At 68.2% G+C, this 111,120-nt stretch carries 119 protein-coding genes and 1 riboswitch (2 of these 120 running past the window's edge); of the genes, 89 read left to right on the top strand and 30 right to left on the bottom strand.

The window, feature by feature from the left end:
• Window positions 1–573, bottom strand: partial view of a glycoside hydrolase family 3 N-terminal domain-containing protein gene (locus FHS98_RS11595; protein WP_167104747.1) — the beginning only. 1,842 nt of this gene lie to the left of the window's left edge; 573 of the gene's 2,415 nt are visible here — the first part of the coding sequence; its start codon is at window positions 571–573; its stop codon lies beyond the left edge, outside the window.
• Between the two features lie 160 nt (window positions 574–733).
• On the opposite strand from FHS98_RS11595, the gene FHS98_RS11590 reads away from it, so the two are divergent.
• The 3 genes from FHS98_RS11590 (at window position 734) to FHS98_RS11580 (ending at window position 8,189) form a co-directional block, all read left to right on the top strand.
• On the top strand, window positions 734–2,908 hold the full coding sequence (locus FHS98_RS11590; protein WP_425057342.1) for an alpha-glucuronidase family glycosyl hydrolase: 2,175 nt from the start codon (window positions 734–736) through the stop codon (window positions 2,906–2,908).
• A 179-nt stretch (window positions 2,909–3,087) separates the two neighbouring features.
• A complete protein-coding gene (locus tag FHS98_RS11585; protein ID WP_167104744.1) occupies window positions 3,088–6,228 on the top strand; it encodes a TonB-dependent receptor in 3,141 nt (1,046 codons plus the stop codon).
• A gap of 182 nt (window positions 6,229–6,410) precedes the next feature.
• On the top strand, window positions 6,411–8,189 hold the full coding sequence (locus FHS98_RS11580; protein ID WP_167104741.1) for an IlvD/Edd family dehydratase: 1,779 nt from the start codon (window positions 6,411–6,413) through the stop codon (window positions 8,187–8,189).
• Between the two features lie 62 nt (window positions 8,190–8,251).
• Here FHS98_RS11580 and FHS98_RS11575 read toward each other — a convergent pair whose 3' ends face one another.
• From FHS98_RS11575 to FHS98_RS11560, 4 genes are all read right to left on the bottom strand, one after another.
• The gene (locus tag FHS98_RS11575; RefSeq protein ID WP_167104738.1) at window positions 8,252–8,686 is read right to left on the bottom strand and encodes a hypothetical protein; all 435 of its coding nucleotides are present in this window, start codon (window positions 8,684–8,686) and stop codon (window positions 8,252–8,254) included.
• Between the two features lie 78 nt (window positions 8,687–8,764).
• On the bottom strand, window positions 8,765–9,034 hold the full coding sequence (locus FHS98_RS11570) for a hypothetical protein (protein WP_167104735.1): 270 nt from the start codon (window positions 9,032–9,034) through the stop codon (window positions 8,765–8,767).
• Window positions 9,035–9,305: 271 nt separating this feature from the next.
• Window positions 9,306–10,091 carry a D-xylose 1-dehydrogenase gene (xylB, locus tag FHS98_RS11565; RefSeq protein ID WP_167105407.1) on the bottom strand — a complete coding sequence of 262 codons (786 nt, stop codon included), beginning with the start codon at window positions 10,089–10,091 and terminating at the stop codon, window positions 9,306–9,308.
• 32 nt (window positions 10,092–10,123) lie between these two features.
• Window positions 10,124–11,278, bottom strand: a complete 1,155-nt coding sequence (locus tag FHS98_RS11560; RefSeq protein ID WP_167104732.1) for a fumarylacetoacetate hydrolase family protein — start codon at window positions 11,276–11,278, stop codon at window positions 10,124–10,126.
• Window positions 11,279–11,456: 178 nt separating this feature from the next.
• On the opposite strand from FHS98_RS11560, the gene FHS98_RS11555 reads away from it, so the two are divergent.
• On the top strand, window positions 11,457–12,413 hold the full coding sequence (locus FHS98_RS11555) for an SPOR domain-containing protein (protein ID WP_208402217.1): 957 nt from the start codon (window positions 11,457–11,459) through the stop codon (window positions 12,411–12,413).
• Here the strand turns inward: FHS98_RS11555 and FHS98_RS11550 are convergent, their stop codons facing one another.
• Complete coding sequence (locus tag FHS98_RS11550) at window positions 12,414–12,863, bottom strand: MarR family winged helix-turn-helix transcriptional regulator (protein ID WP_167104729.1); 450 nt, start codon at window positions 12,861–12,863, stop codon at window positions 12,414–12,416.
• 176 nt (window positions 12,864–13,039) lie between these two features.
• Between FHS98_RS11550 and FHS98_RS11545 the strand changes: the two genes are divergently transcribed.
• Window positions 13,040–13,462 carry an Ohr family peroxiredoxin gene (locus tag FHS98_RS11545; RefSeq protein ID WP_167104726.1) on the top strand — a complete coding sequence of 141 codons (423 nt, stop codon included), beginning with the start codon at window positions 13,040–13,042 and terminating at the stop codon, window positions 13,460–13,462.
• Between the two features lie 45 nt (window positions 13,463–13,507).
• Here FHS98_RS11545 and FHS98_RS11540 read toward each other — a convergent pair whose 3' ends face one another.
• Window positions 13,508–13,912, bottom strand: a complete 405-nt coding sequence (locus tag FHS98_RS11540) for a VOC family protein (RefSeq protein ID WP_167104723.1) — start codon at window positions 13,910–13,912, stop codon at window positions 13,508–13,510.
• 86 nt (window positions 13,913–13,998) lie between these two features.
• On the opposite strand from FHS98_RS11540, the gene FHS98_RS11535 reads away from it, so the two are divergent.
• From FHS98_RS11535 to FHS98_RS11525, 3 genes are read left to right on the top strand one after another with little or no spacing between them, the layout of a single operon-like run.
• Entirely contained in the window at window positions 13,999–14,262 is a 264-nt protein-coding gene (locus FHS98_RS11535; RefSeq protein ID WP_167104720.1) for a hypothetical protein, read from the top strand.
• Window positions 14,195–15,424, top strand: a complete 1,230-nt coding sequence (locus tag FHS98_RS11530; RefSeq protein WP_243847989.1) for a winged helix-turn-helix domain-containing protein — start codon at window positions 14,195–14,197, stop codon at window positions 15,422–15,424. Before FHS98_RS11535 ends, FHS98_RS11530 begins: the two co-directional genes overlap by 68 nt.
• Before the next feature lie 43 nt (window positions 15,425–15,467).
• Complete coding sequence (locus FHS98_RS11525; protein ID WP_167104717.1) at window positions 15,468–17,480, top strand: response regulator; 2,013 nt, start codon at window positions 15,468–15,470, stop codon at window positions 17,478–17,480.
• A 191-nt stretch (window positions 17,481–17,671) separates the two neighbouring features.
• Here the strand turns inward: FHS98_RS11525 and FHS98_RS11520 are convergent, their stop codons facing one another.
• Entirely contained in the window at window positions 17,672–18,730 is a 1,059-nt protein-coding gene (locus FHS98_RS11520; protein ID WP_167104714.1) for a retropepsin-like aspartic protease family protein, read from the bottom strand.
• A gap of 146 nt (window positions 18,731–18,876) precedes the next feature.
• Between FHS98_RS11520 and FHS98_RS11515 the strand changes: the two genes are divergently transcribed.
• Window positions 18,877–20,043 (top strand): glycoside hydrolase family 130 protein, encoded by a 1,167-nt coding sequence (locus tag FHS98_RS11515; protein ID WP_167104711.1) that lies wholly within the window; start codon window positions 18,877–18,879, stop codon window positions 20,041–20,043.
• Window positions 20,044–20,118: 75 nt separating this feature from the next.
• On the opposite strand, the gene FHS98_RS11510 is transcribed toward FHS98_RS11515, so the two are convergent.
• Window positions 20,119–21,765, bottom strand: a complete 1,647-nt coding sequence (locus FHS98_RS11510) for an NAD(P)/FAD-dependent oxidoreductase (RefSeq protein ID WP_167104708.1) — start codon at window positions 21,763–21,765, stop codon at window positions 20,119–20,121.
• Window positions 21,766–21,960: 195 nt separating this feature from the next.
• Between FHS98_RS11510 and FHS98_RS11505 the strand changes: the two genes are divergently transcribed.
• From FHS98_RS11505 to FHS98_RS11475, 7 genes are read left to right on the top strand one after another with little or no spacing between them, the layout of a single operon-like run.
• A complete protein-coding gene (locus tag FHS98_RS11505) occupies window positions 21,961–23,511 on the top strand; it encodes a methyl-accepting chemotaxis protein (protein ID WP_167104705.1) in 1,551 nt (516 codons plus the stop codon).
• A gap of 6 nt (window positions 23,512–23,517) precedes the next feature.
• Window positions 23,518–23,940: a chemotaxis protein CheW gene (locus tag FHS98_RS11500; RefSeq protein ID WP_167104702.1), complete on the top strand. Its 423-nt coding sequence runs from the start codon at window positions 23,518–23,520 to the stop codon at window positions 23,938–23,940.
• The gene (locus tag FHS98_RS11495; protein WP_167104699.1) at window positions 23,937–25,145 is read left to right on the top strand and encodes a CheR family methyltransferase; all 1,209 of its coding nucleotides are present in this window, start codon (window positions 23,937–23,939) and stop codon (window positions 25,143–25,145) included. The genes FHS98_RS11500 and FHS98_RS11495 overlap by 4 nt, the downstream gene beginning before the upstream one ends.
• Window positions 25,146–25,811 (top strand): chemotaxis protein CheW, encoded by a 666-nt coding sequence (locus FHS98_RS11490; RefSeq protein WP_167104696.1) that lies wholly within the window; start codon window positions 25,146–25,148, stop codon window positions 25,809–25,811. It begins immediately after the preceding gene.
• Entirely contained in the window at window positions 25,808–28,009 is a 2,202-nt protein-coding gene (locus FHS98_RS11485; protein WP_167104693.1) for a hybrid sensor histidine kinase/response regulator, read from the top strand. The genes FHS98_RS11490 and FHS98_RS11485 overlap by 4 nt, the downstream gene beginning before the upstream one ends.
• Window positions 28,006–29,043 carry a chemotaxis response regulator protein-glutamate methylesterase gene (cheB, locus tag FHS98_RS11480; protein ID WP_167104691.1) on the top strand — a complete coding sequence of 346 codons (1,038 nt, stop codon included), beginning with the start codon at window positions 28,006–28,008 and terminating at the stop codon, window positions 29,041–29,043. The genes FHS98_RS11485 and cheB overlap by 4 nt, the downstream gene beginning before the upstream one ends.
• Window positions 29,031–30,050: a diguanylate cyclase domain-containing protein gene (locus tag FHS98_RS11475; RefSeq protein ID WP_208402216.1), complete on the top strand. Its 1,020-nt coding sequence runs from the start codon at window positions 29,031–29,033 to the stop codon at window positions 30,048–30,050. The genes cheB and FHS98_RS11475 overlap by 13 nt, the downstream gene beginning before the upstream one ends.
• A gap of 39 nt (window positions 30,051–30,089) precedes the next feature.
• Here FHS98_RS11475 and FHS98_RS11470 read toward each other — a convergent pair whose 3' ends face one another.
• The 3 genes from FHS98_RS11470 to cobU form a co-directional block, all read right to left on the bottom strand.
• On the bottom strand, window positions 30,090–30,440 hold the full coding sequence (locus tag FHS98_RS11470) for a hypothetical protein (RefSeq protein WP_167104688.1): 351 nt from the start codon (window positions 30,438–30,440) through the stop codon (window positions 30,090–30,092).
• An 11-nt stretch (window positions 30,441–30,451) separates the two neighbouring features.
• Window positions 30,452–31,972: a L,D-transpeptidase family protein gene (locus tag FHS98_RS11465; protein WP_481883003.1), complete on the bottom strand. Its 1,521-nt coding sequence runs from the start codon at window positions 31,970–31,972 to the stop codon at window positions 30,452–30,454.
• 171 nt (window positions 31,973–32,143) lie between these two features.
• A complete protein-coding gene (gene cobU / locus FHS98_RS11460) occupies window positions 32,144–32,659 on the bottom strand; it encodes a bifunctional adenosylcobinamide kinase/adenosylcobinamide-phosphate guanylyltransferase (RefSeq protein ID WP_167104685.1) in 516 nt (171 codons plus the stop codon).
• Between the two features lie 81 nt (window positions 32,660–32,740).
• Here cobU and cobD point away from each other — a divergent pair, with 81 nt between their 5' ends.
• From cobD to FHS98_RS11445, 3 genes are read left to right on the top strand one after another with little or no spacing between them, the layout of a single operon-like run.
• Entirely contained in the window at window positions 32,741–33,739 is a 999-nt protein-coding gene (gene cobD / locus FHS98_RS11455) for a threonine-phosphate decarboxylase CobD (protein WP_167104682.1), read from the top strand.
• Window positions 33,732–34,670: an adenosylcobinamide-phosphate synthase CbiB gene (cbiB, locus tag FHS98_RS11450; RefSeq protein ID WP_167104679.1), complete on the top strand. Its 939-nt coding sequence runs from the start codon at window positions 33,732–33,734 to the stop codon at window positions 34,668–34,670. The genes cobD and cbiB overlap by 8 nt, the downstream gene beginning before the upstream one ends.
• Window positions 34,658–36,160 (top strand): cobyric acid synthase, encoded by a 1,503-nt coding sequence (locus FHS98_RS11445; protein WP_167104676.1) that lies wholly within the window; start codon window positions 34,658–34,660, stop codon window positions 36,158–36,160. The genes cbiB and FHS98_RS11445 overlap by 13 nt, the downstream gene beginning before the upstream one ends.
• Here the strand turns inward: FHS98_RS11445 and cobS are convergent.
• The 7 genes from cobS to FHS98_RS11410 all read right to left on the bottom strand — a co-directional run bounded on the left by cobS (window position 36,092) and on the right by FHS98_RS11410 (window position 42,824).
• The gene (gene cobS, locus FHS98_RS11440) at window positions 36,092–36,790 is read right to left on the bottom strand and encodes an adenosylcobinamide-GDP ribazoletransferase (protein ID WP_167104672.1); all 699 of its coding nucleotides are present in this window, start codon (window positions 36,788–36,790) and stop codon (window positions 36,092–36,094) included. The genes FHS98_RS11445 and cobS overlap by 69 nt on opposite strands.
• A complete protein-coding gene (locus FHS98_RS11435; RefSeq protein WP_167104668.1) occupies window positions 36,787–37,356 on the bottom strand; it encodes a histidine phosphatase family protein in 570 nt (189 codons plus the stop codon). Before FHS98_RS11435 ends, cobS begins: the two co-directional genes overlap by 4 nt.
• Window positions 37,353–38,369, bottom strand: a complete 1,017-nt coding sequence (gene cobT / locus FHS98_RS11430; protein ID WP_341786055.1) for a nicotinate-nucleotide--dimethylbenzimidazole phosphoribosyltransferase — start codon at window positions 38,367–38,369, stop codon at window positions 37,353–37,355. Before cobT ends, FHS98_RS11435 begins: the two co-directional genes overlap by 4 nt.
• Window positions 38,366–38,773 (bottom strand): DUF1636 domain-containing protein, encoded by a 408-nt coding sequence (locus tag FHS98_RS11425; protein WP_167105392.1) that lies wholly within the window; start codon window positions 38,771–38,773, stop codon window positions 38,366–38,368. The genes cobT and FHS98_RS11425 overlap by 4 nt, the downstream gene beginning before the upstream one ends.
• Window positions 38,774–38,775: 2 nt before the next feature.
• Window positions 38,776–40,734, bottom strand: a complete 1,959-nt coding sequence (locus FHS98_RS11420) for a TonB-dependent receptor plug domain-containing protein (RefSeq protein WP_167104663.1) — start codon at window positions 40,732–40,734, stop codon at window positions 38,776–38,778.
• 106 nt (window positions 40,735–40,840) lie between these two features.
• Window positions 40,841–41,032, bottom strand: a riboswitch (cobalamin riboswitch).
• 20 nt (window positions 41,033–41,052) lie between these two features.
• On the bottom strand, window positions 41,053–41,826 hold the full coding sequence (locus FHS98_RS11415; RefSeq protein ID WP_167104660.1) for an ATP-binding cassette domain-containing protein: 774 nt from the start codon (window positions 41,824–41,826) through the stop codon (window positions 41,053–41,055).
• Window positions 41,820–42,824: a FecCD family ABC transporter permease gene (locus FHS98_RS11410; RefSeq protein ID WP_167105389.1), complete on the bottom strand. Its 1,005-nt coding sequence runs from the start codon at window positions 42,822–42,824 to the stop codon at window positions 41,820–41,822. The genes FHS98_RS11415 and FHS98_RS11410 overlap by 7 nt, the downstream gene beginning before the upstream one ends.
• Window positions 42,825–42,932: 108 nt before the next feature.
• Here FHS98_RS11410 and FHS98_RS11405 point away from each other — a divergent pair, with 108 nt between their 5' ends.
• On the top strand, window positions 42,933–43,775 hold the full coding sequence (locus FHS98_RS11405; protein ID WP_341786054.1) for an ABC transporter substrate-binding protein: 843 nt from the start codon (window positions 42,933–42,935) through the stop codon (window positions 43,773–43,775).
• Here FHS98_RS11405 and bluB read toward each other — a convergent pair.
• On the bottom strand, window positions 43,772–44,413 hold the full coding sequence (gene bluB / locus FHS98_RS11400; protein WP_167104657.1) for a 5,6-dimethylbenzimidazole synthase: 642 nt from the start codon (window positions 44,411–44,413) through the stop codon (window positions 43,772–43,774). The two genes, FHS98_RS11405 and bluB, sit on opposite strands and share 4 nt — an antisense overlap.
• 94 nt (window positions 44,414–44,507) lie before the next feature.
• The gene (ctrA, locus tag FHS98_RS11395; protein WP_167104653.1) at window positions 44,508–45,209 is read right to left on the bottom strand and encodes a response regulator transcription factor CtrA; all 702 of its coding nucleotides are present in this window, start codon (window positions 45,207–45,209) and stop codon (window positions 44,508–44,510) included.
• 157 nt (window positions 45,210–45,366) lie between these two features.
• On the opposite strand from ctrA, the gene FHS98_RS11390 reads away from it, so the two are divergent.
• Window positions 45,367–46,026, top strand: coding sequence for an RluA family pseudouridine synthase (locus FHS98_RS11390; protein ID WP_167104650.1), 660 nt, complete (start codon window positions 45,367–45,369; stop codon window positions 46,024–46,026).
• Here FHS98_RS11390 and arfB read toward each other — a convergent pair.
• A complete protein-coding gene (gene arfB / locus FHS98_RS11385) occupies window positions 46,023–46,445 on the bottom strand; it encodes an alternative ribosome rescue aminoacyl-tRNA hydrolase ArfB (protein ID WP_167104647.1) in 423 nt (140 codons plus the stop codon). The genes FHS98_RS11390 and arfB overlap by 4 nt on opposite strands.
• Window positions 46,446–46,602: 157 nt before the next feature.
• On the opposite strand from arfB, the gene FHS98_RS11380 reads away from it, so the two are divergent.
• Both FHS98_RS11380 and FHS98_RS11375 read left to right on the top strand, forming a co-directional pair.
• Window positions 46,603–47,091: a GAF domain-containing protein gene (locus FHS98_RS11380; RefSeq protein WP_167104643.1), complete on the top strand. Its 489-nt coding sequence runs from the start codon at window positions 46,603–46,605 to the stop codon at window positions 47,089–47,091.
• A gap of 128 nt (window positions 47,092–47,219) precedes the next feature.
• A complete protein-coding gene (locus FHS98_RS11375; protein WP_167104640.1) occupies window positions 47,220–47,903 on the top strand; it encodes an RcnB family protein in 684 nt (227 codons plus the stop codon).
• A 16-nt stretch (window positions 47,904–47,919) separates the two neighbouring features.
• On the opposite strand, the gene FHS98_RS11370 is transcribed toward FHS98_RS11375, so the two are convergent.
• Entirely contained in the window at window positions 47,920–48,393 is a 474-nt protein-coding gene (locus tag FHS98_RS11370) for a universal stress protein (RefSeq protein WP_167104637.1), read from the bottom strand.
• Window positions 48,394–48,508: 115 nt separating this feature from the next.
• On the opposite strand from FHS98_RS11370, the gene FHS98_RS11365 reads away from it, so the two are divergent.
• The 39 genes from FHS98_RS11365 to FHS98_RS11175 all read left to right on the top strand — a co-directional run bounded on the left by FHS98_RS11365 (window position 48,509) and on the right by FHS98_RS11175 (window position 76,679).
• Entirely contained in the window at window positions 48,509–49,801 is a 1,293-nt protein-coding gene (locus FHS98_RS11365; protein ID WP_167104634.1) for a pyruvate dehydrogenase complex dihydrolipoamide acetyltransferase, read from the top strand.
• 56 nt (window positions 49,802–49,857) lie between these two features.
• A complete protein-coding gene (locus FHS98_RS11360) occupies window positions 49,858–50,217 on the top strand; it encodes an acyl-CoA thioesterase (RefSeq protein WP_051103394.1) in 360 nt (119 codons plus the stop codon).
• Window positions 50,218–50,265: 48 nt separating this feature from the next.
• Window positions 50,266–50,439: a hypothetical protein gene (locus FHS98_RS11355; RefSeq protein ID WP_167104631.1), complete on the top strand. Its 174-nt coding sequence runs from the start codon at window positions 50,266–50,268 to the stop codon at window positions 50,437–50,439.
• A gap of 47 nt (window positions 50,440–50,486) precedes the next feature.
• Window positions 50,487–51,881, top strand: a complete 1,395-nt coding sequence (gene lpdA, locus FHS98_RS11350) for a dihydrolipoyl dehydrogenase (RefSeq protein ID WP_167104628.1) — start codon at window positions 50,487–50,489, stop codon at window positions 51,879–51,881.
• 236 nt (window positions 51,882–52,117) lie between these two features.
• Window positions 52,118–52,354, top strand: a complete 237-nt coding sequence (locus FHS98_RS11345) for a hypothetical protein (protein ID WP_167104625.1) — start codon at window positions 52,118–52,120, stop codon at window positions 52,352–52,354.
• Between the two features lie 288 nt (window positions 52,355–52,642).
• Window positions 52,643–53,650, top strand: coding sequence for an alpha/beta fold hydrolase (locus FHS98_RS11340; RefSeq protein WP_208402215.1), 1,008 nt, complete (start codon window positions 52,643–52,645; stop codon window positions 53,648–53,650).
• Window positions 53,651–53,900: 250 nt separating this feature from the next.
• A complete protein-coding gene (gene rpsL / locus FHS98_RS11335) occupies window positions 53,901–54,272 on the top strand; it encodes a 30S ribosomal protein S12 (protein ID WP_019831557.1) in 372 nt (123 codons plus the stop codon).
• A gap of 45 nt (window positions 54,273–54,317) precedes the next feature.
• Complete coding sequence (gene rpsG / locus FHS98_RS11330) at window positions 54,318–54,788, top strand: 30S ribosomal protein S7 (RefSeq protein ID WP_167104619.1); 471 nt, start codon at window positions 54,318–54,320, stop codon at window positions 54,786–54,788.
• A 116-nt stretch (window positions 54,789–54,904) separates the two neighbouring features.
• Window positions 54,905–56,977, top strand: a complete 2,073-nt coding sequence (gene fusA, locus FHS98_RS11325; protein ID WP_167104616.1) for an elongation factor G — start codon at window positions 54,905–54,907, stop codon at window positions 56,975–56,977.
• A 77-nt stretch (window positions 56,978–57,054) separates the two neighbouring features.
• Window positions 57,055–58,245: an elongation factor Tu gene (tuf, locus tag FHS98_RS11320; protein ID WP_167104613.1), complete on the top strand. Its 1,191-nt coding sequence runs from the start codon at window positions 57,055–57,057 to the stop codon at window positions 58,243–58,245.
• A gap of 109 nt (window positions 58,246–58,354) precedes the next feature.
• The gene (gene rpsJ / locus FHS98_RS11315; RefSeq protein ID WP_022691831.1) at window positions 58,355–58,666 is read left to right on the top strand and encodes a 30S ribosomal protein S10; all 312 of its coding nucleotides are present in this window, start codon (window positions 58,355–58,357) and stop codon (window positions 58,664–58,666) included.
• A gap of 307 nt (window positions 58,667–58,973) precedes the next feature.
• Window positions 58,974–59,714, top strand: a complete 741-nt coding sequence (gene rplC, locus FHS98_RS11310) for a 50S ribosomal protein L3 (protein ID WP_167104607.1) — start codon at window positions 58,974–58,976, stop codon at window positions 59,712–59,714.
• A gap of 5 nt (window positions 59,715–59,719) precedes the next feature.
• Entirely contained in the window at window positions 59,720–60,346 is a 627-nt protein-coding gene (gene rplD, locus FHS98_RS11305) for a 50S ribosomal protein L4 (protein ID WP_167104603.1), read from the top strand.
• Entirely contained in the window at window positions 60,339–60,656 is a 318-nt protein-coding gene (locus tag FHS98_RS11300) for a 50S ribosomal protein L23 (protein WP_167104598.1), read from the top strand. The genes rplD and FHS98_RS11300 overlap by 8 nt, the downstream gene beginning before the upstream one ends.
• 4 nt (window positions 60,657–60,660) lie before the next feature.
• A complete protein-coding gene (gene rplB, locus FHS98_RS11295; RefSeq protein ID WP_167104593.1) occupies window positions 60,661–61,497 on the top strand; it encodes a 50S ribosomal protein L2 in 837 nt (278 codons plus the stop codon).
• Window positions 61,498–61,502: 5 nt separating this feature from the next.
• A complete protein-coding gene (gene rpsS / locus FHS98_RS11290; RefSeq protein ID WP_019831566.1) occupies window positions 61,503–61,778 on the top strand; it encodes a 30S ribosomal protein S19 in 276 nt (91 codons plus the stop codon).
• Window positions 61,778–62,155: a 50S ribosomal protein L22 gene (gene rplV, locus FHS98_RS11285; RefSeq protein ID WP_167104575.1), complete on the top strand. Its 378-nt coding sequence runs from the start codon at window positions 61,778–61,780 to the stop codon at window positions 62,153–62,155. The genes rpsS and rplV overlap by 1 nt, the downstream gene beginning before the upstream one ends.
• Entirely contained in the window at window positions 62,155–62,850 is a 696-nt protein-coding gene (gene rpsC, locus FHS98_RS11280) for a 30S ribosomal protein S3 (protein ID WP_167104557.1), read from the top strand. Before rplV ends, rpsC begins: the two co-directional genes overlap by 1 nt.
• A gap of 63 nt (window positions 62,851–62,913) precedes the next feature.
• Window positions 62,914–63,354, top strand: coding sequence for a 50S ribosomal protein L16 (rplP, locus tag FHS98_RS11275; protein WP_167104554.1), 441 nt, complete (start codon window positions 62,914–62,916; stop codon window positions 63,352–63,354).
• A gap of 3 nt (window positions 63,355–63,357) precedes the next feature.
• Complete coding sequence (gene rpmC, locus FHS98_RS11270; protein ID WP_167104551.1) at window positions 63,358–63,561, top strand: 50S ribosomal protein L29; 204 nt, start codon at window positions 63,358–63,360, stop codon at window positions 63,559–63,561.
• Window positions 63,562–63,575: 14 nt separating this feature from the next.
• Window positions 63,576–63,848 (top strand): 30S ribosomal protein S17, encoded by a 273-nt coding sequence (gene rpsQ, locus FHS98_RS11265; protein ID WP_167104548.1) that lies wholly within the window; start codon window positions 63,576–63,578, stop codon window positions 63,846–63,848.
• Between the two features lie 15 nt (window positions 63,849–63,863).
• Window positions 63,864–64,232, top strand: a complete 369-nt coding sequence (gene rplN / locus FHS98_RS11260) for a 50S ribosomal protein L14 (RefSeq protein ID WP_019831572.1) — start codon at window positions 63,864–63,866, stop codon at window positions 64,230–64,232.
• Window positions 64,232–64,549, top strand: a complete 318-nt coding sequence (gene rplX / locus FHS98_RS11255) for a 50S ribosomal protein L24 (RefSeq protein WP_167104544.1) — start codon at window positions 64,232–64,234, stop codon at window positions 64,547–64,549. Before rplN ends, rplX begins: the two co-directional genes overlap by 1 nt.
• Window positions 64,542–65,120 (top strand): 50S ribosomal protein L5, encoded by a 579-nt coding sequence (gene rplE / locus FHS98_RS11250; RefSeq protein ID WP_167104541.1) that lies wholly within the window; start codon window positions 64,542–64,544, stop codon window positions 65,118–65,120. Before rplX ends, rplE begins: the two co-directional genes overlap by 8 nt.
• Window positions 65,121–65,141: 21 nt before the next feature.
• On the top strand, window positions 65,142–65,447 hold the full coding sequence (gene rpsN, locus FHS98_RS11245; RefSeq protein WP_019831575.1) for a 30S ribosomal protein S14: 306 nt from the start codon (window positions 65,142–65,144) through the stop codon (window positions 65,445–65,447).
• A gap of 10 nt (window positions 65,448–65,457) precedes the next feature.
• On the top strand, window positions 65,458–65,853 hold the full coding sequence (rpsH, locus tag FHS98_RS11240; RefSeq protein ID WP_167104538.1) for a 30S ribosomal protein S8: 396 nt from the start codon (window positions 65,458–65,460) through the stop codon (window positions 65,851–65,853).
• The gene (gene rplF / locus FHS98_RS11235; protein WP_167104535.1) at window positions 65,853–66,386 is read left to right on the top strand and encodes a 50S ribosomal protein L6; all 534 of its coding nucleotides are present in this window, start codon (window positions 65,853–65,855) and stop codon (window positions 66,384–66,386) included. The genes rpsH and rplF overlap by 1 nt, the downstream gene beginning before the upstream one ends.
• 1 nt (window position 66,387) lies before the next feature.
• Window positions 66,388–66,741, top strand: a complete 354-nt coding sequence (rplR, locus tag FHS98_RS11230) for a 50S ribosomal protein L18 (RefSeq protein ID WP_167104532.1) — start codon at window positions 66,388–66,390, stop codon at window positions 66,739–66,741.
• 2 nt (window positions 66,742–66,743) lie between these two features.
• Window positions 66,744–67,460 carry a 30S ribosomal protein S5 gene (gene rpsE, locus FHS98_RS11225; RefSeq protein WP_167105383.1) on the top strand — a complete coding sequence of 239 codons (717 nt, stop codon included), beginning with the start codon at window positions 66,744–66,746 and terminating at the stop codon, window positions 67,458–67,460.
• 6 nt (window positions 67,461–67,466) lie between these two features.
• Window positions 67,467–67,643, top strand: a complete 177-nt coding sequence (gene rpmD / locus FHS98_RS11220) for a 50S ribosomal protein L30 (RefSeq protein WP_167104529.1) — start codon at window positions 67,467–67,469, stop codon at window positions 67,641–67,643.
• A 138-nt stretch (window positions 67,644–67,781) separates the two neighbouring features.
• A complete protein-coding gene (locus FHS98_RS11215; RefSeq protein ID WP_167104526.1) occupies window positions 67,782–68,876 on the top strand; it encodes an acyltransferase family protein in 1,095 nt (364 codons plus the stop codon).
• A 91-nt stretch (window positions 68,877–68,967) separates the two neighbouring features.
• Window positions 68,968–69,498: a 50S ribosomal protein L15 gene (rplO, locus tag FHS98_RS11210; RefSeq protein ID WP_167104523.1), complete on the top strand. Its 531-nt coding sequence runs from the start codon at window positions 68,968–68,970 to the stop codon at window positions 69,496–69,498.
• A gap of 121 nt (window positions 69,499–69,619) precedes the next feature.
• On the top strand, window positions 69,620–70,993 hold the full coding sequence (secY, locus tag FHS98_RS11205; RefSeq protein WP_167104520.1) for a preprotein translocase subunit SecY: 1,374 nt from the start codon (window positions 69,620–69,622) through the stop codon (window positions 70,991–70,993).
• A 43-nt stretch (window positions 70,994–71,036) separates the two neighbouring features.
• Window positions 71,037–71,693, top strand: a complete 657-nt coding sequence (locus tag FHS98_RS11200; RefSeq protein WP_167104517.1) for an adenylate kinase — start codon at window positions 71,037–71,039, stop codon at window positions 71,691–71,693.
• 235 nt (window positions 71,694–71,928) lie between these two features.
• The gene (gene rpsM / locus FHS98_RS11195) at window positions 71,929–72,297 is read left to right on the top strand and encodes a 30S ribosomal protein S13 (RefSeq protein WP_167104513.1); all 369 of its coding nucleotides are present in this window, start codon (window positions 71,929–71,931) and stop codon (window positions 72,295–72,297) included.
• Window positions 72,298–72,354: 57 nt separating this feature from the next.
• Entirely contained in the window at window positions 72,355–72,744 is a 390-nt protein-coding gene (gene rpsK / locus FHS98_RS11190; RefSeq protein WP_167104510.1) for a 30S ribosomal protein S11, read from the top strand.
• A 95-nt stretch (window positions 72,745–72,839) separates the two neighbouring features.
• Entirely contained in the window at window positions 72,840–73,907 is a 1,068-nt protein-coding gene (locus FHS98_RS11185) for a DNA-directed RNA polymerase subunit alpha (protein ID WP_167104505.1), read from the top strand.
• Window positions 73,908–74,036: 129 nt separating this feature from the next.
• Window positions 74,037–74,459, top strand: coding sequence for a 50S ribosomal protein L17 (gene rplQ, locus FHS98_RS11180; protein WP_167104502.1), 423 nt, complete (start codon window positions 74,037–74,039; stop codon window positions 74,457–74,459).
• Between the two features lie 156 nt (window positions 74,460–74,615).
• Entirely contained in the window at window positions 74,616–76,679 is a 2,064-nt protein-coding gene (locus tag FHS98_RS11175) for a prolyl oligopeptidase family serine peptidase (RefSeq protein ID WP_167104498.1), read from the top strand.
• Here FHS98_RS11175 and FHS98_RS11170 read toward each other — a convergent pair.
• Window positions 76,676–77,734, bottom strand: coding sequence for a methyl-accepting chemotaxis protein (locus FHS98_RS11170; RefSeq protein ID WP_167104495.1), 1,059 nt, complete (start codon window positions 77,732–77,734; stop codon window positions 76,676–76,678). The genes FHS98_RS11175 and FHS98_RS11170 overlap by 4 nt on opposite strands.
• A 114-nt stretch (window positions 77,735–77,848) precedes the next feature.
• Between FHS98_RS11170 and guaA the strand changes: the two genes are divergently transcribed.
• From guaA to FHS98_RS11125, 9 genes are all read left to right on the top strand, one after another.
• A complete protein-coding gene (guaA, locus tag FHS98_RS11165) occupies window positions 77,849–79,411 on the top strand; it encodes a glutamine-hydrolyzing GMP synthase (protein ID WP_167104492.1) in 1,563 nt (520 codons plus the stop codon).
• Window positions 79,412–79,425: 14 nt separating this feature from the next.
• A complete protein-coding gene (gene bla, locus FHS98_RS11160; protein WP_167104489.1) occupies window positions 79,426–80,304 on the top strand; it encodes a subclass B3 metallo-beta-lactamase in 879 nt (292 codons plus the stop codon).
• Window positions 80,297–80,650, top strand: coding sequence for an ArsC family reductase (locus FHS98_RS11155; protein ID WP_167104486.1), 354 nt, complete (start codon window positions 80,297–80,299; stop codon window positions 80,648–80,650). The genes bla and FHS98_RS11155 overlap by 8 nt, the downstream gene beginning before the upstream one ends.
• Window positions 80,651–80,700: 50 nt before the next feature.
• The gene (panB, locus tag FHS98_RS11150) at window positions 80,701–81,573 is read left to right on the top strand and encodes a 3-methyl-2-oxobutanoate hydroxymethyltransferase (protein ID WP_167104483.1); all 873 of its coding nucleotides are present in this window, start codon (window positions 80,701–80,703) and stop codon (window positions 81,571–81,573) included.
• Between the two features lie 76 nt (window positions 81,574–81,649).
• Window positions 81,650–82,348 carry a tetratricopeptide repeat protein gene (locus FHS98_RS11145; protein ID WP_167104480.1) on the top strand — a complete coding sequence of 233 codons (699 nt, stop codon included), beginning with the start codon at window positions 81,650–81,652 and terminating at the stop codon, window positions 82,346–82,348.
• Window positions 82,349–82,428: 80 nt separating this feature from the next.
• Window positions 82,429–83,823: an outer membrane protein assembly factor BamB family protein gene (locus FHS98_RS11140; protein WP_243847988.1), complete on the top strand. Its 1,395-nt coding sequence runs from the start codon at window positions 82,429–82,431 to the stop codon at window positions 83,821–83,823.
• Between the two features lie 189 nt (window positions 83,824–84,012).
• Complete coding sequence (der, locus tag FHS98_RS11135) at window positions 84,013–85,395, top strand: ribosome biogenesis GTPase Der (RefSeq protein ID WP_167104474.1); 1,383 nt, start codon at window positions 84,013–84,015, stop codon at window positions 85,393–85,395.
• The gene (locus FHS98_RS11130; RefSeq protein ID WP_167104472.1) at window positions 85,392–85,619 is read left to right on the top strand and encodes a sulfurtransferase TusA family protein; all 228 of its coding nucleotides are present in this window, start codon (window positions 85,392–85,394) and stop codon (window positions 85,617–85,619) included. The genes der and FHS98_RS11130 overlap by 4 nt, the downstream gene beginning before the upstream one ends.
• 70 nt (window positions 85,620–85,689) lie before the next feature.
• Window positions 85,690–86,115, top strand: coding sequence for an Hpt domain-containing protein (locus FHS98_RS11125; protein WP_208402239.1), 426 nt, complete (start codon window positions 85,690–85,692; stop codon window positions 86,113–86,115).
• Between the two features lie 52 nt (window positions 86,116–86,167).
• Here the strand turns inward: FHS98_RS11125 and bfr are convergent, their stop codons facing one another.
• The 6 genes from bfr to FHS98_RS11095 form a co-directional block, all read right to left on the bottom strand.
• Complete coding sequence (gene bfr / locus FHS98_RS11120; RefSeq protein ID WP_167105377.1) at window positions 86,168–86,668, bottom strand: bacterioferritin; 501 nt, start codon at window positions 86,666–86,668, stop codon at window positions 86,168–86,170.
• Between the two features lie 96 nt (window positions 86,669–86,764).
• On the bottom strand, window positions 86,765–86,935 hold the full coding sequence (locus FHS98_RS11115; RefSeq protein ID WP_167104469.1) for a (2Fe-2S)-binding protein: 171 nt from the start codon (window positions 86,933–86,935) through the stop codon (window positions 86,765–86,767).
• 32 nt (window positions 86,936–86,967) lie between these two features.
• On the bottom strand, window positions 86,968–88,224 hold the full coding sequence (locus FHS98_RS11110) for a DUF418 domain-containing protein (RefSeq protein WP_167104466.1): 1,257 nt from the start codon (window positions 88,222–88,224) through the stop codon (window positions 86,968–86,970).
• Between the two features lie 98 nt (window positions 88,225–88,322).
• Window positions 88,323–88,523, bottom strand: a complete 201-nt coding sequence (locus FHS98_RS11105) for a hypothetical protein (RefSeq protein ID WP_167104463.1) — start codon at window positions 88,521–88,523, stop codon at window positions 88,323–88,325.
• Window positions 88,524–88,590: 67 nt separating this feature from the next.
• Window positions 88,591–90,834, bottom strand: a complete 2,244-nt coding sequence (purL, locus tag FHS98_RS11100; protein ID WP_167104460.1) for a phosphoribosylformylglycinamidine synthase subunit PurL — start codon at window positions 90,832–90,834, stop codon at window positions 88,591–88,593.
• Between the two features lie 100 nt (window positions 90,835–90,934).
• Window positions 90,935–91,342 carry a hypothetical protein gene (locus FHS98_RS11095; protein ID WP_208402214.1) on the bottom strand — a complete coding sequence of 136 codons (408 nt, stop codon included), beginning with the start codon at window positions 91,340–91,342 and terminating at the stop codon, window positions 90,935–90,937.
• Window positions 91,343–91,534: 192 nt separating this feature from the next.
• On the opposite strand from FHS98_RS11095, the gene FHS98_RS11090 reads away from it, so the two are divergent.
• The 18 genes from FHS98_RS11090 to ftsZ form a co-directional block, all read left to right on the top strand.
• Window positions 91,535–92,530 carry a cysteine synthase A gene (locus FHS98_RS11090; RefSeq protein WP_167104457.1) on the top strand — a complete coding sequence of 332 codons (996 nt, stop codon included), beginning with the start codon at window positions 91,535–91,537 and terminating at the stop codon, window positions 92,528–92,530.
• Window positions 92,531–92,550: 20 nt separating this feature from the next.
• Entirely contained in the window at window positions 92,551–92,958 is a 408-nt protein-coding gene (locus tag FHS98_RS18680; RefSeq protein WP_208402213.1) for a hypothetical protein, read from the top strand.
• Window positions 92,959–93,355: 397 nt separating this feature from the next.
• A complete protein-coding gene (locus FHS98_RS11080) occupies window positions 93,356–93,862 on the top strand; it encodes a division/cell wall cluster transcriptional repressor MraZ (RefSeq protein ID WP_167104454.1) in 507 nt (168 codons plus the stop codon).
• A complete protein-coding gene (rsmH, locus tag FHS98_RS11075; protein WP_167104451.1) occupies window positions 93,859–94,866 on the top strand; it encodes a 16S rRNA (cytosine(1402)-N(4))-methyltransferase RsmH in 1,008 nt (335 codons plus the stop codon). Before FHS98_RS11080 ends, rsmH begins: the two co-directional genes overlap by 4 nt.
• Window positions 94,863–95,414 (top strand): hypothetical protein, encoded by a 552-nt coding sequence (locus FHS98_RS11070; protein ID WP_167104448.1) that lies wholly within the window; start codon window positions 94,863–94,865, stop codon window positions 95,412–95,414. Before rsmH ends, FHS98_RS11070 begins: the two co-directional genes overlap by 4 nt.
• Window positions 95,411–97,165 (top strand): peptidoglycan D,D-transpeptidase FtsI family protein, encoded by a 1,755-nt coding sequence (locus FHS98_RS11065; protein ID WP_167104445.1) that lies wholly within the window; start codon window positions 95,411–95,413, stop codon window positions 97,163–97,165. The genes FHS98_RS11070 and FHS98_RS11065 overlap by 4 nt, the downstream gene beginning before the upstream one ends.
• Window positions 97,166–97,175: 10 nt before the next feature.
• On the top strand, window positions 97,176–98,621 hold the full coding sequence (locus FHS98_RS11060) for a UDP-N-acetylmuramoyl-L-alanyl-D-glutamate--2,6-diaminopimelate ligase (protein WP_167104442.1): 1,446 nt from the start codon (window positions 97,176–97,178) through the stop codon (window positions 98,619–98,621).
• The gene (locus tag FHS98_RS11055) at window positions 98,618–99,988 is read left to right on the top strand and encodes a UDP-N-acetylmuramoyl-tripeptide--D-alanyl-D-alanine ligase (RefSeq protein WP_167104438.1); all 1,371 of its coding nucleotides are present in this window, start codon (window positions 98,618–98,620) and stop codon (window positions 99,986–99,988) included. Before FHS98_RS11060 ends, FHS98_RS11055 begins: the two co-directional genes overlap by 4 nt.
• On the top strand, window positions 99,988–101,058 hold the full coding sequence (gene mraY / locus FHS98_RS11050; RefSeq protein ID WP_167104435.1) for a phospho-N-acetylmuramoyl-pentapeptide-transferase: 1,071 nt from the start codon (window positions 99,988–99,990) through the stop codon (window positions 101,056–101,058). The genes FHS98_RS11055 and mraY overlap by 1 nt, the downstream gene beginning before the upstream one ends.
• On the top strand, window positions 101,055–102,416 hold the full coding sequence (murD, locus tag FHS98_RS11045) for a UDP-N-acetylmuramoyl-L-alanine--D-glutamate ligase (RefSeq protein WP_167104432.1): 1,362 nt from the start codon (window positions 101,055–101,057) through the stop codon (window positions 102,414–102,416). The genes mraY and murD overlap by 4 nt, the downstream gene beginning before the upstream one ends.
• A complete protein-coding gene (locus tag FHS98_RS11040; protein ID WP_208402212.1) occupies window positions 102,416–103,639 on the top strand; it encodes a peptidoglycan glycosyltransferase FtsW in 1,224 nt (407 codons plus the stop codon). The genes murD and FHS98_RS11040 overlap by 1 nt, the downstream gene beginning before the upstream one ends.
• The gene (gene murG / locus FHS98_RS11035; protein WP_167104429.1) at window positions 103,636–104,790 is read left to right on the top strand and encodes an undecaprenyldiphospho-muramoylpentapeptide beta-N-acetylglucosaminyltransferase; all 1,155 of its coding nucleotides are present in this window, start codon (window positions 103,636–103,638) and stop codon (window positions 104,788–104,790) included. The genes FHS98_RS11040 and murG overlap by 4 nt, the downstream gene beginning before the upstream one ends.
• Window positions 104,787–106,214, top strand: coding sequence for a UDP-N-acetylmuramate--L-alanine ligase (murC, locus tag FHS98_RS11030; protein ID WP_167104426.1), 1,428 nt, complete (start codon window positions 104,787–104,789; stop codon window positions 106,212–106,214). Before murG ends, murC begins: the two co-directional genes overlap by 4 nt.
• Window positions 106,211–107,110 (top strand): UDP-N-acetylmuramate dehydrogenase, encoded by a 900-nt coding sequence (murB, locus tag FHS98_RS11025; protein ID WP_341786053.1) that lies wholly within the window; start codon window positions 106,211–106,213, stop codon window positions 107,108–107,110. Before murC ends, murB begins: the two co-directional genes overlap by 4 nt.
• Entirely contained in the window at window positions 107,077–108,078 is a 1,002-nt protein-coding gene (locus FHS98_RS11020; protein WP_167104423.1) for a D-alanine--D-alanine ligase, read from the top strand. Before murB ends, FHS98_RS11020 begins: the two co-directional genes overlap by 34 nt.
• Window positions 108,075–109,016: a cell division protein FtsQ/DivIB gene (locus tag FHS98_RS11015; protein ID WP_167104420.1), complete on the top strand. Its 942-nt coding sequence runs from the start codon at window positions 108,075–108,077 to the stop codon at window positions 109,014–109,016. The genes FHS98_RS11020 and FHS98_RS11015 overlap by 4 nt, the downstream gene beginning before the upstream one ends.
• A gap of 14 nt (window positions 109,017–109,030) precedes the next feature.
• Window positions 109,031–110,293 (top strand): cell division protein FtsA, encoded by a 1,263-nt coding sequence (gene ftsA / locus FHS98_RS11010; RefSeq protein WP_167104417.1) that lies wholly within the window; start codon window positions 109,031–109,033, stop codon window positions 110,291–110,293.
• A gap of 122 nt (window positions 110,294–110,415) precedes the next feature.
• Window positions 110,416–111,120, top strand: the beginning of a protein-coding gene (gene ftsZ / locus FHS98_RS11005) for a cell division protein FtsZ (protein ID WP_167104414.1). The gene runs 732 nt beyond the window's last position; only the first 705 of its 1,437 coding nucleotides appear in the window; the start codon lies at window positions 110,416–110,418; its stop codon lies beyond the right edge, outside the window.

Raw genomic sequence — 111,120 nt, 5'->3', positions numbered from 1 at the left:
TTCGCGCGCCACCACCGTGTCGATCGAGCGGATCAGGTTCGGATCCCAGGAGGAAGCCTGCGCGATCGCCTGCGGGAAGCTGGTCGCGCCCACCGCGGCATAGCCGTGCAGCCCTTCCTCATGGAACAGGATCGGGATGCCGAGCCGCGTCTGGGTCATCGCCCAATGCTGGAGCCCGTTGACCAGCGCGACCGTCTGGCGGGCGTCGCGGCCGGGGACGACGCGCGGGCTGACCGGCCCTTCCGCGTCGGACGGGCGGGCGAGCTGGCCCATGCCGTTGGGATAGAGCGCGCCGAGCTTGCTCGGATCGAGCTGGAGATGCGCGTCGAAAAAGGCCTTCTTGCCCTCCCACACGGTGGTGATCTGGGCGACCTTCTCCTCCAGCATCATCCGCTTGAGAAGATCGTCGACCCGTGCCTCGACCGGCTGGGAGGCGTCCTTATAGAGAGCGTGGGCCAGCGAATTGTCAGTCGCCGCTGCATGACGCGGTGCAGCATAAACAGCCGACGGGGGCACCATGAGGCCCATGGTCGCAACAGTGGCGGCAAGACGGCTGATGGCGCGCAGGCGCATCCTCTCTCCCTTTCGACTTGCGGATGAGCCCGCTCGACATTCTTGTTGATGTCGTTGTATTGATAACGCTACCATGATCTAAGCCGACAAAGCTTGTCAATGCCGGCTGTCCGGGCGGGAAGGATGCGGACGGGGTGCCCAGGAAGGCTCTCCGCCGAGGATGAGGAGGATCGGCGTGAGATTGTTCCCGTGCGTCTGGCGGCCGCTGGCGGCCGCTGCCCTGCTGGCCGGCATATCCGGCGTGGCCCATGCCGAAGACGGTTACGAACTGTGGCTCCGCTACAAGCCGCTGCCCGCCGCCGAGCAGTCTGCGATGGGCGCGCACGCCAGCGCGATCGTGGCGCCGGGCTCCTCCGACACGGTGCGCGTCGCGGTGGACGAATTGCGGCGTGGTTTCGGCGGGATGACGGGCCATGCGCCGGAGCGCGCGGCCGGTGTGGGGGCGGGGGCGATCCTGCTCGCGACGCCCGGCGAATCGCCGGACGTGGCGGCGCTCAAATTGCCGCTGGACGCGCTCGGCAAGGAAGGCTTCCTGATCCGCAGCATCGCGATCGGCGGCCAGCCGGTGACGCTCGTCACCGCCAACAGCGATATCGGCCTGCTCTACGGCGCCTTCCGCCTGCTGGAACTGGCCGAGGCGGGGCAGTCTCTCGACAAGCTCGATATCCAGTCCGCGCCCAAGCTCCAGCTTCGCGTGCTCGATCATTGGGACAATCTCGATCGCACCGTGGAGCGCGGCTATGCTGGCCAGTCGATCTGGGACTGGTGGAAGCTGCCCGACTGGAAGGCGCCGCGCTACACCGACTATGCCCGCGCTAACGCCTCGATCGGCATCAACGGCGCCGTCCTCAACAACGTCAACGCCCAGCCCGAGAGCCTGACCGCTCCCTTCATCGCCAAGGCGGCGGCGCTGGCGGACGTGTTCCGGCCCTATGGCATCAAGGTCTATCTTTCGCCGCGCTTCTCGGCGCCGATCGAGATCGGCGGGCTCAAGACGGCCGATCCGCTCGACCCCGAGGTGAAGGCCTGGTGGAAGGCCAAGGCTGACGAGATCTATCGCGCCATCCCCGATTTCGGCGGCTTTCTCGTGAAAGCCAACTCCGAAGGCCAGCCCGGCCCGCAGGATTATCACCGCACCCATGCCGACGGCGCCAATGTGCTGGCCGACGCGGTGAGGCCGCATGGCGGCGTCATCATGTACCGCGCCTTCGTCTACAGCGAGAACAACAACGAGGATCGCGCCAAGCAGGCCTATTCGGATTTCAAGCCGATCGACGGGAAGTTCGCCGACAATGTGATCGTGCAGGTGAAGAACGGCGCGATCGACTTCCAGCCGCGCGAGCCCTTCCATCCGCTGTTCGGGGCGATGCCCAAGACGCCGCTGATGATGGAATTCCAGATCACCAAGGAATATCTCGGCTTCGCAACCCACCTCGTCTATCTCGGCCCGCTCTTCCAGGAGACGCTGGAGAGCGACACCTATGCCCACGGCAAGGGCTCGACCGTCGCGCATGTGCTGGAGGGCAAGGTCGATCCCTACCGGCTGACCGGCATGGCCGGCGTCGCCAATATCGGCAGCGATCGCAACTGGTCGGGCTCGGTGTTCAACCAGGCGAACTGGTACGCCTTCGGCCGCTTCGCCTGGAACCCGGATGCCTCGGCCGAGAAGATCGCGACCGAATGGGCGCGGATGACCTTCACACCCGATCCCGCTTTCGTCGCGCCGACGGTGAAGATGATGATGGGCTCGCGCGAAGCGGCGGTGGACTATATGACCCCGCTCGGTCTCGCGCACCAGATGGGGACCAGCCACCATTATGGCCCCGCGCCGTGGGTGAGCGATCTCAAGCGGCCCGAGTGGAACCCGACCTATTACAGCCGCGCCGACGCCAACGGCATCGGCTTCGATCGCACCGCGACCGGCAGCAACGCGGTGGCGCAATATGCCCCGCCGGTGGCGCGGATGTTCGCCAATCCGAAGACCACGCCCGAGACGCTGCTGCTCTGGTTCCATCATATGCCGTGGGACACGCGCATGGCCTCGGGCCGCACGCTCTGGGCGGATCTGATCGCGCATTACGATGCGGGCGTGGCGGATGTCGGCGCGATGCGGGCGGAGTGGGCGCGGCTCCGTCCCTATGTCGACGCGGATCGCTTCGCCGAGACGAGCGTCTTCCTCTCGATCCAGCAGCGTGAGGCGCAATGGTGGCGCGACGCCAGCATCGCTTACTTCCAGAGTGTGTCCAAAAGGCCACTGCCCGCGGGCGTTACGCCGCCGGCACGAACGCTCGAATATTACGAATCCCTGCGGTTTCCCATCCGGCCGGGAAACTAAGCGATATCATCCGTGAAACGGAGTGAAATATCCGACAAATTATAAATGTTGACAGGGAAGAAGACGCAGCGTTAGCTCGCTGATGTGAACGCTACCACGAAGGTAGCGCAGGCTGCCATCCAGATGGCACCCCACGAGACGCTGCAAAAGGCGCGAGGGGAACAGGAGAGGGACTTATCATGACTTATATGTCGTCGACTCGCGTCGCCGTGCGGCGGATTGCCCTGCTTGGCGCTACCATGCTGGCGGGCACCGCCGTCGCTCCCGCCTTCGCGCAGGATCAGGCCGCTCCGGCCGCGCAGCCCGCCCCGCAGGATCAGGCCTCCATCGCCAATCCGTCGGGCGCCGATGCCAGCGCGGGCGATATCATCGTCACCGGCTATCGCCGCAGCCTTGCGCAGTCGATCAACTCCAAGCGCAATTCGATCGGCTTCAGCGATTCCATCTTCGCGGAAGATATCGGCAAGTTCCCGGATACGAACATCGCGGAGAGCCTGAACCGCATCCCCGGCATCACGATCAGCCGCGACATCACCGGCGAGGGCACCAACGTCGCGATCCGCGGCCTCGGTTCGAACTTCACCCAGGTGACGCTGAACGGCGCCCCGATCGCGATCGCGTCGAGCGGCACCACCGACGCGCAGGGCACCGGCCGCGAAGTCGATCTCAGCTTCTTCCCGACCGATCTCTTCACCAAGCTGACGGTCAACAAGAGCTATACCGCCGATCTGCTTGAAGGCGGCGCGGCCGGCAACGTCGACATCCGCACCGCGCGGCCGTTCGATCATCCCGGTACGCACTTCACCTATAATTTCCAGGGCACCAAGCAGAGCGAGGCATCGGGCTGGGGCCAGCGCGGTTCGGCCGTGGCCAGCGCCACCTTCGGCAATTTCGGCATCCTCGCGGGTATCGCGGGCAACCGCACCAAGTCGCGCGTCACCGGCTTCGAGACGATCGGCTGGACCAACCCGAATCTCTCCGCCGCGCAGTGCGGCGCCACCTCGGGCTGCAACTCGACCGGCGGCGGCAACTGGACGATCCCGGCCACCGTGCCGTCCAACGCGGGCAACGGCCTGACGCCGGGCGCGACGGTCGATCAGGCCTTCCTGCTGGCGCACAATCCCGGCCTCACGATCCAGCAGATCGACAATGCCATCATCCCGCGCCTCGGCCGCCCGTCCGACGAGTTCGGCACGCGCAACCGCATCAACGCTGTGGCGAGCGCCGAATGGCGGCCGAGCGATGCGCTGCATTTTTATGTCGACGGCATGTACGGCTGGAAGAAGAACGATCTCCAGCGTATCGACTTGGACTGGGTTGGCCGCAACGGCGCGATGATCCCGCTCAACCTGACGGTCGACAAGTCGGATTGCAGCCAGGGCTGCACGGTGACGTCGGGCACCTTTGCCAACGCGCAATACTTTCTCGAATACCGCCCTTATATCGAGACGACGCGTTATTATGGCGTCAATCCGGGCGCCGAATGGCAGATCGCCGACAAGTTGAAGTTCAACATCCAGGGCAATTACACGCGCAGCACCTTCCACCGCGAATCGCCATCGGTGCTGGTGATAACGCCGCCCAATTCCGGCCTCACCGTCGACTATAAGAATGACGGCGGCATCCCGAGCATCGCCAGCAACGTCGATCTCAACGATCCGGCCAATTTCGGCTGGGCCGGCGGTGGCCGCGTCAACATCCAGGACGAGCGCCGCGTCAACATCACCAAGGGCGTGCGCGGCGACCTGACCTGGGGCGACGAGCATCTCAATATCCGCGTCGGCGGTAATTACGACGACACCTCGCGCCGGATCAGCGCCTTCGACAACAGCCAAGCATGGCAGAATGCGGTTTGCGGCGACAATCCCAGCGTGTTCGTCGGCTCGCCCAATGCGCAGCCGGCCTGCGAGGGTCTGAACGTCGTGGGCACCGCCCCGGCCGGCTATCCGACCTATCCGGGTTACGGCACGGGCTTCACCTCGGGCATGACCGGCCCGGTCACCTATGGCGGCTCGCTGGTTCCGGCCGCGCAGCTCGCGAATTTCCTGACGAAGGGGCCGGATGGCTTCGTCACGGTCGATTGGAACAAGTTCAAGAAGGCGACCAACTACGACGCGTTCCACGCCTCCGAACCGGTGGCGGGCTCGGCCAACACCGGCGCCAGCGGCGGTTATATCCGCGAGAAGTCGCCGGCGGCGTTCATCGAGGTGAACGGCATCCAGCGCATCGCCGACAGCGATCTGCGCTTCAATATCGGCGTGCGCTACGTCCACACGGATCAGACGATCGCCGGTCAGGTGTCGCTGCCCGATCCGCGCAACCCGACCGCCGCTGCCGACATCGCCGCGGCGCAGGGTGGCCTCTATCCGAATATCGTCAACACGGTGACGACGCACAGCAGCTACACCAAGTGGCTGCCGGCGGCGAACTTCGCCTATGACGTGGGCGATCATGCGGTGGCCCGCTTCGCGGTCTCCAAGACGATGACGCGGCCCGATCCGAACGCGCAGCTTCCGGGTGTGAACTTCTCCACCCCGTCGGCGGACGTGGCGACGGTCGGCAACCCGGCGCTCAAGCCCTACACCTCGACCAACCTCGATCTCGGTATCGAATATTATACCGGGCATGAGGGCCTCATCAGCATGGCGGCCTTCCGCAAGCAGTTGAAGGGCTTCACCACCAACGGCATCGTCACCGTGCCCTTCTCGGCGCTGTCGCTCTACGGCATCACCTACGGTTCGCTGACGCCGACCCAGCAGGCGGCGATCGACGCTCGTGGCGGCCCGGACAACGCGACCGTCCAAGTGCAGCAGCAGGTCAACGCCAGCGGCACGCTGACGGTGAACGGCCTCGAGTTCCAGTGGGTGCAGCCGCTCGACTTCATCACCGAGCGCTTCGGCATCAAGGGCTTCGGCTTCAACGCCAACGCCACGATCGTCGACCAGAAGGGCACCGGTGCGGCGCCTGCGGTGGCGCTGGGCGTCGCCAAGTATACCTATAACATCAGCGCCTATTACGAGAATCACGGCATCAGCCTGCGTCTGTCGGAAACTTTCCAGAAGGGTTCGCAGCAATCGACGGCGAACCAGAATGGTATTCCCAACGCCGCGATCTTCTCCGACAATTATCGCCAGTGGGATTTCTCCTCGATCTTCGACCTGGAGAAGGTGCTGGGTGTCCACAACGCGCCGCAGATCACCTTCGATGTGGTCAACCTGACCAATTCGAAGCTGCGCAGCTACTTCCAGTTCCCGAATGCGACCTTCACCGAATATAAGCCGGGCCGTCAGTTCCTGATCGGCGTGCGCGGCACTTTCTGATCCCCGCTGGGGGCGGCCAGGGACCAAGGGCCGCCCCCTTTTTCCTTCTCGACCGGGCTTGAGTGCGGGCGGCGAAGAGCGCAAATCGCGTTCTTCGCCGCCCGCATGGTCTTGATGGCCTCCGCAGGCTGGGTTAGCGCTAACATGAGGCGTCGCGAGGGCGCCGTGCCAGGAGAGCGCCGTTGGATCGCACACCCGTCAAACCTTTTCGTTCGCGCGACTGGTTCGCCGATCCCGCCCGCTCGGACATGACCGCGCTCTATCTCGAGCGTTTCATGAACTACGGCATCACGCCCGCCGAGCTGCGTTCGGGCCGTCCGATCATCGGCATCGCCCAGACGGGCAGCGATCTTTCACCCTGCAATCGCATCCATGTCGAGCTGGCCAAGCGCGTCCGCGACGGCATCCGTGACGCAGGCGGCATCTGCATGGAATTCCCGGTCCATCCGATCTTCGAGAATTGCAGGCGACCGACCGCCGCGCTCGACCGCAACCTCGCCTATATGGGCCTGGTCGAGATCCTCTACGGTTATCCGATCGACGCGGTCGTCCTCACCACCGGCTGCGACAAGACGACGCCTGCCAATGTGATGGCGGCCTCCACCGTGGATATCCCCGCGATCGTCTTGTCCGGCGGGCCGATGCTCGACGGCTGGCATGAGGGCGAGCTGGTCGGCTCGGGCACGGTGATCTGGCGCTCGCGCCGCAAGCTCGCGGCGGGCGAGATCGACGAGGAGGAGTTCCTCAACCGGGCCTGCGACAGCGCGCCGTCGGCGGGGCATTGCAACACCATGGGCACGGCCTCGACGATGAACGCCGTGGCCGAGGCGCTCGGCCTCTCGCTCACCGGCTGCGCGGCGATCCCGGCGCCGTACCGCGAGCGCGGCCAGATCGCCTATGAGACGGGCAAGCGCATCGTCGAGATGGCCTATGAGGATCTGCGCCCCTCGCGCATCCTGACGCGCGAGAGCTTCCTCAACGCGATCCGCACCGTCAGCGCGCTCGGCGGATCGAGCAACGCCCAGCCGCACATCGCCGCGATGGCGCGCCACGCCGGCGTCGAGCTGCATCATTCGGACTGGACCGAATATGGCTATGACCTGCCGCTGCTGCTCAACATGCAGCCGGCGGGCAAATATCTCGGCGAGCGCTTCCACCGCGCCGGCGGCGTGCCGGCGGTGATGTGGGAGCTGGCCGAGGCCGGCAAGCTCGATGCCGACTGCCTCACCGTCACCGGCCGCACCATGGGTGAGAATATCGCCGGCCGCGAGACGAAGGATCGTGAGGTGATCTTCCCCTTCGCCGCGCCGCTGAAGGAGAAGGCGGGCTTCCTCGCGCTGTCGGGCAACCTGTTCGACTTCGCGATCATGAAGACCAGCGTGATCTCCGACGAGTTCCGCCAGCGCTATCTGGAGCGCCCCGGCGCCGAGGGTGTGTTCGAGGCGCGGGCGGTCGTGTTCGACGGATCGGACGACTATCATCACAATATCGACGATCCCGCGCTCGGCATCGACGAGAATTGCATCCTCGTGATGCGCAGCGCTGGGCCGATCGGCTGGCCGGGCTCGGCCGAGGTGGTGAACATGCAGCCGCCCGCCGCGCTGATCCGCAAGGGCATCATGTGGCTGCCCACGCTGGGCGACGGCCGCCAATCGGGCACGTCGGACAGCCCCTCCATCCTCAACGCCTCGCCGGAGAGCGCGGTGGGCGGCGGCCTGTCCTGGCTGCGCACCGGCGACATGATCCGCGTCGATCTCAACACCGGCGCCTGCAACGCGCTGGTGGACGAGGCCGAGATCGCCCGCCGCAAGGGCGAGGGCCTGCCCGAGGTGCCCGCCAGCCACACGCCGTGGGAGGAGATCTTCCGGGAGAAGACCGGTCAGATGGGCGAGGGCGCGGTGCTGGAGATGGCGGTGAAGTATCGCGGCATCTCGGCGAAGACGCCGCGCCACAACCACTGATACGCTCCTTGATCGTCATGCCGGGTCGAGCCCGGCATGACGGGAAGAGGCGGCGTAGCGGCTCAGCTCCCCTTGCGCAGCCTGTCGATTGCCTGACCGCAGGTCTGCTGGAGCGGGATCGCCTCGTCGAGCCGCTGGAGCACGGCGGCGCGCCCCTCGGGCGTCGGATTGTCGAGCACGGCCATCTGGGCGATGCTGATCTTCTCCTGCGCGTCCACGTCGCGGCGGCAGGCGTCGAGCGTCGCGTCCTTGCCGATCGCGCGGGCTATTTCGGCGCGGGCATCCGAGCAGCGGTTGCGGGCGTCGATCGCGGCATTCATCAGCGCGCGCCGCTCGTTGCGGGCGATCAGCGGCCCAAGCCGGCCGGTGGACGCCGTGCAGGTGGTGACATGACGCTCGACCGTGGTGAGCAGCGCTCTGGTCCGCAGATCGTCGGGCGGGGCCTTCTGCCCGCACGAGCAGGCCAGCAAGCCCGACAGGATGGCGATCCGGCGCATCGCTTCCCTCTACACGGCCCGAACGCGTAACGGAATGGGGGCGCCCCGGAAGGTCGATCCTCCGGGGCGCGGATCACCTCAATGGTGACGGCGGCGATAGTGGTGCCGGTAATAATGGCGGTGATGGCCCTTGTTGATGAGGCCGTTATAGGCCGCACCGCCCGCCGCGCCGACCAGCGCGCCGGTGCCCACCGATAGGCCGGGGATCAGCGCGCCCGCGACGGCGCCGCCCGCGGCACCGATGCCGGCGCCGCGCAGGACGTGGCCCGCGCTCTGGGCATGAGCAGGCATGGCGGCCACGCCGAAGAGCAGGCTGGCGCCGCTCGCGATGATGGCTAGCTTCTTCATGTTACACTCCCTCAATCCACGGTGGTCGGGGACTTCGACGTGCCCGATAACCCTCGTCCACGCCGTTCTGATCCGCCATCCGCGCTGAGGCGTTGCTGAACGCGATCGTCGGCTGGCGTTCATCTTGGGTGGGAGCGGCCGCCTTTTAGGCGGCATTGCGCCTGTCAGAAGGTGGCTCGGATGCCGTGGCGCGATCTTTCACCGCGCTGCTCTGGCGAGGAGGGCGATCCGCCGCGCCAGCCCCGGCCGGCACGACGGATCGACAGGCGGCTCAGCGCCAGCCGGCGTCCACGAAATAGTCGTGGCCGGTGCACATGCGCGCATCGTCGGAGGCGAGGAACAGGGTGAGCGCCGCCACGTCGGCGGGCATCACGCGCTCCTTGAGGCACTGATTGGCGAGGATGCGGGCGGTCTCGCTGTCGTCATGCCACAGCATGTCCTGACGCGGCGTCTTGATGCCGCCCGGCACGATCGTGTTGACGCGGATGCCATGCTCGCCAAGGTCGCGGGCCATCGCGCGGGTCATGCCCTCGATGCCCGCCTTGGCGGTCTGGTAGAGCACGATGTCGGGCAGCGCGAGGTGCCAACTGATCGAGCCGAAGTTCAGGATCACGCCGCCGCCCGCCTGCTTCATCGACGGCGCCACCGCCTGGGCCGCGAAGAACAGATGGCGCAGGTTCACCGCGATGCGGTTGTCCCAATATTCCGGGGTGACGTCGGCGATGGCGTGGCGGTCGTCATTGGCGGCGTTGTTCACCAGCACGTCGACGCCACCGAACTGCTCGACGATGTCGCTGATGACCGAGCGGAGCTGGTCGATGTTGGTGAGGTCGCAATGGCGGTAGAGCGGGGCATGGTCGGTGCCTTCCGCCAGACGCTCGACCAGCGACCGGGATGCCTCGTCGGCGATGTCGACGAAGGCGACGCGCGCGCCCTGACGGACGAAGGCCTCGGTCAGCGCTTCGCCGATCCCCGATCCGCCGCCGGTGACGAGCACGCGCTTGCCGGCGAGGCTGGGGTAGATGGCGGCGCGGGAGGCGGTGAGGGATGCCTGCAACAAGGGGGCGAACTCCGAATACGGGGAAAGGGTCAGGCGCGAACCAGCAGGCCGCGCCCCGCGAGGTTGCGCATGAGGCCGGCGATGCCGAGTGTCCAGGCCGGCGCGGCCTTCGACGTCGTCACGCGGTTGACGAGGCGGCCGAGCTTCGGCGTCGAGATGGTGACGACATCGCCCAGCTTGTGGGTGAAGCCGCGGCCCGGCTCGTCGCGATCCTGGATCGGCGCGAACAGCGTGCCGAGGAAGAGCGTGTAGCCGTCCGGGTAATGATGCTCGCTCATCGCCTGCGCGAGGAGATCCTCGGGGTCGCGGCTGATCTCGCTCATCGTGCTGGTGCCGTTCAGCACATAGCCTTCCTCGCCCTCGATCAGCAGGTCGATCTTGGCGGTGCGGACATCGTCCATCGAGAAGCTGGCATCGAACAGGCGGACGAACGGCCCGATCGCGCAGGATGCGGTGTTGTCCTTGGCCTTGCTGAGCAGCAGGGCGGAGCGGCCCTCGAAGTCACGCAGGTTGACGTCGTTGCCGAGCGTCGCGCCCACCGCCGTGCCGTGGCTGTCGGCGAGCAGCACGACTTCCGGCTCGGGGTTGTTCCAGGTCGAGTCGGACCGCACGCCGATCAGCGCGCCCCAGCCGACGGTCGAGAGCACCGGCGACTTGGTGAAGATCTCGGCGTCAGGCCCGATCGCCACTTCGAGATATTGGGACCACATGCCCTCCTCGATCAGCGTCGCCTTGAGCGTCGCGGCTTCGGGCGAGCCGGGCTTCACGGTGCGGATGCCGCCGCCGATGCGCGTCTCGATGCGCGAGCGGACCTCGGCGGCAGCGCTCGAATCTCCCCGCGCGCGCTCCTCGATCACGCGCTCCAGCGCGGAGACGGCGAAGGTGACCCCGGCGGCCTTCACGCACTGGAGGTCGATCGGGCTCAGCAGGCGATGCGGCGCATCGACCGCGGCGGAGAGGCCAAGCGTCTCCAGATCGCCGAGCGGCTTGCCCGCGGACGGATCGAAGGCCTTGAGCGCGACCAGCTCGGAAACCGTCGCCGCCACCGCTGTCATGTCATAAGCGATGCCGCCCGACACGAGCACGGGCGTAGGGCCTTCGCCCAGATCGATACGCCCCAGAAACAGGCCCGCGCGCCAGTCTTCCGGCAGCGCCTCGGCTGCCACGAACGCCTTGCCGGTCATATCCTCTCGCCTTGTTACAACTTGATAGCGCTACCAATCTTATTGTCCCCGGTTCGTGTCAAGAGGATGGGGTGCCATTGGGGGCGATCGGCCGGAATCCGGCGTTTTCCGCCGCAGGAGAGGCACGGACCGGCGCGCGAGTCTTTACTCTGGAACGGGTGTGGCATGACCTGACGCCATGACGGTGGGGCAGAGGGGAGCGGCGCGCTGCGCGGGGTTGGCGACGGCCCTGCTTCTGGCAGGGTGCGCCCACCATCATCGCGGCAAGCCCGAGGCGCCTCGGCCGGCTGCGCCTCCCGCCGCCGAGCCGCAGCCGCCGGCGGGCTCCGCGGCCGGCCAGACGGTGCCCGAACCAGGCAGCGACGGGCGCTTCGAGACGATCAACAGCCACATCGGCACGGAAGAGGCGTTGTGGCATGTCCGTGCCGCCCTCAATGTCGCGGCGCTGAGCTGCGGCGGGCGGCCTGGCGGGGCGGCGATCGTCGCGCGCTACAATGCGCTGCTCACCCAGCGGAAGGCAGTCTTCGCCACCGCTTATGCCTCCGAGACGGGGCGATCCGGCGGTAGTGCCCTCGATCAGCATATGACGCGCCTGTATAATTTCTTCGCGCAGCCGCCGGCGCAGGCGGCCTTCTGCCGCGCCGCCGCCGAGGTGTCCGAGCAGGCCGCGGCCCAGCCCGCCAGCGGATTGCCGCAGTTCGCGCCGGGGGCGCTCGACAAACTCGAAGCGCCGATCCTCGATTATTATCGCGCTTATGCGAGCTATCGGCGCGATCTGGCCGCCTGGCAGGCCGGGCGCCGGGCCGCGCCGCCACCGACGCAGCTCGCCGCCAGGGTCGCGACGCCTCGGGAAACGGCGGTCGCGGCGGTCGTGGCGGCGCATACGGATATAGGCGCGTCGTGGCGCATTCAGCTCGGGGCGTTCACCGGCAAGCCAGCGGCGGAGGCGGCGTGGACGCGGGCGCGGGGCAGATTGCCGTCGCTGGCGGCCTATCATCCCCATTATGAGGATGTGCCGCACAGCCCGCTCGTCCGGCTTCAGGTGGGCGCGGCGGACGACAAGGCGGGGGCGCTCCGCCTGTGCGCGGCGGCGGCGGCGGGTGGTTTCGACTGCCTGCCCGTGCCGCGCTCCTGATTAGCGCCCGTTGAGCGCCGCGACGACCGAGTCGCGTAGCGACCGCACCTGATCGTTGAGCGCGCCGATCTGGGCTATCGACAGGCCGGACGTCTCCAGCATCGTCTCGGCCAGACAGACCGACCGGGCGTGCAGCGCGCGGCCCTTCTCGGTGAGCTGGATCAGCACCTGGCGCTCATCCTCGGGATTGCGCGTGCGCCGGACCATGCCCGACGCCTCCAGCCGCTTGAGCAGCGGGGTGAGCGTGCTCGACTCAAGCAAAAGGCGGTCCGCGATCATCCCGACGGGTAGGTTGTCCTTCTCCCACAGAACACTCAGGACGAGATATTGCGGGTAAGTGATTCCCATCGCGTCGAGCATCGGCTTGTAGGCGCGGCCGATCGCGAGACTCGTCGAATAAAGGGAGTAGCAGAGGTGCTGGTCGAGGCTGAGCGGGGGGATGGCGGACATGGCGTTTCTCCGTGCGGGGCGGCCTCCATATAGCGCAATGGATTTTTGAGATAAAGATTGGCGCGATAAATAATCGCTGGACACCCAGCCGAATCGCGCTTAGAAGGATTTTCATATCGCGATAACAGTTATCGCGAAATAGAGGGCCGGCAGCGGCCACATGAAGGAGCAAGGCGATGAACGTTCTGTACAAGACCGAAGCCACGGCCACCGGCGGCCGCACCGGCAGCGCCGCCACCACGGACGGCGCCTTCAAGGTGACGCTGGACACGCCGAAGGAGCTGGGCGGCGCCGGTGGCCCCGGCAACAACCCGGAGCAGCTCTTCGCCGCCGGCTATTCGGCCTGCTTCCTCGGCGCGCTGAAGTTCGTCGCCGCGCAGAAGAAGGTGAAGATCGCGGAGGACACCACCGTCACCGCGCAGGTCGGCATCGGCCCGCGTGACGATGGTCAGGGCTTTGGCCTCGATGTCGCGCTGGCGATCCACATTCCGGGCGTCGAGAAGGCCGAGGCCGAGGCGCTGGTCGCCGCCGCCCACGTCGTCTGCCCGTATTCGCACGCGACGAAGGGCAGCCTGGACGTTCGCCTCTCGGTGATCTGATCCCGGACGGGGGAGCGGCCAAGAGGTCGCTCCCCGTTCGCCCGTTCAGGACGGGGCCATCGCCTTGTCCGCGCCGAAGGCCAGTTCGAGCCGGATGCCGTTCGGATCGCTGAGCACGATCTGGGTGAGCCCCGCCACACGGGTGGCGCGCTTCACGAAAGGCACGCCGAACGCCGTCAGCCGGCGCTCCATTTCCCCGACATCGCTGCAATCGAAGGCGATATGATCGAGCCGCGCACGCACCCCCGGCGGGATCGGCGCTTCGCCGTCCGGCGGGCTGTTGACGTGGATGATCGCGCGGCCATCCTTGCCGTAAAGCCAGGCGTGCATCTCCTGATGCCCCATCGTCTGGGCGGGGCCGGCCACGAGATCGAACAGCTCCTCGTAGAAGCGGATCGTCTCCTTGAGGATCGGCGTGCGGATGTTGATATGGCCAATGCGTTCGATCATGGCTGTGATGAATAGCCGATAGGCGGTTTCTGACCAGCCCTCCTGCGGGCTTGTATTTTGCGCGGCTCTTGCGCAACCCAGGGCGCATGGATCTCGACGCCCTTCTCCAGCATTATTTCGGCACGACCGATCTCGATTCCCTCGATGACGAGGCGATCGATCGCGGTGTGCAATGGCTCCGCATCGCCTTCGGGACGGAGACGGAGCCCGGCCGCCGCTTCGCCATGTGGGTGGTGCTGCACGGGCTCGACGAGGCGCCGGAGCCCTCGGTCGCCTTCAAGGATGCGCAGGAGCGCGCCGCGGCCGAGGCCTATATCCGCGCCATGGACGAGGCCGAACGCTCTGAGTGAGCGGCTGACGGCGGCGGCCGCGCGGCGCATCGCGCTCGCCGCGCAGGGCTTCGGTGCCGCGCGGCCCGAGCAGGCCGACGCCGGCCATCTGCGCCGCACCGTGGAGCGGCTGGCGCTCCACCAGATCGACAGCGTCAATGTCGTGGTGCGCGCGCATTATCTGCCCGCCTTCTCGCGGCTGGGCGTCTATGACCGCGCGCTGATCGACAAAGCGGCGTGGGGACGCAGGTCCGAGCGCAAATTGTTCGAATATTGGGCGCACGAGGCTTCGCTGCTGCCTTTCGCGCTGCATCCGCTGCTGCGCTGGCGGATGGCGGCGGCGGATCGGGGCGAGACAGGCTGGGGCGGCCTGCGTCCCTTCGCCACCGAGCGCCGGGCCGAGGCGATGGCCGTGCTCGACCGCATCCGCGCCGAGGGACCGATGGCCGCCTCCGACTTCGAGGAGAGCCGGGGCCGCAGCGGCTGGTGGGAGTGGGGCGACACCAAGCGCGCGCTCGAATGGCTGTTCTGGGCGGGGCACATCACGACGGCGGAGCGGCGCGGCAGCTTCGAGCGTGTCTATGATCTGAGCGAGCGGGTCATCCCGCCGGCGATCTTCGCGCTTCCCGCACCGGATGAGGCGGAGGCCCATCGCGCGCTCATCGCCCACGCCGCCCGTGCGCTGGGCGTCGCCACCGCCACCGACCTGCGCGACTATTTCCGCCAGCCGCCCGAGGAGGCCCGGCGGGCGATCGCGGAGCTGGTCGAGGCGGAGGAATTGCTGCCCGTCACGGTCGAGGGCTGGAACCGCCCGGCCTTCCTCCACTGCGATGCCCGCCGTCCGCGCCGCATCGCGGCCCGCGCACTGCTCGCCCCGTTCGATCCATTGATCTGGGAGCGTTCGCGCACGGAAAGGCTGTTCGATTTCCACTACCGGATCGGCATCTACACCCCCGCCGAGCGGCGCACGCACGGCTATTACGACCTGCCCTTCCTGCTCGGTGACCGGCTGGTCGGCCGGGTCGATCTCAAGGCCGATCGGGCGCTCAGGGAACTTCGGGTGCTGCGTATCCATTTCGAGCCTGATGCACCGGCCGAAGCCGGAGAGGCGCTGGATGCCGAGATCGCCGACATGGCGCGCTGGCTCGGCCTCTCTTCGGGTGTGAGGCCGGCGCACAAGTAGCGTTTGGGTCCGTCACCAGGGAGTTGGAGGAGGTTGCACGACGATGCGTCGCTCCATCTCGCTGTTCGCCATCACAGGGCTGCTGCCGGTCGTCGTGCTGGGCGGGATCGTCGGCACCGCCACCTTCCGAAGCCAGCGGGACGCGATCGCGCAGCAGGCGCGGGCACGCGTCACCTTCACCGCCGCGCTGCTCGCCCGTGAGCTGGACGCGGATCGCCGGGCGGCACGCGCGCTCTCGTCATCGACGGTCTTCGACGGCGCCTGGAACGAAGGGGCGGTGCGGGCGCTGGCCGCGCGCGCGATCGAGGCGGACGGGCGATGGCGGTCGATCCGGGTCAGCGATCTTTCCGGCCGGCCGCTGATTACGGTTCCCGCCGGCCCGGAGGCCGGCGACGCCGACAGTCTGGCGCGCGCGGTGGCGACGGGGCGGCCGATCGTCGGCGGGGTGGTGACGGAGCCGGACGGAAGCCAGGCCTTCGCCGTCCATGCGCCGATCGTCCGGGATGGCAGGATCGTTCGGATGCTGACCCTGATGGTTCCCTCGCGCTCGCTCAGCGGATTGCTGGCGACGCAGTCGCTGGCGGCCGGATGGCGTTCGGGAATCCTCGATGGCAGCGGCGATATCGTCGCCAATGCGGGCTTCGACTGGCATCGTGTCGGCCGACCCGCCAATCCCGCCGTGATCGCCGCGCAGCGCAAGGGCGTACTCAATCTCTATCGCTTCCGCAGGCTCGACGGATCGCTGGCGGTCGGCACATGGGCGCCGGTCGCGGGGACGGACTGGGCGGTGTATCTCTCGGCCCCGGCGCATGATTATTCGGGGCCGCTGCGTCATGCGATCGCCCTGCTGGCGGGGGCGGCGGTCATCAGCCTGCTGCTCTTCGCGCTGCTGGCACGGCTGCTGATCGTGGAGCTGCGCCATTATCGCGCACGCGAGCGGGGCGAGCTTCAGCGGCAGCGGATGGAGGCGCTGGGCCGGCTGACGGGCGGCGTGGCGCATGACTTCAACAATCTGCTGACGCCGGTGATGGGCGGGCTCGACCTGCTGCGCCGGCGCGTGCCCGACGATCCGAAGGCCCAGCATTATATCGAGACAGCGATGGCTAGCGCCGAGCGCGCGCGGACGCTGATCGGCCGGCTGTTGGCCTTTTCGCGGCGGCAGGCGCTGGCGCCGCGCAACATCGATGTGGGGGCGCTGCTGACGGGGCTTTCCGATCTCATCCGCCAGTCGGTGACGGCGCAGGTGCGGCTGGAATGGTCGATCGCGGATCGCCTGCCGCCGGTGCTGGTCGATCCCGCGCAGCTCGAACTCGCGATCCTCAACCTGGCGATCAACGCGCGCGATGCGATGCCCAATGGCGGCGCGATCACCATCAGCGCGCAGCGGGCGACGGAAGCCGAGACGCTCGATCTGCCGTCGAAGGATTATGTCAGCATCGCGGTGGCGGATACCGGCGTCGGCATGGACGAGGCGACGGCACGGCAGGCGATCGACCCTTTCTTCACCACCAAGGCGATGGGCAAGGGCACGGGGCTCGGCCTGTCGATGGTCCATGGCTTCGCCGCGCAGTCGGGCGGGGTGCTTCATATCGCGAGCCGGGTCGGGGTCGGCACCGTGGCGAAGATCGTGCTGCCGGCGGGCACCGGCGAGCCGGCCGGCGAGAAGGCCGCGCCCGACGTCGCCCGGCTGACGCGTCGGCGCATTCTCGTGGTCGACGACGACCAGGCCGTCCGCGCCTCGACGGCCGAGATGCTGACCACCGCCGGGCATGACGTGATCGAGGCCGCGAGCGTCGATCAGGCGCTGGCGATCCTCGACGAGATGCCGGACATGGACGCCGTGGTGACCGATTATCTGATGCCGCTGCGCACCGGCGCCGATCTGATCCGCGAGGTGCGCAGGCGTCGGCCGGAGACGCCGGTGCTGCTCGTCACCGGTTACGCCAGCGTCGCGGGCGATGTGCCGGCCAATGTGGCGCGGCTGGCCAAGCCGTTCCGCGCGGACGAGTTGCTGGCGGGCCTGACGCGCATCTTCGGGCGAGGGGCGCTCGCCTGACGGGGGGCGATCCCGGCAATCTTCGCTGATGAACGGAAATATTCGCTAATGTGGCGATCCGGGAAACCGCGCGTGCGTTCGGCCCCATGAGATCGGCGGTCTGTAGTCCCCCATGCCGGTCTCCTGTCCCTATCCCACAGCCCCGCCGGCGCCCCACCGCCGGCGGGGCCTCTTTTCGGAGGCCGCAGGGCTTAGCGGAACGCGACCTGGGCGGCGCGCGGCGTGATCGTCATCACGCCATTCTCGATGACGATGCGGCCGAGGCGGTTGATCTCGGTCTGGCCGAGCAGCGTGTAGGGAATGCCCTCCTGCCCGATCGCGGCGGTGAAGCTGCCGAGATCCTGCCCGGCAACCTCCATCGAGCGGAGCCGTGCGACGCTGAGCATGGTGTAGCCGCCGATGCCGGCCATCGGCTCGGAACGGACGATGTTCCGGGCGGCGCCGGTGGCGCGCGCGTCGCGGGCGGAGAGGATGGTATCCTGCGCGCCGGTATCGACGATCGCCTGGATGATGACGCCGTTGATGCGGATCGGGGCGATGAAATGGCCCGTGCGCGGATCGCGATGGATGCTGAGCGGCTGCGGCGTGGCGGGCGTCAGCACGGCGAGGCGGTAATCGGGCGCGGGGACGGCCTGCGCGGCCTGGATCGGCACGACCATGGGCGGCGCCCGCAGCAGCACGGGCAAAGTGAAGGAATCGAAATCGCCGGCACGGATCGGCACATGCTGCGCGAGATCGACGGGCGCGGCCTCCGCAGGCCCGAAATCGGAGGCGGGAATGTCGAGCGCGGTCTGGAGGAAGGGCTCCGCATCCGCATCCGCATCCGCCGCATCCTCGTCGTCGGACGAGGGGGGCAGGAGGCTGGCGAGCATCGGCCCGTCGACATGCGGCGGCTGGATCGGCTGCGCCGCCCGTGCGGGCGCATAGACCATCTGCGGCCCCCGCGGCGTGTAGGCGAAGCCGGCGAGCGGCTCGAGCCGCGTCTCGACCGTGGTGCGGATCGGGTTGCCGTCCTCGTCTTCCTCGGTTGTCTGGACGGTCACCACCTGAACCGGCTGGATGTCCTGCCGGCCCGTATAGGGCCGGTCGACCACCACAGGATGCCCGTCGGCCGCGAAGCTGATCGTGCGCATCACGCCGGGCGGGATGTCGGTCAGCGACGGATCGAGGGTACGCGTCTGCGCGGTGGCCGATGTGGCGGCGGCCCCGGCGGAAAGCGTCAGCGCGAGCAGGGCGAGTTTGGGAGCCATGGGTTTCCCTTCCAAACCCGAGTCTAGACCGATCGCCCCTAATCTCTGGTAAACGATCCGGCCTTTTGTCGGGTTGGCGGCGTGGTGGGCGGAACCGGGCAGGCCTCCGCTGCGTCTCCGGTTCGCTGAGCGTGAGGAGAGCCGCGATGTCGCACACCGCCGTCACCGGACAGCCGGATGCCTGTCCGCGGCTCTCCTTTCCGGTCGACCGGCTGGTGCTGACGCCCGACGACATCGATCTGGCCCGCTCGCCGATGGCGGGGCATTTCGACGCCGAAACCTATGTACTCGGCGCCTTCAATCCGGGCCTGACGCGTCTGCCCAACGGCAACCTGCTGATGATGGTGCGGATCGCCGAGGCGCTTCGCGAGCCGATCCACGACGGGCATATCCATGCGATCCGCTGGGATGCGGGGCGCTATGGTCTCGACGCCTGGCCGCTCGACATGGTCGACACGGCGGACCCGCGCAAATTCGCGATCCTCGGTGGTGGCTGGCCGGTCATGGCGCTGACCTCGCTGTCCTGGCTGCTGCCGGTGGAGTTCGATCCCGACGGGCTGCGCGTGGAGGCGATCCACTATGACCGCGCCGTCGCGCCACAACACCCTTTCCAATGCTATGGGGTAGAGGATGCGCGGATCAGCCATGTCGAGGGGCGCTGGCTGATGACGAGCTGCTCGGTCAGCCCCGAACGTCATTCCACGACGCTCTACAGTTCGACCAATGGACTGGACTGGACGTTCGAGGACATCGTGCTCGATCACCAGAACAAGGACATGCTGATCTTCGAAGGCCGGATCGGTGGCCGCTACTGGGCGCAGACGCGGCCGCTCGGCAGCCTCTATTTCGCCTATCCGCCGGGCAGCGAGTGGAAGGCCGGCCCTTCGATCAACCTCGCCACCTCACCCGACCTGCTGCACTGGAAGCCGCATCGCGAGCCCGGCATCCGCCCGCATTCGGGCACGGTGGCGACGGCGCGGATGGGCGGCGGCGCGCCACCGATCCTGACAGACGAGGGCTGGCTCAGCCTGTGGCATGGCGTCGAGCCGCGTGAGATCGTGGGCGTCTATCGCACCTACTGGTCGCTGCTCGACCGGGACGATCCGAGCCGCATCCTCCACACCGGGAACAGGCCGCTGCTGGACCCCGCACCCGATCTCACGGCGCCGATCGATCATCAGATGTACGTCCATGGCGTGGTGTTCACGACCGGCATCGCCGATGCGGGGGATCATTATGTCGTGGCCTCCGGCGAGGCGGACCTCGCCTGCCGGATCACCCATATCCCCAAGAGCCTGTTCCGCCGGCTCTGATCCTTCATCGTCATCCCGGACTTGATCCGGGGTCCAGAGCCAAGGGCGGTGTCGTTCGAAGCTCTGGATGCCGGATCAATTCCGGCATGACGATTGAGGCTTACCGGCCCCGACCATGCTGAGCGCCACGGCTTCCGCGATCTTGATGCCGTCGATCGCGGCGGAGAGGATGCCGCCCGCATAGCCCGCGCCCTCGCCGGCGGGGAAGAGACCGGGCAGGTTGAGGCTCTGCATATCCTTGCCGCGCGTGATGCGGATCGGCGAGGAGGTGCGCGTCTCCACCCCGGTCATCATCGCATCGGGGTGGTCGTAGTTCGCGATCTGGCGGCCGAAGACGGGCAGCGCCTCGCGGAAGGCCTCCACCACGAAATCCGGCAGCACGGTGGCGAGATCGGCCGGCGTCACGCCGGGCTTGTAGGAAGGCTGCACCACGCCGAACCCGGTGGACGGCCGCCCGGCAAGGAAATCCTCCACGCGCTGGCCGGGCGCCGCATAGCTGGAGCCGCCCGCCACGAACGCCTTCTCCTCCAGCGCGCGCTGGAGATGGATGCCGGCGAGCGGGTGGCCCGGATAGTCGGTCGCCGGATCGATGCCGACGACGAAGCCCGAATTGGCGTTGAACTCGGCGCGCGAATATTGGCTCATGCCGTTGGTGACGACGCGGCCGACCTCCGACGTCGCCGCCACCACGCGCCCGCCGGGGCACATGCAGAAGCTGTAGACGGTGCGCCCGTTCCTGCAGTGGTGCGAGAGGGCGTAGGCCGCCGCGCCGAGGATCGGATGCCCCGCGCATTCGCCGAAACGCGCCCGGTCGATCCAGCTTTGCGGATGCTCGATGCGCACGCCGATCGAGAAGGGCTTGGCCTCGATATGGACGCCGCGCTCGTGGAGCATCCCGAACGTATCACGCGCGCTGTGGCCGACGGCCAGCACGACATGATCGGCCTCCAGATGCTCCCCGGTGTGAAGGTGCAGGCCGCGCAGGCGGCGCGAGCCGTCGGCGCGCGTCTCGATGTCGATGTCCTCGACGCGCCGCTGCCAGCGATATTCGCCGCCGAGGCTCTGGATCGTCTCGCGCATATTCTCGACCATCGACACCAGCCGGAAGGTGCCGATATGCGGATGCGCCTCGGTGAGAATCTCCTCCGGCGCGCCGGCCTTGACGAACTCCTCCAACACCTTGCGGCCGAGGAAGCGCGGATCCTTGATCTGGCTGTAGAGCTTTCCGTCGGAGAAGGTGCCCGCGCCGCCTTCGCCGAACTGGACGTTGCTCTCGGGGTTCAGCTCGCTGCGGCGCCACAGGCCCCATGTATCCTTGGTCCGCTCGCGCACCACCTTGCCGCGATCGATGATGATCGGGCGGAAGCCCATCTGGGCGAGGATCAGCCCCGCGAACAGGCCGCAGGGGCCGGCGCCGATCACCACCGGGCGCTTCTCCAGCGTCTCCGGCGCGCGGGCGACGAAGCGATAGGCGGTGTCGGGGGTGGGCTTCACATCCTTGTCGCCGGCGAAGCGGGCGAGGATCGCGGCCTCGTCCTTCACCGTCACGTCGATCGAATAGACGAGCAGGATCGCCGATTTGCGCCGCGCGTCGTTGGCGCGGCGGGCGACGGTGAAGTCGATCAGCGCGTCCGGCTCGATCCCCAGCCGCTCCAGGATGGCGGCGCGCAGCGCCTCGGGCGGATGATCGAGGGGGAGCTTGATTTCGGTGAGGCGGAGCATGGCGTGCCTTTAGCCGCAAGGCCCGCTTCGCGCCATCCGCCCGTGCGCCGGGGCTTCCGGCCGGGATCGTTAGCTTTCTGTTAGAGATAAATGGTTACAAAATCCGGGCGCTTGCGAATGGCGCATCGATCAGGAGCCGGAAGCCCTTGCGCCAGAAGGCAAGCCGGCCGTGTTGCGGGGCTGGAGCCGCGTTGTATGAAAAGTCTGACCATCCGCCTCCGAATCCTGATGAGTTTCGGGCTCATCCTCGCCGTGATGATGACGGTCGGCGTCGCCGCCTGGTTGCGGCTCAGCAGCATCGAGCGGGAAGCGGCCCATGTTCAGGGCGATGCCATTCCGGGCCTCGTCGCCAACGAGGCGTTCAAGGACGCGTTGACCAGCGACTATATGCTGAGCGCGCGGAGCGCGGCGGGCGGCGATGTCCGCGCCAGTCATGACGCGCTGCGCGACACGCTCGGCCGCTTCGAGGCGACGGTCAATTCCGCCGACGAGCGCCAGCATTTCGACCAGCTCAAGCTGCGGTTCGATGATTATGTCCGCGCGCGGGATGGTGGAGCGGGCGGGCTCGACGCGGCCTTTACTGGTGTGCTCGCCGAGGCGCGCACCTTCACCGCCAGCGACAGCCGCTTCGGCTATGCCGCCGCCGGGCGGGTGAACCACGATCTCACGGGGCTGGGCGCCTCGCTGATCGTCTGCGTGCTGGCCGTGCTGCTGATCGCGCTGGTGAGCGGGACATTGCTGATGCGCGCCATCATGGCGCCGCTCCAGCGCCTCGCCCCGATCATGGACGCGATGCGCGGCGGCGACTTCACCCAGAGGATGCCGATCGAGCGGCACGACGAGTTCGGCGATCTCGCCGACGGCTTCAACCGCATGGCCGACGACATGATGGAGCTGGTGGGGCAGGTGCAGAAATCGGGCATCCGCGTCAGCACCTCGATGACCGAGATCGCCGCCACCGCCAAGCAGCAGCAGGCGACGGCCACCGAGGTCGCCGCCACCACCACCGAGATCGGCGCCACCAGCCGCGAGATTTCCGCGACCTCCAAGGAGCTGGCGCGGACCATGAACGAGGTGACGTCGGTCGCCGAGCGCGCCGCCGATCTCGCCAGCAGCGGGCAGGCCGAGCTTTCCCACATGGAAGGCACGATGGCGCAGATCATGGACGCCGCCGCCTCGATCAACGCCAAGCTCGCCGTGCTCAACGAGAAGGCGGGCGGCATCAACCAGGTCGTCACCACCATCACCAAGGTGGCCGACCAGACCAACCTCCTCTCGCTCAACGCCGCGATCGAGGCCGAGAAGGCCGGCGAATATGGCCGCGGCTTCGCGGTCGTCTCGTCCGAGATCCGCCGCCTGGCCGACCAGACGGCCGTCGCCACCTACGACATCGAGCAGATGGTGACCGAGATTCAGGCCGCCGTGTCGGCCGGCGTGATGGGGATGGACAAGTTCGCGGAAGAGGTCCGCCGCGGGATGCACGACGTGCATGAGATCGGCGGCAAGCTCTCCGACGTGATCCAGCATGTCCAGACGCTGGCGCCGCGTTTCGAGACGGTGAACGACGGCATGGAGGCGCAGGCCACGGGTGCCGAGCAGATCAGCGAGGCGCTCCAGCAGTTGAGCGAGGCGACCCAGCAGACGGTGGAATCGCTCCGCCAGTCCAGCTCGGCGATCGACGATCTGAGCCAGGTGTCGGGCAATCTGCACGGCAGCATCTCGCGCTTCCGCCTCGCGACGGGCTGAGCGGCCATGCTGTTCGTCCTCTTCCAGATCGGCGACGCCGGCTATGCGCTGGCGGCCTCACGGGTGGTCGAGATGCTGCCGATGATGGAGCTGCGGGCGGTGCGCGGCGCGCCGGAGGGGATGGCGGGCTCGCTGCGTTATCGCGGGGCGTTCATCCCGGCGGTCGATCTCTGCGCGCTGGAGCTGGGCGAGCCGGCGCGTGACCGGATGAGCACCCGCATCATCGTCACGCGCGTGCCGGATCGTGAGGGCGTCGAACGGCCGCTCGGCCTCATCGTCGAGAACGCCACCGACATCCTGCGCTGCGAGCCGGAGGACTTCGCGCCCTTCGCCACGGGGCCGCGCGGGCTGGTCGAGCGGGCCGAGGTGGACGCGCTGGTGCCGGAACATCTGCGCTCCGCCCTGTTCGACGCGATGGCGGTGGCATGACGCTCGTCCGCTTCCAGACTCTGCTCAAGCAGGCGATGGGGCTCGACAGCGAGTCCATCGGCATCTCCGCGATCGAACGGGCGGTGCAGGCACGGCAGCGGGCGTGCGGGATCGCCTCCGACGACGCCTATTATGCGCTCGCCACCGGCTCGCGCGCCGAGCTTCAGCAACTGGTCGAGGCGGTGGCCGTTCCCGAGACCTGGTTCTTCCGCGACAGGCAGGCCTTCGCGGCGATGACGCGCTTCGCGGTCGAGCAATGGCTTCCCGCGCACCCGGAGGGGATGTTGAGGCTGCTCAGCCTGCCCTGCTCGACGGGGGAGGAGCCCTATACGATGGCGATGGCGCTGCTCGACGCGGGCTTCCCCGCCGGGCGTTTCCGCATCGACGCCTTCGACATCAGCGAGAAGGTGCTCGGCCATGCCCGCGAGGGCGTCTATGGCCGCAACTCCTTCCGGGGCGGCGACCTGGGCTTTCGCGATCGCTTCTTCGAGCAGGTGGGCAATATGCATCGCCTGTCCGCGAAGGTGCGCGAGGAGGTCCGTTTCGCGCCGGGCAATCTGATGGACCCGCTGTTCGGGCAGGGCGCGGAATATGACGTGGTCTTCTGCCGCAACCTGTTGATCTATTTCGATGCGGCCGATCAGGCGCGCGCCGTGGCGACGCTCGGGCGGATGCTGGCGGCGGACGGGATGTTCTTCGTCGGTCATTCGGAATCGGGCATCCTCATCGACAAGGGCTTCGAATCCGCCCGCATCCCGCTCGCTTTCGCGTTCCGCAAGGCGGCCGCCAAAACAGCACGCCCGCGCGGACCCATGCCGATTCCCCGCACGGCTCCGGTCGCGGCCCGCCCGAGAGCGGTCGCGACGCGCGTGGCGGCGATGCCCCGCCGGACGGTGGCGGAGCTGCCCGAAATCCAGCGCCTCGCCGATCAGGGGCGCCTCGCCGAGGCGGCGAGTGCGTGCGAGGCCTATCTCGGCTGGCACGGCCCTTCGGCGGACGCGCTCTATCTGCTCGGCGTCATCAGCGATGCGGCGGGCAACCAACCGCGCGCGGCCGATTGCTACCGCAAGGTTCTTTATCTCGACCCGCTGCACCATGAGGCACTGGGTCATCTGGCGCTGCTGCTCGAACGGCGCGGCGACGTGGCCGGGGCGAAGCGGCTGAACGCACGCACGGCCCGCCTGCAACAGGGCGGGGGGCGGTAAATGGACCAGGCGCTCCTTGCCGGACGCGAGGTCCATGATTGCTGGAACAGCATCGGCGTGCGCGGGGACAAGAGCTGCCCCGAACTCGCCCGCCACGCCCATTGCCGCAACTGCCCGGCCTATGCCGCCACCGCCGCGACCCTGCTCGACCGCGACCAGCGCGGGCCGGCGGGCGGCGACTGGAAGCGCGACTTCGCCGCCGAGGCTCCGGCCGGGCAGCGCGAGATGCGCTCCGCCATCCTGGCGCGGATCGGCCAGGAATGGTTCGCGCTGCCGATCCTGCTGCTCGATCAGGTGACCGGGCATCGCCGCATCCACTCGCTGCCGCACCGGCGGAGCCCCGCTTTGCTCGGCATGGTGAACGTGCGCGGGCAGCTCCTCCTCTGCGTGTCGCTGGCGCATGTGCTGGGGATCGCCGACGAGAGCATGAGCGACGAGCGGCGCCGGATGATCGTGATCCGCTGTGCTGGCGGGCGGGTCGTCGTGCCGGTCGACGAGGTGCAGCATCATTGCCGCTTCCACGAGGGCGAGGTGCTGCCCACGCCTGCCACGGTCCGCAAGGCGCAGGCCGCCTATGTGACGGGCCTGCTCAGGGTCGCGCAGGGGACGGCGGCGCTGATTGATGGCGATCGGCTGGCCGAGGCGGTGGAGCAGAGCCTCGCATGACGGACCTCAGCCAGTTCTCGATGCGAGACCTGTTCGGCGTGGAGCTGGACAATCAGGCGCAGGTGCTTGTCGCCGGGCTGCTCGCGCTGGAGCAGAATCCGGCGCAGGCGGATCAGCTCGAAGCCTGTATGCGGGCCGCCCACTCGCTGAAGGGCGCGGCCCGGATCGTCGACATGGCGGCCGCCGTCACGCTGGCCCATGCGATGGAGGAGCTGTTCGTCGCCGCGCAGGCCGGGCGGCTGATCCTCGACCGCGCGCACATCGACAAGCTGTTGCAGGGCGTCGACCTGCTCAAGGCGATCGCGCTGGAGGAGGATGCGGGCGGCATCTGGCAGGTCCGCGCCGAGGCGTTCGTGACGGAGCTGGAAGGCGGTCTCGAACGGGCGCCCGTCGCGCAGCCGGTCCGCGCGCCCGAGCCGCCGCCCGCGCCGGTCCGTATGGCCGAGGCGGCCGATCGCGCGCTGCGCGTGAGCGTCGACAGCCTCAACCAGTTGCTCGATCTCTCCGGCGAGGCGCTGGTCGAATCCCGTCGCCTCAAGCCGTTCGGGCAGGCGCTTCATCAGGTGAAGCGGCTCCAGCACGAAGCCGCCAAGGCCCTCGAAGCGCTGCGCGACGCCTTGCCTCGCGAGGCGATGACCGATGCCGTCGCGATGGCGCTCACCAACGCGCAGAACCGCATGGGCGCCTGCCGCCACGCGCTCGCCGACCGGATCGCGGAGGTGGAGGGTTGGGACCAGCAGTCGGGCGCGCTGGCGCACCGGCTCTACGATCAGGCGCTCAAGGTTCGGATGCGGCCCTTCGCCGATGGCGTGCAGGCGCTGCCGCGCATGGTTCGCGACGTGGCGCACAGCCTCGGCAAGGACGTCCGGCTGGAGATCGCGGGCGAGGCGACGCAGGTCGATCGCGACATCCTCGAACGGCTGGACGCGCCGCTCGGCCATCTGCTGCGCAACGCGGTGGATCATGGCATCGAGGCGCCCGAGGAGCGGCGCCTGCTCGGCAAGCCCGAGGAAGGGCGCATCCGGCTGGAGGCCTATCACAGCGCGGGCACGCTTCAGGTGGTGCTGTCCGACGATGGGCGCGGTGTCGATCCCGAGCGAATCCGGCAGGCGGTGCTGGCGCGTGGCCTCGCGCCGGCCGATGTGGCGGCGAAGCTGGGCGAGGCGGAGCTGTTCGAATTCCTCTTCCTGCCCGGCTTCTCGATGAAGGAGAGCGTCAGCGAGATTTCGGGGCGCGGCGTCGGGCTGGACGCGGTGCAGGACATGATCCGGCAGGTCGGCGGGCGGGTGCGCGTCTCGTCCGAGATCGGCGGGGGAACGCGCTTCCAGTTGCAGTTGCCGCTCACCCTCTCGGTGACGCGCGCGCTGCTCGTCGAGATCGGCGGCGAGCCTTATGCCTTCCCCTTCGCGCGCATCCTGCGGACGCTCAAGGTGGCGCGCTCGGACATCTCGACGCTCGGCGGGCGGGAGTATTTCAGCCTCGACGACAGGCAGATCGGCCTCGTCTCGGCGCATCAGGTGCTGGATTGCGGACCATCCGCGACGGCAACGGAGGAGCTTTCGGTCGTGATGCTGGGCTCGGGCCAGTCGATCTACGGCCTCGTGGTCGATCGCTTCCTCGGCGGGCGCGAGCTGGTGGTGCAGCCGCTCGATCCGCGCCTCGGCAAGGTGAAGGACATCGCCGCCGGCGCGCTGATGGAGGACGGCTCGCCGCTGCTGATCGTCGATGTCGAGGACATGGTCCGCTCGATGGAGAAGCTGGCGGCGGCCGACCGGCTGAAGGGCGTCGAGCGCGACGCCGGCCCCTCGGCCGTCGGGCATCGGCGCCGCATCCTGATCGTCGACGACAGCTTCACGGTGCGCGAGCTTCAGCGCAAGGTGCTGGAGCAGCAGGGCTATGAGGTGGAGGTCGCGGTCGACGGCATGGACGGCTGGAACGTCGTGCGCACCGGCGGTTTCGATCTGGTCATCACCGATATCGACATGCCGCGCATGGACGGAATCGGGCTTGTCGGCCTGATCCGCCAGCACGCCGGGCTCGGTTCGCTGCCGGTGATGATCCTCTCCTACAAGGACCGCGAGGAGGATCGGCGGCGCGGGCTCGACGCCGGGGCCGATTATTATCTCACCAAGGGCAGCTTCCACAGCGACGGGCTGATCCAGGCGGTGAACGATCTCATCGGCGGGGCGGCGGCATGAGGATCGGGATCGTCAACGATATGGTGACGGCGACCGAGGCGCTCCGCCGCATCGTGGCGACGGCGCCGGAGCATCAGGTCGTCTGGACGGCCGTCAACGGCGCGGAGGCCGTGCGGATGTGCGCCGCCGACCTGCCCGATCTGGTGCTGATGGATCTCATCATGCCGGAGATGGACGGCGTGGAGGCCACGCGCCGGATCATGGCGGAAACGCCGTGCCCGATCCTGATCGTCACCTCCAGCGTGGAGGATCAGGCCGCGCGCGTGTTCGCCGCGATGGGGCATGGCGCGCTCGATGCGATCGACACGCCGGCGCTCGGCTCGGCCGATCCGCAATGGGCGGCGCGGCCGCTGCTGGCGAAGATCCGCGCGCTCAACGGGCTTACGGGCGGGGTTCGGCCGGCGGAAGGCCGCCAGACCGCGCCGCGCCGCCGCTCGGGCGCGCCGCTGATTGCGATCGGCGCCTCGGCGGGCGGGCCGGCGGCGCTGGCGATGATCCTCGAGACGCTGCCCCGGGATTTTCCGGCCGCCATCGCCATCGTCCAGCATATCGACGAGCGTTTCGCCGCCGGCATGGCGGGCTGGCTCGCCATGCACAGCGCCGTTCCCGTCCGCATCGCGGCCGAGGGGGCGGTGCCGCAGGCCGGCACGGCGCTGCTGGCGGGCACGAGCGACCATATGGTGGCGAAGGCCGGAGGGCGGCTCGGTTACACGCAGCGGCCCGCGGAGGCCATCTACCGCCCTTCGATCGATGTCTTCTTCGACAGCCTGTGCGCCCATTGGTCCGGCGAGATCGTGGGCGTGCTGCTGACCGGCATGGGGTCCGACGGTGCGCGCGGCCTGAAGGCTTTGCGCGACGCCGGGCATCATACTATCGCGCAGGACCGCGCGACGAGCGCGGTCTACGGAATGCCCAAGGCGGCCGCGGCGCTGTCCGCCGCCGTCGAGATTCTGCCGCTGGACGGGATCGCGCCGGCGCTGGCCGGCCTGTTCACCCAGGGCCATCGAAAAGGAGGAAGCCGATGGACGTGTTGACCGACGCCGAGGCGCGGTCGGTGCTCGGCTCGCTGTCAAAGGAGCAGGCCATCATGGTGCTGCTCGTCGACGATCAGATCGTGGTGGGCGAGGCGATCCGGCGCGCCCTGATCGATCAGCCCGGCATCGAATTCCACTATTGCTCCGATCCGCTCGATGCCTTGTCGGTGGCGAAGAAGGTGCGCCCGACGGTGATCCTTCAGGATCTGGTGATGCCGTCGGTCAACGGGCTCGACCTCGTGCGCGACTATCGCGCCGATCCGGTGACGGCGAACATCCCGGTGATCGTGCTCTCCACCAAGGAGGAGGCGACCGTGAAGCGCGACGCCTTCCGCATCGGCGCCAACGACTATCTGGTGAAGCTGCCCGACGCGATCGAGCTGGTCGCACGCATCCGCTATCACTCGCATGCCTATCAGATGCAGATCCAGCGCGACGAGGCCTATCGCGCGCTCCGCAAGAGCCAGCGGGAATTGCTGGAGACCAACCTCCAGCTCCAGCGGCTCACCAATGTCGACGGGCTGACGGGCCTCAGCAGCCGGCGCTATTTCAACGACTATATGGAGATGCAGTGGCGCACCGCGCTGCGCGGGCAATATCCGATCTCGCTGCTGATGATCGATATCGATCATTTCAAGCAGTATAACGATCATTACGGCCATCTGGCGGGGGACGAAGTGCTCCGTTCGGTCGCCGACGCGCTGCGCCGGAACTGCAAGCGCGCCACCGACGTGGCGGCGCGCTTCGGCGGCGAGGAGTTCGTGATCGCGCTGCCGCTGACCGGTGCCGCCGAGCTGGAGCATCTGGCGAAGGGCTTTCCCGCCATCATCGAGGGGCTCGGCATCCCCCATGCGGCGTCGACCGTCGGCCCGTGCGTGACGATCAGTGTCGGCGGCGCCAGCGCCATCCCCGATCAGGAGAATTATTCGAGCCTGATCGAGGCGGCCGACAAGGCGCTCTATCAGGCCAAGCGCGCGGGCAGGAACCGGGCCGTCGTCAGCGTGTGAGGCATGAGCCGGGGAGGGGAGCCCCGGCCTCGCGCGCGATCAGTGCTGGGCGGGATTGCCTTCGTTGTCGGGCGAGCCGGAGGCATTGTCGCTGCGGCTCGACACGCGGGACGTCATGCCCGTGGCTTCCGCATCCTCGCGCATCTGCTCATCCTCCGAGATATCGGTGGCGGCGGGGAGGACGACCTTGTTCTCCACTTTCGGCCGGGAAGCCGGTTCCGGCGCGGGAGTCGGCGGCGCGGGGGGCTGCGCCGGCGTTTCGGGCAGTTCCATGGTCATGTTCTGCGGCGGCTGTTCCGGGGCCTTGCGGCAACCGGGCAGCAGCAGCGTCACGGCGGCCAGCGCCACCAACGGCAGGGGAAGGGCGGCGCGGGGGGTGATCTTGCTCATGTCCATTCCCTTCATCGGCCGGAGGCCAGCACCGGCGCGCGATCGGCACGCGCCTCGATCCGGCTGGCCAGGATCGAATCCCAGCCATAGGGATCGTCGCGGAAGCTCATCTTGCCGTCCGCGCTGCCGAAGGCCGTCCAGTAGAGCAGATAGACGGCGATCCGCTCGGGGAGGCGGGCGCGCACCGTGTCGCCCTTGGCCAGCGTCGCGTCGATCGCCTCCGGCGTCCAGTCGGTCGAATCCTTGAGCACCAGCTTGGCCAGCGCCAGCGGATGCGCCAGCCGGACGCAGCCATGGCTGGCGAGGCGGCTGTAGCGGTCGAACGTCCCCTGCGTCGGCGTGTCGTGCAGATAGACGCCATAGGGATTGTCGAAATCGAACTTGATCCGGCCGAGCGCGCTCTGCTTGCCGGCGCGCTGCTGGAGGCGCTTGCCGCCGTCGGGCGTCGAGATCACGCGGAAGTCGTGCTTCCTGAAATAGCCCGGATGCGCCCGTTCCTTGGGCCACAGCTCCTTCGTGGCGATCGAGGTGGGGACGTTCCACGGCGGATTGAGCACCACGCTATGCACTTCGGACTGGAGCATCGGCGTCTCGTCGCCCGGCCGCCCGGTGACGGCGCGCATCGACAGCACCGGACTGTCCGCCTCGAACACGGTGAGCACGGCGGCGGCGATGTTCACCTGGATGCGGTGCGTCGGCAGCTCCTGCGGCAGCCAGCGCCAGCGCTCCATATTGGCGACGATCTGGCGGACGCGCTCATGCGCGGACACGTTGAGCGCCGCCGTCGTCCCCGCGTTGAGCGTGCCGGTCGGCTCCAGCCCATAGCGCCGCTGCGCCCGGCGGACGGCCTCCACCATCGCCGTGTCGTAGCGGGCGGGGCCTTGCGTCGAGACCTCCTTGTCCTCGACGGCGAGGCGTTTGCGCAGCGCCTCCACCCGATCGCCGGTCGCGCCCAGCGTCAGCACCGGGCCGGACGCCAGCGTGCCCCAGCCTCCGGCCGCATCGATCTTGCGATAGGCGGCGAGACCGGCCTTCAGCGTCTCATAGCCCGTATAAGGCGGCGGCAGCGCGGCGATCCATTGGGCGAGCTTGTCCTGCTGCACGGCGGCGGTGAAGCCCGGCCACGGATCATAGGCGGCGGGCCGCAGCCCCCAGTCCCTCAGGAAGTCGGACGGATCGAGCCGGCCGCTGTGCAGCGCCTTGGCATAGTCCATCGCCGCCTGAACCAGCGCGTTGTCGTCGTCGGTGCCGGCTGTCGCGGTGTCGGCGTCGGCCGTCTGCCGGGCGATGCCGTTCGCCCTGGCATCGTCCAGCATCGCGCGGAGCTGGCCCTTCTGCGCGTCGGTGAGCTGGGGCACGACGTGCGGCGCCGGTGGCGGGGGAAGCGGCTGGGCGGTCGGCGGCTGCGCGAATGCGGGCGGCAGCAGCGGCGTGGGCGGCGGCACCGGAGCCTGCGCCTGGCCCGGCGTCGCGGGCAGGAGGGCGATGCCGAGGGTCGCGGCGAAGATCCGGCGGTGCATCGTGTCAGACACGGGACAAGCAGACTCCAGCACGGGAGAGAAACTCCCCTCCCATTCCCCACAATGCGGATGGAACGGGCGGACGCAATGCGAAAGATGCATCCTCGTCCGTTCGAGGCGGCGGAACGAGGGCTGTCGAGCCGTTGCTTCGCGCCGACGAACGGGGGCTCCGATCGTGTGGCGTCAGCCCTTGAGCCTGAGCGGCAGGCCGGCGGCGACGAACACGGCCTCCGCGACGATCTCGGCGACCGCCTGGTTGATCCGCCCCGCGACGTCGCGGAAGCGGCGTGCCAGCGCATTCTCCGGCACGATGCCGAGGCCGACCTCGTTGGAGACGAGGATCAGCGGCCCCCGCGCGGCCCGGATCGCCTCGGCGAGATGCTTCGTCTCCGCCTCGATGTCCTGTTCGCCCAGCATCAGATGCGAGGCCCACAGCGTCAGGCAGTCGACGAGCACCACCTGCCCCGGCCGGGCCTCGGCGGCGATCGCCCCGGCCAGCGTGAGGGGGGCCTCGACCGTCCGCCAGCGCGGGCCGCGATCGGCGCGGTGGCGCTCGATCCGCTCGGCCATTTCGGTGTCGAAGGCCTGCCCCGTGGCGATGTAGACCAGCGCGCCTTCTTCCGCCTCCGCGCGCGCCTGTGCAAAGCGGCTCTTGCCCGAACGCGCGCCGCCCAGCACCAGAAGCGTCGAAGTCGTCATGCCCGATCCTCGTCATCGGGCTTGCGGCCCGGCCTGCTTTGGCGATTAGAGCAGGCCGGGGGCGACGGAAAGGGAGCGGGCTTGGACGGTTGGCGACTTCATGGGGGGCGGCTGGCGGCGGCGCGGGCGGCGTGGCCCGATGCGCCGGAGCCGTGGCTCGATCTTTCGACGGGCATCAATCCCACGCCCTGGCCGGTCGATCGCGCCGGGTCGATCGACTGGACGCGCCTGCCCGACGAGGAGGCGCTTGCCGGGCTGGAGGCCGCGGCGGCGCGTCGCTTCGGCGTGGCGGCGGAGCGGGTCTGCGCGCTGCCGGGGAGCGAGATCGGGTTGCGCCTGCTGGGGGTGTTCGGCCTGCCGGAGCCGGTGCGGCACCAGTCGCCGGGCTATCGCACCCACGCCGAGGCGTTCGGGACAAGCACGCCTGTTGATGCCGCCGACCTTGTGGCGGAAGCCGGGCGGGGCGGGACGATCCTGCTCGCCAACCCTTCCAACCCGGATGGCCGCCTCCATTCGCCGCTGGCGCTCGCGGCGCTGTCGGACCGGCTCGCGGCGGCGGGCGGGCGGCTGATCGTCGACGAGGCCTTCGCCGATGCCATGCCCGGCACGAGCCTGCTGCCGCTGATCGAGGCGGGCGGCGCGCGGGAGGCGATCGTGCTGCGCTCCTTCGGCAAGATATATGGGCTGGCGGGCGTGCGGCTCGGCTTCATGGTGGCGGCGCCCGAATGGCTGGCGGCGATGCGGCGGAGATTGGGAAGCTGGCCGGTGTCGGCGGCGGCGATCACGATCGGAACGGCGGCCTATCGCGACGACGCATGGCTGGCCGGGATAAGCGAGCGGCTGCCGTCCGAGCGGGACAGGCTCGACGCCGTGCTGCGCCGGCACGGACTGGAGCCCGAGGGGGCTTGCCCGCTGTTCCGCCTGGTGCGGACGCCGGATGCGGGCGCGCTGTTCGAGCGGCTGGCGCGGCGGGGCATCCTGACGCGGCCGTTCGATTATGCGCCCGACTGGCTCCGCATCGGCCTGCCGGGCGGAGAGGCGGCGTTGGCGCGGCTCGACGAGGCGCTGGCGCATGGCTGAGCCTCTCGCCATCGCGGCGCTGGCGATCGAGGCGGTGGTCGGCTGGCCCGACGCGCTCTACCGGCGGATCGGCCATCCGGTCGGCTTCTTCGCGCGGCTGATCGACACCGCCGAGCGGCACGGGAACAGGCCCGGCTGGCCGGATGCGATACGGCGCGTCGCCGGGATCGTGCTGGTCCTGCTGTTGCTCGGGCTGGTCGGCGGGGGGGCGTGGCTGGTTGAGCGCGAGGTCAGGGCCTTGTGCGGCGTCTGGGCTTGGCCGGTGCTGGCGCTGCTCGCGGTGCCGGGGCTCGCCCAGCGAAGCCTCAGCGATCATGTCGCCCCCGTCGCCCGCGCGCTGGAGAAGGGCGATGTGACGGGCGCTCGCGTCGCCGTCTCGCGGATCGTCGGGCGCGACACGGCGAGCCTTGGCCCGGCCGGCATCGCCCGCGCCGCGATCGAGAGCCTCGCCGAAAGCTTTTGCGACGGCGTGGCGGCGCCGCTCTTCTGGCTGCTGATCGGGGGCTTGCCGGGGATCTGGGCCTATAAGGCGCTCAACACCGCCGACAGCCTGATCGGTCATCGCGAACCACGCTGGCGCGCCTTCGGCTGGGCGGCGGCGCGGGCGGACGATGCCGCCAATTGGGTGCCGGCGCGGCTTGCGGGGCTGCTGATCTGCCTCGGTGCGGCGCGGGGCTTCATGACGATGTGGAGGGACTGCCGCCGCCATGCCTCGCCCAATGCAGGCTGGCCCGAGGCGGCGATGGCGGGCGCGCTCGGCATCCGGCTGGCGGGGCCGGTCGCCTATGACGGCGTGACGCACGTCAAGCCGTGGATCGGCGATGGGCGGAGCGAGGCGACGGCGGCCGATATCGTCCAGGCGCTCGGTTTCTATCGCCGCGCCTGCCTGTTGTTGTGGCTGATCGCGGGAGGCGTGGCATGGGCGCTCTGATGGTGCAGGGCACCGGATCGGATGTCGGCAAGTCCGTGCTGGTGGCGGGGCTGTGCCGGGCGTTCGCCAACCGGGGGCTCCGCGTCCGCCCGTTCAAGCCGCAGAACATGTCGAACAACGCCGCCGTCGCCGCCGATGGCGGCGAGATCGGCCGCGCGCAGGCGACGCAGGCCATCGCCTGCCGGGTCGAGCCGACCACGGACATGAATCCGGTGCTGCTGAAACCGCAGGCCGATCGGACATCGCAGCTCATCGTCCATGGCACGGTGAGGGGCACGCTCGGCTCCGGCAATTTCCGCGCGGCGCGGGGGGCGCTGCTGGGCGATGTGCTGGAGAGCTATCGCAGACTGCGGACGCAATGCGATGTGGTGGTGGTGGAGGGCGCCGGCTCGCCCGCGGAGGTCAACCTCCGCGGCGGCGACATCGCCAACATGGGCTTCGCGCGGGCGGCGGGCGTGCCGGTGCTGCTGGTCGGCGATATCGATCGGGGCGGCGTGATCGCGGCGATCGCGGGGACGCGCGCGGTGATCGATCCGGCCGACGCGGCGATGATCCGGGGCTTCCTCATCAACAAGTTCCGTGGCGATCCGGCGCTGTTCGAGGATGGCTATCGCGATATCGAGCAATTGTCCGGCTGGCGGGGCTTCGGCGTGGTGCCGTGGCTGAGCGAGGCCGTCCGCCTGCCGAGCGAGGATGCGGTGGTGCTGGAGCGGGGCACCCGGCGGAAGGCCGGCAAGCTCGTGGTCGCCTGCCCGATCCTGCCGCGCATCTCCAATTTCGACGATCTCGACCCGCTGCGGCTGGAGCCGGATGTCGAGCTGGTGATGGTGCCGCCGGGACGGCCCATCCCGGCCGAGGCCGCGCTGGTCGTATTGGCGGGCTCCAAGGCGACCATCGCCGATCTGGCCGCGCTCCGCGCGGAGGGCTGGGATATCGATATCCTTGCGCATCATCGGCGTGGCGGGGCGGTGCTCGGGCTGTGTGGGGGGTATCAGATGCTCGGCCGCCGGATCGCCGATCCGCTCGGGATCGAGGGGCCGATGGGGGACGTCGAGGGGCTCGGGCTGCTCGATGTCGAGACGGTGCTGGCCGGCGACAAGGCGCTCCGGCGGGTGGCGGGCGAGGCGCTGGGCGCGCGCTTCACCGGCTATGAGATGCATATGGGCGAGACGACGGGCGCGGCCCGGCCGCTGGCGCGCTTCGACGACGGGCGTTCGGATGGCGCCGTCAGCTCGGATGGGCTGGTGGCGGGGAGCTATGTCCATGGCCTGCTGGCCGATCCGGCACAGCGCGCGGCGTGGCTTCGGCGGATCGGCGGAGAGGGGAGCGGAGCGGACTATCGCGCCTCGGTGGACGCCGCGCTCGACGTGATCGCCGCGACGCTGGAAGCGCATTGCGACATCGATGCGATGCTCAGCCTCTCAGAGGAGGCAGGCGAGCAGCAGCCCGGTCTCGACGAGTTCGATTCCGGCGCCATGCCCGTCACCTGAGATGCCGCCGATCTTCCGCCGCAGCCACAGCGCCCAGAGCGGGACCAGCACGGCCGTCGCGAGCAGGCCCGGCACGGCCCATGCGGCGGCGAGCAGCAGGGCGGTCCAGACGATCAGATGCGGCGCCCCGACCGCTCCGGCGAACCTCGAGCCGAGGCCGGCGTGGAGAGGAGGCAGCCAGCGTGCCCAGAAGAGTGGCCCGATCCGCGCGGCGAAGGGGATGAGGATCAGCGCCGGCCAATGGCCGCCCGACGCATGGAGCAGCACCAGCTTGGCGAGGAGCTGAAGCCCGATCGCCACCACGCCGAAGCTGCCGACATGCGGATCGGCCATCACCGCGAGCAGCCGGTCGCGATCGCCATGCGCGGCGCCGCATCCGTCGGCGAGGTCGGAGAGGCCGTCGAGATGGAGCGCGCCCGTCACCATCACCCACGCCGCCAGCGCTGCCATCGCCCCCACCCATGGATCGATCCGTGCGCCGAGCCAGCCCGAACCCGCCACGATCGCGCCCACCAGCAGACCGACCGCCGGGAACCAGCGGATCGAGGCGGCGAAGTCCGCCGCATCGCTCGCCATGCGCGGCGTCGGCAGGCGGGTGAGGAACTGGACCGCGACGATCAGCCGCTTCACGGGCGCAGCGCCACGATCTGCGCGGAGGGCGGATCGCCCGGCCAGACCCGGAGCGTCAGCAGTGCCGCATAGGGCAGGTCGATCGCCCAGAGCGCGCGCTGGTCCATCCCGCACAGCACCGCCATCGCCGCCCGCATCGCGCCGGCGTGGGTGACGATCAGCACCGGCCCGTCCGGGAGCGCGGCCAGCGCCTCGCTCACCCGCGCGACGAGGGTGGACCAGCGTTCGCCGCCGGGCGGCGGATTGGCGTCGGGATCGCGCCAGAAGCGACCGAGCGCGTCGGCATCGACGGCGGTGGCCGGAAGCCCGTCCCACGCCCCGAAGTCCAGCTCCCGCCAGCGCGGATCGATCGTCGCCGGCCGACCCAGCGCGCTCGCCGCCGCCTCGGCCGAGGCGCGGGCGCGGAGCAGATCGGAGGAGACGATCGCGTTCACCTCCAGCCCTTCCACCTGATCGGCGCAGGAGGTGATCCCCTCCGCCGTCGCGGCGGCGTCGGTGCGGCCGAGCAGGCGCCCGGCACCCTCCGGCGCGCCATGGCGCATCAGGTGGAGCAGGCGCGGCGTCATGCGCCGTTCGAGACGCCGGCCTCGGCGAAGGTCGCCATGCCGTTGTGCGCGGCGAGCGCGGCGCGGATCAGGGCCACCGCCACCGCGGCACCGCTGCCTTCGCCCAGCCGCATGTCGAGCTTGAGCAGCGGCTCCAGCCCGAGCTTGTCGAGAAGCTTCGCATGGCCGGGCTCGGCCGACTGGTGTCCGGCGATGCAATGCACCGTGATCGCCGGGTGATGCCGTGCGAGCGGGGCGACGGCCGAGCAACTGATGAACCCGTCCAGCACCACGGGGATGCGCCTCTGCCGCGCCGCGACCACCGCGCCGGCGATGGCCGCGATCTCGCGCCCGCCAAGCCGGCGGAGAATCTCGAAGGCGCTGGTCGCGGCTTCCCGATGGGTGGCGATGCCGGCGGTCACCACCGCTGCCTTGCGGGCGAGGCCGTGGCGATCGACGCCCGTGCCGGGGCCGACCCACGCGTCCGCCTCGCCGCCGAAGCTGCACGCGGCGAGAGCGGCGGCGGCGGTGCTGTTGCCGATGCCCATCTCGCCGACGACGATCAGGTCCAGCCCGTCCTCGACGGCGGCCGCGCCGGCCGAGAGCGCCTCGAGGCATTCCTGCGCGGTCATCGCCGGCTGCTCGGTGAAGTCGGCGGTCGGGCGGTCGAGGTCGAGCGGGACGACGCGCAGCTCCAGCCCCGCCGCGCGGGCGAGCGCGTTGATGGCGGCGCCGCCGGCCTCGAAATTGGCGACCATCTGGCGGGTCACGTCCGCCGGATAGGCGCTGACGCCGAGCGAGGCGATGCCGTGATTGCCCGCGAAAACCAGCACCCGGCCGCGATCGATCTGCGGCCGCGCATGGCCCTGCCAGCCCGCGAGGAAGCAGGCGATGTCCTCCAGCCTGCCGAGCGAGCCCGGCGGCTTGGTCAGCTCCGCCTGCCGCGCGCGGGCTTCGGCCAGCGCGGCGGAGTCATGTTCGGGCAGATCGGCGAGCGCCTGCTCGAAGGCGGGGATGGACGCGAAGCCGTTCACTGGACGACAAACCCTTCCGGTGGAACGCGGACGATGAAATGGCCTTTCACGCCTTCGGGCCATTGACGATAGGGCACGCTGCCTTCCTCGCTCTCGGCATGGGCCAGCGCATAGTCGAGGATCGACCGTGCGGCCTCCACGTCGGGACGGAAGCGGCCCAGCACATAGCCCATTTTGCCCGGCGCGCGCAGATGCACGGTGCAATGCTGGGCGCAGGCGAAGAGGCAGGCCATCTCCTCGATGGCGATCGAGGCATAGCGCGGGTCGGCGGCCCGCACCTCGCGCAGCGCCTCGGCGAGCCGCGCGCCGCCGCGCCGGCCTGTCTCGTCGGTCTGCGCCTCGGCCGAGTGGCGGCAGGTGGAGCAGGCGACGACACTGGGGCCGGCCGGCGCCGGGCGGAGCAGCGTCACAGCCGCGCCCGCACGCCGGCATAGACGCTGCGGCCGAGCGAGCCGAACTGGAAGGCCGTCTCATAATGCTTGTCGAGCAGGTTCTCGGCGCGGGCGAACAGCGTGAAGCGGCCCGCGACGGGCACCTCGGCGCGCAAATCCACCAGCGTGTAGCCGGCGAGGCGGGTGAGGTTGGCCGCGTCGTCGAAGCTGTGCCCGGCCCAGCGCACCGCCACCGCCGTGCTGATGTCCAGCGGCCAGCGATAGCTGATCGATCCGTTCGCCTCCTCGCGCGGGCGGCGGGGGAGCCAGTTGCCGTGCGTCGCGCCGGACGAGCGGTCCTCCGCCATCGTCCAGCTATAATTGCCGTCGAGGGTGAGGCGGTCGGTGGGCTTGATCGAGCCCGTCAGCTCCACGCCATGCGCCACCGCGCGGGCGAGGTTGAGATAATAGCCGAAGCGCGGCGCGCCCGTGCCCGTGCCCGGCGTCAGGCAGAGCGGATCGGTCGAGACGAAATCGCAGGAGTTGAAGATGATCTGCTGGCGGGTGCGGCGCTCGAAATAGCTGGCGCCGACGGCGATGCGATCCGCCCAGAGATGCTGCTCGACGCCCGCTTCCCAGCCGGTCGACCTGGCGGGCTTGAGGGTCGTGTTCCCATATTGCGAATAGAGCTGGTAGAGCGACGGCGCCTTGAAGCCCTCGCCATAGCTCGCGCGCAGGACGGTGCCGGTCCTGAGCTTCCACGCCGCGCCGCCGGAGAAGAGGAAGCGGCTGCCATAGCTGGTATAATGATCGTGGCGCACGCCGCCGGTGAGCGTCAGGCCCTGCACCAGCTCGCCATTCACCTGCACATATTCGTCGGTGAGCGAGGCCGAGCCCTGATCCGGGTCGATCTGGAACTGCGGGGAGATCGAGCGGAAGCGCGAATGCTCATGCTCGACGCCGAACACCGCGTTCCATCCCTCAACGATGGCGAGCGTGCCCTGATAGTCGATGCGCTGCGTGCTGCCGGTCGCGTGGAAAGTGGTCTGCGCGCCCGCCGGCTGCGACGGATCATAGTTGTTCCGATGCGTATCGGTGTAGCTGTAGCCGATCCGGTTGCGCAGGCGGCCGCCGAACAGATCCGCGTTCAGCCCCACATAGCCGAGGAGCTGGCGGTTCGTTTCATATTCGGCGGTGTCGACGGGCGCGAAGGTGACGGGATCGAAGCCGTCGAGGTCGGTGCGGCCGCGTGCGTAATAGCCGCGCAGGTCGGCGCTGATGTCGTCGGTGAGCGCGATCTCGACGCGGCCCGTCGCGGTGCGGTTGGTGTAGCCGTCGCGCTCCTTGCCGCCGAAGCGCGTGTCGAGCGCGGAGATGCCGTCGGTGGTGAAGGCCTCGCCGGCCAGACGCCACGTCACCCGGCCATCCTTGCCGCCGATGCCGGCACGAGCGTCGACGGTGTCGCGCGATCCGCCCTCGATGTCGAAGCTGCCTTCCAGCGGCTTGGCGGGGAGGGCGGTGACGATGTTGACCACGCCGCCGATCGCCTGGCTGCCCCAGAGCGTCGACTGCGGCCCGCGCAGGATCTCGACGCGCTGGGCGTCGCCCGTCAGCAGGTTGCCGAGGTTGAAGGCCCCGTCGGGCGAGGCAGGGTCGGTGAGCTTCACGCCGTCGAGCACGATGACGGTCTGGTCGCCCTCCGCACCGCGCAGGTGGAGCGTCGTGTCGGTGCCATAGCCGCCGTTGCGCACGATGCTGATGCCGGGCGTGCGCAGCAGCAGCTCGGAGATGCCGATATCCTGCGTGGCGTCGATCGCCGCCTTGTCGAGCACGGTGACGGAGGACGCGACCTGATCGATCGGCGTCGGCGTGCGCGTGGCGGTGACGGTGATCGCCGATGCGCCGGGATCGGCGGCGGCATCCGGCGTCGGCGCGACCTGCGCGAGCGCGCCTGTGGACAGCGTGGTGAGAACGAGAAGAACGGCTTTGGCCATGGTGAACCCCTTTGGACAACGGACCCGGCTCGCCTCGGCGGCGATACGGGCTGCATTGTCGTCACGCGGGTTTTCACCCCGTTCGTTCGGCGCACCCTGGCCGGACGAAGGACGACCGCGACGGGCAGGTCTCCTGGCTCGCGGGTCATTGCCTTGTTCGCGTCGCCTTCTCGGAGCCGGGGCTCCAATGGCGTGTGACGCGATAGCTCGCCGCTTACAGTTGCAGGGGCAGCCGGGGCCTTGAACCCCGTTCCCTTTTGATCCCCGTCTCCGGGGAACCTGTCGCAGCGCCGCGATAGGCGCGGGGCAGGGCGGGCGTCAACTGCGGCCGAGCGGGACCAGCAGCGGCGTGCCCCCGGCCGTTCCGCGCCAGGCGGTGATGCCGTAGACCTCCGCCAGCGCGGCGTCGGTCAGCACGGTGTCGGGCGATCCGTCCGCCATCAGCCGGCCTTGGGAGAGCAGTAGCAGCCGGTCGCAGAAGCGCGCCGCCATGGTGAGATCGTGCAGCACGACCACCACCAGCGTCCCCGCCCGAGCGCGTTCGGCGAGCAGCTCCATCATCTCCATCTGATGGCTCGGGTCGAGCGAGGCGAGCGGCTCGTCGGCGATGAGGGCTTGCGCCTCCACCGCCAGCGCGCGGGCCAGCATCACGCGAGCGCGCTCGCCGCCGGAAAGCTCGGTCGCGTCGCGGGTGCGCAGGTCGAGCGTGCCGGTTGCGGCCATTGCCGCCTCGATCGCGGCGGTGTCGGCGGCGGAGAGGCGCGAGAAGGGCGCGAGATGCGGCATCCGCCCCAACGCCACCAGCCGCTCGACCGAAAGCGGCCAGTGCAGGGTCTGCCCCTGCGGCAGATAAGCGATGGTCCGTGCCCGGTCGGCGGGGCGGAGCGTCCCCACCTCTGCTCCATCGAGCAGCACGCGGCCGGAGAGCGGCTTCAGCAACCCGAGCATCGCGCGGGCCAGCGTCGATTTGCCGGCGCCGTTGGGACCGATCACGCCGATCAGCCCGCCACCGGTCATTTCGGTGTCGATGCCGGCCAGCACCCGGCGATCGCCGAGCGCGACGTCCAGCGCCTCGATGCGGATCGTCACCACAGGCGGCGCTCCCGTACCAGGTGGAACACGAACACCGGCACGCCGAGGAAGGCGGTGACGACGCCGAGCTTCAGGGGCGCGTTGGTCGGGATCAGCCGCACCGCGACATCGGCTGCGGTGAGCAGCGCTGCGCCTGCGATAGTGGAGGGGATCAGCACCGACGACGGCCGGCGATCGGTGAAGGGGCGCACCAGATGCGGCACGATCAGCCCGACGAAGCCGATCGCCCCGGACACCGCCACCGCCCCGCCGACGCCCACCGCGAGCCCGATCAGCATCCGCACCCGCACCCGGCGGAGATCGATGCCGAGCGTGCGCGCGCTGTCCTCGCCCAGCGTCAGCGCGTCGAGCGCGCGGCCGTCCCACAGCAGCAGCGCGAGGCCGACGGCGATGCAGGGCGCCGCCAGCCAGACATGCTGCGGCGTGCGATCCTCCAGAGAACCGAGCAGCCAGCTCATGATCTCCATGGCGGCGAAGGGGTTGGGCGAGAGATTGAGCGCGAGGCTGATCCCGGCACCGGCCAGCGTCGCCACCGCGATGCCGGCGAGGATCAGGCCGAGCGGGCTCTCGCTCCGCCCCGCGAGGCCGAACAGCGGCGCCAGCGCCGCCAGCGCGGCGAGGATGGCGAGCAGCGGCAACGCCATGGGATGCGCCTGCGCGAGGCCGAAATAGAGCGCCACCACCGCTCCCAACGCCGCCGCGTTGGAGGCGCCCAGCACCGAGGGCTCGGCCAGCGGATTGCGCAGATAGCCTTGCAGCGAGGCCCCGCCCGCGCCCAGCATCGCCCCCACCAGCAATCCCAGCGCGACGCGCGGCAGGCGCAGCTCGAACAGGATGGCGCGGACGATCGGATCGCCATGCCCGGAGAGCGCCGCGAGGCTGTCCGCCACCGGAATGCCCGCCGGGCCGATGAACAGCGAGGCCAGCGCGGCCAGAATCGCCGCAAGGCTTGGCAGGCCGATCAGCAGGACAGGTGGGGTGCCCCGCGCGGGCGGCATGTGCAGCACAAGCTGTCCTCGTCCAGAGCGTGCCGCGCGACGATTGTATCGCGGGCCGGTTCGCGGCATCCGTAGCGCCCGCGTCACGATTGAGGAAGCCCGGCCACCGTGTTTCGCCTGCCCCTGTTGTTCCTTGCCGGCCTTCTGGCGCTTTCGCCCGCCATGGGCCGGGCAGCGCCGCCGCGCCGGATCGTGTCGCTCAACCTTTGCGCGGACCAATATCTGCTGGCGCTGGCGGACCCGGCGCAGATCGCCGGGCTCACCGAATGGGCGCGGGATCCCGACATGTCCTATTATGCCGGGAAGGCCCGGACGCTGCCCTTCACCCACCGCACCGCCGAGGAGGTGCTGACGCTCCGCCCGGATCTCGTGATCGGCGCGCCGTTCGTCACCCGCCATGCGCTCGCGCCGCTTCAGAAGAGCGGGGTGCCGATGATCGATCTGCCCTTCGACACCGATCTGCCCTCGATCGAAGCCTCGATCCGGCGGGTCGCCGCGGCGGTGGGGCACAAGGCGCGCGGCGAGGCGATGATCGCCGCCATGCATGTGGACCTTGCGCGGATCGGCCCGCCGCCGGGGCGGGGGAGGGTGGCGGCCTATTATCAGCGGCAGGGCTATCTCACCGGCACCGGCACGCTGGTGGACGACATGATGCGGCGCGTCGGGCTCACCAACCTCGCGGCGCGGCTGGGCAAGCCGTCGCTCTCGCAACTCCCGCTGGAGACGCTGGCGATGGCCCGGCCGGACTTCCTGATCGTCGAGGCGCGCACCGATGTCGTGGCCGACAAGGGGAGCGAGATGCTCCACCATCCGCTGCTCGATCGGGTGGTGGCGCCGGGGCATCGCCTCACCCTCCCGCAGGCGATGACGGTGTGCGGCGGGCCTTTCTATCCGCAGGCGGTGGCGGCGCTCGCGGCGCAGGTCCGCGCGGCCGACCGAATGAAGCGCTAGCGGGTGAAGATCCGCTCGCCGCGGCTCTCGCGCTTCTGCCAGCCGCGCCGTTCGAGTTCCGGCGTGTCGGAGGGCTCGCTCGGATAGCCGATGCAGAGCAGCGCCACCATCGTCCAATGGGCCGGCACGTCGAGCAGGGCCGCGACCGGAGCGGGATCGAGGATCGATACCCAGCCGAGCCCGATCCCTTCCGCCCGCGCCGCGAGCCAGAGCGTGTGGATCGCCATCACCGTCGAATAACGCAATGCCTCGGGCATGGTCTGGATGCCGAGGCCATGGCCAGCGGCGGGGGCCTCGTCGCTGAACACCGCGACGATCTCCGGCGCCTCGCGCAGGCCGTGGAGCTTCAGCGCGCGATAGGCGGCGGCGCGCTCTTCGTCATAGCGCTCGGCGGCTCGGGCGCTGGCGGCGTCGACATGGGCGGCGAGCGCCTCGCGCAACCCCGGCGCGCCGATGCGGACGAAGCGCCAGGGCTGCGAATTGCCCACGGACGGAGCGAGCTGCGCCAGCGTCAGCAGCCGGTCCATGGCGCCTTCCGGCAAAGGATCGGCACGGAAATGGCGGACGTCGCGGCGCCAGATGAAGAGGGCCTCCAGCCCGGCGCGGAAACTCTCGTCGAAGATCGGGGCGTCGTTCACCCCATTCCCATAAGCGAGGGAACCCCGGCACGGGAAGGGGCCGCCCCGACGGATCGGAACGGCCCCTCGTGAAACCGGAAAGCGGGGTGGGACGTCAGGCGACCTGGGCCGCGGCCACGTCGTTGGGATCGCGCAGCACATAGCCGCGGCCCCACACCGTCTCGATGTAGTTCTCACCCTCGCAGGCGAGGCTGAGCTTCTTGCGCAGCTTGCAGATGAACACGTCGATGATCTTAAGTTCGGGCTCGTCCATCCCGCCGTAGAGATGGTTCAGGAACATCTCCTTGGTGAGCGTCGTGCCCTTGCGGAGCGACAGCAGCTCCAGCATCGCATATTCCTTGCCGGTCAGATGCACGCGGGCGCTATCGACCTCGACCGTCTTAGCGTCGAGATTGACCGAGAGCTTGCCTGTCTTGATGACCGACTGCGAATGGCCCTTGGAACGGCGCACGATCGCATGGATGCGGGCGACCAGCTCCTCGCGATGGAAGGGCTTGGTGACATAATCGTCCGCGCCGAAGCCGAGCGCGCGGACCTTGCTGTCCATCTCGGACACGCCGGAGAGGATCAGCACCGGCGTCTGCACCTTGGCGACGCGCAGGCGCTTGAGCACCTCATAACCGTGCATGTCGGGCAAGTTGAGATCGAGGCAGATGATGTCGTAATCGTACAGTTTGCCCAGATCGAGGCCTTCCTCGCCCAGGTCCGTCGTATAGACGTTGAAACCTTCGGCGCCGAGCATCAGCTCGATGGCCTTCGCCGTCGTGGGATCATCTTCGATCAGAAGAACGCGCATGGTTCGTCCCCGTTCGCCCCGTCACGCCACCCCGCGCAACCGCACTGGCATTAACCATTACAGAGATGAATTAGAAAGGTTAATGACGAGTAAAGTGGTAAATGACGGGCCGTGCGGGGAATTTGCCGTGGCGTTACCGCCATGGCACAGGGGCCGGATGCTGGCCGACCATATCCTCTTCATCGACGCCGAAGCGATCCTGCTGGACAAGCCGGCGGGCCTTCCCGTCGATGCGCCCCGCGCGGGCGGGGCGAGCGTCGAATCTGCGCTGGAATCCTTGCGTTTTGGTTTCCAGCGCGATCCGGCGGCGGTGCATCGGCTGGATCGCGATACGTCGGGCTGCCTCCTTCTTGCGCGCAATCCCAGGGCGCACAGGCGCTTCGCCGCCGCCTTCGAGGAAGGCCTCGCGGAGAAGACCTATCTCGCCGTCCTCGATGGCGTGCCGGAAAGCGAATCGGGCCGAATCAGTCTGGCGCTCGCCAAGCGGTCGACTCGGGAGGAGGGCTGGCGGATGGTGCCCGACCGGAAGGGGAAGCCCGCCTTCACCGACTGGCGCCTGCTCGGGCAGGTGGGCGGGCAGGCGCTCGTCGAGTTCCGTCCGCGCACCGGGCGGACCCACCAGCTCCGCGTCCATGCCGCCGAGGGGCTGGGGCTCCCGATCGTCGGCGATCCCGTCTACGGGCGGGGCGGGCCGTCGATGCTGCTCCACGCGCAGCGCCTGCGCCTGCCGCGCGATCCCAAGGCGGCGATCGAGGGCGAGGCGCCGCTGCCCGAACGCTTCGCGCGCTGGGCCGAACTCCTGATCCCGGAAGCCTAGTCGCGGACCTTTCCGCGCAGGCTCTTGACCGTGCCGCGCCGCCCCTTGGAATCCATCCGTCGCGCCTGGCTGGCGCGGGTCGGCTTGGTGGCCTTGCGCTTCTTGGGGATGAAGGTCGCCTCGCGGATCATCGCGAACAGCCGCTCGCGAACCTCCTCGCGATTGAGAAGTTGCGACCGGGCGCCTTCGGACCGGAGGATCAGGATGCCATCCTTGGTGATCCGGGAACCGGCCATGTCGGTCAGGCGGTGCTTCACCATGTCCGGGAGGCTGGGCGATCCCCACACGTCGAAGCGGAGCTGGACGGCCGAATCCGTCGTGTTCACATGCTGGCCGCCCGGTCCGCTCGATCGGGTGAAGGACTCCTCGATCTCGTCCGAATCGATCGAGATGGAGCGGGTGACGGGGATGGCGACCATGATGGGGAGCCTCTACGGCGCGGGGGCGGCATAGGAAAGCGTGCCGCCCCGATCGCCGTCGCTCCGGGGCGAGGCGCCTGAAAGGGAAACTTGCCGGGCGGACCGCTTTTCCAGTGACCGCAGAGTGATTATGTGCGGCGCCAACCAAGGAGCCGTCATGTTCGATTTCAAACCGCAGGCCGATGCCGACAAGGCCACCATCTGGGGTGATGTGCTGGGCGCCGCCGACGGCGTGACCAGCGGCGAGCGTGATGCCATCGCGAACATGGCCAATATCTCCGCTTTGCTGTGGGAGCTGCTGCCCGATCTCAACTGGGCGGGCTTCTACCGCATGGTCGACGGCGAGCTGGTGCTCGGGCCGTTCCAGGGCCGCGCCGCCTGCATCCGCATCGCGCTCGGCAGGGGCGTGTGCGGGACCGCCGCGGCGACCGGAGAGACGCAGGTGGTGGAGGATGTCCACGCCTTCCCCGGCCACATCGCCTGCGATGCCGCCTCGGCCTCGGAGCTGGTGGTGCCGGTCGTGGTGGACGGCCATGTGATCGGCGTGCTCGATCTCGACAGCCCCAGCGTCGGCCGGTTCGACGCCGAGGATGCGGCCGGGGCCGAGCGCCTCTGCGCGCTGCTGGCGGAGCGGCTTGCCGCCTGACCCGAAACGGGACTCGCGTGACAGGAGGCTGCTTGGGCGACGTCGGTCGCGGGTGATAGCTTCGGCTGCATAGGGGGTCCGCGTGCTCGACACGATCTTCGCGACCCGGCAGACGAGGGATGGCGAAGATGCTCAGGATCGACTTTCTCGCGGGGGCGGTGCTGCTCGGCTGCGTGCCGGCGATGGCCTCGGCGGATGTGGCGGCGACGCCTGCGCCGCCCGCCGGTGCGCCGGTCGGCCTGTCCACCGAGCAGGGCGGCTGGGGCCAGAACGGGTGGCAGACGGGGGCCGTGCCCGCGGCGAAGGTCCATTCCGGCAAGAAGGTCGGCGCGTACAAGCGGCCCGAACCCGGCGCGACGCTGCCGCAGATCTGGCTGAACCCGGACTACACGGTCAAGGACTGGCGGGGCTGGGGCCTCGCCGCGCCGGCGCAGGGCACGCGCTGGGTCCGCTATTATGACGACGCCGTGCTGATCGACGACGCCGCCAAGGTGAAGGATGTGCGTTACGCCGTCGACTGGAAGGGCGGCTATCGCACGGCCGCCTATGCCGGCTCGCCAGTGCGGAGCGCGCCGTTCGCGGTCAACGGCACGCCGCGCGTCACCACCGTTCAGAAGGATGCCGACACCGTCGTCACCACCTCGGTGGTGGAGGTCGCGCCGACCTTCTCGGCGCCGGTGGCGGGCTATGCGGCCGAAGGGGCGGGTGGCGATGCGGCTTATGCGGGGGGTGACATGCAGGTGGTCGGCTATACGCCCGGCACCATCACCACCGTCACCACGACGCACACGATTCCGGCCAAGGGACGCTAGGCCGCAAGCGCGGGCTTCAGCTCAGCCGGTCGAGCGCCTCGTCGTCCAGCGAGCCGGGGACGATCATCAGCGGACAATGGAGCTGCCCGGACTGCGGCCCTGCGAAATAGGAGACGAGCGGACCCGGCCCGCCCGATTCCTGCGCGCCGAGCACCAGCGCGGCGATTCCCGGCCGCTCCTCCAGCAGCGCGCGAACCGCTTTGACGCGCTCGCCCTGCCGCACGGTGAGGTCGGGCTTGAGGCCCAGTTCCTCGATGATCTCGCCTGCCGCCTGATGGAGCAATGCTTCGGCATGGAGGCGGGCTTCCTCCTCCAGCGCGGCCTGCACGCCGCCCCATTGCACGAACTCCGGCGGCTCGACGATCGCGAGCATTTCCACGCGTCCGCCGGTCTTGGCGGCGCGGCGCGCGGCGAAGCGGAGCGCCACCCGCGCTTCGGGGCTCCCGTCCAGCACGACGAGGTAGGTACGGGGGGTCTGGGCGTCGTCCATGGAGGGGACGGTGCGGCATTGCGCCATTTCACGCAAGCGTCAGCCTTGACCATCAGGCGTCGAGAGCCGAAATGGCACACTCGCTAGACCGACTGCCAGAGAGGCCCTCGCCGCGATGCCCATCGAACTGAAGATGCCTGCCCTGTCCCCGACGATGGAGGAGGGCACCCTTGCCAAATGGTTGGTGAAGGAGGGCGACGAGGTGAAGTCCGGCGATATCCTCGCCGAGATCGAAACCGACAAGGCCACCATGGAATTTGAAGCCGTCGACGAGGGCACGATCGCCAAGATCCTCGTGCCCGAAGGGTCGGACGGCGTGAAGGTGGGCGTCGCCATCGCGATTCTCGCGGGCGAGGGCGAAGACGCCTCCGCCGTGACGAGCGCGCCGGCCGCGGCGCCCGCCGCCAAGGCGGAAGCGCCCGCGCCGAAGCAGGAGGAGGCCCCCAAGGCCGCCGCGCCGGCTCCGGCCGCTGCCGCCGCCCCGGCGGCCGCCGCCTCGGGTGATCGCGTGAAGGCGAGCCCGCTCGCCCGCCGTCTCGCCGGGCAGCAGGGCATCGACCTTGCCGCCGTCGCGGGCTCCGGCCCGAACGGCCGCATCGTCAAGGCCGACCTCGCCGGCGCCAGGCCCGGTGCCGCCGCGCCGGCCGCTGCCTCTGCCCCGACGGCCGCCGCTGCTCCGGCTGCGATCGCCGCTCCGGCGCCCGCGCAGATCCCCGACATCCCGCATGAGAGCGCCAAGCTCTCCAACATGCGCAAGACGATCGCCCGCCGCCTCACCGAATCGAAGCAGCAGGTGCCGCATATCTACCTCACGGTGGACATCCAGCTCGACGCGCTGCTCAAGCTGCGTGGCGAGCTGAACAAGGGGCTGGAGAGCCGCGGCGTGAAGCTGTCGGTGAACGACATGCTGGTGAAGGCGCTGGCCGGCGCGCTCATGGAGGTGCCGAGCTGCAACGTGATGCTTGCCGGCGACCAGCTCGTCACCTTCCAGCGCGCGGACATCTCGGTCGCGGTGTCGATCCCCAACGGCCTCATCACCCCGGTGGTGACGTCCGCCGACACCAAGAGCCTCTCGGCGATCGCCGCCGAGATCAAGGATCTCGCCGCCCGCGCCAAGGACGGCAAGCTCCAGCCGCATGAATATGCCGGCGGCACCGCCAGCATCTCGAACATGGGCATGTACGGCATCAAGCAGTTCGAGGCGGTCATCAACCCGCCGCAGGGCATGATTATGGCGATCGGCGCGGGCGAGAAGCGCCCCTATGTCGTCAATGACGAGCTGGCCGTCGCCACCGTCATGTCGGCGACCGGCAGCTTCGACCATCGCGCCATCGACGGCGCGGACGGCGCCAAGCTGATGCAGGCGTTCAAGCGCCTCGTCGAGAACCCGCTGGGTATGCTCGCGTGAAGAAGCCGCTCGACGACCAGCCGCCTGTCGAGGCGCCGGCGGTCCGCGTGGTCGCCATGCCGGCCGACACCAATCCCTACGGGGATATCTTCGGCGGCTGGCTGATGAGCATGATGGACTCGGCCGCCGGCTCGGTGGCCTCGCGCCACAGCCACGGCCGGGCGGTCACCATCGCGATGGAGGGCATGACCTTCCATCGCCCGGTGTTCGTCGGCGACGAAGTCTCCGTCTACGCCACGCTCCTCTCCACGGGACGGACCTCGATGAAGATCGCGGTCGAGGCCTGGCGTCGGGCGCGGCATGACGAGAGCAGCTACAAGGTGACGGAGGCGACGTTCATCTTCGTCGCGGTGGGCGAGGATCGCCAGCCGCGGCGGGTGCCGCCGATGCCCGTCGACGGCGAAGTGGCGGCCTGATCCATGGCCGGCCTCGCCCCCGCTGCCTTCATAGGAGCGGTGGCGGGGGTGGCCGTCCCTTGGATCGCGGAGCGCAACGAGGCGACGCTGGATGGCCTTCTGGCGGGCCGGCTCGTCCATCTCCCGATCGGCGGCGGCATCGCGTTGCCCTGGTCCTGGCTGGTGTTCGCTGGCGTGACGTTGATCGCATGGGCCGCCATCGCGGTGGCCCGACTCGAATAGAAGATTGATCCCACCCTTCGGGGGCGGGTGCCTGAGGAAGGACAAGCATGGCTGACACCTACGATCTTATCGTGCTGGGCTCGGGGCCGGGCGGCTATGTCGCGGCGATCCGCGCGGCGCAGCTCGGCCTCAAGGTCGCGATCGTGGAGCGCGAGTTGCTGGGCGGTATCTGCCTCAACTGGGGCTGCATTCCCACCAAGGCGCTGCTCCGCACGTCGGAAATCTACCATTACATGACCCACGCCGAGGCCTATGGCCTCTCGAACGAGAAGCCGGGCTTCGACCTCGCCAAGGTCGTGAAGCGCTCGCGCGGCGTCGCGGGCCAGCTCAATGCCGGCGTCAAGGGCCTGATGAAGAAGAACAAGATCACCGTGGTCGAAGGCCTCGGCACGATCGCCGCCAAGGGCAAGCTCATCGTCGACAAGGACGGCAAGAAGACCGAATTGGCCGCCAAGGACATCATCATCGCGACCGGCGCCCGCGCCCGCGACCTGCCCTTCGCCAAGGCGGACGGCGAGCGCATCTGGACCTATCGCCATGCCATGACGCCCAAGGAGATGCCGACCAAGCTGCTCGTCATCGGCTCGGGCGCGATCGGCGTCGAGTTTGCGAGCTTCTATTCGGACATGGGCGCCGAGGTGACGATCGTCGAGATGCTCGATCGGATCGTGCCGGTGGAGGACCATGAGGTCTCCGAATTCCTGACCAAGCAGCTCACCAAGCAGGGCATGAAGGTCATCACCAAGGCCGGCGTCCAGAGCCTCGTCAACACGGGCAAGGGCGTGAAGGCCGAGATCAAGCTCGCCGACGGCAAGATCGAGACGAACGAGTACAGCCACGCGATCGTCGCGGTCGGCATCGTGCCGAACACCGAGAATATCGGCCTCGAAGCGCTCGGCGTGAAGACGACCAAGGGGCATATCGACACCGACGGCCAGTGCCGCACCAGCGTGCCGGGGCTGTGGGCGATCGGCGACGTCACCGCGCCGCCGTGGCTGGCCCACAAGGCGAGCCATGAGGGCATCATCGCCGCCGAGGCGATCGCCGGCAAGCATCCGCACGCGATGGACGTCCGCAACATTCCGGGCTGCACCTATTCGCGTCCGCAGATCGCCTCGGTCGGCCTCACCGAGGCGAAGGCCAAGGAAGCGGGCTACGAGGTGAAGGTCGGCAAGTTCCCCTTCATCGGCAACGGCAAGGCGATCGCGCTGGGCGAGGCGGAAGGCTTCGTGAAGACGGTGTTCGACGCCAAGACCGGCGAACTGCTCGGCGCCCACATGATTGGCGCCGAGGTCACCGAGCTGATCGAGGGCTACACGGTCGCCAAGCAGCTCGAAACCACCGAGGCGGAGCTGATCGAGACGGTGTTCCCCCACCCGACGCTCAGCGAGATGATGCACGAGAGCGTGCTCTCCGCCTATGGGCGCGCGCTGCATTTCTAGGGATTCGGCGCCCGGAGTCAGGAGCCGTTCACGCGGGCCTTGAAAAGGGGGACTGCCTGAAGCGGTCCCGGTTCCGGGGCCGGTCATGGAAGCGACCGGGGAGCGAAACGAAGCCGGATTTCAACCGGGTTCGGCAACTCCCCGCTTGACGACGACCGCATTTATCGCGTTTTTCGGAACGGCTGCGGACGTGCTGCGTTGCCGAAGTCCGCTGGTGACGGAATAGGAGATAGTTAATGAAGAAGGCTTTCACGATCGCCGCGGTTGCGGCCCTCGCGCTTGGCGCCGCCGCTTGCCACAACAAGTCGGCTGAGCCGACCACCAACGTTTCGGCCGAGGACAACATGCTCGTCCCCGCCGACGAGAACGCCATGGGCGACATGAACGCTTCGATGAGCGCGACCGACAACATGGCGATGGACAACGGCGCGATGGCCGACACCAACGCCGCTGCGACCACCAACGCGCAGTAATTTCGCGATGCGGCCGGCGGCGCCGACAGGCTGCCGCCGGCCGCACGCAATCCCGGCCTCGCCCGCGATGCGGACGGACCGGAGGGCGGGCTTCGCGGCCTGACATATCGGCGGCCCGAGCCGCCCGGCCCGGCGACGGCACCGGCCCCACAAAACTGTCTCATTTGGCGACGAGTCGTTCTCCCGGCGGGGCTGGGCGAGGCCTGCATTGCCGTCTAACGAATGCGATCTATGGTTAACGCCGCCCGGCGGCACCGGAGATTGCCCTTGCGACGCGCCCTGCTTTCCGTGTTCCTCGCACCGCTCCTGCTCTCCTCGCCGACCGCCGCGGCGCCGGCTCCGAAGTCCACCGCCGGCGCATCCTATGGCGCCCGGCTGGAGGGCTTCGACTATCCGTTCCCGGTCCATATGTTCCGCACGACGGCACAGGGGCAGGCGGTCGAGATGGCCTATATGGAGCTGGCCCCGGCCAAGCCGAACGGGCGCACCATCGTGCTCCTCCACGGCAAGAATTTCTGCGGCGCGACCTGGGGCGACACGGCGCGCGTGCTGGCGGCGGCGGGCTATCGGGTGATCGTCCCGGATCAGGTCGGCTTCTGCAAATCCTCCAAGCCGAAGGGCTTCCAGTATAGCGTTCAGGGGCTGGCGACGCTCACCGAGGCGATGCTGCGCTCACGCGGGGCGGGGAAGGTGACGCTGGTCGGCCACTCGATGGGCGGGCTGATCGCGATGCGGATGGCGATCGCCATGCCGCAGCTCGTCGACCAGATGGTGCTGGTCGATCCGCTCGGCCTCGCCGACGGTCTGGCGCAGCGCGTGCCCTATATCGGCGTGGACCATGTCGCCGCGCTGGAGCGCGGCAAGACCGCCGCGACGATCAGGGCCGCCCAGCGGGCGTCCTATTATCACGGCACCTGGCGGCATGATTATGATCGCTGGGTGGACATGCTGGCCGGCCTGTATGCGGGGCCGGGCCGCGAGGCGGTGATCGACGCGCAGGCGCGCACCACCGAGATGATCGAGACCCAGCCCGTCGCCCATGATCTCGCGCGCATCGCCGCGCCGACGGTGCTGATGGTCGGCACGCAGGATCGCAATCTGTTCGGGCGCGCCTGGGCGCCGGCCGAGGTGGCCAACCAGATTCCCGACAATGCGACTCTGGGCGAGCGGGCGGTGGCGAAGATGCGCCATGGCCGCTTCGTGCCGCTGCCGGGGCTCGGCCATGTGCCGCAGGTGGAAGACCCGGCGCGCTTTCAGGTGGCGCTGATTCAGGCGCTGAGCGGCGAGTTCGATTGACGTTTCGCCGGGCCGGGGAGGGCGGTCCGGGAGTCCGGTTGACCCCGTAAGACTCCCCCGCTATAGGCGCCGCTCGCTCCGGGCCGATGGTCACGGCCATGACTCGTGGGCGAACGCTTGAACATTGCCGATGCGTGGACGGGCTCGGGCGGGTCTCATGGCCCCCGGAGCCTTCGTGCATTCCAGCACGATATCCGCGTGTGCAGTCCGGGCACTCGGTAAAGTAACCATTTGGAAGGTGAAGGGCTTCATGCCGACGATCAACCAGTTGGTCCGTAAGGGCCGCGAGCCGCAGAAGGCCAAGTCCAAGGTTCCTGCGATGGAGCAGAACCCGCAGAAGCGCGGCGTCTGCACCCGTGTCTACACCACGACCCCGAAGAAGCCGAACTCGGCTCTGCGCAAGGTGGCCAAGGTTCGCCTGACCAACCAGCGCGAAGTCATCAGCTACATTCCGGGCGAAGGCCACAACCTCCAGGAGCACTCGGTTGTGCTGATCCGTGGCGGCCGTGTGCGCGATCTTCCCGGCGTTCGTTACCACGTCCTGCGCGGCGTGCTCGATACGCAGGGTGTCAAGGACCGCAAGCAGTCGCGCTCCAAGTATGGTGCGAAGCGCCCGAAGTAATTCGGCGACGCTCCCCCTTACGCTCAGATCAGAAGGTAGACACAAATGTCCCGTCGTCGTCGCCCCGAGAAGCGCGAGATCCTGCCGGACCCGAAGTTCGGTGATATCGTCCTCTCCAAGTTCATGAATTCGGTCATGCTGGACGGCAAGAAGGCCGTCGCCGAAGGCATCCTCTATTCCGCTCTCGACACCATCGAGGCGCGCGCCAAGCGTGACCCGCTCCAGGTGTTCCACGACGCACTGGCCAATGTGAAGCCGGGCATCGAGGTCCGCAGCCGCCGCGTCGGCGGCGCGACCTACCAGGTTCCGGTCGAAGTTCGCCCGGAGCGTGCGCAGGCGCTCGCGATTCGCTGGCTCATCTCGGCGGCGCGTGCCCGCTCGGAGCACACCATGGATGCCCGCCTGTCGGCCGAGCTGATGGACGCTGCCAACAACCGCGGCAACGCCGTGAAGAAGCGCGAAGACACGCACCGCATGGCGGAAGCGAACCGCGCCTTCTCGCACTACCGTTGGTAACAACGGTATTTATCGGCTTCCGCTGGTAATCGCGAAGAGACTCGAAAGAGTCACACTTCGTTCCCATATCGTCGGGGCAAGGCCGCAAGCCTTCCCCGACATCGGAGTTTAAGACCATGGCCCGCAGCCATCCGCTCGAGAAATACCGTAACATCGGCATCATGGCCCACATCGATGCCGGTAAGACGACGACGACCGAGCGCATCCTCTATTACACCGGCAAGTCCTACAAGATCGGCGAAGTGCATGAAGGCACCGCGACGATGGACTGGATGGAGCAGGAGCAGGAGCGCGGCATCACGATCACGTCGGCCGCGACGACCTGCTTCTGGAACGATCACCGCATCAACATCATCGACACCCCCGGCCACGTCGACTTCACCATCGAAGTCGAGCGTTCGCTGCGCGTGCTCGACGGCGCGGTTGCGTGCTTCGACGGCGTTGCCGGCGTGGAGCCGCAGTCCGAGACGGTGTGGCGTCAGGCTGAGAAGTACCGCGTTCCGCGCATGTGCTTCGTCAACAAGCTCGACCGCACCGGCGCGAACTTCGAGATGTGCGTCGGCATGATTAAGGATCGCCTGGGCGCCCGCCCGGCCGTCCTCTATTTCCCGATCGGCATCGAGGGTGGCTTCAAGGGCCTCGTCGACCTGGTCGAGAACCGCGCGATCATCTGGCTCGAGGAGTCGCTGGGCGCCAAGTTCGAATATCAGGCGATCCCGGAAGAGCTGGCCGACAAGGCCGCCACGATGCGCGCCGAGCTCATCGAAATGGCCGTCGAGCAGGACGATGCTCTGATGGAAGCCTATCTCGAGGGCACCGAGCCGACCACCGAGCAGCTCAAGGCGCTGATCCGCAAGGGCACGCTGAACTTCGCGTTCGTGCCGGTTCTCTGCGGCTCGGCGTTCAAGAACAAGGGCGTGCAGCCGCTCCTCGACGCCGTCGTGGACTATCTGCCGTCCCCGCTCGACATTCCGCCGGTGCAGGGCGTCAAGCTCGACGGCGAGACCCCGGACGAGCGTCCGGCCGACGACTCGGCTCCGATGTCCGCTCTCGCGTTCAAGATCATGAACGATCCGTTCGTCGGCTCGCTCACCTTCGCGCGCATCTACTCGGGCAAGCTCGAGAAGGGCTCGTACCTGAACTCGGTGAAGGACAAGAAGGAAAAGATCGGCCGTATGCTCCTCATGCACGCGAACTCGCGTGAGGACATCGATGAGGCCTTCGCGGGCGACATCGTGGCGATCGCGGGCCTCAAGGAGACGACGACCGGCGACACGCTGTGCGACGCCGCCAAGCCGATCATCCTGGAGCGCATGGAGTTCCCCGAGCCCGTCATCGAGCTTTCGGTGGAGCCGAAGACCAAGGCCGACCAGGAGAAGATGGGCCTCGCGCTCAATCGTCTCGCGGCGGAGGATCCCTCGTTCCGCGTGTCGACCGATCACGAATCGGGCCAGACGATCATCAAGGGCATGGGCGAGCTTCACCTCGAGATCCTCGTCGATCGCATGAAGCGCGAGTTCAAGGTGGAAGCGAACGTCGGCGCGCCGCAGGTGGCGTACCGCGAGTCGCTCGCCAAGAAGGTCGATGTCGACTACACCCACAAAAAGCAGTCGGGCGGCTCCGGTCAGTTCGGCCGCATCAAGTTCACGGTGGAGCCGGGCGAGCGTGGCCAGGGCGTCATCTTCAAGGACGAAGTGAAGGGCGGCAACATCCCGAAGGAATATATTCCTTCCGTGGAGAAGGGTATCCGCGAGATCGCGGCGACCGGCTCGCTGATCGGCTTCCCGCTGATCGACTTCACCGCGACCCTGTACGACGGCGCGTATCACGACGTCGACTCATCGGCGCTGGCGTTCGAGATCACCGGCCGCGCCGGTATGCGTGAAGCCGCCCAGAAGGCCGGCATCAAGCTGCTCGAACCGATCATGAAGGTCGAGGTCGTCACCCCCGAGGATTATCTCGGCGACGTCATCGGCGACATGAACAGCCGTCGTGGCCAGATTCAGGGCACCGACACCCGCGGCAACGCGCAGGTCGTCGAGGCCATGGTGCCGCTGGCGAACATGTTCGGCTATGTGAACCAGCTCCGCTCGTTCACCCAGGGCCGGGCGCAGTACTCGATGCAGTTCTCGCATTATGACGAAGTCCCGACCAACGTCGCGGACGAAATCAAGGCGAAGCTGGCGTAACGCCGAAACATTGGTTATGGGGCTCGCCGCTTGTAGGCGGCGAGTCCGCTGAGAGATTCGAAAGAAGGTAGGACAAAATGGCGAAAGCGAAGTTCGAGCGGACCAAGCCGCACTGCAACATCGGCACCATCGGCCACGTCGACCATGGCAAGACGTCGCTGACGGCCGCCATCACCAAGGTGCTGGCCGAGACCGGCGGCGCGACGTTCGTCGACTACGCCAACATCGACAAGGCGCCGGAAGAGCGTGAGCGCGGCATCACCATCTCGACCGCGCACGTCGAGTATGAGACCAACGACCGCCACTATGCGCACGTCGACTGCCCGGGCCACGCCGATTATGTGAAGAACATGATTACGGGCGCCGCGCAGATGGACGGCGCGATCCTCGTCGTGTCGGCGACCGACGGCCCGATGCCGCAGACCCGTGAGCACATCCTGCTCGCCCGTCAGGTCGGCGTGCCGCAGCTCGTCGTGTTCATGAACAAGGTCGATCTGGTCGACGATCCCGAGATCCTGGAGCTCGTCGAGCTCGAGATCCGCGAGCTGCTCTCGAAGTATGACTTCGACGGCGACAACATCCCGGTCGTCAAGGGTTCGGCCGTGAAGGCGCTCGACGGTTCGGACGACGTGATCGGCCGCCAGGCCGTTCTCGAGCTGATGACCGCCGTGGACACCTGGATCCCGCAGCCGGAGCGTCCGCTCGACAAGACCTTCCTGATGCCGATCGAAGACGTGTTCTCGATCTCGGGCCGCGGCACCGTGGTGACCGGCCGCGTCGAGACCGGCATCGTCAAGGTGGGCGAGGAAGTCGAGATCGTCGGCATCAACGACACCCGCAAGACCGTCGTGACCGGCGTCGAAATGTTCCGCAAGCTGCTCGACCAGGGGCAGGCCGGCGACAACATCGGCGCGCTGCTCCGTGGCGTCGGCCGTGAGGACGTCGAGCGTGGCCAGGTTCTGGCCAAGCCGGGTTCGATCACGCCGCACACCGAGTTCAAGGCCGAAGTGTACGTGCTGTCGAAGGACGAGGGTGGCCGTCACACGCCGTTCTTCGCCAACTATCGTCCGCAGTTCTACTTCCGCACGACCGACGTGACCGGCACCGTCGAGCTGCCCGAGGGCACCGAGATGGTCATGCCGGGCGACAACGTCTCGATCGGCGTGAAGCTGATCGCGCCGATCGCGATGGACCAGGGCCTCCGTTTCGCTATCCGTGAGGGTGGCCGTACGGTCGGCGCCGGCGTCGTCGGTCAGATCTCGAAGTAATGACCTGCCGGCCGCCCGGCCCCTTTCGAGGGGCCGGGCGGCCACTTTTGTTTGCCCCGTGTAGCGCCCGAACGGGCAGGGGCATGGCTCTTTCGCATCGGTGATGGACATGGACACGCAGAACATTCGTATTCGTCTGAAGGGCTTCGATCATCGAGTGCTCGATCAGGCGACCGGCGAGATCGCCGACACCGCCCGCCGCACGGGCGCCCTCATCCGCGGTCCGATTCCGCTGCCGACGCACGTCGACAAGTTCACGGTCAACCGTGGCCCGCATATCGACAAGAAGTCGCGCGAGCAGTTCGAGGTCCGCACCTACAAGCGCCTCCTGGACATCGTGCAGCCCACCCCGCAGACCGTCGACGCGCTGATGAAGCTCGACCTCGCGGCCGGTGTTGCAGTCGAGATCAAACTGGCCTAAAGGGCCTGCACCGCGCGGGACGAATCGTCCTGCGCGGATTCGTTTCCTGCCCTTTGGATTGTTCCAAAGGGTGGTCGAGACGGACGAAAAGCTAAGGGATACCGAACGGCGTATCTCCCCGGTTCCGCCGGGATGCCGTTGTCCTGGTCCCCGCCTTTCATGGACCGTTGCCCCGGCAGCGTAAGTGGAGACCAAGCCCAGGGCGGGGGTATAGCTTTCACGGGCTGGAGGTCTGCGGCGACGCAGGCCTTTTTCGTTGGCACGCTTGCCGGAGCGATCAGGCAAGCCTCTGTTTGAGGAGTTGGTCATGCGTACTGGCGTGATCGCAAAGAAGATGGGCATGACCCGGCTGTTTCAGGAGGATGGGCGCCATGTGCCCGTCACCGTGCTTCAGCTTGAGAATGTTCAGGTAGTTGCCCGTCGCGAGACGGATCGTGACGGCTATACGGCCGTCCAGCTTGGCGCGGGCAGCGCCAAGGCCAAGAATCTCAGCAAGCCCGAGCGCGGCCACTTCGGCAAGGCCGAGGTTGAGCCCAAGGCGGTCGTCGCCGAATTCCGCGTGACCGAGGACAATCTCCTCGACGTCGGCGTGGAAATCTCGGCCGATCACTATGTCGCCGGGCAGCTCGTCGATATCCAGGGTCGCACCCAGGGCAAGGGCTTCGCGGGCGCCATGAAGCGCTGGAACTTCGGTGGTCTGCGCGCCACGCACGGCGTGTCCGTGTCGCACCGTTCGCACGGTTCGACGGGTAACCGTCAGGATCCGGGCCGCGTCTTCAAGAACAAGAAGATGGCCGGCCACATGGGCGACCGCAACCGCACCCAGCAGAACCTCGAGATCGTGCGCACCGACGCCGAGCGCGGCCTGCTCTTCGTCAAGGGCTCGGTGCCCGGCTCGAAGGGTGGCTGGCTGTTCGTGAAGGACGCCGTCAAGGTGAAGCTCCCTGAGGGTGTTCCGTTCCCGGCCGCGATCCGCGACCGCAACGCGATCAACGCCGAAGCGCAGGTGACGGAAGTCCCGGCGGCCGGCGAGAGCCAGGAGGGCTGAGCGCCATGAAGATCAAGGTTCTCAAGCTCGACGCCAGCTCCGCCGGCGACATCGAGCTCAACGATGCGGTGTTCGGCCTCGAGCCGCGCGCCGACATCCTCCACCGGGTCGTGACCTGGCAGCTCGAGAAGCGTCGCGGCACCGCCCGCGCCACGCGCGAGCGTGCTGACGTTGCGCGTTCGGGCAAGAAGCTGGGCAACCAGAAGGGCGGCGGTGCCGCTCGTCACGGTGATCGCCGCGCTCCCGTCTTCATCGGCGGTGGTAAGGCTCATGGTGCCCGCCTGCGTGACTTCAACCCGTCGCTGAACAAGAAGGTTCGCGCGATGGGCCTGAAGATGGCGCTCTCGGCCAAGGCCAAGGACGGCTCGCTGATCGTCGTCGACGCGCTCGACGTGGCGGACGGCAAGACCAAGGTGCTCGCGGGTCAGCTCGCGGCGCTCGGCTTCGGCAAGAAGGCGCTGGTCATCGACGGCGAGGCGCTGAACATCTCGTTCGCGCACGCTTCGTCGAACATCCCGGGTGTCAACCTGCTGCCGGCGATCGGTGCCAATGTGTACGACATCCTGAACCATGACACGCTCGTGCTGACGCGCGCCGCTGTCGAGAAGCTGGAGGCGCGCTTCCATGGCTAAGAAGCAGGAGCAGGGCGCGATCGACATCCGTCATTATGACGTGATCGTCGGCCCGCACATCACCGAGAAGTCGACCCTCGTGTCCGAGCACAACGCCGTTGTGTTCAAGGTCGCGGGCGATGCCACGAAGCCGGCCATCAAGGCCGCCGTCGAGGCGCTGTTCGGTGTCACCGTGAAGGCCGTCAACACGATGGTCGTCAAGGGCAAGACCAAGCGCTGGAAGGGTGCTCCCTACAAGCGTTCGGACGTGAAGAAGGCGGTTGTGACGCTGGCCGAGGGCCAGTCGATCGACGTCACGACGGGGATCTGAGACGATGGCGCTCAAGCATTATAACCCCACCTCGCCGGCGCGCCGCGGCCTCATCCTGGTCGACCGTTCGTCGCTGTGGAAGGGCAAGCCGGTCAAGGCTCTGGTCGAAGGTCTCCGCAAGTCGGGCGGCCGCAACAACCAGGGTCATGCCACGGCGCGCGGTATCGCGGGTGGTCACAAGCAGAAGTATCGCTTCGTCGACTTCAAGCGTCGCAAGTTCGATCAGACGGCGACCGTCGAGCGTCTCGAGTACGATCCCAACCGTTCGGCCTTCATCGCCCTGGTGAAGTATGAGGACGGCGAGCTGTCGTACATCCTGGCGCCGCAGCGTCTCGCTCCGGGCGACGTCGTCGTCTCGGGCAAGAAGACCGACGTGAAGCCGGGCAACGCGATGGAAATCGGCCAGACCCCGGTCGGCACGATCGTCCACAACGTCGAGCTGAAGCCCGGCAAGGGTGGCCAGATCGCCCGCGCCGCCGGCACCTATGTGCAGGTGGTGGGTCGCGATCGCGGCATGGTGATCGTTCGCCTGAACTCGGGCGAGCAGCGCTTCATCCGCTCGGATTGCATGTGCACGGTGGGCGCGGTGTCGAACCCCGACAACGCCAACACCAACCTCGCGAAGGCGGGTCGCAACCGTTGGCTCGGCTATCGTCCGCTTACCCGCGGCGTTGCCAAGAACCCGGTCGACCACCCGCACGGCGGTGGTGAAGGCCGCACCTCGGGCGGCCGTCATCCGGTCACCCCGTGGGGCAAGCCGACGAAGGGCGCCAAGACGCGTCACAACAAGGCGACGGACAAGATGATTATCCGTAGCCGTCACGCGAAGAAGAAGAGGTAAGCGAGATGGCTCGTTCCGTCTGGAAAGGTCCGTTCGTCGACCTGCACCTTCTGAAGAAGGCGCAGACCGCGCATGAGACCGGCGCCCGCGCTCCGATCAAGACCTGGTCGCGTCGTTCGACGATCCTCCCGGATTTCGTCGGCCTGACCTTCAACCTGTACAACGGCCGCAAGTTCGTGCCGATCACTGTCAATGAAGACATGGTCGGCCACAAGCTGGGTGAATTCGCGCCGACGCGCTACTTCCCCGGCCACGCCGCCGACAAGAAGGGCAAGCGCTGATGTCCAAGCCCGCATCCCCCCGCAAGGTCGGTGAGAAGGAGGCCCTTGCGGTCGCCACCTCCGTCCGTGGCAGCCCGCAGAAGCTCAACCTTGTTGCGGGCCTGATCCGCAACAAGAAGGCCGGCGACGCGCTCAACATCCTCGCCTTCTCGACGAAGGCGATGGCGGTTGACGTCCGCAAGTGCCTCGCGTCCGCGATCGCCAACGCCGAGAACAACCACAATCTCGACGTGGACTCGCTGGTCGTGAAGGAAGCTTCGGTCGGCAAGGGCCTCGTGATGAAGCGCTTCGCCACCCGCGCCCGTGGTCGTTCGGCCCGGATCATCAAGCCGTTCTCGCGGCTGCGCATCGTCGTGCGTGAGCAGGAGGCCGAATAATGGGTCACAAGTCCAATCCGATCGGCATGCGCCTGCAGATCAACCGTACCTGGGACAGCCGCTGGTACGCTGATGGCGAGGAATATGGCCGGATGCTGCTGGAGGATCTCCGCATCCGCCAGCACATCTTCAAGTCGCTGCCGCAGGCCGCGATCTCGAAGGTCGTGATCGAGCGCCCGGCGAAGCTGGCCCGCATTTCGATCTACGCTGCTCGTCCCGGTGTCATCATCGGCAAGAAGGGCGCGGACATCGAGAAGCTGCGCAAGGCTCTCGGCAAGATGACCAGCGCCGACGTGTCGCTGAACATCGTCGAGATCCGCAAGCCGGAGATCGACTCGAAGCTCGTGGCGCAGTCGGTTGCCGACCAGCTCGAGCGCCGCGTTGCGTTCCGTCGCGCGATGAAGCGCGCGGTGCAGTCGGCTCTCCGCCTCGGCGCCGAGGGCATCCGCATCACCTGCGCCGGCCGTCTGGGCGGCGCGGAGATCGCGCGCACCGAGTGGTATCGTGAGGGCCGCGTGCCGCTCCATACGCTCCGCGCCAATATCGACTATGCCGAGGCCGAGGCGCACACCGCCTATGGCGTCTGCGGGATCAAGGTCTGGATCTTCAAGGGTGAGATCCTGGGTCATGATCCGCTCGCGCAGGATCGGCTGATGATGGAAGCTCAGACGTCCGGAGTTCGTCCGGCGCGCTGATAGGGGCTTCCCCTACAGCTAGCCTGATCGACCGTCGTCACGGTGTCAGAAGGTTAGAGAACAATGCTGCAACCGAAGCGCACCAAGTTCCGCAAGGCGTTCAAGGGCCGTATCCACGGCGACGCCAAGAGCGGAACTACGCTGAACCAGGGCGCCTATGGCCTCAAGGCCATGGAGCCCGAGCGGATCACCGCTCGCCAGATCGAAGCGGCTCGCCGCGCGATCACGCGCCACATCAAGCGCCAGGGCCGCCTGCACATCCGTATTTTCCCGGACGTGCCGGTGTCGTCCAAGCCCGCCGAAGTCCGCATGGGCTCGGGTAAGGGTGCCCCGGAATACTGGGTCGCCCGCGTCAAGCCGGGCCGTATCCTGTTCGAGCTGGAAGGCGTTGCCGGCCCGCTCGCGGCGGAGGCGTTCAGCCGTGCGGCTGAGAAGCTGCCGATCAAAGTGAAGGTCGTCGCCCGCCTCGGCGACACCAGCCACCTTGGTGGCGAGGAGGCATAAGCCATGGCGAAGAACGACGACATCAAGGTGGCGACTGACGATCAGCTCGCCACCCAGCTTTCCGAGCTGAAGCGCGAGCAGTTCAACCTGCGCTTCCAGGCCGCGACCGGCCAGCTCGAGAAGCCGAGCCGCGTGGGTGAGGTCCGCAAGACCATCGCCCGCATCAAGACCGCCCAGACGCAGCGTGCCGCTGCGGCCAAGGCCTGAAGGAGCAACCAGCCATGCCGAAGCGCGTGCTGACCGGAACGGTGGTCTCCGACAAGACCGACAAGACCGTGGTGGTTTCCGTGGAGCGTCGTGTGAAGCACGAACTCTACGGGAAGATCATCAAGCGTTCGAAGAAGTATCACGCCCACGACGAGGCGAACGAGTATCACACCGGTGAGACCGTTCGCATCGAGGAGTGTGCGCCGATCTCGAAGCTCAAGACCTGGAAGGCGATTGGCCGCGTTGGCGCGGCGATCACCTCTCCGATCCCCACTGACAACGCGTAAAGGAAGGGCTGACACATGATCCAGATGCAGTCCAACCTGGACGTCGCCGACAACTCGGGCGCCAAGCGCGTCCAGTGCATCAAGGTGCTCGGCGGCTCCAAGCGTCGTTTCGCGACCGTGGGCGACATCATCGTCGTCTCGATCAAGGAAGCGGCGCCGCGCGGCAAGGTCAAGAAGGGTGACGTTCACCGTGCGGTGATCGTGCGTACCGCGAAGGACATCCATCGCGCCGACGGCTCGACCATCCGCTTCGACGGCAATGCCGCCGTCCTCGTCAACAAGAACGAGGAGCCGATCGGCACCCGTATCTTCGGCCCGGTCGTGCGCGAGCTCCGTGCCCGGAACCACATGAAGATCATCTCGCTCGCGCCTGAGGTGCTGTAATGAGCGCGTTGAAGATCAAGAAGGGCGACAAGGTCGTCGTCCTGTCCGGCAAGGACAAGGGCAAGACCGGTGAGGTCACCAAGGCTCTCCCGCAGGAGGGCAAGGTGATCGTCGCCGGCGTGAACGTGGCGACCCGCCATCGCAAGCCGACCCAGGCGAACCCGCAGGGTGGCCTGGAGCGCATCGAAGCGCCGCTGCATGTCTCGAAGGTCGCGATCGCGACCGCCGACGGCAAGCCGACCCGCGTGCGTTTCGAGACGCAGGACGGCAAGAAGGTCCGCGTGGCCGTCAAGACCGGGGAGAAGATCGATGGCTGATGCCTACAAGGCCCGGCTTCAGAAGCTCTACGAGGACAAGATCGTCAAGGCGATGACCGAGAAGTTCGGTTACGCCAACCCGATGATGGTCCCGAAGATCGAGAAGATCGTCATCAACATGGGTGTCGGCGACGCCACCCAGGACAAGAAGCGTGTCGACCAGGCCGCTGCCGAGATGGAACTCATCGCGGGCCAGAAGCCGGTCATCACCAAGGCGAAGAAGTCGATCGCGCAGTTCAAGCTGCGCGAGGGTATGCCGATCGGTTGCAAGGTCACCCTGCGCCGTGAGCGTATGTACGAGTTCCTCGACCGCTTCGTGACCGTGGCTCTGCCGCGCGTCCGCGACTTCCGGGGCCTGAACCCGAAGTCGTTCGACGGCCGTGGCAATTATGCGACCGGCCTCAAGGAGCAGTTGATTTTCCCGGAAATCAGCTACGACAAGGTCGACCGTATCCGTGGCATGGACGTGATCGTCACGACCACCGCCAACACCGACGACGAGGCTCGCGAGCTTCTGCGCCTGTTCGGTTTCCCCTTCGTGGGCGACGCCGAGCAGAAGCAGGCCGCGTAAGCTAGAAAGAGAACTTAAGTCATGGCGAAACTGAGTTCGATCCTGAAGAACGAGCGTCGCAAGAAGCTCGTTCAGAAGACGGCACCGAAGTACGCGAAGCTGAAGGCCATTGCGGCCGACAAGAGCCTGGACGAAGGCGAGCGCCTGATCGCGCGCCTCCGCATGGCCGAGCTTCCCCGCAACGGCAACCCGACCCGCATCCGCAATCGTTGCGAGCTGACGGGGCGTCCGCGCGGTTATTACCGCAAGTTCAAGCTCGCGCGCGTCATGCTGCGCGATCTCGCCAACAAGGGGATGATCCCCGGCGTGACCAAGTCGAGCTGGTAAGGGCAGACAGATGGCGATCAACGATCCCGTGGGCGATCTGCTCACCCGCATCCGCAACGGCCAGCGCGCGCGCAAGGACTCGGTCCTTTCGCCCGCCTCGCGCCTGCGCACCCGCGTTCTCGACGTGCTCCAGCGCGAGGGTTACATCCGCGGCTATTCCGACGAGAAGCTGGGCGAACACCCCGGCATCCGCATCGAGCTGAAATATTTCGAGGGCCAGCCCGCGATCCAGCACGTTGCGCGCGTCTCGAAGCCGGGCCGCCGCGTTTACAGCGGCTCCAAGGAGCTGCCGGTGATCCGCAACGGTCTCGGCATCACCATCGTCTCGACGCCGAAGGGCGTTCTCTCGGACGCGGAAGCGCGCGAGCAGAATGTCGGCGGCGAAGTGCTGGCGGAGGTGTTCTGATGAGCCGCATCGGTAAGAAGGCCGTCGTCGTGCCTGCTGGCGTCACCGCCAGCATCGCCGACGGCAAGCTGTCGATGAAGGGGCCGAAGGGCACCCTCTCGATCGATCTCGCCAACGAGGTGACCTATGCCGTCGAGGACGGTTCGGTCTCCGTGCAGCCGGCCAACCAGGGCAAGCGCGCTCGCTCGTTCTGGGGTATGCAGCGCACGCTCGTGCAGAACCTCGTCACTGGCGTGACCGAGGGCTTCTCGAAGACGCTCCAGATCACCGGCGTTGGCTACCGCGCGGCGGTTCAGGGCAAGAACCTGAAGCTCCAGCTCGGCTACAGCCACGATGTCGATTTCGCGATCCCGGAAGGCATCACCATCGTGACGCCCGATCCCGTGACCGTGAACATCTCGGGCATCGACAAGCAGCAGGTCGGCCAGGTTGCCGCCGAGATCCGTCGCTGGCGCAAGCCCGAGCCGTATAAGGGCAAGGGCATCAAGTACGCGGGCGAGTATATCTTCCGCAAGGAAGGGAAGAAGAAGTAAGATGGCTAAGCTCTCTCTCTTCGCGAAGCGCCGCCAGCGTGTCCGCACGCAGTTGCGCGCCAAGGCCGGCGGGCGTCCGCGCCTGTCGATCCATCGCTCGGGTCAGCACATCTACGCGCAGATCATCGACGATGCGGCGGGTCGTACCGTCGCTTCGGCGTCCACCCTCGAGAAGGAGGTGCGCAGCACCTCCGGCGCCGGCGTCAAGGCGGCGGTCGAGGTTGGCAAGCGCGTTGCCGAGCGCGCCAAGGCGGCCGGTGTGTCGCTGGTCGTGTTCGATCGTGGCGGCTTCCTCTTCCATGGGCGTGTCAAGGCGCTCGCTGACGCCGCCCGTGAGGGTGGTCTGGAGTTCTGATGATGGCCGATGAAGTGCAGAACCAGGCGCCCGGCGCCGAGCAGCCGGCCGGCACCGAAGGCGCGCCCCGCGAGGGTCGTGGCCCGCGCGGCGGCCGTGGCCGTGGTCCGGGTGGCGATCGTGGCGGCCGTGGCCGTGACGGCAATCGTGGCCGTCGTGACGACCGCCGCAACAACGCCGAGGAAGGTGGCGAGGAGCTGATCGAAAAGCTCGTCCACATCAACCGCGTCTCGAAGACCGTGAAGGGTGGTAAGCGTTTCGGCTTCGCCGCTCTGGTCGTGGTCGGCGACGGGAAGGGTCGTTCGGGCTTCGGCCACGGCAAGGCCCGCGAAGTGCCGGAAGCGATCTCGAAGGCGACCGCCGCCGCCAAGAAGGCGATGGTCCGCGTTCCGCTGAAGGACGGCCGCACCCTCCATCACGACGGCAACGGCCACTTCGGTGCCGGCCGCGTGACCGTCCGCTCGGCGCCGCAGGGCACCGGCATCATCGCGGGTGGCCCGATGCGCGCCATCTTCGAGAGCCTGGGCGTTCATGACGTGGTGACCAAGTCGGTCGGTACGTCGAACCCGTACAACATGATCCGCGCGACCTTCGAGGCGCTCAAGGATCAGACCAGCCCGAAGTCGGTCGCGGCTCGCCGTGGCAAGAAGATTGCGGACCTGCTCGGCCGCGGTGGTTCCCAGACCGCCGAAGCCGATGCCGCCGCGATCGTGGAGTAATCGATCATGGCGACCATCAAGGTGACGCAGACCGGTTCGCCGATCCGTCGTACCGCTGACCAGCGCGCGACTCTGGTCGGCCTCGGCCTCAACAAGATGCACCGGACCCGCGAACTCGAGGATTCCCCCGAGGTTCGCGGCATGATCCGCAAGGTGCAGCACATGGTGAAGGTGGAGGGCTAAGCCCTTCGCCCGATCACCGGGTGTCAGAAACAGGGGCTCCGCTGCCGATGAGGTAGCGGAGCCCTTGTCTTATCCGGGACATCCCCTCCGGGATGCCCTAACGAGAAGCGTGGGGCCGGACGCGCCCACGCCGAGGCGGTGCGAGAGGCGATGCAGGCGGACAAGCGCATATTCCTGACGCTGGATGGGTTGCGGGGCATCGCCGCGATCATGATCGTGCTGTTCCATTCGCGGGCGATCGTCGGGCATTTCCATCCGGCGTCGGCCTATCTGTCGGTGGACCTCTTCTTCGCGCTCTCCGGCTGCGTCCTGGAGGCCTCCTATCGCGGGCGGCTGGCCGAGGGGCTCTCGACGCGGGCGTTCATGCGCATCCGCTTCATCCGCCTCTGGCCGCTGTTCGCGCTGAGCCTGATGATCGGGCTCGCCTTCGCGCTGGTGCGCCTCGCCATGGGGGTGGGGGGAGACACGCCCGCCAGCATCGCCCTGGCGCTGGTGACGGGCCTCGCGATGCTGCCGTCCCCGTCGCTTTCGGGGCATGACTGGGTGATGCCGCTCAACGTCGCAGGCTGGTCGCTGGTGCTCGAACTGGCGATCAACGCGCTCTACGCCTGGCAATGGCGGCGGCTGTCGAACCGCCTGCTGTGGCTCGTCGTGACGGTGTCGGGGCTGGTGCTCACCGCCGCGAGCCTGGCGCATGGCGGCGTCGACATGGGCTCGACCTGGGGCTCGGTCGCCGGTGGGCTGGTGCGGGTGCTTTATTCCTTCTCGCTCGGCGTGCTGATCTTCCGGGCCTATGACGGGCGTGTCCGGCGGGGCTGGGTGGCCGCGCTGGTGCCGCTGCTGCTCATCCCGATCCTCGCCACGGGCGGCGGCGGGCCGCTGTTCGATCTCGCCTGCGCGCTGTTCGTGCTGCCGCTGCTGGTGTGGGCGGGGCTGAGGCTGGAGCCCGCGCCGGGGCTGGACCGGCTGTTCCGCTGGGCCGGGCTCACCTCCTACGCGGTCTATGTGCTGCATGGGCCGGTGCTCCAGTTCGCGAAGCTGGCGATCTTCCATTATTGGCGTCCCCGGACGGATGCCGTCTGGATGGCGGGCCTCGCGGCGATCGCGGCGCTGGTGCTGCTGAGCGCGGCGGTCGACCGCTGGTATGACACGCCCGTCCGGCGGAAGCTCTCGGCGCATCTGCGCCGCCGCGCCGAGGCCGCCAGAGGCGAGCGGGCGATGACCGCGTCCTGATTCCTCGGGAATCGGGTTGGCAAACGGATCGAATGTCGTTAAGGGCCGCCGCTTCCTATCCGCGCGACAAAAGCGAAAGCGAGTGCATATCATGAAACTGAACGACATCCGCGACAACGAAGGCGCCCGTCATCGCCGTATGCGCGTGGGCCGTGGCATCGGCTCCGGCAAGGGCAAGACCGCCGGTCGCGGTCAGAAGGGTCAGAAGTCCCGCGAGGGCGTCTCGATCAACGGGTTCGAGGGCGGTCAGATGCCGCTCCACATGCGTATCCCGAAGCGCGGCTTCAACAACATCTTCGCGAAGGACTTCGCCGAGGTGAACCTCGGCCAGATCCAGAAGCTGGTCGACGCCAAGAAGCTCGATGCGGCGGCGCTGATCGATCACGCGGCGCTGAAGGCGGCCGGCGTGGCCCGTGGCGGCAAGGACGGCGTGCGCGTTCTCGCCAAGGGCGAGCTGACCGCGAAGCTGTCGTTCAAGATCGCCGGCGTCTCGGCTTCGGCCAAGGCGGCGATCGAGAAGGCCGGTGGTTCGGTCGAGGTGATCGAGGTGGTTCCGGCCGCCGAGAAGGCCGCGGCCAAGAAGAACAGCGTCCGCGACGCGAAGCGCGCCGCCCGCGCCTGAGCCGGGATCGGTTCGAACCTTTTGCCGCATAGGGCTTAGACAAGCTCGATTGAGGCTTATATGGAAGCGGCGGGCGCATTGATGCACCCGCCGCTTTTCGTTTTTCGGGGACGTTCAATTCATGGCATCCGCCGCCAATCAGACGGCCGCAGGGCTTAGCCTGTCGAAGTTCTCGCAGGCCACCGATCTCAAGAAGCGGCTGTGGTTCACGCTGGGCGCGCTGGTCGTGTTCCGCCTGCTGAGCTTCGTGCCGCTGCCGGGCATCGATCCGCGCGCGCTCAACTCGCTGTTCCAGAAGACGAACGGCGGCGTGCTCGATTTCTTCAACAACTTCTCGGGCGGCGCGCTCCACCGCATGTCGGTGGTGGCGCTGGGCGTGATGCCCTACATCACCGCCTCGATCGTCGTGCAGCTCGCCACCTCGCTTTCGCCCCAGCTCGAGGCGATCAAGAAGGAAGGCGAGACCGGCCGCAAGAAGCTCAACCAGTATACCCGCTACCTCACCGTCTTCCTGACGGTGGTGCAGGGTTATTTCATCTCCGTCGGCCTGGAGAGCTGGGGCGCCTCGTCGGGCGTGTCGGCGGTGGTCGAGCCGGGGATGCTGTTCCGCATCACCACGGTGATCTCGCTGGTCGGCGGCACCATGTTCCTGATGTGGCTGGGTGAGCAGATCACCTCGCGCGGCATCGGCAACGGCGTGTCGCTCATCATCATGGCCGGCATCGTCAGCCAGTTCCCGACCGTCGTGTCGAACCTGCTGGAGAGCGGCCGCACCGGCTCGATCTCGCCGCTGACGATCATCGCCGCCTTCGTGATCGCGTTCGGCATGATCTATTTCATCTGCTTCATGGAACATGCGATGCGCCGGGTGCTGATCCAGTACCCCAAGCGACAGACCGCGCGCGGCATGATGCAGGGCGAGAAGAGCTACCTGCCGCTCAAGATCAACACCTCGGGCGTGATCCCGCCGATCTTCGCTTCGTCGCTGCTGCTGATGCCGCTGACGATCGCGCAGTTCGCCGGCAGCCATGCCCAGGGCTCCGGCCGCTGGAACGACATCCTTCTGTCGATCAGCACCGCGCTCCAGCATGGATCGCCGCTGTACCTGTCGCTCTACGCGATCGGCATCATCTTCTTCTGCTTCTTCTACACGGCCGTGGTGTTCAACCCGGAGGAGACGGCGGACAATCTGAAGCGTTATGGCGGCTTCATTCCGGGCATCCGTCCGGGCAAGGCGACCGGCGACTATCTGGATTACGTCCTCACCCGCATCACGGTGATCGGTGCCGCTTATCTGGCCGCGATCTGCCTCGTGCCCGAGGCCGTCATCAAGGCGTTCGGCCTGCCGCAGATGCCGCTGACCGGCACCAGCCTGCTCATCGTCGTCAACGTGACGATGGATACCGTGACGCAGATCCAGAGCCATCTGCTCGCCCATCAATATGGCGACCTCATCAAGAAGGCGAAGCTCAAGGGCGGTGCGCAGCGCCGCTGAGGCGGCCGCCGACACCTTGGGTAAGAAGAGGGGGAAGGAATATATGAACATCATCCTGCTCGGGCCGCCCGGTGCTGGTAAGGGAACGCAGGCGACCCGGCTGGTCGAGACGCGCGGCATGGTGCAGCTATCGACGGGCGACATGCTGCGCGCCGCGGTGAAGGCGGGGACGCCCACCGGCCTTCAGGCCAAGGCGGTGATGGATGCCGGGCAGCTCGTCTCGGACGAGATCGTGTCGGGCATCATCGGCGACGCGCTGGACGCGCTGCCGCAGGAGACGGGCGTGATCTTCGACGGCTATCCGCGCACCCATGCGCAGGCCGTCGCGCTCGACGCCATCCTTGGCGAGCGTGGCCGCAAGCTCGGCCATGTGATCGAGCTGGCGGTCGACGAGGATGCGCTGGTCGAGCGCATCGTCGGCCGTTTCACCTGCGCCACCTGTGGCGCCGGCTATCACGACCATTTCAAGCAGCCCAAGGTCGAGGGCATCTGCGACGTCTGCGGCGGGCACGAGTTCAAGCGCCGGCCGGACGACAATGAGGAGACGGTGCGCACCCGCATGGCGGAGTATCGCGCCAAGACCGCGCCGATCCTTCCCTATTACGAGGCGAAGGGTCTGGTGAACCGGGTCGACGGCATGGCGGACATCGCCCATGTCGGCGAGGCCATCGATGCCATTCTGGATCGCGTGCCGGCCTGAGCGGACGTCATGCGGACCAGCGCAGGAGGGGAGGGGTTCCGATGGGGCCGCTCCCCTTTTCCCGTTGGGGATCGACTCGCTTGACAGGCGCTGAGTCGATCATTAGGTGCAGCCAATCCCGCAACCCGGCATCCCGTCGGCGCCTTGTCGCGCGTCGTTTGGGTGGCGTTGCGGGTCGAAGCGACGAGATGGGGCGCCTTGCCCGAGGCGCCCTGTGGAGCAGGAGAAGAACACAGTGGCTCGTATTGCGGGTGTCAACATCCCGACCAACAAGCGCGTCGAAATCGCGCTGACCTACATCCATGGCATTGGCCCGGCCAAGGCCAAGGAAATCACCGCCAAGCTCGGCCTTGAGCCGCAGCGCCGCGTGCAGGATCTGTCCGATCAGGAAGTCCTCCAGATCCGTGAGGCGATCGACGCCGGCTACACCGTGGAAGGCGATCTGCGTCGCCAGACCGCGATGAACATCAAGCGTCTGATGGACCTCGCCTGCTATCGCGGCCTCCGCCATCGCAAGGGCCTGCCGGTCCGCGGCCAGCGCACGCACACCAATGCGCGCACCCGCAAGGGCAAGGCCAAGCCGATCGCCGGCAAGAAGAAGTGATGACGCCGGCCGGGGCTCGCCTCGGCCACGGTGTCCCTCAGGTAGGATCAGCAGAAAATGGCTCGTGAACCGCAGCGCATTCGCCGTCGCGAACGCAAGAACATCACCGCCGGCGTCGCCCATGTGAACGCCAGCTTCAACAACACCATGATCACCATCACCGACGCGCAGGGCAACGCCATCGCGTGGTCGTCGGCGGGCATGATGGGCTTCAAGGGCTCGCGCAAGTCGACCCCGTACGCCGCCCAGGTCGCCGCCGAGGACGCGGGCAAGAAGGCCGCCGAGCACGGCGTCCGCACGCTCGAGGTCGAGGTGAAGGGTCCGGGTTCGGGCCGTGAGTCGGCGCTCCGCGCCCTCCAGGCGGTCGGTTTCCAGATCACGTCGATCCGCGACGTGACCCCGATCCCGCACAACGGCGTTCGCCCGTCCAAGCGTCGTCGCGTCTGATCGTACTTCCGACGCGGCCGCTCATCCGGCCGCGTCGACCTTCCGGCCGGGGGTGGACGCACCCCCTGTAAAGCCCAACCCTTGAGGGAAGACATATGGCCGTCAACGCCAAGAACTGGCAGGAACTGAAGAAGCCCAACGGCCTCGAGAAGAAGGCTGGCGGCGATGGCAAGCGTCGCGCCACTTTCGTCGCTGAGCCGCTGGAGCGTGGTTTCGGCCTGACGCTGGGCAACGCGCTGCGCCGCGTTCTGCTCTCGTCGCTCCAGGGTGCCGCCGTCACCTCGATCAAGATCGAGAATGTGCTGCACGAGTTCTCGTCGCTCGCGGGCGTCCGCGAAGACGTCACCGACATCGTGCTGAACGTCAAGCAGATCGCGCTCAAGATGCAGGGCGAGGGCGCCAAGCGCCTCCAGCTCTCCGCGACCGGCCCGGCCGAAGTCACCGCGGGCATGATCGCCACCACCGGCGACATCGAGGTGATGAACCCGGATCTGGTGATCTGCCATCTCGACGACGGCGCGACGCTCAACATGGAGCTGACCGCCGCGACGGGTAAGGGCTATGTCGCCGCCGCGCTGAACCGTCCGGCCGATGCGCCGATCGGCCTCATCCCGGTCGACGCGCTCTATTCGCCGGTCCGTCAGGTCGCCTACAAGGTGGAGAACACCCGCGTCGGCCAGGAACTCGATTACGACAAGCTCACGCTGACGATCGAGACCGACGGCACCGTCACCCCGGAAGATGGCCTGGCCTATGCCGCGCGCATCCTTCAGGACCAGCTCCAGCTCTTCGTCCACTTCGACGACGGCCTGACGCTCCAGACCTCGATCCCGTCGGTTGCCGGCGTGGCCGTGCCGTCTGCCGGTGCCGAGCCGGAGACGGACGCCAACCAGCTCAACCGCTACCTCCTCAAGAAGGTGGACGAGCTGGAACTGTCGGTCCGTTCGGCGAACTGCCTGAAGAACGACAACATCATCTACATCGGCGACCTGGTCCAGAAGACCGAGGCCGAGATGCTCCGCACGCCGAACTTCGGCCGCAAGTCGCTCAACGAGATCAAGGAAGTGCTCTCGTCGATGGGCCTGCGCCTCGGCATGGACATCCCCGGCTGGCCGCCGGAGAACATCGAGGAAATGGCGAAGAAGCTCGAGCAGGAATATTGATCCTGACGCGGGGGCTCCGGCCCCCGCGGCGAGTTTCCAAGTCGATCAGGGGTATGGGCGGTGCCCCGTTTCACCGCCTGGCCCGCAGTACCTCGGACGGCTGCGGGACGAACATGAAGGAAGAAAACCATGCGTCATCGCGTCGGCGGCCGTAAGCTTCAGCGCACCGCCTCCCATCGTACCGCCCTGTTCCGCAACCAGTCGGCGGCGCTCATCAAGCATGAGCAGATCACGACGACCCTCGCCAAGGCGAAGGAGCTTCGTCCCTATGTCGAGAAGCTCGTCACCCTCGCCAAGAAGGGTGGCCTGTCGAACCGTCGTCTGGCCCACGCCCGTCTCCAGGACGATGCGCAGCTCGTGAAGCTGTTCGACGTGCTGGCCGAGCGCTACGCCTCGCGCGCGGGCGGCTACACCCGCATCATCAAGGCCGGCATCCGCGCTTCGGACGCCGCCCCGATGGCGATCATCGAGTTCGTCGACCGCGACACGTCGGCCAAGGGCCAGGACTCGGGTCCGGTCGAGGTTGCCGACGAGCTGGAGGATGCGGCCTAAGCTGCTCCCCTTCGGTCTCATCGCCGAAACAGTGGAAAGGGCCGTCCCGGATCGGGGCGGCCCTTTTTGCTTGTGGGCGGCGCATGGTTGAATCACCCGCCCGCCGGGTTAGAGCGGAAGCCGGGAAAGAACGGCGCAGCAAAGGAAGCCTCATCGATGAGCCCGGACGGACCGATCGCCTATCCCCCGACGACGCGTGGCGACATCGTCGACACGCTGTTTGGCCGGACGGTCAGCGATCCCTACCGCTGGCTGGAGGGCGATGTCCGTCATGATGAGCGGGTGCGGGCGTGGGTGGAGGCCGAGGCGGGGCTGACCGAAGCCTATCTCGCGAAGCTGCCCGGCCGCGAGGCGATCCGCGAGCGGCTGACGCGGCTGTGGAATTACGAGCGCGTGTCGCTGCTGCTCAAGCGGGGCGGGCGCTATTTCCATCTGCGCAACAGCGGGCTGGATGCGCAGCCGGTACTCTGCATGCGCGACAGGCTCGCCGCCGAACCGCGCGTGTTGATCGATCCGAACCATTGGTCCGAGGATGGCGCGACCGCGCTCGGCGAGTGGGAAGTGTCGCGCGACGGCCGTCGCATCGCTTATGCCGTGCAGGATGGCGGCAGCGACTGGCGGACGGTTCGCGTCCTCGACGTTGACGGCGGCGAGACGCTGTCCGACGAGGTGCATTGGGTGAAGTTCAGTGGGCTCGCCTGGGCGGGCAATGGCTCGGGCTTCTTCTACTCGCGTTTCCCCGAGCCGGAGGCGGGGGCGGAGCATCAGGCCTCGAACCTCGATCATTCGGTGTGGTTCCACCGCCTCGGCACGCGTCAGGAGCAGGACTTCCTCGTTTATGCGACGCCGGATCGTCCGCGCCTCACCCATGTCGCGGAAGTGACGCAGGACGGGCGCTGGCTGCTGATCTCGTCCGCCGAAGGGACGGAGGTCCGCACCGAGCTGACGCTGATCGATCTCACCGCCGAGAAGCTGCAATCCCGCACGCTGGTGCGCGGGCTGGAGAATGACTGGCGGCTGGCGGGCGCGGCCGGCGACCTCTTCTATTTCGTCACCGATCTGGAGGCGCCGCGCCGCCGCATCGTCTCGATCGATGTCGCATCCGAGATGCGCCGCCGCCGCGAGATCGTCGCCGAGGGGCATGATCTGATCGCCGATGCGCGGCTGGTCGGTGATCGGCTGCTCGTCTCCGTCCTGCGCGACGTGGCGAGCGAGCTGCGCGTCTATGACCTCGAAGGGCGGCTGATGGACCATGTCGGCCTGCCCGCCGTCGGCGCGATCGCGGCGATGGACGGGGAGGGCGGCGACCCGGAGGCCTTCTTCGCCTTCACCAGCTATGACCGGCCGACGGAAATCCACCGTCTCGACGTCGCCACCGGTGCGACGAGCATGTTCGCGCGCCCGCCGCTCTCCTTCGATCCGGCGGAGTTCGTCGTCGAGCAGACCGCCTGCACGTCGAAGGACGGCACGGTGGTGCCGATCTTCGTGCTGCGCCGTCGCGATGTCGTCTCGCCCGCGCCGACGATCCTCTATGGCTATGGCGGATTCGAGATCTCGCTGACGCCGGGCTTCTCGCCGGCCGCGCTCGGCTGGGCGGCGATGGGCGGCGTCTATGCCGTCGCCAACATCCGGGGCGGGGGCGAATATGGCAAGGCCTGGCACGACGCCGGTCGCCGCGCCAACAAGCAGAATGTGTTCGACGACTTCATCGCCGCCGCCGAGCATCTGATGGCGCGGGGGATCGCGGCGCGGAACGGGCTCGTCGTCCACGGCCATTCCAATGGCGGGCTGCTCGTCGCTGCCGTCACCAACCAGCGGCCGGACCTGTTCGCGGCGGCGCTGCCGGGGGTGGGCGTGCATGACATGCTGCGCTTCCATCGCTTCACGGCGGGGCGCTACTGGATCGACGATTATGGCGATCCGGGCGTGGAGGAGGATTTCGCGACGCTGCTCGGCTATTCGCCGATCCACAATATCTGCCACGGGGCGGACTATCCCGCGATCCTGATCGCCACCGCCGATACCGACGATCGCGTGGTGCCGGCGCACAGCTTCAAATATGCCGCCGCGCTCCAGGCCGCGGACATCGGGCCGAGGCCTCACCTGATCCGCATCGAGACGCGGGCCGGCCATGGCGCGGGCAAGCCGCTCGCCAAGCAGATCGAGGAGATCGCAGACCTCTGGGCGTTTGCCGCCTATTGGTCGGGCCTGCGACTCTAGGCGGCCTTTGCCGCTTCCTGCGTGCCGGATAGCATTTCGGCGATCTCGCGCTCGCCCGGCACGCGCTGTTCGATCACGCAGCGCAGCTTGAGGCCATCGAAGCCGTTGGCCGGGATCGCCATCGCCTGTGCGACGATCGATTCGTCCCGCGTCTCGACATGGCGCCCCTCGGCGAGGCCGGCGCCCGCGATACGGAGCAGCTCGTTGAAGGCGTAGTGGCCCGTGGTGGCCACCACCCGATCCTGCTCGTCGACGATGCTGACCAGCGCGTTGGCGTTCGCCTGCCCGATACTGTGGAGGATCGCGTCGGCCTGCCCCTGCCAGTCATATTCGAGATAGCAGACGCCGACATTGCGCCCATCCTGCCGGATCGGGGCGACATAGATCAGCACATGGCGATTGTTGGAGAAGGGATTCTCCCACACCTCGTCGGTGAACCAGTCATCCATGCCCATCGCGGCGAGCGCCATGTTGTACTGCGGCTCGTTGCGCAGATTGTGGGTGCGGACCTCGGCATTGGCGTGGGCGCAGGCGACGATATTGCCCTTGTTGTCGGCGACGAAGGCGTTGAGGAAATAGGGCGAGAAATGGAGCATCGCGCGCAGCCGGTCGAGCGCGCGTTGCTCCGCCACCGGATCGGTGAGCGCCTCTGCCGCGCCCGCGACCACGGCGGGATCGGTCGCCAGCATCCGCACGTCGATCGAGCGATCATAAAGCGAGCGTGCGACCGTCTGGATGATCGACTGGGCCAGCTCGGCGAGGCGCGCGCCCTCCACCTCGCCGACCAGCTCGTCCGCGATATGGGCGCCCTGCGCGAGGCGATCGAGCACCTCGGCGCGGAAATTGGCCGCGCTGGAGCGGGCCTGGCCGGCCAGCGCCTTCACCTCCTGCGCCACCACCGAGAAGCCGCGCCCGGCCTCGCCCGAGCGCGCCGCCTCGATCGTGGCGTTGAGCGCCAGCAGATTGGTCCGCCCGGCGATCGCCTCCGTTTCGGAGGCGTAATGCTGCACCTCCTCGCGGAGCGTGGAGAGCAGCGAGCGGATACGACGCGGCATTCGGGAATCCCCCACCGAAACTGTTGTCGTTCGACTTAAGTCCCATATGTAAACGAAGCGTTGACCATGCCGCCGCGGCTGGACAGGGGAGGCCTCGCGCTTTAGGGGCTCGCCATGACCGTCACCCCGCAAGACTGCATCCTCATCGTCGATTTCGGCAGCCAGGTGACCCAGCTCATCGCGCGTCGCGTGCGTGAAGCGGGCGTCTATTGCGAGATCGCGCCCTTCCAGTCCGCCGATGCCGCGTTCGACCGGCTGAAGCCCGCCGGCCTGATCTTCTCGGGCGGGCCTGCTTCGGTGACGGAGGAGAACGCGCCCTCCGCGCCGCAGCGCTTCTTCGAGGCGGGGCTGCCGATCCTCGGCATCTGCTATGGCCAGCAGACGATGTGCAAGCAGCTTGGCGGCGAAGTGGTCGTTTCGGGCGAGGGCGGCGAGTTCGGCCGCGCCTTCGTCGAGGTGAAGGACCGCTCGGCGCTGTTCGACGGGCTCTGGCAGGAGGGCGAGCGCCATCAGGTCTGGATGAGCCATGGCGACAAGGTGACGCGCCTGCCGGAGGGCTTCCACCCGATCGCGGTCTCCGAGGGCGCGCCCTTCGCCATCACGGCGGACGAGAGCCGCCGCTTCTACGGCGTGCAGTTCCACCCCGAGGTGGTCCACACGCCCGATGGCGGCAAGCTGATCGCCAACTTCGTCCGCCATGTCTGCGGGCTGGAGGGCGACTGGTCGATGGCCGGCTTCCGCGCCGCCAAGATCGAGGAAATCCGCCAGCAGGTCGGCAAGGGCAAGGTGATCTGCGGCCTGTCGGGCGGCGTCGACTCGTCGGTCGCGGCGGTGCTGATCCACGAGGCGATTGGGGATCAGCTCACCTGCGTCTATGTCGATCACGGCCTGATGCGCGCCGGCGAGAGCGAGCAGGTCGTCTCGCTGTTCCGCAACCACTACAATATCCCGCTCATCCATGTGGATGCCGAGACGCTGTTCATGAAGGGGCTGGAGGGCGTCACCGATCCCGAGGCCAAGCGCAAGTTCATCGGCAAGACCTTCATCGAGGTGTTCGAGACCGAGGCGAAGAAGATCGGCGGCGCCGAGTTCCTGGCGCAGGGCACGCTCTACCCGGACGTGATCGAGAGCGTCAGCTTCACCGGCGGGCCTTCCGTCACGATCAAGAGCCACCACAATGTCGGCGGCCTGCCGGAGCGGATGAACCTCAAGCTGGTCGAGCCGCTGCGCGAGCTGTTCAAGGACGAGGTCCGCCTGCTCGGCCGCGAACTGGGCCTGACCGAGGCCTTCGTCGGCCGCCACCCGTTCCCCGGACCGGGCCTCGCGATCCGCATCCCCGGCGAGGTGACGAAGGAGCGTTGCGACATCCTGCGCAAGGCCGACGCCATCTATCTCGAAGAGATCCGCAACGCCGGGCTCTACGATGCGATCTGGCAGGCTTTCGCGGTGCTGCTGCCGGTGCGCACCGTCGGCGTGATGGGCGATCACCGCACCTATGATTCGGTGTGCGGCCTGCGCGCGGTCACCTCGGTCGACGGCATGACGGCGGACGTCTATCCGTTCGACGCTGGCTTCCTGAGCCGGGTGGCGACCCGCATCGTCAACGAGGTGCAGGGCATCAACCGCGTGGTCTACGACTTCACGTCGAAGCCGCCGGGGACGATCGAGTGGGAGTGAAGCGGAAAGCGGGAATGTCCAGGGGGCATTCCTTCGCTTCATTCGGCGGCATCTGCCGCCGCGCGGCGCTGCTTGCCGTGCTTCTGTCCGCTGCCCCCGTGGCGGCCGACACGCCCGATCCCGCCAACTGGACCCAGCCGATCGCGCCGTTCCATCTGATCGGGCCGATCGACTATGTCGGCAGCGCCGGGATCGCGGCCTATCTGATCCACACTCCCGCCGGCGCCATCCTCATCGACGGCACGCCGGAGCCGAACGCCGCGATGATCCGCCAGCATATCGAGGCGATGGGCGTGCCGATCCATGGCGTGAAGTGGATTTTCGTCAGCCACGCCCATTTCGATCATGCCGGCGCCGTGGCGGCGCTGGCGCGCGACAGCGGCGCGAAGGTGGCGGCGGGCGCGGGCGACGTCGCGGCCCTGGAACGGGGGCGCTCGCCCGGCGAGGTGCTCTACACGCCCAGGCCCTATCCGCCGGTGCATGTCGATCGGCCGATCCGGGATGGTGACCGGGTGACGCTGGGCGGCGTCACGCTCACCGCCCGCGCCACGCCCGGCCACACGCCGGGCTGCACGAGCTGGACCATGCAGGTGCGCGAGAAGGGGCGGCCGCTGGCCATCGTCTTCCCGTGCAGCGTGAGCGTCGCGGGCAACAGGCTGGTCGGGAACAAGGCCTATCCCGGCATCGTCGGCGATTTCCGCAGGAGCTTCGACAGGCTCGGCGCGATGAAGGCAGATGTGGTGCTGCCCGCCCATCCCGAGGTGGCGGACGTGATCGGCCGTGCCCGTCGCGGTGCGCTGGTCGATCCGGCGCTGCTCGGGCGGATCGTCGCCAAGTCCCGCGCCGATTTCGCCACCGCGCTCCAGAAACAGCAAAAGACGAACCATGACTGACGCGATCACCATCTACGGCATCAAGGCCTGCGACACGATGAAGAAGGCCCGCAACTGGCTCGACGAACATGGCGTCGCCTACGGTTTCCACGATTACAAGGCCGCCGGCATCGACCGTGTGACGCTGTCGGGCTGGGTGGCCGAGCATGGCTGGGAGAAGATCCTCAACCGCACCGGCACGACCTTCCGCAAGCTTCCCGATGCCGATCGCGAGGGGATCGACGCCGACAAGGCGATCGACCTGATGCTGGCCCAGCCGTCCATGATTAAGCGTCCGGTGCTCGATCTCGGCGGGCGCACGCTGGTCGGCTTCAAGGCGGAACATTATGCCGAGGCGCTGGCCTGATCGCCGCCCGGCGATTTGCCCCTGAGCGCCGAAGCCGCTAGTCCAAGGCCATGTCCACGACCTTCACGCTCGACACCTCGACCAGCCGGGCGAACCCGACGCCAGCGCCGGTCAAGCGCCTGACCGTCCCCGCGATTCGCGGCCGCAAGACGCAGGGGCAGCCCGTCGCCGAGCCGATCGTGATGCTCACCGCCTATACGGCGCGCATGGCGCAGATCCTCGATCCGCATTGCGACATGCTGCTGGTCGGCGACAGTCTGGGGCAGGTGATCTACGGCCTGCCGTCGACCATTCCGGTCAGCATGGAGATGATGTGCGCCCATGGCGCCGCCGTCGTGCGCGGGAGCTGGCACAGCGTCGTCGCCATCGACATGCCGTTCGGCAGCTATGAGGCCTCGCCCGAGCAGGCGTTCCGGTCGGCGTCGCGTCTCCTCAAGGAGACGGGGGCTGCGGCCGTGAAGCTCGAGGGCGGGGAGGCGATGGCCGAGACGGTCGCCTTTCTCTCGGCGCGCGGGATTCCCGTTGTGGGACATGTCGGCCTCACTCCGCAGGCGGTGAACGTGCTCGGCGGCTATGCCGCGCGCGGCCGCAGCGAGGCGGAGGCCGAGAAGATCGTCCGCGACGCGCGCGCCATCGCGGATGCCGGTGCCTTCACGCTGGTGATCGAGGGCGTGGTCGAGCCGATCGCCGCCCTCATCACGCAGGAAATCGCCTGCCCCACCATCGGCATCGGCGCGTCCGCCCAATGTGACGGGCAGGTGCTGGTGATCGACGACATGCTGGGCATGTTCGAGCGCACTGCCCGTTTCGTGAAGCGCTATGACGATCTGGCGCCGCGTATCGCGGCTGCGGCGGAGGCTTATGCGGGCGAAGTCCGCGCCCGCGCCTTCCCGACGGCGGCGGAAACATACGCCCCCAAGTGATAGCTGTTCCGTTCCCGCGCGCGCGCCGCTAAGGTCCGCCGCGTTTTCGGGCCTTGTCGCCCCATGGAGATGTTGATTGGCACTCACCCCGCAGAGCAATGAAGCCTTCTTCCGCGAGGTGGACGACGAGGTTCGGCGCGAGCGCGTCGAGAAGGCCGCGCGCCGGTATGGCGTGATCGTCGGCGTCATCGTGCTGCTTGCGCTGATCGCGTTCGGCGGCACCTTGTGGTGGCGCTCGCATCAGCAGGATATCGCCGGCGAGAAGGGCGAGAAGATCGTCCAGGCGATGTCCTCGCTCACCGCCGGCAACGAAGCCGATGCCCGCAAGCAGCTCCAGGCGCTCGCGGACGAAGGCTCGAAGGGTTATGCGCCGCTCTCGCGGATGCTGCTCGCCGACATGCTGGTGCGCGACGGCAAGCTGCCGGAGGCCTCCGCCGCCTTTGCCGGGATCGCCGCCGATGGCAGCGTTCCGCAGCAGCTTCGCGACGTCGCCGTGCTGCGCGGCACGACGCTCGACTTCGACAAGCTGCCGCCCGCCGAGGTGGTCAAGCGCCTGAAGCCGCTCGCCGTGCCCGGCAACCCGTGGTTCGGCAGCGCCGGCGAGATGAGCGGCATCGCCTATATGAAGCTGAACCAGCCCAAGCAGGCCGGCGCGCTCTTCGCCGCGATCGCCAGGGACAAGTCGGTCCCGCGCTCGCTGCGCGCGCGCGTGTCGCAGCTTGCGGCCGATCTCGGCGTCGACGCCGTTCAGCCTACCGACAGCGCGGATTCCTGATTGCGGCTTGCCGCGTGGCCCGGCGGGCGGGGAGCCCGGGGCCTGGACATGGATGTGAGACGAACATGATGGGGCGGGGATTGACGGATCGAAAGCGGGCTTCGCTCGGGGCGGCGCTCACGGCGGCGACGCTGCTGTCGGGCTGCGGCATCTTCCACGGTGGCGACAAAAGGCCGAAGACGGCCGTGCTGGGCGAGCGCATCCCCGTGCTGACCGTGGAAAGCAGCGCGGGCACCGACGCTTCGATCTCCGCGATGCCGGTCACCGTGCCGGCGGCCGACGCGAATGCGATGTGGATGCAGCCGGGCGGCGATGCGCAGAAGGCGATGGGCAATGTCGCGCTGGCCGAAAATCCTGGCCGCGTCTGGATGGCGCAGCTCAGCAAGGCCGGCAAGAATGAGCGCCTCGCGGCGACGCCGGTGATCGCCAACGGTCATGTCTATGTGATCGACACCATGGCCAATGTCCGCTCGTTCGACGCGCAGACCGGGCGGCAGTTATGGTCGGTGCAGATCAAGGGCAAGATGGGGCCGGCGCTCAAGCAGGCGGGCGTGATGGGGCTGCTCGGCCGCAAGGAGCACAAGCGTTACACCGCCTCGCTGTTCGGCGGCGGCGTCAGCTTCGATGATGGCAAGCTTTATGCGACGACCGGCCTCGGCGACGTCGCGCAGCTCGACGCGGCGACCGGCAAGATCGGCTGGAAGGTGACGCCGGGCGGCCCGCTGCGCGGTGCGCCCTCGATCGCCGGCGGCTCGGCCTATGTGATGAGCCAGGACAACCAGCTCTTCGCGCTCAGCCTCGCCGATGGCTCCACCCAGTGGACCGCGAGCGGCCCGCTGGAGACGGCCGGCGTGTTCGGCGCGGCGGCGCCCGCCATCGCGCACAGCACCGTCATCGCGGGGTATTCGTCGGGCGATCTCGACGCCTATCGCTACGAGAATGGCCGCGTCGTGTGGCAGGACGCGCTGACCCGCACCAGCATGTCCACGACGGTGGGCGACGTCACCGACGTCGACGCGAGCCCGGTGGTGGACGACACGCGCGTCTATGCCGTGGGCGCGGGCGGTCGCATGGTGGCGCTCGATCTCGTGACCGGCCAGCGCCTGTGGGAAATCAATGTCGGCGGCATCTCGACCCCGGCGCTCGGCGGCGACTGGCTGTTCATGGTGGGCGACGATGCGCGTCTCTACTGCATCCAGCGCACCACGGGTAAGATCCGCTGGTCGACCCAGCTCAAGCACTGGAAGAACCCGGACAAGAAGAACAAGCTCGTCTTCTGGAACGGCCCGGTGCTGGCGGGCGGCCGCCTGATCCTCACCAATTCGCTCGGTGAGCTCGCCTATGTGTCGGTCGCCGACGGCAAGGTGCAGACCATCCGGCAGGTGAGCAAAAAGCCCTTCACGCTGCCGCCGGTGGTGGCGGCGGGCACGATGTATCTGCTCTCCAGCGACGGCAAGCTGTCGGCCTGGCGCTAGGTTCCCGGACGTCCTGGGCTGAATCGGCCTGGGGCGCGGCTTATTCCTCCGCCCCATGGCCAAAACCGTCATCACGCCCTAGGGCGAAGCGCGAACCGCTTCGACCTGGGGCGGATTGGCTTTATGGAAGTGCCGCCGGGCGTCGATCGCTGGACTGCGAACGACGGTCAAGCCGGCTGCGGAGATAGTATGGCGAAGCTGCCCACCGTCGCGATCATCGGCCGGCCGAATGTCGGCAAGTCGACCCTGTTCAACCGCCTCGTCGGCAAGCGCATCGCGCTGGTCGACGATCGCCCCGGCGTGACGCGCGACCGTCGCGAGGGCGACGCCGAGCTTCTGGGCGTGTCGTTCAAGGTGGTCGACACCGCCGGTTTCGAGAGCGACGATCCGCAGTCGCTGCCCGGCCGAATGCGCGCGCAGACGGAGGCCGCCGTCGCGCAGGCCGACGCGGCGCTGTTCATGATCGACGCCCGCGCCGGCGTGACCCCGCTCGACGAAACCGTGGCGAACTGGCTGCGCGGTTCGGATACGCCGATCATCCTCGTCTGCAACAAGGCGGAAGGGAAGGCGGCGGAGCCCGGCGTCTATGAGAGCTTCGGCCTCGGCCTCGGCGATCCGATCGCGCTCTCGGCCGAGCATGGCGAGGGCATGGGCGACCTGTTCACGGCGCTGCTCCCCTATGTCGACCGCGAGGATTTCGAGGAGGAAGAGGAGGGGGACGACAACCCCGACGCCATCCTCAAGCTGGCCATCGTCGGCCGCCCGAACGCCGGCAAGTCGACGCTGGTCAACACGATGCTGGGCGAGGACCGGATGATTACCGGCCCGGAAGCCGGCATCACCCGCGATTCGATCGCGGTCGACTGGCAGTGGCCCAGCCCCGACGGCCGCATCCGCGACGTCCGCCTGATCGACACGGCCGGGCTGCGCAAGAAGGCCAAGATCGAGGACAAGCTGGAGAAGCTCTCCGCCTCCGACACGATGCGCGCGGTGGATTTCGCCGAAGTGGTCGTGCTGCTGCTCGACGCCACGCGCGGGCTGGAGGCGCAGGATCTGCGCATCGCCGACAAGGTGCTCGAAGAGGGCCGTGCGCTCGTCATCGCGCTCAACAAGTGGGATGTGGCGGAGAACCAGTCCTCGCTGTTCAACGGCGTCAAGGCGGCGCTGGAGGAGGGGCTCAGCCAGGTGAAGGGCGTGCCGCTGATCGCGGTGTCGGCGGCCACCGGCAAGGGGCTGGACCAGCTTCTCGGCGCCGCGTTCGAGACGCGCGACGCGTGGTCGCGCCGCGTGTCGACCGGCGTGCTCAACCGCTGGTTCGAGAAGGCGGTCGAGAAGAACCCGCCGCCCGCGCCCGGCGGCAAGCGCATCAAGCTGCGCTTCCTCACCCAGGCCAAGACGCGCCCGCCGGGCTTCGTGCTGTTCGGCACGCGCGTCGATCAGCTCCCGACGAGCTATCAGCGCTATCTCATCAACGGCATCCGCAAGGAGCTGGGCTTCGGCGCGGTGCCGGTGCGGCTGACGCTGCGCGCGCCGAAGAACCCCTATGGGGCGAAGAAGCCCGGCGAGGAATGAGCGAGGCGCTGCTCGATCTGCGCGGCCTGCGCTGTCCCTGGCCGGCGATTCGGGTGGCGCGCGCGATCCGGGAGGCCGGGGAGGATGCGGTCATCGTCGCGGTGGCCGACGATCCCGCCGCCCCGCGCGAGATCGGTGCCGTCGCGACCGAGCGCGGATGGCGCTTTTCCGATATCGAAAGCCCGATCGGGCCGGGCCTTCGACTAATTGCGGATCGCGCGTAACCCTCTCTTTACCCGAAACGCTGCATAGGCGTGTCAACAGGTGTGAGTATTGGGGGATCTGCTCGTGGCGATGGGAGCCGCCGAACTGGTCGATTGGAACGCGTTTGCCCGCGTTCGTGCGGAGCTGGGCACCGGCTTCGTGCGAATCCTCGGCTATTTCCGGGAAGACGGCGCCAAGGCCGTCGATGCGATCGAAGCGGCCATCCGGGAACGGAATGCCGCCGCCCTCGTGCTGCCCGCGCATACGCTGAAGGGCGAATCGCGCCAGTTCGGCGCCGAACCGCTGGCGGCACTGGCCGAAGTGATCGAGATGACCTCCCGCCGCTGCGTGGAAGCCCGCGAGACGCCCGAAGAGCTGATCGAGCGCGTGGTGGAGCTGCGCCCCCTGTTCGACGCCACGCTGCGCCTGTTCGATCGCGAGGTGAGTCCGCTCGCCGATCGTCGCCCCGCTTTCGGCCGCAAGCCCGCCGGCGGCTTCGGTATCGCCCAGCGCTGACACCGGTTTGCCGCGCTGCCCCCAGGGGAGCGGCGCGACGGAATGATTGCCCTCAATCGCCGGTGGTGGTGCCTTCCTCGTCGGCGGCCTTGGACTGAAGCTGGACATAGTTCTGGATGCCCATCAGCTTGATGAGATCGAACTGCTTCTCCAGATAGTCGATATGCTCCTCCTCGTTGGCGAGGATCTTCACGAACAGGTCGCGGCTGACGAAATCGCGCACGGCTTCGGCCTGGACGATGCCTTCGCGCAGCACGGGCACGGCCTCTTCCTCGGCGGCGAGGTCCGCCTTGAGGATCTCCTCCACCGTCTCGCCGACGCGCAGGCGGCCGAGCATCTGGAAATTGGGAAGGCCGTCGAGGAACAGGATGCGCTCGGCCAGCAGATCGGCGTGCTTCATCTCGTCGATCGATTCGTGCCGCTCGAAATCGGCCAGCTTCTGAACGCCCCAATTGTCGAGCAGGCGATAATGCAGCCAATATTGGTTGACCGCCGTCAGCTCATTCTTGAGCGCGAGGTTCAGCAGCTCGATAACCTTCGCGTCGCCCTTCATCATCGGCCTCCATACCTCGGAAAGCCGGCGTTTTACCGCTTGTAGGGCGATAATCCCACCGCGAACGACTCGCGCAAGCGGTTCTCAGGAGGAAGGTCAGCCGTCCTGCTGCTCGGTGGCGATCAGGTCTCGGGCGAAGGGAACGCACTGGCCACAGCGCGGGCGGCAACCAAGCGACGCGTAGGCGGACAGCGGATCCCGGCAACCGGCGCGGGCTGCCTCGCGGACTTCACGCTCCTTCAACGCGTTGCAAACACAGACGATCATAGGGCCTCCGTGGCGACGGAGCCTCTATAGGGCTATTGCGATACAATCTCAATATCGGTTCGTCGCATCGGCTGGGCCTTTCCACGCGCCAGCGAGCGCCATGCCCATTCGAGCGGGCCGTAGCGATAACGGGCGAGCCAGGCGGGGCTCCACAGCAGCATCGACAGCCAGACGAGCGCCACGACGGGATAGAGCGCCAGCCGCCCGAGTCGGTCGAACAGGCCGAGGCCCCAGCCGTAGAAGAGGAAGGTCATGGCGAGGCTGGTGCCGAGATAATTGCTGAACGCCATCCGCCCGGCGGCGCGCAGGCGGGCCTTGAGGCCGCTCTCGCCACCCGCGAGCCATGCGAGCGCGAGGCTGGCTTCCGCGAGCGCGAGGATGGGGCGGAAGGGGATGCCGCCCTCGGTCGCCGCCGCGAAGGTGGTGAGCGTGTCGAAGCCGCTCTGGAAGCACCACCAGCAGAGCGCGACGGTCGGCGGCAGCCCGATGGCGAAGCCGATCGCGGCGGCCTTCAGATAGCGTCCGCGCGTCCACTGGCCGGTGAGGAAGCCCGAACGGAGCGCCGCCATGCCGATCAGCATGAAGCCCAGCGTTTCCGGCCCGTCGAAGGCGAGCAGGAAGAGCGGCCCATCGAGCGCGTGGGAGAGATTGTCGGCGACGATGCCGCTCCATGGCCCGCGCAGGCGTGCGATCTCTCTGGCGACATCCTGGGGCGCACCGACGCCGACACCGGCCGCGAAGTCCCGCCAGGCGGAGACAGTGGCGGCGTCCGCGCCCGGAAGCTGGGCGGCGTGGCGCAGCGCCACGAAGCTGCCGAGGAAGGCCGCGCCGATGACGAGTTGGATCAGGAGCAGCATCACCCCGATGCGAAGCTGCTGGCGGCTCTCCAGCGCCACGAAGGGCAGGGCGATGAGGCCCACCAGCGCATAATGGAGCAGGATGTCGCCCGGCCAGACGAAGAGCAGGTGCGCGGCCCCGAACAGCGCCAGCGTCGCCATGCGCAGGCCGTGGGTGCGCGGGCCGCTGCGCCCGGCGGCTTCGGCGCGCTCGACCACGATCAGCGTCGAGGCGCCGAACAGGATCGAAAAGAGCGCGCGCATCTTGCCGTCGACAAGCACGAAGCCCGCGGCCCAGACGGCAAGATCGGCCGGTCCGGTGCCGCCGCCCGCCAGCGGATTGAAATAGGCGCCGGACGGCAGGGCGAAGCCGGCGATGTTCATGAGCAGGATGCCCATCACCGCCAGCCCGCGAAGGCCGTCGATCGTGGCGTGGCGCGGCGATGGGTTCATGGCGCGGACCTGTCGGTTCGCCGCGCGCCCGTCAAGCGGTGAGCCGCTTCGATGGGAAGGGAGCCGGCGGCCCGGCGTTCACCGGGCCGCCGGGCGGGTCACTTGCCCTTGACGGGCGTGGCGCCGGGTGTGCCGCACTTGGCGAACTTGCCCCTGGCGTCCTTGCACCGCGTGGCCGGCGCGGCCTTGGCCGGCGGGCATTTGGTGAACTTGCCCTTGGCATCCTTGCAGGGCGCGGCGAACGCGGGCGCGCTCGTCAGCGCGAGGACGGCGGCGGCGGTCATCAGCTTACGGATCATGCTCTTCTCCCCTGAGTCGAAGCGCGCACAGACGACTGCAAGACGACCGCCGCGTCAATCCGCGCCATCAGGCGAGCGCGGCGTCGGCACCCATCAGCGTCGGGAAGAAGCCCTCATGCGCGCGGCGGAGGTCCGCCAGCGCCACCGAGGAGACGCCGCCGCGCCCGACGAGGTCGAACGCCACCGCGTTGCCGCCGGTCACGCCGATCGCGATGCAGTTGACGCCCGCCGCCTCGGCGCGCTTGCGGAGCGCTTCGGGGTCGGTGGTGGTGACGATGTAGCGGCCCTGGTCCTCGCCGAAGAGCAGGCCGGTGGGCGCGGGCGCATCGGCCACGACGGGCACGGTGACGCCGATGTTCGACGCCAGCGCCATCTCCGCGACGGCAACCGCGACGCCGCCGTCCGAGCAGTCATGCACGGCGGAGACGAGGCCGTCGTTGATGAGGCCACGGACCAGTTCGCCCGCCGCCTTCTCGGCCTTGAGGTCGACCGACGGGGCCGGGCCGGCGTCGCGGCCGTCGAGGCCGGCGATCTCGCGCAGCCACAGCGACTGGCCGAGATGGCTGTGCGAATGGCAGAGTAGGAAGACTTCCTCGCCCTCGGCCTTGAAGGCGATGGTGGCGGACTTCGTCCAGTCTGCGAGCAGGCCGACGCCGCCGATCGCAGGCGTCGGCAGGATCGCCGAGCCGGTGCCGTCCTCGCCCTTCGTCTCGTTGTAGAGCGAGACGTTGCCCGAGACGATCGGGAAGTCGAGCGCGGCGCAGGCTTCGGCCATGCCCTCGATGCAGCCCACGAACTGGCCCATGATCTCCGGGCGCTGCGGGTTGCCGAAGTTCATGCAGTCGGTCGTGGCGAGCGGGAGCGCGCCGACGGCCGAGATGTTGCGATAGCATTCCGCGATCGCCTGCTTGCCGCCCTCGAACGGGTCCGCATAGCAATAGCGCGGGGTGCAGTCGGTGCTGATCGCGAGGCCCTTCTGGGTGCCGTGGACGCGCACCACCGCCGCGTCGCCGCCGGGGCGCTGCACGGTGTCGGCACCGACCATGTGGTCATACTGCTCCCAGATCCAGCGGCGCGAGGCGAGATCGGCCGAGCCCATCAGCGTCACGAGATCGGCTGCGATGTCCTTCGATTCGAAGGTCTGGGCGAGCGGGGCGGGGGCCTCGGTCTTCACCCAGGGGCGATCGTAGAGCGGGGCGTCGTCGGCCAGCGGGCCGAGCGGGATGTCGCACACCGTCTCGCCGTTGAAGGTCAGCACCATGCGGCCGGTGTCGGTGACGGTGCCGATCACGGCGAAGTCCAGCTCCCATTTGCGGAAGATGGCTTCGGCGAAGGCTTCGCGGCCGGGCTTGAGCACCATGAGCATCCGCTCCTGGCTCTCCGACAGCATCATCTCATAGGGGGTCATGCCCACTTCGCGCTGGGGCACCTTGTTCATGTCCAGCTCGATGCCGACGCCGCCCTTGGACGCCATCTCGACCGAGGAGGAGGTGAGGCCGGCGGCGCCCATGTCCTGAATGGCGACGATCGCGTCGGACGCCATCAGTTCGAGGCAGGCTTCGATGAGGAGCTTCTCGGTGAAGGGATCGCCGACCTGCACGGTCGGGCGCTTCTCTTCCGAATCCTCGTCGAAGTCGGCGGAGGCCATGGTCGCGCCATGGATGCCGTCGCGGCCGGTCTTGGAGCCGACATAGACGATCGGATTGCCGACGCCGGAGGCGGCCGAATAGAAGATCTTGTCGGTATCCGCGACGCCAACCGTCATCGCGTTGACGAGGATGTTGCCGTCATAAGCCTTGTCGAAATTGGTCTCGCCGCCGACGGTCGGCACGCCGACGCAGTTGCCGTAGCCGCCGATGCCGTGGACGACGCCGGCGATCAGGTGGCGCATCTTGGGGTGGTCGGGCCGGCCGAATCGCAGCGCGTTCATGTTGGCGACCGGGCGGGCGCCCATGGTGAACACGTCGCGCAGGATGCCGCCGACGCCGGTGGCCGCGCCCTGATAGGGCTCGATGTAGCTGGGGTGGTTGTGGCTCTCCATCTTGAAGATGGCGGCCTGTCCGTCGCCGATGTCGATCACGCCGGCATTCTCGCCGGGGCCGCAGATCACCTGCGGGCCTTTGGTCGGCAGCTTCTTCAGATGAAGGCGGCTCGACTTGTAGGAGCAATGCTCCGACCACATCACCGAGAAGATGCCCAGCTCCGTGAGATTGGGCTCTCGGCCGAGCGCGTTGAGGACGCGCTCATATTCTTCCGGGGAAAGCCCGTGCTGGGCGACGACTTCGGGGGTGATGGCGGTGGCGTCGGTCATGGCCCGGCCCGATAGCGCGCGGCGGGCTTCCGGGCAAAGAAAAAGGCCGGCGGGGATGCCGCCGGCCCGTTTGATTGTTCCCGAAACGCGGGCGATGCGATCAGTTGCTGTCGCAATCCTGCTTCGGCTTGCCCGGAACCGTGAGCGAAATGGTCGAGGCGGACGCGCTGCCCGTCAGCTCGTAACCGCCATCGGCGACCATCGGCTGGCCGGCCGCCGGCGCCCGCAGGATGTTGGCGATCGTGTTCTTCTTCAGGTGCAGGCCGGCGCTCTTGCCGTCCGAATAGAAATCCACATAGACGACGCTGTTGTCCTTGCAGCGGAACGTCTTGGTGGCCTGGATGGAAGGCGGCAGCTCGACCGGCTTGGCGGCGGCGAGTTCCGCCTTCATGTCGTCCTGCGGGCCGACCACGATATTCTCGGGCTGGCTGTTGCAGGCGGCAAGGGCAAGGAAGAGCAGGCCCGAGAGGGCCGGCGCGGCGCGGAGGGGAAGGAGGGGGGTTCGCATAGCGTCAACGCTGATTCCGAACGTCGCCGCTCAGGTCAAGCCACTTGTGGTCGGATACCACAAATTTACGGCCGCCAACGTCCCGGAATCGGGCGGCGTGACACATATTTCATGCATGACATGCTGAACCTCTTGGCCCGCGTCAAGCAAAGCTCCGTTGCGGCCGCGCCTGCCGCCGCCTATGTCCAGCCGATGACCAAGGTTGCGTCCGATGCGCTCTCGCTGATCGGCAATACGCCGCTCGTCCGTCTCGCTGGCCCCAGTGCGGAGACCGGGTGCGAGATTCTCGCCAAGTGCGAGTTCATGAACCCCGGCGGCTCGGTGAAGGACCGTGCGGCCCTCTTCATCGTCGAGGATGCCGAGGCGCGGGGCCTGCTGAAGGCCGGCGGCACGATCGTCGAGGGCACGGCCGGCAATACCGGCATCGGCCTGGCGCTGGTGGCGAACGCCAAGGGCTATCGCACCATCATCGTCATCCCCGAGACGCAGAGCCAGGAAAAGAAGGACACGCTGCGCGCGCTCGGCGCCGAACTGGTCGAGGTGCCGCCGACGGCCTATTCGAATCCCGCCCACTACGTCCACACCTCCCGCCGAATCGCGGAGGAGACGGAGGGCGGCTTCTGGTCAAACCAATTCGACAACACCGCCAACCGCATGGCCCATATCCGCACCACCGCGCGCGAGATCTGGGCGCAGACCGAGGGCAGGGTGGACGGCTTCACCTGCGCGGCCGGCACCGGCGGCACGCTGGCGGGCGTGGGGCTCGGCCTCAAGGAATATCGTGAGGATGTGACGATCGCGCTCACCGATCCGCATGGCGCCTCGCTTTATAATTATTACGCCTGCGGGGAATTGCGCGCCGAGGGCAATTCGGTAGCCGAGGGGATCGGCCAGAGCCGCATCACCGCCAATCTCGACGGCGCGCCGGTCGACACGCAGTTCCGCGTCTCCGACGAGGCGGGGCTGCGCTGGGTCCACCGGCTGCTGACCGAGGAGGGGCTCCATATCGGCCTGTCCTCCGGCATCAACGTCGCGGGCGCCGTGGAGCTGGCGAAGCAGCTCGGCCCCGACAAAACGGTGGTGACGATGCTGTGCGATTCGGGAATGCGCTATCTCTCGACGCTGTCGAACCCGGACTGGCTGCGCGCGAAGGGTTTCGAAGTCCCGTCCTGGCTGGAGCGCCGGTGAAGCCTGCGATAGAAGGGGGCATGGCCGAAGAGGAAGGCGCCCCCGCCCGAGAGCAGCGTGACGCGATCATCCAGCGCGTCCGCGTGGGGCTGACCGGCCTCGCCGCGGTGTTCCTGCTGACATTGCTGGCGGCCTCGATCTTCAATCTGCTCGGGCAGGACGACCAGCACGGGGCGCGGCTCGCCAATGGTGCGGTCGCCTCCAACATGGCCGCGAGCGACGAGCAGCCCAAGGAGCCGCTGGCCGAACTGGGCGTGGCGCCCGGCGGCAACATGCCCAAGGCGGCGACGCCGGCCCAGCCCGGCAAGGCCATCCCCACCCTATCGCCCCCGGCGCCCATCCTTCCGGCGCCGCAGCAGGCGCCCGCCGCCGGCGTCCCGACGGCCGCCGCCACGCACCATGAGGCTCCCCCCGCGCCGCGGGGCTGAGGCCTGGCGGGCCGCTCCGGCCCCGCTCTTATCCACATCCGAGTCACGGGACGGCATGGGTTTCCATGGCCGGCCCCCGGAGATTCGCGCCCGATTCCGCCGCTTGAGCCGGATTCGGGCGCCCAGCCGCCTGTGGACGAAGATTGTAATCAACGAAGTTATCCACAGGCTTATCGCAAGAACAAACGCGGAATAAGCGCGGTTTTCCGCACTTTCATCACCAGTCCTTCGGCCAGAGCTGCCCAGGAAATGCACAGAGATACCCATGCAGTGGTATTGAAACCCATGTCTCACCCATGATACTCCCACGTCGTCCGCGAGGGGGCCGTCGGGGAGCGGGGGTCATCGGGATCGTGGAAGGGGGACGGGGCGAGGCCGTCGCCGATCGGGGCAGAGCTTGGACATCGGCCATCTCTTTCAGGGCCATGCGCTGAACGCGGTGGACGCGAAGGGACGGGTGTCCGTGCCCGCCGGGTTCCGCTCGCTCATCGAAAAGCGCGCGCTCAGGAACGCTCTCGATCCCGACAACACGCTGATGATCGGCGAGCATTCGAGCGGGCATTGCCTGACCGCGCTCGACGCCGTCGCCTCGGCCGAATTCGACCAGCAGCTTCGCGACGGCGTCGCCGACCTGCCCGCCGCCGAGCGCCTCTCCGCGCTGGAGGAGGCTCGCGTCGATGCCTTCGGCAGCCTCGAAGCCGTGAAGTTCGACGGCGCCGGCCGCATGGTGCTCTCCCCCATGCTGCGCGCGGTCGGCGAGATCGAGGATCTGGCCTTCTTCCTCGGCGCGGGTTCGTCCTTCCAGATCTGGAACCCGGTGAAGGCGCTCGCCGCCTTCCCGGACGGCTCGCGTAACCGCAAGACGCTGGCCTTCCTCCTCAAGGAGCGAGGCATCCCGGCATGACCGACGCTCCCCACATCCCCGTGCTTCTCGACGAGGTGATGGACGCGCTGGCGGTGAAGCCGGGCGACACGATCGTCGACGGCACCTTCGGCGCGGGCGGCTACACGCGGGCGATCCTCGCCGCGGGGGCCGCGCGCGTGTTCGCGTTCGACAGAGATCCCGACGCCATCGCCAACGGCCGCGCGCTGGAGGCGGAGAGCGGGGGCAGGCTCGTACTGGTTGCGGAGCGTTTTTCCCGGATGTTCCAGACACTGGCCGCGCGCGGCGTGGAGCAGGTGGACGGCGTGACGCTCGATATCGGCGTATCGTCCATGCAGCTCGATCAGGCCGCGCGCGGCTTTTCCTTCCAGGGCGACGGGCCGCTGGACATGCGGATGGAGCAGGCCGGCACCAGCGCCGCCGACTTCGTGAACGAGGCCGACGAGGCCGAGATCGCCGATGTCCTCTACATCTATGGCGAGGAAACCCGCGCGCGCCGTATCGCCCGCGCGATCGTCGCGGCGCGTCCGCTGACGCGCACCGGCGAGCTGGCCGAGGTCGTGCGCCGCGCGGTCGGCCATCATCCGGGGATGCCGAAAGACCCGGCGACCCGCACCTTCCAGGCGATCCGCATCCACCTCAACCGCGAGCTGGACGAGCTGGACGAGGGGCTGGCCGGCGCCGAATCGCTGCTCGCGCCCGGCGGGCGTCTCGCGGTGGTGAGCTTCCACAGCCTCGAGGACCGCATGGTGAAGCGCTTCCTCAATGCGCGCGGCAAGCCCGCGCCGGCCGGCTCGCGCCATATGCCGGCGGCGGCGCAAGGCCCCGCGCCCAGCTTCGAGTCCGTGTCGCGTGGCATCCGTGCCAGTGCGCTTGAGCTTACCCGTAACCCGCGTTCCCGCTCGGCGACTTTGCGCGCCGCGCACCGCACCGCAGCGCCGGCCTGGCCTGCGGAACCCCAGGCACCCACCCGCCAGGCGAAGCCCGGCCGCAGCAGCGCCGCCCGCCGAGGAGCAAGATCATGATCGCGACACGTTTCCGCACCGTGGGATGGGTCGCCAGCGTCGCAGTCGCGGCGCTCGGCTGCTACCTTGTCTCGCTCCGCGTGGCGGCGGAGCGGGCGCAGGTCGATCAGCTCACCCGCCGCGTGGTGGCGGCCCGCGAGGACATCCGCTCGCTCCAGACCGAATTGAACACGCGGAGCCGGCTTGTGCAGTTGGAGCGGTGGAACGCCGACGTGCTGTCGTTGACCGCCCCCAAGGCACACCAGTATCTGGCGGGTGAGATGCAGCTTGCCAGCCTTGCCACCCCTGCCGTCGCGGCGTCCGCCGTGGCCGTCGCCGACGCATCCGGTCTTCAGGCGCCCGCCGCCGTGGCGCAGGTGGCCTATCGTCGCGTGACCGACGCGCCGGCGACGCGGCTGGTGCATTCGGTGTCGCTCGATCTGGACGCGCCGGCGGATCAGCAGCCGGTGCTGCGCCATGTGGCGCTGCGCCGCCCGGCGTCCGACGCGCTGGGCGGGGCTTCGCGGATGGCGTATCTCGACACGGGCGCGAAGACGCGGCGGCCGTGACCGCAACCGTCACGCGCCCAGACAGGGTCCGGCTCGCCGGTCAGCGCCAGCAATCGCTGGCGCTTGTTCATTTCCGCCTGATGGTGGTGATGCTGCTGTTCCTGGGCGTGGTCGGCGTGATCGCGCTCCGCCTGCTGTGGATATCGATCTTTGCGGGCAGCGCGCCCTCCACGCCGGCCGCCGACGGCCTGCTGCCGGCGCGGGGCGACATCGTGGACCGCAACGGCGTGCCGCTGGCGCGCACCATCCAGGCCTGGTCGATCGGCCTGCATCCGAAGCAGCTCGTCAACGATCCGATGGAGGTGGCGAAGAAGCTCGCCGCCGTGATGCCCGAGCACAGCGTCGCCGATTATTATGCGATGCTGAAGTCGAACAAGAACTTCATCTATCTGCGCCGCCGCGCGACGCCTGAGCTGGTGGCCGAGGTCAACACGATCGGCGAGCCCGCCATCGCGCTCGCCCGCGAGCCGGAGCGCCTCTATCCGCAGACCACGCTCGCCGCCCATGTGCTCGGCTGGACCGACATCGACGGCCGGGGCGTGTTCGGCATGGAGAAGGTACTGAACAACCGCCTGCTCGATCCGAACAAGCGCGGCACCCCGGTGGCGCTGTCGATCGACAGCCGCGTGCAGGCGGCGATGGAGGCGGAGCTGGGCGCCGCCGTGCAGAAGTTCACCGCGGCGGGCGGCGAGGGCCTCGTGCTCGACGTGCGGACGGGCGAGGTGATCGCGATGACCTCGTTCCCGACCTTCAATCCCAACGATCCGGGCGCGACGCCGATCGCGGCGTTGAAGAACAACGCCACCCAGTCGGTGTATGAGCTGGGCTCCACCTTCAAGGCGATCACCATCGCCAACGCCATCGACAGCGGCGTGGTCACGTCGATGACGAAGAAATATGACGCGACCCAGCCGCTCCAGATCGGCCGCTACAAGATCCATGACGACCATCCCGCCAATCGCTGGCTGAACGTGCCGGAGATGATGGTGCTGTCGTCAAACATCGTGACCGCCCGCATCGCCGATGAGCTCGGCAAGGATCGCGAGGTGGCGATGTTCAAGAAGCTCGGCTTCGATAAGCCGCCGGCCGTGGAATTGACTGCCTCTGCGCGGCCGCTGTGGCCAACCTATTGGGGGCGCACCACGGTGATGACCGTCGGCTTCGGCCATGGCATCGCCGTGACGCCGCTCAACCTCGCCATCGCCTATGCCGCGCTGGTCAACGGCGGCGTCTATCACCCCGCGACGCTGCTCAAGCGCGGGCCGGACAATCCCGTGCCCGAAGGCCATCGCGTCATCTCCGAGGCGACCAGCGCGCGCGTGCGGCAGTTGCTGCGCCTCGTCGTGCTGCCCGTGGCGGATGGCACCGGCAAGAAGGCGGATGTTCCCGGCTTCCGGCTCGGTGGCAAGACGGGCACGGCCGAGGTGGCGCAGGGCGGCGGCTACAACCACAAGCTGAACGTCTCGACCTTTGCGGGCGTCTTCCCGATGGACGATCCGCGCTATGTCATCATGATGACGCTCGACAGCCCGCATGGCACGAAAGACACGTTCGGCTTCACGACGGCGGCCTGGGTGGTCGGCCCCGCCATCGCGCACACGGTGGCGCGGATCGGGCCGTTGCTGGGCGTGATCCCCGACGAGCGGCACGATGTCGACGAAAGCGAGTTGCTGCCGCTGCTCTGGCGGCCCGACAAGGCAAAGAAGGCCGCATTGACCGGCGCCGCCGCGGCGGCACACGACAAGGACTGAGATCGAAGGCATGAAACTGGGCGAATTGATCGAAGGACTGTCCGGCCCTGAGGGCGAGGCACGGGTGACAGGCTGCGCGATCGATCATCGCAAGGTGGCGCCGGGGACGATCTTCGGCGCCTTCCGCGGCGTGGTCCGCAACGGCGAGGATTTCATCGACGGCGCTGTGCAGGCCGGGGCCGTCGCCATCGTCGCGCGGCCCGAGGCGAACGTGCCGCCGGGCGCGCTGCACATCGCGGCCGCCGAGCCGCGCCGCGCGTTCGCCCGGATCGCGGCGCATTTCTTCGCGCCCTTCCCGGAGACGGTGGTCGCCGTCACCGGCACCAACGGCAAGACCTCGACGGTCGAGCTGACCCGCCAGCTCTGGCGGATGCAGGGCCATTCGGCCGCCTCGATCGGCACGCTCGGCGTCACCACCACCGACAGCGAGGGGCACGCCCAGCAGGTCTCGACCGGGCTCACCACGCCTGACATCGTGACCTTCCTCTCCAACATGGCCGGGCTGCGGAAGGAGGGCATCACCCACGCCGCGTTCGAGGCGTCCAGCCACGGCCTCGCCCAGTTCCGCACCGAGGGATTGCCGGTCCGCGTCGCCGCGTTCACCAATCTCACGCGCGATCATCTCGATTATCACGGCACGATGGAGGCCTATCTCGAGGCCAAGCTCCGTCTGTTCAGCGAGGTGGTGGATCGCGACGGCACGGCGGTGGTGTGGGCGGACGATCCGGCCTCCTCGCGTGTCAGCGAGATCGCGCGGGAGCGGGGGCTCAAGCTCATCAGCGTCGGCACCAAGGGGGAGACGCTGAAGCTCGTCGATCGCCAGCCGACCCAGCTCGGCCAGCTTCTGATGATTGAGGCGGAGGGCAAGGCGCACAAGGTCAACCTGCCGCTGATCGGCGCCTATCAGGCGGCGAACGCGCTGGTCGCCGCCGGTTTCGCACTGGCGACGGGCGGCAAGCTCGCCGACGTGTTGGCGGGCGTGTCGCGGCTCCAGCCGGTGCGCGGCCGTCTCGAACGCGCGGTCATCACGGCGAAGGGCGCGCCAGTCTATGTCGATTACGCCCACACGCCGGACGGTCTCCAGGCCGCGATCGAGGCGCTCAAGCCCCATGCGAAGGATCGGCTGATCGTCGTGTTCGGCGCGGGCGGGGATCGCGACACCGGCAAGCGCCCCGAGATGGGCGCGATCGCCGCGAAGATGGCGGACGTCGCCATCGTCACCGACGACAATCCACGCACCGAAGACCCGGCCTCGATCCGCTCGGCGATCATGGCGGCGGCGCCCGGCGCCCGCGAGATTGGCGATCGTCGCTCCGCCATCGCCGCCGCCATCGCCGAGGCGGGCGAAGGCGATATCGTGCTCATCGCCGGCAAGGGCCATGAGACGGGCCAGATCGTCGGCGATCTCGTGCTGCCGTTCGACGACGTGGCCGTCGCGCGCGAGGCCGCGGCATGAGCCTCTGGACCTCCGCCACCGTTGCGGCCGCAACCGGCGGCAAGGCGTCGGGCGACTTCGCCATTTCGGGCGTCGCCTATGACTCGCGCGAAGTCGGCCCCGGCGACCTGTTCGTTGCGTTGAAGGGTGAGGCGACCGACGGTCATCGCTTCGTGGCGCAGGCCTTCGGGCAGGGCGCGGCGGGCGTGCTGGTGTCCGAGCCGGCGGATGGTCCGTACATCCTCGTCGCGGATACGACCGTCGCCCTGAATGCGCTCGGTGCCGCGTCGCGGGCGCGGACGGAGGCGAAGATCATCGGCGTCACCGGATCGGTGGGCAAAACGGGCACCAAGGAGGCGCTGTTCGCCGCCCTCGACCGCGCCGTGCCCGGCCGCGCGCATCGTTCGGTGAAGAGCTACAACAACCATGTCGGCGTGCCGCTCAGCCTCGCGCGGATGCCGGCGGGGATGCGCTTCGGCGTGTTCGAGATGGGCATGAACCATGCCGGCGAGCTGGATGCGCTGACGAGGCTCGTCCGCCCGCATGTCGCGCTGGTGACGGCGATCGCGCCGGCGCATTCGGCCTTCTTCTCGGGCGAGGAGGCGATTGCCGACGCCAAGGGCGAGATCTTCCGCGGCCTCGAACTCGGCGGCACCGCGATCGTTCCCTTCGACAGCCCGCACCGGGATCGGCTGATCGCGGCGGCCGAGCCTTATGCGGCGCATATCGTCACCTTCGGGCGCGGCGTCGGCGCCGATGTCCGCGCGACCGAGGCGGTGCGCAGCGCGGCCGGAACGCTGGTCAACGTCACGCTGCCCAAGGGCAACCTCACCTGCACGATCGGGCTGCCCGGCGAGCATTGGGTGTCGAACGCGCTGGCGGTGCTGGCGGCGGTCGAGGCGGTGGGGGGCGATCTCGCCGCCGCCGGGCTCGCGCTCGGCGAGATGGCGGGGCTTCCCGGCCGGGGCGCGCGCCGGACCGTCCCGCTGGAAGGCGGCGAGGCGCTGCTGATCGACGAGAGCTACAACGCCAACCCCGCCTCCATGGCCGCGACCATCCGCGAACTGGGGCAGGAGAAGGCCACCCGCCGCATCGCGCTGCTCGGCGAGATGCGCGAGCTGGGCGACGGATCGGCCGGCTATCATGCGGCGCTCGCCCAGCCGCTGATCGAGGCGCAGGCGCAGGCCGTGATCCTCGTCGGCGAGGGCATGGCCCCGCTGGCCGAATCGCTTGCGGGCCACATGGATGTCGCGCATGTCGCCGACGCTGCAACCGCGAAGGACCGGCTGGCGGAGATGCTCCGCCCCGGTGACGCGGTGCTCGTCAAAGGTTCCAACGCCATCGGGCTCGCGCGCGTCGTTCAGGCGCTGGCGGGGGAAATCGCCTAATGCTGTATCTGATCGCCGAATATCTGGGTTTTCCCCACGCGCTCAATCTGGTGCGCTACATCACCTTCCGCGCGGGCGCGGCGGCGCTGACGGCGCTGTTCCTCGGCCTCATCATCGGGCCGCGCTTCATCGGCTGGCTGCGCATCCGGCAGGGCAAGGGTCAGCCGATCCGCACCGACGGCCCGCAGAGCCACCTCGCCAAGCGCGGCACGCCGACGATGGGCGGGCTGATGATCCTGACCAGCCTCGTCGTCTCGATGCTGCTGTGGATGGACCTCACCAACCGCTACACCTGGGCGGTGCTGTTCGTGACGCTGGGCTTCGGCGCGATCGGCTTCCTCGACGATTACGACAAGGTGAAGAAGCGCTCGACCAAGGGCGTGTCCGGCAAGGCGCGCCTTGCGGCCGAGTTCCTGATCGCGGGCATCGCCAGCTATCTCATCATCAACATGGGCAACACCCATCTCTACCTGCCCTTCTACAACGGGCCGGTGATCGATCTGGGCTGGTTCTATGTCCCGTTCGCCGCCTTCACGATCGTGTCGTTCGGCAATGCGGTGAACCTGACGGACGGGCTCGACGGCCTCGCGACCATGCCGGTCATCATCGCCTGCCTCGCCTTCTTCGTGATCTCATACCTCGTGGGCAACGCGAAGTTCGCGACCTATCTGGGCATCCCGCATGTGCCGGGCGCGGGCGAGCTGACGCTGATCTGCGCGGCGATCATCGGGGCGGGCCTTGCCTTCCTGTGGTTCAACGCGCCGCCGGCCGCCGTCTTCATGGGCGACACCGGCAGCCTCGCGCTCGGCGGCGCGCTCGGCACCATCGCGGTGGTGGCGCATCACGAGATCGTGCTGGGGATCGTCGGCGGCCTGTTCGTGGTCGAGGCGATGAGCGTCATCATCCAGGTGTTCTTCTACAAGCGCACCGGCAAGCGGGTGTTCAAGATGGCCCCCATCCACCATCATTTCGAGCAGATCGGCTGGTCCGAGCCGACCGTGGTGATCCGCTTCTGGATCATCGCCTTCGTGCTGGCGCTGGCCGGCCTCGCCACGTTGAAGCTCCGGTGATCGTCTCGCCCGCCTTCTGGGGGAAGCGCTTTGCGGTGCTGGGGCTCGCGCGCTCCGGCCTCGCGACGGTGCGTACGCTCGTCGAGAGCGGCGCCAGCATCACCGCGTGGGACAGCCGCGAGGAAGCGCGCGCCATCGTGCCGGCGGGCGCGAAGCTCGGCGATCCGATGAAGATCGATCTTGCGGGCTTCGCGGGCATCGTCGTCTCGCCGGGGGTGCCGCTCAACACGCATCCGATCGCGGCCCGCGCGAAGGAAGCGGGCGTGCCGGTGATCGGCGATATCGAGCTGTTCGCCATGGCGCGCGCCTCGCTGCCCCAGCACAAGGTGGTCGGCATCACCGGCACCAACGGCAAGTCGACCACCACCGCGCTCATCCACCATATCCTGAAGACGGCGGGCGTGCCGGCGACGATGGGCGGCAATATCGGGCTTCCCATCCTCGGGCAGGAGCCTCTGCCGGCGGGTGGCGTCTATGTGCTGGAGCTGTCGAGCTTCCAGATCGACCTGACGCACAGCCTTGCCTGCGACGTGGCGGTCATCACCAACATCACGCCGGATCATCTCGATCGCTATGATGGCTTCGGAGGCTATGCCGCCTCCAAGGCGCGGCTGTTCGCGATGCAGCAGCCGGGGCAGGTGGCCGTGATCGCCATCGACGACGACGAGACGCGCGCGCTGGCCGAACGCCTCTCCACGCCGCCCGCGCTGCCGCTGGCGATGGAAGGGATGCTGGGCTCGGCGATCCCGATGCCGATGCCCGCGACCGGGCCGACGGTGGTCGAGGTGACGGCGGGCACGGTGAAGGACCAGTCCGCCTGGCCGGCGCTCCAGGGGCCGCACAACGCACAGAACGTCGCGGTGGCGGTGGCCGTCGCGCGGGCGCTGCGCATCACCAAGGCGGTGATTCAGCGCGCTCTGGAGACCTATCCCGGCCTGCCGCACCGCATGGAACGCGTGGCCGAGATCGGCGGCGTGCTCTACGTCAACGACAGCAAGGCCACCAACGCCACGTCGGCGGCGCCCGCGCTCGGCGCCTATCCGCGCATCCACTGGATACTCGGCGGCCGCCGCAAGACGGACGATCTGGACGCCTGCAAGCCCTTCTATGGCCATGTCGTCGCGGCCTATACGATCGGCGAATCGGCCGAGCTGTTCGAGAAGATCCTGCTCGAAGCCGGTATCCACGCCACCAATTGCGGCACGCTGGAAAGCGCGGTGAGGCAGGCGGCGAACGTGGCGCGCCTAGGCGAGACGGTGCTGCTGTCGCCGGCCTGCGCCTCCTACGATCAGTTCAGCGATTATGAGGCACGGGGCGAGGCCTTCCGCGTCGCCGTGGCCGGGCTGGAGGCGCGCTGATGAAGATGGATGCGGTCACCACGACGAGCAGCCGCAAGGGCAAGCTCCGCAACGGCAAGGCCCCGCGCCTCGGCCGGGCGGATCGCTCGGCGCTGGGCCGCTGGTTCTGGGAGATCGATCTCGTCCTGCTCGCGCTGGTGACGGTGCTGATCGGCATCGGCCTGATCGCGGTGGCCGCCGCCTCGCCGGCCGCGGGCGTGCGCTATTCGGATGGCGCGGTGCAGTTCCCGCCGCTCTATTATTTCTACCGGCAGTGCATCTGGCTCGCCATCGGCGTGCCGGTGATGTTCGTCGTCTCGATGCTGCCCAAGGATCTGGCGCGGCGGCTCTGCCTGATCGGGGCGGCGGTGTTCGTGGTGGCGTTGATGCTGACGCCCTTCATCGGCCATCAGGTGAACGGCGCGCGGCGCTGGCTCGGCGTCGGCGGGTTGCAGATTCAGCCGTCGGAGTTCCTGAAGCCGCTTTATGTCGTGGCGATGGCCTGGCTGCTGTCCTTGAAGCAGCATGACCGCACGCTGCCGGTCGTGCCGCTCAGCTTCCTCGCCACGGGCTTCATCGCCGCCTGCCTGATGAAGCAGCCGGATTTCGGCCAGACGGTCATCTTCCTGCTGATGTGGACGGCGCTGCTGACGCTCTCGGGCGCGCCGCTGAAGGGGCTGGCGGCGCTGGCGGGGCTGGGCGTGGCGGCGGTGGTCGCGGCCTATCTCTTCTATCCGGTGGCGACTCTGCGCATCAACAACTTCCTCTTCCAGTCGGGCGACACCTATCAGGTGGATTCGGCCCGCCGCACGCTGATGCATGGCGGCCTGTTCGGCACCGGGCCGGGCGCCGGCACGATGAAGTTCAAGCTGCCCGAGCCGCACACCGATTACATCTTCTCGGTGATCGGCGAGGAGTTCGGCCTGATCGCCTGCCTCGCCATCGCGCTGATCTATGTGGCGATCCTCGTGCGCGTGTTCGTGAAGCTGCTCGACGAGGAGGATACGTTCATCCTGCTCGCCGGCGCCGGCCTCGCCACCCAGTTCGGCGCGCAGGCGATCATCAACATGGCGGTGAACGTCCAGCTCGCGCCGTCCAAGGGCATGACGCTGCCGTTCATCTCCTATGGCGGCTCGTCAATGGTGGCGCTGTCGATGGGCTTTGGACTGCTGCTGGCGTTCACGCGCCGGAACCCGTATCTCTCGCGCTCCCCCTATGTCGTGACATGGAACCAGAGCCGGTGAGCCACACGCCCGCCCAGATCAGACGTCGTTTCCTGCTGGCTGCCGGCGGCACCGGCGGACACATGATTCCCGCCCACGCGCTGGCCGAGGAGCTGATGCGCCGTGGCCATAAGGTCGCGCTGGTGACGGACGCGCGGGGGGCGAAGATCCCCGGCCTGTTCGACGGCGTGGACGTGCATGTCCTGCCGGCCGGTCGGCTCGGTGGCGGCATCCTCGGCTGGATCAAGGCGGCGGGCGGCATCTGGCGCGGCCGGAAAGCGGCGCGCGCGCTGATCCGCGGGTTCGAGCCCGCGGCCGTCGTGGGCTTCGGCGGCTATCCCGCGCTCCCGACCCTGCTCGCCGCGCTGTCGCTCAAGGTGCCGACCGCGCTCCATGAGCAGAACGCCGTGCTGGGCCGCGTCAACCGCCTGCTCGCGCGCCGCGTCGATGCGCTGGCGACGGCCTATCATCAGGTCGATCGCGTGCCGAACGGTGTCGAGCCGATCGTGGTCGGCAATCCCGTCCGCGCCGAGATTCTCGCGCTGCGCGACCAACCTTATCCGCCGCTTTCCGAAGACGGCATCTTCCGCCTGCTGGTGACGGGCGGCTCGCAGGGCGCGTCGGTGCTCTCGACCGTGGTGCCCGATGCGCTGGGGCTGCTCCCGATCGTGCTGCGCCAGCGCTTGCAGGTGACGCAGCAGTGCCGGCCCGAGGACATCGACAAGGTCCGCGCGCGCTATGCGGAGCTGGACATCCCGGCCGATCTCGCCACCTATCTCGGCGATCTGCCCGAGCGGCTGGGCTGGGCGCATCTCTTCGTCGGCCGCTCGGGCGCGTCGAGCATCGCGGAGCTGACCGCCGCCGGTCGCCCCGCCATCCTCGTGCCGCTGCCCTCCGCCATGGACGACCACCAGACCGCCAATGCGCGCGAGATGGCGGCATCCGGCGGGGCGCGCTCGATCCCGCAGGCGCGCTTCACCCCGGTGGAACTCGCCAAGCAGATGCAGAAGATGGCGCTCGAACCGGGCGCCCTCGAAAATGCAGCCCGCCGTGCCCGCGAGGCCGGCTACCCCAATGCGACGTCGGACCTGGCCGACCTCGTCGAAAATCTCAGCGGGCCGACTGCGGCTCCGATCCAACCCACTTCAGATCTCAAGGAAGCATTCGCGTGAAGGGCGTCGCCACCGACATCGGGACCATCCATTTCATCGGCATCGGCGGCATCGGCATGTCGGGCATCGCCGAGGTGATGCACAATCTCGGCTATTCCGTGCAGGGCTCCGACGTGGCCGAGGGCTATGTCGTCGAGGGCCTGCGCAAGCGCGGCATCAAGGTGATGATCGGCCATGACGCCGCCAATCTGGGCGACGCGGCAGTGGTCGTCACCTCGACCGCGATCAAGCGCGGCAATCCCGAGGTGGAGAAGGCGCTGGAGGAACGCATCCCCGTCGTCCGCCGCGCGGAAATGCTGGCCGAGCTGATGCGCCTGAAGTCCACCGTCGCGGTGGCCGGCACGCACGGCAAGACGACCACCACCTCGATGGTGGCGGCGCTGCTCGACGCGGGTGGGGTGGACCCGACCGTCATCAACGGCGGCATCATCAACAGCTATGGCTCGAACGCCCGCCTCGGCGCGAGCGACTGGATGGTCGTCGAGGCCGACGAGAGCGACGGCAGCTTCCTCCGCCTCGACGGCACCTATGCCATTGTCACCAACATCGATCCCGAGCATCTCGATCACTACGGCTCGTTCGATGCGGTGAAGGATGCGTTCGTCGAGTTCATCGAGAATGTGCCCTTCTACGGCGCGGCGCTGCTCTGCCTCGATCATCCCGAGGTGCAGAAGCTGATCCCGCGCGTCCGCGATCGCCGGGTCGTGACCTATGGTTTCTCGGCGCAGGCCGACGTCCGCGCGGTCAACGTGACCCCGATCCCGGGCGGCAACCGCTTCGAGGTCATCATCCGCCACCGCGACGGCACCAGCCGCTCGATCGAGGGCGTCGAGATGCCGATGCCGGGCCGCCACAACGTCTCCAACGCGCTGGCTGCGATCGGCGTGGCGCTGGAGCTGGGCGTCAAGGACGAGGTCATCAAGACCGGCTTCGCCAAGTTCGGCGGCGTCAAGCGGCGCTTCACCAAGGTGGGTGAAGTCGGCGGGGCGATCGTCATCGACGATTATGGCCACCACCCGGTCGAGATCCGCGCCGTGCTCTCCGCCGCGCGCGAGGGGGCGCAGGGTCGCGTGATCGCGGTCGTCCAGCCGCACCGCTTCACCCGCCTGCGCGACCTGATGGATGACTTCCAGCAGGCGTTCAACGACGCCGACATCGTGTATGTCGCCCCGGTCTATCCGGCGGGCGAGCAGCCGATCGAGGGCGTCGACGCCGCTGCGCTTGCGGCGGGCCTGCGTATGCGCGGCCACCGTTCGGCGGGTGAGATCGCGGGCGCAGATGCGCTGGCGAAGGAACTGGCGGGCATGCTCAAGCCCGACGATATGGTGATCTGCCTCGGTGCTGGCGACATCACCAAGTGGGCCGCCGGCCTCGCCACCGCCATCGAGGCGGAGCGCAGCAAGGTCGCGGAGACGGCCGAGTGAGCGAACTCGCCCTCTTGCCCAAAGCCGCCGGGCGCCTGACGAAGCAGGCGCCGCTGGCGCCGCTCGTCTGGTTCAAGTCGGGCGGCGCGGCGGAATGGCTGTTCGAGCCCAAGGACATCGACGATCTGTGCGGCTTCCTCGCCGATCTCGATCCGGCGGTGCCGGTGATGGGGCTGGGGCTCGGCTCCAACATGATCGTGCGCGACGGCGGCGTGTCGGGCGTGGTGGTGCGCCTCGGCAAGGCGTTCGCGCAGGTCGAACGGATCGACGCCACGACGCTGAAATGCGGTGGCGGGGCGAGCGGCATCCTCGTCTCCTCGGCGGCGCGCGATGCAGGGATCGCGGGCGTGGAGTTTCTGCGCTCAATCCCCGGCACGGTCGGCGGCTTCGTGCGGATGAACGGCGGCGCTTATGGACGCGAGGTGAAGGACATCCTCGTCGAAGCCGAGGTCGTGCTGCGCTCGGGCGAGCGGCGGACGCTGGCGCTCGGCGATCTCGGCTACACCTATCGCCACAGCGAACTGCCCGAGGGCGCGATCGTCGTCTCGGCGACCTTCCGGGGCATTCCCGGCGATCCGGCCGCCGTTCAGGCCGAGATGGACCGCATCGCCGCCGAGCGCGAGGCCAGCCAGCCGCTCCGCTCCAGGACCGGCGGCTCGACCTTCAAGAATCCGCAAGGGCACAAGGCCTGGGCGCTGGTCGATGCGGCGGGGTGCCGCGGGCTCACGGTCGGCGAGGCGCAGGTGTCGGAGAAGCATTGCAACTTCCTGCTCAACCTCGGTTCAGCAAGCTCCGCCGACATCGAGGCACTGGGCGAGGAAGTCCGCCGACGCGTGAAGGCGCAGTCCGGCGTCGAACTGGAATGGGAGATTCAGCGCGTGGGTGTGGCGAAGTGAGCGACGTGAAGCCTTTTCACGTCGCCGTCCTGATGGGCGGCTGGTCGGCGGAGCGCGAGGTGTCGCTTTCGTCCGGGCGCGGCGTGGCCAAGGCGCTCGACAATCTCGGCCATCGCGTCGTCGCGATCGACATGGAGCGCGACATCGCCGCCAAGCTGACGCTGGCTGCCCCCGATGTCGTGTTCAACGCGCTGCACGGAACACCCGGCGAGGATGGCTCGGTGCAGGGGATGCTCGACATCATGGGCCTCGCCTATACGCATTCGGGCCTCACCACCTCGGTCATCGCGATCGACAAGGAGCTGACCAAGCAGGCGCTCGTCCCCCACGGCATCCGTATGCCGGCGGGCAAGGTGGTATCGAGCGAGAGCCTCTACGCAGGCGATCCGCTGCCCCGTCCCTATGTGCTGAAACCTGTCAACGAGGGCAGCTCGGTCGGCGTCGCGATCGTCACCGACGCCAGCAACTATGGCAACCCGATCGCCCGCGAGGCCGAGGGGCCGTGGAAGCATTTCGACCATCTGCTCGCCGAGCCCTTCGTCGCCGGCAAGGAGCTGACCGTCGCCGTGCTCGACGAGAAGGACGGCCCGCGCGCGCTCGCCGTCACCGAGCTGAAGATCGACAGCGGCTTCTACGACTACGAGCACAAATATACCGACGGCATCACCACTCATGTCTGCCCGGCCGAAATCCCGGCGGACATCGCGGAAGCCGCGATGCGGATGGCCGCGGAGGCGCATCGCCTGCTCGGTTGCCATGGCTGCTCGCGCTCGGATTTCCGCTGGGACGACACCCAAGGCGAGGCGGGCCTCTATCTGCTGGAGGTCAACACCCAGCCCGGCATGACGCCGCTCAGCCTCGTGCCGGAGCAGGCGCGGCATGTCGGCATGAGCTATGAGGCGCTTGTGCAGCGCCTGATCGAGGAGGCGTTGGAGCGCAAGGCGCTGGATCGGGGGACGAAGGCGTGAGCGGACAGGCCCGGATCAGGCGAGGCGCGCAGCCGCGACACAAGCGGCCGACGGCGGCGCGGCGCGGTGCCGCCGCCGCCAATGCGCGCGCTCGCAAGATGACGGGCAAGGCGCTGGCGACCATCCCCGTTCCCGCGGAGCAGCTTCTGCGCCTCGGCCAGAAGCTGGCATGGCTGGCGGCGGGCGTCGCGGCGATCGGCGGGCTCTTCTATCTCGGCCTGCCGCAGATGGCGGGCACGGAAGCCGGCGAGCTGGTCGGCAAGGCTGGCTTCGCCGTGAAGCGCGTCGAGATTCAGGGCATCCATCATATGGATCGGCTGCCGGTCTATTCGGTGGCGCTGGACCAGACCTCGACCGCGATGCCGCTGCTCGATCTCGGTGAAATCCGCCGCAAGTTGCTCCAGTTCGGCTGGGTGGCCGATGCGCGCGTCTCTCGCCGCCTGCCGGATACGCTGGTGGTCGACGTGGTGGAGCGCCAGCCGGCGGCGATCTGGCAGTATCAGGGCAAGCTCAGCCTGATCGACAAGGACGGCGTCGTTCTCCAGTCGGTCGATCCGCACGCGATGCCGGATCTGCCGGTCGTGGTCGGCCCCGGCGCCAACAGCCAGGCCACGCAGCTCTCCGCGCTGATCGACGCGGCGCCGCGCCTCAAGCCCATGCTGGCGGGCGCGACCTGGGTGGGGATGCGCCGCTGGGACATCCGCTTCCAGTCGGGCGAGACGCTGTCGCTGCCCGAAGGCGATGACGCCGCCAGGACGGCCTATACCAAGTTCGATCGCATGGATCAGGCCGCGCGCCTGCTGGGGCAGGGCTTCGTGCATTTCGACATGAGAATACCGGGCAAGTTCGTGGTTCGCGTCTCCAAGGAGCCGGGCCATGAGGTGACCGATCCCTCGACCGTTCCGCCGCCGGCGCCCGCCGGCACGGACGCGATCTGAGGGCCGGGGGGCAAATGGCGCAGGGACGCAACGAAAAACTCATCACCGCTCTCGATATCGGCTCTTCCAAGGTCTGCGCGCTGATCGCGGAGAAGAGCGACGGGGGCGAACTGACCGTGCTCGGCACCGGCCAGCGCGAGAGCCGGGGCGTGCGCCGCGGCTATATCGCCGACATGGAGCGCACCGAGGTCGCGATCCGCGAGGCGGTGGAGCAGGCCGAGCGCATCGCGGGCGTGAACATCGAGGAGGCGTGGGTCGGCTTCTCGGCGGGCGGGCTGGTCAGCCGCGTGGCCTCGGTCGAGGTCGAGCTGGGCGGCCATCGCATCGAGCAGAGCGACATCGACGACCTGCTCGACGCCGGGCGCAACTCGATCGACCCGGAAGGGCGCATGGTGCTGCACGCACAGCCGACGCTCTACACGCTCGACGATGTGCGCGGCGTCAAGAAGCCGCTCGGCCTCCATGCCGACAAGCTGGGCGTGGACATCCACGTCATCGCCGCCGACGCCTCGCCGGTGCGCAACCTCGACCTGTCGGTGCGCTCGGCGCATCTGGCGGTGAAGTCGATCGTGGCGGCACCGATCGCGACGGGGCTCGCCTGTCTCTCCGACGAGGAACGGGAACTGGGCGTCGCGCTGGTCGAGCTGGGCGCGGGCGTCACCAACGTCTCGCTGTTCGCGGGCGGGATGCTCGTCGGGCTGGCGGCGATCCCCTATGGCGGCTCCGACATCACCGACGACATCGCCTCCGCCTTCGGCACGCGCCGCTCGCAGGCAGAGCGGATCAAGTGCTTCTACGGCTCCGCCACCACCTCGCCCCGCGACAATCACGACATGATCGATGTCGCGCCGATGGCCGGCGGCGAGGAGGGGACGGAGCCGCAGCGCATCACCCGCGCGCAGCTCATCTCGGTGATCCGCCAGCGGCTCGACCTGCTCTCGGGCGACATCGCGGCGGCGCTGAAGCAGCTCGGTTTCGCCGGGCCGGTCGGCCGGCAGATCGTGCTGACCGGTGGCGGGGCAGAGCTGAAGGGCATTGCCGATTATATCCAGGGCGTGCTCGGCCGGGCCGTCAGGATCGGCCGGCCGCGCGGGCTGGCGGGGCTGCCGGAGGCCCATGCCGGGCCGGCCTTCGCCACGCTGTCGGGGCTGGCGCTCTATGCGTCGTCCAATCCGATGGACCTGCGCGGCGCCGATCCGACACGGCCCATGCCCGAGCGCGTGACGCCGACGGGGCTGGTGAACCGGCTGATCGCGGCGTTCAGGAGCGGATATTGAACGGCTCGCCTGAGAAATATGTGGATTGTTAGTCTTTTTGCGTGCGTCCGAGTACGGGATTTGGCAGAATCGGCCCGCGATAGGTGTTTTGGGGCATTCCGGGCGTTCGGGGAGTTTGAGGTATGAGCATCGAATTCGTTCGGCCGGAAGTGGATGAGCTTCGGCCCCGCATCAGCGTGATCGGCGTCGGCGGCGCGGGCGGCAACGCCATCGCCAACATGATCGACGCGGAAGTTCAGGGCGTGGACTTCCTGGTCGCGAACACCGACGCGCAGGCGCTGAACCATTCGCCGGCGGAACGCCGCATCCAGCTTGGCCTGCGCATCACGCAGGGCCTCGGCGCGGGCTCGCGGCCCGAGATCGGCCGCGCGGCCGCCGAGGAGACGATCGAGCAGATCGAGAAGGCGCTGGAAGGCGCGCACATGTGCTTCATCGCGGCCGGCATGGGCGGCGGCACCGGCACCGGCGCGGCCCCGGTCATCGCCAAGGCGGCGCGGGATCGCGGCATCCTGACCGTCGGCGTCGTCACCAAGCCCTTCTCGTTCGAGGGCAGCCGCCGGATGCGTTCGGCCGATAGCGGCATCGAGGAGCTTCAGAAGCACGTCGATACGCTGATCGTCATCCCGAACCAGAACCTGTTCCTGATCGCCAACCCGAACACGACCTTCAAGGAAGCGTTCAAGATGGCGGACGAGGTGCTCCAGCAGGGCGTGCGCGGCATCACCGACCTGATGGTCATGCCGGGCCTCATCAACCTCGACTTCGCCGACGTCCGTTCGGTGATGGGCGAGATGGGCAAGGCGATGATGGGTACGGGCGAAGCCTCG

This window comes from Sphingomonas oligoaromativorans (assembly GCF_011762195.1).
Taxonomy (GTDB): domain Bacteria; phylum Pseudomonadota; class Alphaproteobacteria; order Sphingomonadales; family Sphingomonadaceae; genus Solisphingomonas; species Solisphingomonas oligoaromativorans.
Note: the sequence above shows the minus strand (reverse complement) of the source record. Positions and strands in the feature narration are given on the sequence as shown.

Bases quoted from the DNA above. Each gene is read 5' to 3' on its own strand.
- rpsG (WP_167104619.1), top strand. From the start codon at position 54,318: ATGTCCCGTCGTCGTCGCCCCGAGAAGCGCGAGATCCTGCCGGACCCG.
- FHS98_RS11155 (WP_167104486.1), top strand. From the start codon at position 80,297: ATGACTGACGCGATCACCATCTACGGCATCAAGGCCTGCGACACGATG.
- rplP (WP_167104554.1), top strand. From the start codon at position 62,914: ATGCTGCAACCGAAGCGCACCAAGTTCCGCAAGGCGTTCAAGGGCCGT.
- FHS98_RS11530 (WP_243847989.1), top strand. From the start codon at position 14,195: ATGCGCAGGAGCGCGCCGCGGCCGAGGCCTATATCCGCGCCATGGACG.
- FHS98_RS11200 (WP_167104517.1), top strand. From the start codon at position 71,037: ATGAACATCATCCTGCTCGGGCCGCCCGGTGCTGGTAAGGGAACGCAG.
- rpsC (WP_167104557.1), top strand. From the start codon at position 62,155: ATGGGTCACAAGTCCAATCCGATCGGCATGCGCCTGCAGATCAACCGT.
- FHS98_RS11445 (WP_167104676.1), top strand. From the start codon at position 34,658: ATGGGCGCTCTGATGGTGCAGGGCACCGGATCGGATGTCGGCAAGTCC.
- FHS98_RS11490 (WP_167104696.1), top strand. From the start codon at position 25,146: ATGGACCAGGCGCTCCTTGCCGGACGCGAGGTCCATGATTGCTGGAAC.
- FHS98_RS11060 (WP_167104442.1), top strand. From the start codon at position 97,176: ATGAAACTGGGCGAATTGATCGAAGGACTGTCCGGCCCTGAGGGCGAG.
- guaA (WP_167104492.1), top strand. From the start codon at position 77,849: ATGACCGTCACCCCGCAAGACTGCATCCTCATCGTCGATTTCGGCAGC.
- bfr (WP_167105377.1), bottom strand. From the start codon at position 86,668: ATGAAGGGCGACGCGAAGGTTATCGAGCTGCTGAACCTCGCGCTCAAG.
- FHS98_RS11360 (WP_051103394.1), top strand. From the start codon at position 49,858: ATGCCGGCCGACACCAATCCCTACGGGGATATCTTCGGCGGCTGGCTG.
- FHS98_RS11420 (WP_167104663.1), bottom strand. From the start codon at position 40,734: ATGGCCAAAGCCGTTCTTCTCGTTCTCACCACGCTGTCCACAGGCGCG.
- FHS98_RS11390 (WP_167104650.1), top strand. From the start codon at position 45,367: ATGCTGGCCGACCATATCCTCTTCATCGACGCCGAAGCGATCCTGCTG.
- der (WP_167104474.1), top strand. From the start codon at position 84,013: ATGGCGAAGCTGCCCACCGTCGCGATCATCGGCCGGCCGAATGTCGGC.
- FHS98_RS11175 (WP_167104498.1), top strand. From the start codon at position 74,616: ATGAGCCCGGACGGACCGATCGCCTATCCCCCGACGACGCGTGGCGAC.
- FHS98_RS11545 (WP_167104726.1), top strand. From the start codon at position 13,040: ATGAACGTTCTGTACAAGACCGAAGCCACGGCCACCGGCGGCCGCACC.
- FHS98_RS11055 (WP_167104438.1), top strand. From the start codon at position 98,618: ATGAGCCTCTGGACCTCCGCCACCGTTGCGGCCGCAACCGGCGGCAAG.
- arfB (WP_167104647.1), bottom strand. From the start codon at position 46,445: ATGGTCGCCATCCCCGTCACCCGCTCCATCTCGATCGATTCGGACGAG.
- purL (WP_167104460.1), bottom strand. From the start codon at position 90,834: ATGACCGACGCCACCGCCATCACCCCCGAAGTCGTCGCCCAGCACGGG.
- rplV (WP_167104575.1), top strand. From the start codon at position 61,778: ATGTCCAAGCCCGCATCCCCCCGCAAGGTCGGTGAGAAGGAGGCCCTT.
- rpsQ (WP_167104548.1), top strand. From the start codon at position 63,576: ATGCCGAAGCGCGTGCTGACCGGAACGGTGGTCTCCGACAAGACCGAC.
- FHS98_RS11510 (WP_167104708.1), bottom strand. From the start codon at position 21,765: ATGCTCCGCCTCACCGAAATCAAGCTCCCCCTCGATCATCCGCCCGAG.
- cbiB (WP_167104679.1), top strand. From the start codon at position 33,732: ATGGCTGAGCCTCTCGCCATCGCGGCGCTGGCGATCGAGGCGGTGGTC.
- rplC (WP_167104607.1), top strand. From the start codon at position 58,974: ATGCGTACTGGCGTGATCGCAAAGAAGATGGGCATGACCCGGCTGTTT.
- FHS98_RS11575 (WP_167104738.1), bottom strand. From the start codon at position 8,686: ATGCGCCGGATCGCCATCCTGTCGGGCTTGCTGGCCTGCTCGTGCGGG.
- FHS98_RS11570 (WP_167104735.1), bottom strand. From the start codon at position 9,034: ATGAAGAAGCTAGCCATCATCGCGAGCGGCGCCAGCCTGCTCTTCGGC.
- FHS98_RS11535 (WP_167104720.1), top strand. From the start codon at position 13,999: ATGGATCTCGACGCCCTTCTCCAGCATTATTTCGGCACGACCGATCTC.
- rplD (WP_167104603.1), top strand. From the start codon at position 59,720: ATGAAGATCAAGGTTCTCAAGCTCGACGCCAGCTCCGCCGGCGACATC.
- FHS98_RS11525 (WP_167104717.1), top strand. From the start codon at position 15,468: ATGCGTCGCTCCATCTCGCTGTTCGCCATCACAGGGCTGCTGCCGGTC.
- FHS98_RS11185 (WP_167104505.1), top strand. From the start codon at position 72,840: ATGGCCGTCAACGCCAAGAACTGGCAGGAACTGAAGAAGCCCAACGGC.
- rplX (WP_167104544.1), top strand. From the start codon at position 64,232: ATGAGCGCGTTGAAGATCAAGAAGGGCGACAAGGTCGTCGTCCTGTCC.
- rpsS (WP_019831566.1), top strand. From the start codon at position 61,503: ATGGCTCGTTCCGTCTGGAAAGGTCCGTTCGTCGACCTGCACCTTCTG.
- rplQ (WP_167104502.1), top strand. From the start codon at position 74,037: ATGCGTCATCGCGTCGGCGGCCGTAAGCTTCAGCGCACCGCCTCCCAT.
- rplO (WP_167104523.1), top strand. From the start codon at position 68,968: ATGAAACTGAACGACATCCGCGACAACGAAGGCGCCCGTCATCGCCGT.
- FHS98_RS11500 (WP_167104702.1), top strand. From the start codon at position 23,518: ATGCTGTTCGTCCTCTTCCAGATCGGCGACGCCGGCTATGCGCTGGCG.
- FHS98_RS11070 (WP_167104448.1), top strand. From the start codon at position 94,863: ATGATCGCGACACGTTTCCGCACCGTGGGATGGGTCGCCAGCGTCGCA.
- FHS98_RS11125 (WP_208402239.1), top strand. From the start codon at position 85,690: ATGGGAGCCGCCGAACTGGTCGATTGGAACGCGTTTGCCCGCGTTCGT.
- FHS98_RS11470 (WP_167104688.1), bottom strand. From the start codon at position 30,440: ATGAGCAAGATCACCCCCCGCGCCGCCCTTCCCCTGCCGTTGGTGGCG.
- FHS98_RS11090 (WP_167104457.1), top strand. From the start codon at position 91,535: ATGACCAAGGTTGCGTCCGATGCGCTCTCGCTGATCGGCAATACGCCG.
- FHS98_RS11115 (WP_167104469.1), bottom strand. From the start codon at position 86,935: ATGATCGTCTGTGTTTGCAACGCGTTGAAGGAGCGTGAAGTCCGCGAG.
- rplR (WP_167104532.1), top strand. From the start codon at position 66,388: ATGGCTAAGCTCTCTCTCTTCGCGAAGCGCCGCCAGCGTGTCCGCACG.
- panB (WP_167104483.1), top strand. From the start codon at position 80,701: ATGTCCACGACCTTCACGCTCGACACCTCGACCAGCCGGGCGAACCCG.
- mraY (WP_167104435.1), top strand. From the start codon at position 99,988: ATGCTGTATCTGATCGCCGAATATCTGGGTTTTCCCCACGCGCTCAAT.
- rplN (WP_019831572.1), top strand. From the start codon at position 63,864: ATGATCCAGATGCAGTCCAACCTGGACGTCGCCGACAACTCGGGCGCC.
- bla (WP_167104489.1), top strand. From the start codon at position 79,426: ATGTCCAGGGGGCATTCCTTCGCTTCATTCGGCGGCATCTGCCGCCGC.
- FHS98_RS11540 (WP_167104723.1), bottom strand. From the start codon at position 13,912: ATGATCGAACGCATTGGCCATATCAACATCCGCACGCCGATCCTCAAG.
- lpdA (WP_167104628.1), top strand. From the start codon at position 50,487: ATGGCTGACACCTACGATCTTATCGTGCTGGGCTCGGGGCCGGGCGGC.
- FHS98_RS11095 (WP_208402214.1), bottom strand. From the start codon at position 91,342: ATGCGAACCCCCCTCCTTCCCCTCCGCGCCGCGCCGGCCCTCTCGGGC.
- rpsH (WP_167104538.1), top strand. From the start codon at position 65,458: ATGGCGATCAACGATCCCGTGGGCGATCTGCTCACCCGCATCCGCAAC.
- FHS98_RS11370 (WP_167104637.1), bottom strand. From the start codon at position 48,393: ATGGACGACGCCCAGACCCCCCGTACCTACCTCGTCGTGCTGGACGGG.
- cheB (WP_167104691.1), top strand. From the start codon at position 28,006: ATGAGGATCGGGATCGTCAACGATATGGTGACGGCGACCGAGGCGCTC.
- FHS98_RS11550 (WP_167104729.1), bottom strand. From the start codon at position 12,863: ATGTCCGCCATCCCCCCGCTCAGCCTCGACCAGCACCTCTGCTACTCC.
- FHS98_RS11105 (WP_167104463.1), bottom strand. From the start codon at position 88,523: ATGATCCGTAAGCTGATGACCGCCGCCGCCGTCCTCGCGCTGACGAGC.
- FHS98_RS11475 (WP_208402216.1), top strand. From the start codon at position 29,031: ATGGACGTGTTGACCGACGCCGAGGCGCGGTCGGTGCTCGGCTCGCTG.
- FHS98_RS11130 (WP_167104472.1), top strand. From the start codon at position 85,392: ATGAGCGAGGCGCTGCTCGATCTGCGCGGCCTGCGCTGTCCCTGGCCG.
- FHS98_RS11515 (WP_167104711.1), top strand. From the start codon at position 18,877: ATGTCGCACACCGCCGTCACCGGACAGCCGGATGCCTGTCCGCGGCTC.
- rpmD (WP_167104529.1), top strand. From the start codon at position 67,467: ATGGCGACCATCAAGGTGACGCAGACCGGTTCGCCGATCCGTCGTACC.
- secY (WP_167104520.1), top strand. From the start codon at position 69,620: ATGGCATCCGCCGCCAATCAGACGGCCGCAGGGCTTAGCCTGTCGAAG.
- FHS98_RS11505 (WP_167104705.1), top strand. From the start codon at position 21,961: ATGAAAAGTCTGACCATCCGCCTCCGAATCCTGATGAGTTTCGGGCTC.
- FHS98_RS11585 (WP_167104744.1), top strand. From the start codon at position 3,088: ATGACTTATATGTCGTCGACTCGCGTCGCCGTGCGGCGGATTGCCCTG.
- rplF (WP_167104535.1), top strand. From the start codon at position 65,853: ATGAGCCGCATCGGTAAGAAGGCCGTCGTCGTGCCTGCTGGCGTCACC.
- FHS98_RS11590 (WP_425057342.1), top strand. From the start codon at position 734: ATGAGGAGGATCGGCGTGAGATTGTTCCCGTGCGTCTGGCGGCCGCTG.
- FHS98_RS11555 (WP_208402217.1), top strand. From the start codon at position 11,457: ATGACGGTGGGGCAGAGGGGAGCGGCGCGCTGCGCGGGGTTGGCGACG.
- FHS98_RS11365 (WP_167104634.1), top strand. From the start codon at position 48,509: ATGCCCATCGAACTGAAGATGCCTGCCCTGTCCCCGACGATGGAGGAG.
- rpsL (WP_019831557.1), top strand. From the start codon at position 53,901: ATGCCGACGATCAACCAGTTGGTCCGTAAGGGCCGCGAGCCGCAGAAG.
- FHS98_RS18680 (WP_208402213.1), top strand. From the start codon at position 92,551: ATGGCCGAAGAGGAAGGCGCCCCCGCCCGAGAGCAGCGTGACGCGATC.
- FHS98_RS11380 (WP_167104643.1), top strand. From the start codon at position 46,603: ATGTTCGATTTCAAACCGCAGGCCGATGCCGACAAGGCCACCATCTGG.
- FHS98_RS11435 (WP_167104668.1), bottom strand. From the start codon at position 37,356: ATGACGCCGCGCCTGCTCCACCTGATGCGCCATGGCGCGCCGGAGGGT.
- FHS98_RS11375 (WP_167104640.1), top strand. From the start codon at position 47,220: ATGCTCAGGATCGACTTTCTCGCGGGGGCGGTGCTGCTCGGCTGCGTG.
- rpsN (WP_019831575.1), top strand. From the start codon at position 65,142: ATGGCGAAACTGAGTTCGATCCTGAAGAACGAGCGTCGCAAGAAGCTC.
- FHS98_RS11345 (WP_167104625.1), top strand. From the start codon at position 52,118: ATGAAGAAGGCTTTCACGATCGCCGCGGTTGCGGCCCTCGCGCTTGGC.
- FHS98_RS11110 (WP_167104466.1), bottom strand. From the start codon at position 88,224: ATGAACCCATCGCCGCGCCACGCCACGATCGACGGCCTTCGCGGGCTG.
- rplB (WP_167104593.1), top strand. From the start codon at position 60,661: ATGGCGCTCAAGCATTATAACCCCACCTCGCCGGCGCGCCGCGGCCTC.
- rpmC (WP_167104551.1), top strand. From the start codon at position 63,358: ATGGCGAAGAACGACGACATCAAGGTGGCGACTGACGATCAGCTCGCC.
- FHS98_RS11040 (WP_208402212.1), top strand. From the start codon at position 102,416: ATGAAGATGGATGCGGTCACCACGACGAGCAGCCGCAAGGGCAAGCTC.
- FHS98_RS11495 (WP_167104699.1), top strand. From the start codon at position 23,937: ATGACGCTCGTCCGCTTCCAGACTCTGCTCAAGCAGGCGATGGGGCTC.
- ftsA (WP_167104417.1), top strand. From the start codon at position 109,031: ATGGCGCAGGGACGCAACGAAAAACTCATCACCGCTCTCGATATCGGC.
- rpsJ (WP_022691831.1), top strand. From the start codon at position 58,355: ATGGACACGCAGAACATTCGTATTCGTCTGAAGGGCTTCGATCATCGA.
- tuf (WP_167104613.1), top strand. From the start codon at position 57,055: ATGGCGAAAGCGAAGTTCGAGCGGACCAAGCCGCACTGCAACATCGGC.
- fusA (WP_167104616.1), top strand. From the start codon at position 54,905: ATGGCCCGCAGCCATCCGCTCGAGAAATACCGTAACATCGGCATCATG.
- FHS98_RS11560 (WP_167104732.1), bottom strand. From the start codon at position 11,278: ATGACCGGCAAGGCGTTCGTGGCAGCCGAGGCGCTGCCGGAAGACTGG.
- rsmH (WP_167104451.1), top strand. From the start codon at position 93,859: ATGACCGACGCTCCCCACATCCCCGTGCTTCTCGACGAGGTGATGGAC.
- rplE (WP_167104541.1), top strand. From the start codon at position 64,542: ATGGCTGATGCCTACAAGGCCCGGCTTCAGAAGCTCTACGAGGACAAG.
- FHS98_RS11520 (WP_167104714.1), bottom strand. From the start codon at position 18,730: ATGGCTCCCAAACTCGCCCTGCTCGCGCTGACGCTTTCCGCCGGGGCC.
- FHS98_RS11485 (WP_167104693.1), top strand. From the start codon at position 25,808: ATGACGGACCTCAGCCAGTTCTCGATGCGAGACCTGTTCGGCGTGGAG.
- FHS98_RS11020 (WP_167104423.1), top strand. From the start codon at position 107,077: ATGGGAGATTCAGCGCGTGGGTGTGGCGAAGTGAGCGACGTGAAGCCT.
- FHS98_RS11410 (WP_167105389.1), bottom strand. From the start codon at position 42,824: ATGCCGCCCGCGCGGGGCACCCCACCTGTCCTGCTGATCGGCCTGCCA.
- cobU (WP_167104685.1), bottom strand. From the start codon at position 32,659: ATGACGACTTCGACGCTTCTGGTGCTGGGCGGCGCGCGTTCGGGCAAG.
- rpsK (WP_167104510.1), top strand. From the start codon at position 72,355: ATGGCTCGTGAACCGCAGCGCATTCGCCGTCGCGAACGCAAGAACATC.
- FHS98_RS11170 (WP_167104495.1), bottom strand. From the start codon at position 77,734: ATGCCGCGTCGTATCCGCTCGCTGCTCTCCACGCTCCGCGAGGAGGTG.
- FHS98_RS11300 (WP_167104598.1), top strand. From the start codon at position 60,339: ATGGCTAAGAAGCAGGAGCAGGGCGCGATCGACATCCGTCATTATGAC.
- rpsE (WP_167105383.1), top strand. From the start codon at position 66,744: ATGGCCGATGAAGTGCAGAACCAGGCGCCCGGCGCCGAGCAGCCGGCC.
- ctrA (WP_167104653.1), bottom strand. From the start codon at position 45,209: ATGCGCGTTCTTCTGATCGAAGATGATCCCACGACGGCGAAGGCCATC.